This is a genomic window from Sulfurovum sp. TSL1 (assembly GCF_019972135.1).
Classification (GTDB): Bacteria; Campylobacterota; Campylobacteria; order Campylobacterales; family Sulfurovaceae; genus Sulfurovum.
In genome coordinates, this window is record NZ_BPFI01000001.1 from 1,670,896 (window position 1) to 1,782,176 (window position 111,281).

Here is a 111,281-nt window from a genome sequence, read left to right on the forward strand (position 1 = left end):
ATCTTATATTTAGAAGGCTTTTTTATTATATATATTAATTTCTTTACGTAAAACTTCTAATACCTCGGGAATATTTTTTAAAATAACATACGCATCAAGGTTGGATAGTTCAATTTCTATCCAATTTATTAATTCTCTTTTCTCTCCAGGAGTAAGGAAATGTTTTGCCCGATCTTCTATTAGCTTCAGTTCATACTCAGAAACCAATTTAAGTAAAAATTCTTTTGCAGAATCTTCCCTAATCTCCTTCCTTTTCAAAGTATCTTCTTTAAAAGATTTGAGTACTTTAGCAAAAATCAGAATAAAACTGTTTTTATCTCGTTTTCCTGAAATTAATTTTTTAAAAAATGTATACTCTTGCCCAATATTATTAAATTTCAGTTTCAAATTACTAAAAATATTATATTCTTTGATCGATTCAAAAAAAAGTTCTACTTCATCATTATCATACGCCCTAGCTAAAGAAAAAGATAATATTTTTTTGTGTAAATTATCTAATTTGTCTATATTTAGAGAAAGAGTATCAATATACATGTCTCCTTTGCCTAATAATAACCAATCCATTGAAACCTGATATTTCTGATTTAATAAAATAGCTAAATCAATAGGTATTTGTCTTTTTTTCCCAACATAATTAAAATATGATGCTGTAGTAATATTTAAATTTTTAGAAAACTCTTTTTTTGACATTTTTAAATCTATTCGCACTGATTCTAATCTGTTAGCAATATCCATGTATCTCCAATATTTTAAATTGTTACTTAAATAATAACATAATTTATCTATAAAAGAATACAAATATTTACACAAAGACAAATTTAATAAACATATGTTTACTTTTAAGATTAAATGGTATACAATTATTTATCATTTTAAGGATTAACCATGCAATTAGATGAAAATTACATTTATATTTTTGAAAAAAAATATCCTGGATCTATTGAACTAATACAAAGTGCTATTCAAGATGAATATCATCTCCTATGGTATTTATGTAAAGACTTTGCTGCAAAAATGCTTACATGTAATCCAAGTTGGCAATGGCTTGGCCTAAGGATAGATGACTTCTCACTTCTTGCAACACAGTATATGTGCAAGAGATTACCTGTATGGATATGGAGATCTAATTTTGAACTAGGATCTCTTTGTCATGTAATATGTAGTATAGAAGATACGGTTAGATGGTTAGCAAATCGATGGGTTTCAACTCTGAAAAACCTATTTGATCCTAGATATTCTTACCATATATCCCCAAGCTTTCTTACCATTTTTGATGAAGCTTATATGACCGTAGGTAAGATGCAATGGGAAAGTTAATAAAGAAGTTTAAAAATAATTTTACCCAAGTACCAAATACTATTATTAAAGATAAGAGACTTTCATTTAAAGCAAAAGGTCTATATATGCACTTAGTATCCAAGCCAGATAATTGGGTGTATTATGTAAAAGAATTTGAAAAATCTTCTAAAGATGGGAGAGATAGTATTCAGAGTGGCCTTAAAGAATTAGAAAAATATGAGTACTTAATTCGTGTACGTACTAAAGATACGTATGGTCGCTTTAGCAGCTTTGATTATTACATTTATGCTGAACCATTAAACGGGTTTTCCGTCGGATGGAAAAACGGTCAATCGGGGGAACCATCAGACGGACAATCCTCCCCTACTAATACTAAATCTACTAACACAGATTTAACTAATACTGACTGTAGGTATGAGAACGTAGGAGAGTTTAGAAATTATATTAGACAACACTTTATAAATAAAGACATACTGACGGCACAAGACAAAAATACAAACCAAATTTATATTATTTCTGTTGGTCCTGATGGAAAGCTCTATGATAAAAAGGGTACTAGGTTTACCGCAGATCGTTCACTAGAAATGTGGAATGATCTATTTAAATATTATTTAAGACATCAACTTGATTTTCAGAAATCGAACTATGTTAATAGATTTTAAATAAGAATTTATAGAGTACGAGGAGTATAAATGAATAATGAATCAAGATATCTGAAGACTTCAAAAATGGCTAAATTCCTTGGATATAGTCCAGACTTTTTAAAAGATAATCGTGAAATTATTTTTTTTGAAAATGTTCATTACTTTTCAAAAAAAAAGAGAATCGATTGGAAAGTATCAAAAATGGTAGAGTGGATGGAAAATAAAAATATGTCTGATAAAGCTAGAGAAATTTTGGACTTTGTATCATAAATATATTAATAAGAGAAAGGAAAATCATGACACAATTTGAACACGAAATTATAGTTCTTTGTTTAAATATATTAGGATGTTTGAAACAAACTAATGAAGAAATTACAAAAGACAAAGAAGAAATAATCTATTTCGAAAATTTATTAATTAATGCTAAAAAACTATACTTCAAATCAACTTCAAAAAAGCGGATAAATAATCAATATCATTTTGATTTACTCAGAGACTTAATTGAAATAAGTGAGCGAAAACTATTTGAATACTACATGGAAAGAAATAAATAATTTCGATATCATAGATATGCCCATTGTCTACTGGAAAGGAATATAGACATGGTAAAAATGTTCAAGCGTAACAATGGTAAGCTTTACTTGGAATATGAAGCTTACGGCAAGTCAGTGCAAAAAAGTACACGCCTGCTAGATACGCCAAAAAATAGAACATTGATCAACAAAGAGGTGATCCCCGCACTTGAAGCAAGGATCATATCAGGTGAATTTGCAAAAGAGAAGCCTAAAACCTTTTCTTATTACAGTGAGATCTATCTCAAAAGCAAACAGCACTTGAAAGATTATAACAAAAAAAAGCAGCATGTTACCGACATAAACATGTTTTTCGGTGAAATGCGCATTGACAAAATTACACGCGGAGATGTCAAAGACTGGGTACAGATGAGACTGGATATGGGCAATTCACCCAAAACAGTTAAAAACTATTTAGTCAACATTAGAGGTACACTCCACGAAGCAATAGATAGAGAGATCATCACACAAAATGTTGCATTAAACATTAAGATGCCCTCACATAAACCAAAAGAGATAGAACCTTTTTCTAGTAAAGAGGTTCAACTTCTGTTAAGTGAAGCAGACAAGTTCTTTAAATTATACCTTTCGATTGGTTTTTATACTGGTATGCGTATGGGTGAGATCATAGGACTACAGTATGATGACTTTGACTTTGAGAACAAGGTCATACATGTGAAACGTTCTATTTACAAAGGGAAAGTAACTACCCCAAAAACAGATGGAAGCATTAGAGAAATACCGTTGTTTGATGAACTCATGCCGTATCTTAGTAAACAAGAAAACTCAATATGGCTATTCCAAGGGCTAGATGGTTCACATCTAAATACTTTTGGACAACATAATTATGAGGGTTGGGCTAAACTACTCAGGAAATGTGGTCTAAAATATAGAAAGCCTGGTAGTACTCGGCATACGTTTATCGTATCGTTGTTGAAGAACAGTGATCTCAGTATACTGGAGATTGCTCAAATGGCCGGACATATGACGACCCAAATGATCATTAAGCATTACGGGAAGTATATTAAAGGTGAACATCTGAAAGTAGATAGGAAATTAAAACTGTTTACTGACAAAACCGCTGACAATAGGCTGTAAAGTACGGATTTTATGGCCGGGAGAGGGGGATTCGAACCCCCGGAGGTGTTACCCTCACCGGTTTTCAAGACCGGCACATTCGACCACTCTGACATCTCCCGACAATTTAAAGCATAAAATCTTATCTAAAGATAGATAAATTCTAGTTGATTAATGGAGGAGCCACCCGGATTTGAACCGGGGATAGCAGCTTTGCAGGCTGCGGCCTTACCGCTTGGCGATGGCTCCATACTCAAATATACAAGTGGTACCCGGAGCCGGACTTGAACCGGCACGGTCACAATGACCGGGGGATTTTAAGTCCCCTGTGTCTACCATTCCACCACCCGGGCATCATTGGTACCATTTATATATTTAAATATTCGTTTTTCATGGAGCGGGCGAACGGGTTCGAACCGTCGACCCCAACCTTGGCAAGGTTATGCTCTACCACTGAGCTACGCCCGCAAATCCATACCTTTTTTAAGCATTTACTTAAAATTGGAGTGCGATTATAGCCAAAAAAGTTTTTAATGTAAAGAGAAAAACATTACTTATGCGATAAAAAGTCTATTTACCCTCTTTTTTTTGAGAATCATCTGCTATAATCCATAAAAATACATACTAAAGGCTTTCTCATGAGAAGTGACGAAATAAAACAGGGGTATAGTAGAGCTCCACACAGAAGTCTACTGCGTGCAACAGGCGTAAAAGATGAAGATTTTGAAAAACCGTTCATCGGTGTAGCAAATTCATTTATAGAGATCATTCCTGGGCACTTTTTTCTTAACAAAGTAGCAGAAGTCATTAAAGAAGAGATACGTGCCAATGGCTGTGTTCCTTTTGAATTCAATACGATCGGTGTAGATGACGGTATCGCTATGGGCCATGATGGTATGCTTTACTCTCTTCCAAGCCGTGAGATCATCGCGAACTCTGTAGAGACGGTTATGAATGCACATAAACTGGATGCAATGATCGCTATACCCAACTGTGACAAGATCGTTCCGGGGATGATCATGGGTGCATTGCGGGTGAATGTTCCTACTGTATTTGTCTCTGGTGGCCCTATGGAAAAAGGATATACAAAAGACGGTACACCTATTGACCTTGCCACAGCATTCGAGGCGGTCGGTAAACATGAAACAGGTGAGATCACAGATGAAGAGCTTCATGATATCGAGTGTAATGCTTGTCCAAGCGGCGGGTCTTGTTCAGGAATGTTCACGGCAAACTCTATGAATACGCTGATGGAAGCCATGGGTATCGCGCTTCCGGGTAACGGGACCATCCTTGCGCTCACACCTGAAAGAACAGAGCTTTACAGAAAAGCAGCCAGACGTATCTGTGAAATAGCTAAATTAGAACAAAGCGAACGTGAAAAATACCGTATAAGAAATATTTTAAATGAAAATGCCGTTCGCAATGCTTTTGCAGTAGATATGGCCATGGGTGGAAGTTCAAATACGGTACTCCATATGCTGGCTATCGCAAAAGAAGCTGAAATAGACTTCAATCTTGAAGATATCAATGCGATCTCTAAACGTGTTTCTCACATTGCGAAGATCTCTCCATCCCTCTCGACTGTGCATATGGAAGATATCAACAAGGCAGGCGGGGTCAATGCCGTCATGCATGAAATGATGAAACGTGGTGATAATATCCTCATAGACAATCTATCCGTTACCGGTGAAACATTGTATGAAAAAGTGAAAGATGCAGAGATATTGGATACAAATATTATCCACACGATTGACGATCCTTACTCTGAAGTGGGTGGATTGGCTATCCTTTACGGTAACCTTGCAGAACAGGGTGCCGTCATCAAAACAGCGGGGATCACCGGAGACAGAGTCTTTACCGGTACTGCTGTATGCTTCAATTCACAGGATGAAGCCATTGAAGGGATCCTCGGCGGTAAAGTAAAAGCCGGAAATGTGGTCGTTATACGATATGAAGGTCCTCGTGGTGGTCCCGGTATGCAAGAGATGCTCAGCCCTACAAGCCTCATCATGGGTATGGGTCTGGGAGACAAGGTGGCGCTGATCACGGATGGTAGATTCTCTGGAGCAACAAGAGGGGCAAGTATAGGTCATGTAAGTCCTGAAGCTGCGGAAGGTGGCCTTATAGGGCTACTTGAAGATGGGGATGAAATACACATCGATGTGGATAATTATATCCTGGAGGCAAAACTATCTTTTGAAGAGATCGCAGAAAGAAGAGACAACTTCAAACCTTTGGTCAAGCCGCTGAAAAGTAAATGGCTAAGACAATATAGAGCCCTGGTAACCAATGCCAGCTCCGGGGCTGTGCTAGAAGCTGAATAGTAGATATTTACAGACTATATCCTATCAGGGGCCTTCCTTGATAGGTCCCTCTTAACTCCCTACAAATACGTTTAATGTATCAGGTGAAATCTGGATATCAGTTTACCCATCCGTGTCGACTTTAAAGGCAATACTACAAGATCATGTAGACTATTGTTCTTTTCTATGGTATGGTTTGGTATAACACCACCTGCCCTTTCAAGTACTTCACCACAACTCACACATTGTTTCCACAGACCATCCCAAGATACATTGGTATTGTTACATTTTCTACAGGCATCCATGATACTTCCTTTACTCCTTTTGCACTTTTTTATTCTGACCAAATGACCCAGTATAAGTATCTCATACTATAGACTAGGTTTCCGATTTTCATATTAGATTTCACTCACTAGAAGGGTTGAGGAGTGAATTACCCCTCATTAAGAAGATAACTGCCGATTAAGAAGGTCGTCTCGCACCTTTGTATCTGTTGCTATAGAATTTTTTATCAAGACTTGTGATCACAACCTTTTTCTTTGCAGATGAAGCATGAATGAACTTATTGTCTCCAAGATAAATCCCTACATGATTCACATACCCTTTACGTTTTTTAGACGTATCAAAGAAGATCAGGTCACCCTTTTGCAACTCACTTCTTTTCACGAATTTTCCAAATTTGGACTGTCTGATCGAAGTTCGTGGAATATCGATACCGATATTTTTATAGACAAATTTTGTAAAACTGGAACAATCATAGGTATTTTTGTTACCGCTTGCTCCCCACACGTATTTTTTCCCTAGTTTTGTTTTTGCCAATGACGTAATTCTTTGGCACTTATCAGCGTCTTTGTCTTTCTTGTTTGTAAAAATATCCGTGAAAGAAAACGTTTTCTGTTCTTCTTTCTTTTCTTTCTCTAAACTGATCGTATCGAGGTTGGAAAGGGATGCAACCAACTTTTTGTCTGAAGCTGGCTTCTTTGCTTTCGCCAATGTATGCGTATTTTTCGTTTGGGGAATATGCAATACCTTTCCAATTTTAAGTATTTGACTTTTTCTAAGCGCATTGGCTTTTCTTAGTTTTGTCACAGAAGTGTGATGTTTAAGGGCGATAGAAGAGAGGGTGTCTCCTTTTTTTGCTACGTATTTCACTGGTTTTTCAGATGTTTTCGTATAAAGGACCTTCACATTTGTCGGTACTTTCAAGACCTTTCCTATCCTCAGGATAGCGCCTTTTTTAAGTCCATTCGTTTTTCTTACTTTTAAAATGGTGGTCTGATGTTTATGGGCGATAGAAGAGAGTGTGTCCCCTTTTTTCACTGTATATTTGACTATTTGTTTCGCTGTGTTGGTAGAGGCTGTAGCTGTGATCGTGGTGAGAGATAGGGCAAGTAGTAACGCATAAAAATTTTTCAATAGATTCTCCTACATAATTAAGCTATCCGTATAAATTATAAAAATCCATACTTAAAAATATTTGAATAGATTGTAGCTATATATGATTAATAAAAAATAAACATGCTTTTAAATGAAGCTTAACATGCCACCTCTCCTTGAAGCTCCAAAAGCACAAGCTTACTTGATCATGCATGACTTTTTAGTTCGCCTACAATGTGATCGGCTACCCGAAATGCATTGGCATAAATCGTCCAGGTATAGGCTACAGACCCCCCTGTAGGCATAAAACTCGCATCTGCAACATAGAGGTTCTTTACATCATGGGATCGGCAATATTTGTTCAGTACGGATGTTTTGGGATCGTTCCCAAAACGGCATCCTCCTGCAACCAGATTCTGCGGGGGCGCAGAAGAGATAGCAGAGTATATATTCTTAGCGCCCATCTCTTCGAGTATCCTTTCACACTTCTTTGCAATATAATTTCCTACCTTCAGATCTTGGGGATGTCCTTCCACACGCAGTTTGCCTACGGGCATACCGAACTTGTCTTTATGCACAGGATCCAACGAGACAAAACAGTTGTCGTTCGGTAGCCAGTCATTAAAGACTTCAAAACGTATACTTTTTTGCTCTGTAAAGCGAGACACCAAACGTTCTCCCAGCTCTTTACCCCATATCAGCTTACCGTCCTTATGATTGTTTTTCCGTGCACGAGTGATGATATTTTGATGTTCAAACATAAACTCAACGGACCCTCCTTTAAATTTACCATGCCACCAATGGTCTATAAAATACCAATCCAGTATCGATCGGTTGACAAAAAGTCCTGTTGTCATCAACGCTTCGAAATTGATATCTTTCAAAGAATCCTTATGCAGTTCTCCCTGACCGGAACCTCCCCCGGAAAAAATGAGGTTCTTACCTACTTCGCCGCTACTGTTCCCCAATCCATTTGGATGATGTGCATTGGCAGAATTGAGTAATAACCTTGCACTCTCATGTGCCTGGGCGGCCACGACAAAGATCTTGCCTTTGATCTTTTTCTCTTTGCCTGTCACTGTATCGACGACCACCGCATGACCTACCTCATCTTGTTTGTCTGTATGCAGATACTTGACATAGGTGTTACTCAGCAAGGTCAGGTTACCTGTAGCCAAAGCGGGTTTGAGAAGTGCCTCTCTCGAACTTCCCTTAGCCCCGGAGCTGCACCCATAGCTTCCGCAACGGTTGGAGTAATAACAGGCATTACGCCCCGGCTTGTCTTTTGAAAGTACCGCTCTTGGTGTCACGAGCGGCGTAATGTCAAGTGCTTGACAACTTTTGTCAAATAGCTTGACCACTGCATTTTCTTTGGTAGGAGGCTGGGTAAAACCTGCCGTACTCCGTGGTGGTTCAAAGGGATGTTTCTCGGCCTTACCCGAAATGCCTACCAGCTCTTCCGTCAGTGTATAATAGGGTTCCAGATCTTCATAAGAGATGGGCCAATCCGCCACATTGGCTCCTTCTATCTCACCATACTTGCTCTTCAGCCTGAAATCATCAGGGTGCATACGGTGCAGCATACCCGACATGAGGTTGGAAGAGCCTCCCACGATGTTCCCGTTCCAAAAACTCCAACCCGATTCATAGGTAGGCGTCGCTACCCACTCACCGTCTATTTTTTCTTCTATCGTATGGTACTCATCAAATAGGTTAGGCGTGACCAGATCTCTTCTGCAGTAAGCCAACTCATCTTTGGAGAATTCTTCACGCTTGATGAGCCGCCCTTTCTCTAGCACTGCTACTTTGTACCCTGCTTGACACAGCGTATAGGCTACAGCTCCGCCGCTTGCTCCTGAGCCGATGATAACAACATCATACATACTCATAACTCTATATATCTTGTTGTAGGCCTAGGGAGACCGCCGTACGAAGAGATCGCCTTCCACCCTGCTTCGTCAATGTTTGAACCATAGATCGGATCGCTAAAGAGTCCTTCCATGGTCAGAGTCATGATATGTGACAACCAATTACGGCCATAGTGTGTCTCCTCATAGGCACGCAGTGCCTTCTCTTTCTCTGACTCTGTCATAGATACAAATCTTCCTTTTTCACGTTTCTCCAGTTCTTTTGCCCCTTCAATGACAAAGGCTTTGATATCTTTATCAAAGCTCTGATGCATCATGGTTTCAAACAGGAATTCTGTGACCTTCATCGATCTGGAAGAAGGGAGTTTGCCGCCTTCAGGGAATAGATGCTCCTGTACAGCAGAGAGTGTCGGTGCTACCCGTTTAAATGCTTTCTCAAAATCACTGACCCCTTTTGCCTGCAGATAGGAAGAGAGTCCCAGAACGGAACCCAATATGAGAAATTTTCTTCTTTTCATTGCACACTCTTTACATTGATTTGTTCTTATTATACCTACCATCTGTGCACTTTGGGTGCAACAGACTACACATACCTTACACAAGTAGTATATTATACTGCAACTGTCAAAAAAATAGAAGGAGAAAGATATGCAAAAATTCATTGTGGGTGCGTTTATAGGATTGGCAATGCTTGCTTTTATCGGCTGTACAAAGAACAATACTGTAGAATCAGATACTAAATGCTCGACAAGCACCAAATGTGAAGGGACAACGAAATGTTCCGGAGACAGATCAAAAGCTGTGACGACAAAATGTGATGCCAGTAAGAAGTGCGGTTGATACATATTCTTACGCTCTTTAACTTAAGTGTTTTCTCATGGTGAGAGATCTTCCATAGAAAATGCACTTATGTTACTTTACACCATTATTTTAAAGGATAGAATGATGATAAAATTACTCTTTGGAGCACTACTGAGCTTGTCCCTGCTCACCCTTACCGGATGTGGTGAGAAAGAAAACACAAGCACGGAGTCTATGACAAAATGTGAAGCCGGAAAATGTGATAATGCGACGCAAAAATCGGAAGTACCTGCACAAAAGTGTAACGCAGATGCAAAAGATGTTGATAACTGATCTCTTCGCCCCTGTTCTCTATAAAACAAGAGGACAGGCTTCTTTTCCTCTACCCAATACACACAGCGTGCACATCTTTCATACTATACTTGCACTGTAACAACAAACATATTGTATATAAAGGAGTTACAAATGCTAAAAGGTATCTATCCTAACGCCAGAAATATATTAAGCAGGGGAAGAGATATTGCCTTACTGTTGGCCAGACTTACTATCGCCTATGGATTTTACAACCCAGCGATGCAAAAGTGGTCAGACATCTCAAGTGTTGGCGAGTGGTTTGGTACCCTGGGCATCCCCCTCCCTGCCTTGAATGCCTATCTGGCAGCCAGTACGGAACTGTTGGGAGTTGTATTATTAACATTGGGACTCTTTACAAGACTTATCTCATTGCCCCTTATAGTGATGATGGTCGTTGCCATTGTTACCGTACATATAGGCCATGGCTTTTCTGCAGGAGATAATGGGTTTGAAATTCCTTTATATTACATACTGTTTTTAGCCCTATTTGCTTCATTTGGAGCCGGAAAATTTAGCTTGGACCACCTTCTTTTTGGTGAAGAGCAATAACAGAAAGGATGAACCATGAAAACAACACTTCAATTAGGATTATTATATATCGGTGCTTTAGCTTTATCACTTACTTTGGCAACGGCTGAGGGGAAATACGAAGGTTCCCAACAAGGTATGATGAATAACGATGCTAAATGCGGAGATGCTCAAAAAGAGATGAAGGAAAAGCGCGAGACCTATCGAAAAGAGATGAAAGAAAAGAACGGAAAATGCGGGGAGTCACAAAAGGACATGATGGATAATGACGGAAAATGTAATGCTTCTATGAAACCAAAGCCTGCACCCACTAAAGGTAAATGCGGACAAGGTAAATGTGGGGACTAATCTACACATAACGCTTCTTTTTAAAGTCTCCTCTATCTCAGGGTATGGGAGATTTATCTTTCTTTTATAAATCATTGTATAATGTATCTATGAAGTCAAAAGGATACCTATGCGATACTTACTGATCATGCTTACACTCTTATTGTCTCTTACAGGATGTGAAGACAAGGAACAGCTTACCAAGAAACAGGCTGCACATGATGCCCAGATAGCACAACAGGCCAGAGCGGAACTGCTTGCTGAACTTGAGGCGGAAAAGCTGCGGAAACAGAAAGAGGCGCAAGAGAAAAATGAAACCAAGCTCACCAAGATGGGTGTCCGCATGGATGATGGCATTATTACCATCGATACAAATAAAACAAAAGAATTTTTCAGAGACTTCAATCAAAAGATGTCTGTACAAATGAAAAAGATCTCTGATGACCTCGAAAAAGGCATCATTGAGACCAAAGAAGCTGGAGTAGAAATGAATGAACAATATATTCATATCGATCTCAACCAAACCCAAAACCTGCTGCAGGAATGGGGAAAGAAAATGCAAATTTTTGTACAAGAGTTTGATGAAATGGCACGTACACTGGAAACTAATGCATCAAATACTACAGATAAAGGAATGTAATGCAACCGATAGATATGAACTCAGATGAATTTCAAGCCGAACTGGAGAAGACTTGGACCTTTGTAAAGAAGGTAAACAAGCAGTTCGGGTTTGTTCCCAACCCCAATGAAGAGGTCAATGAAGGTGTGGCGATGGGGCTTGCACGCAATAAACTCATTTATGGTAAGAGATTTTGTCCATGTTTTATGGTGATAGGAGAGACAAAAGAGGAACAAAAAGCTGCAGACAACCGTATCTGTCCATGTACACCTGCATTGGAAAAAGAGATCCCTGAAGACGGTACCTGTCACTGTGGGATCTTCTGTACACCGGAGTACGCCCAGGCACAAGCGCAACACGACGCCATAGAGGAAGTCGTGCATCAACACTCTGGGGGCTTAACGAAAGAACAGGCAGAGCTTCTTCTGAAAGAAGAACAGCTTGACGGAGATGAACTTGAAGCGCTCATAGAAGCAAAAAAACTGGGGATGATCGATTTTACCCTTGTGGACACAAGAGAATACATGGAGTACCAAATGGAACATATCGTAGGGACAGACAAACTTGTACCTACCTCACAGTTCTATGCAAAAATAGAAGAAGAACTCGCAGGGTTCAAGCAAAAACCTATCATCGTTTACTGTCACTCCGGAAGCAGAAGCTACCAGGTACAACACGCTATGAAAGGCTTGGGGTTCGAACACGTATGCAACCTCAGACCAGGGATCATCGGCTTTTCCGGTCAAACCCAAAGAGGATAACCGATATCCTATAAGGAGGATTTTCCCTCCTCCCGTAAAAGAGGCAGCCCTAATCCCTCAAAAAAATCAAAACTATGACACTATCCATAAGCCCACGACAGTCCCTTACGTTTTTTTCTTTTTGGTTACTTCTTTCTTTTTTTGTCGTAGTACAAAAAAGAAAAAGTGACAGAGAAAACTCAAGCCAATTCAATGTAACAATAAAAATAATTTAGGGAAATATTAAAAAGGGGATGAGGAGCCGAAACTCCTCAAGATATAGTTAACTAAAAAGTTAATTATTTAGCAATCGCAGCTTTTGAAGCCTCAGCTACTTTTGTAAAACTTTCAGGAGCATTCATTGCCATATCAGCAAGAATCTTTCTGTCAAGTTCGATGTTTGCAAGCTTAAGACCATGCATGAATGTTGAATAGTTCATTCCATTTAATCTTGTAGCCGCATTGATACGAACGATCCAGAGTCTTCTGAAATCTCTCTTTTTTTGTCTTCTATCTCTGTAAGCATATACTAATGAACGCTCGAGTTGTTCTTTCGCTTTTCTGAAGTGTTTTCTTCTACCGCTATAGAACCCTCTTGCTTGTTTTAATAGTCTTTTATGACGTCTGTGTCTTACAACACCAGTTTTTACTCTCATGGTTTTCCTTTACCTTATACTTGTACTGTAACTCTTCTGAGCCAGTTTTAGTAGGTGCCAAACATTCTCTCTGTTTGAACTTGCCCCTAATCGGGGGAATATTATCTATCAAAAGATGATTAGTTGATCATCTCTTTAATGTTTTTTGCATCAACAGGGTCAACGTACTTAGGACTTCTCATACTTCTGTGATGTTTACCATCAACTTTAGAAAGGATGTGACTTCTGAATGCCGTACCTCTTTTGATTTTGCCGCTTTTTTTCACTTTAAAACGCTTTACAGCGCCTTTAACACTTTTCATTTTTGGCATATGCTTACTCCCTTATGGATTTTTTCTACCAAACATACATTTAGTACAAAATGGGACGGTATTATACCCAAGTTATCTAAAAATTTTATAAATCCTTTCTCTACCGATATCTCTAACCCTATTTGTGTTAAAATCTATCTATTAAAAATGAGGGCGGGGCTAGTGGACAAAGTAACCGAAATACTTTCTCAAAAAAAGAAACTTTTAACAGAAATCTATTTTGATCTGCAACTGTATTTTGAAGAAAAATACGGGAAAGATGCCCTTGTCCTGATGGAGATCGGTACTTTTTTCGAAGTCTATGAAGTCAATAATGACGAGATGAAAGTAGGCAAAGCCAAAGAGATAGCCGAACTGCTGAACATCCAGCTCACACGCAAAAGTAAAGCTGTATTGGAAAACTCGGTTTCCAACCCTCTTCTTGCAGGTGTCCCTGCTGTCTCTTTAGACCGATATCTCTCCCGTCTCATCTCTACCAAAAAATATACGATCATCGTCGTCAAACAGAAAGGAGAGATGCCGAACATCAAACGGTATGTCTCCAACATCATCTCTCCGGGCACCAATTTTGAGTACCTCAGTGAACCCTCTGAAAACAACATTGTTTCTCTGCTCATAGATGAAAATGCTGGCATCTTCTCCGTAGGGTATGCTGCCATAGATGTGAGTACGGGTAAAACCATCTGCAACGAGATACACTCTACCCGCGATGACAAAACCTATGCACTGGATGAAGCGTTCAACCTTTTACAAACCTATACGACCTCAGAGGTCATCATCACGCTTGACAGTAAAGAGATAGACAAGGATTGGATCATTCACTATTTGGAACTCGAATCTCTGCACTACTCTCTCAATGCAAAACGTTTTAAAATACAATTTCAAAATGAGCTCTTTACCCGTGTCTTCAACATCAACTCTTTCCTTTCGAGCATTGAGTTTCTGGACCTTGAAAGACACCCTTATACCACAGAGTCTTTGGCGGTACTGATCGACTTTATCATCGAACATGATGAGAGTATTATAGAGAAGATGAACAAGCCGCAGTTCCTGGGAAATAACCGTTATATGTACATTGGCAACAATGCCATGGAACAGCTTTCCGTGATCTCTCGTGATCCTTCCGACATCACACTGCTTGATCTGATAGACAAAACCTCTACTGCTTTTGGAAAACGCCTTCTCAAAGAGCGCTTGCTCAACCCTATCTGCGATAAAGCACTGCTTGAGGCACGCTATAACCTTACAGAACTGTTACTGCCGAACATCAATCGTTTTGAAACACATTTAAAGCAGATCTATGACCTTGAGCGTATCACGCGGCGGATCAAACTGCGTAAACTGCACCCTGTAGAACTGACGTACATTGCTATGTCCCTGGACGCTATTCTCAAACTGCTTGACGATGCCCAGAGCAATGGCCTTGAGATAGAGGGCACCCTCTATGATGAAACCCGGGAGATGCTGAAAGTCTTACATGACACGTTTGAGCTGGATATCTGTGCCCGCTTCCGTATAGAACAGATCAATGACAACCTGTTTAAAGATGGCGTTTACCCTGCGATTGACACTATTGTCAAGCATCAGCAGAAAGAGGTCAACAAAATGGAAGATGTAGCCGCCCATGTTGAATCACTCTTTGAAAAAGATAAACTTTTTAGCGGTACGACCCAATATGCCACGGTGAGTTATTTGGAAAGCGAGGGGTACTTTCTCAACCTTACCAAAAACCGTTTTACCCTCATAGAGAAGTCTCTTAAAGACTCTTTCGTGACCATTGACAACGAGCATCACTTCTTTAAAGACTTTCATTATAAATACTTAAAAAATGCCGTTAAAGTACAGGCCCCTCTCTTTGAAGAGATCACAAGAAACTATGAAGCATCACAGGTCAAACTTGTTTCCCTTGTCAAACAGCGCTATATAGAGAGTCTTGATCTGCTTGAGAACAGGTTCTCTTTACTGCTTGACAAATTGATCGTTTTTATAGCGGATATCGATGTCGCGATCTCCAATGCCAAATGCACTAAAACGTTGAATCTCTCCCGTCCAATCATCGAAGAGGGAAATTTTTACGAAGCAACGGCATTGCGTCATCCCATTATAGAGTCCAATGACGAACGCGGTATCTATGTACCCAATGATGTTTTTTTGGGAGAGAACAATGGGACTACCCACAACCATATCACCCTCAATGCCAGTGATGGGGAAGATGTTCTGGGCACGCTTCTGTACGGGATCAACTCTTCAGGGAAATCCTCATTGATGAAAAGTATAGGGATCTCAGTGGTCCTGGCGCAGGCCGGTTTTTTTGTACCGGCATTGGAACTTCGTTTTGGGCTCTATGACAAACTCTTTACACGGATCGTTTCACAAGACAACCTTTACAAAGGATTGTCAACCTTCGCAGTAGAGATGTTGGAGCTCAAAAATATCTTCAACCGTGCGAATGAGCGCTCTTTGGTCTTAGGTGATGAGATAAGCCAGGGGACAGAAACAGAATCTGCGCTTGCGATCGTTTCAAGTGCGATACTCAAGCTGATCTCATTGAGATCGACCTTTATCTTTGCTACGCACCTGCATCAGCTGGGAAGCATCCCTCAGCTGCAGAACATGAAACATCTTATCTTCCTGCATTTGGGGATCAAGTATGATGCAAGCAATGATACCCTCATCTATAACCGTGTCCTGCAGTTAGGTATGGGAGACAGTCTTTACGGACTTGAATTTGCAAAATCACTCCATATGGACAGTGAATTTCTCAACATGGCACAAACCATACGGGAAGATCTGAACCACGGCGGAAGCGACATGAAAAAACTGCGCAGACAAAAAAGCAGTAAATACAACAAAGACCTTTACCTCAGTAAGTGTGCCTTATGTGAAGAGAGTGTAGAAGATGTGCATCATATCGCTGAACAGAAGCATGCAAATCAGGAAGGACAGATCGACCACTTCCACAAAAACCATAAGTACAACCTCATCCCCCTGTGCAAAGACCATCACAATCTGGTACATGAAGGAAAGATCAATATTTCTGGATTTGTGATGACAAGTGAAGGATTAAAATTGCACTATGAGATCAAGAGCTAAAGCTCAGTGCATGTGAGGAACTAAATTCCGAATCGTACAAAGAGTAACATAAACCAAAATAGGTTTAGAGTGTATGAGGTTTGCCTGCAGGAAATGCCCTTGGGTATGCTAGCGATTTAACGCTGTACTAAGAGTACAGCGTTAAATATCTATCGAAAGGTTGTGTGCTAGAAACTTATTTTTATTTCTTTTGAGGTGTCACGTACATGTTGATGTAACGTCCCTCTTGTGTAGGTTTGCTTTCCAGGTTTCCGATATCTTCCAGCATAGGCCAAACACGGTTAAGCACATCTACGCCCCATTCAGGGTTTGCCATCTCACGTCCTCTAAGGAAGACACGAAGTTTTACATGTTTCCCTTTCTCCAAGAACTCTCTGGCATGTTTCACTTTATATGCTATGTCATTTTCAGCGATCTTACAAGAAAATTTTACTTCTTTGACATCTATCGTCTTTTGGTTCTTTCTTGCTTCTTTTTTCTTTTTCTCAAGTTCGTATTTGTGTTTGCCGTAATCCATGATCTTCGCAACAGGAGGTTTAGCATCAGGGGACATGAGCACAAGGTCTAGACCTTTCTCTTCAGCTATTTGCAGTGCTTCTGACTTAGAAATGATACCAAGCTGTTCGCCGTCATCACTGAGGACTCTAAGTTCATTCGCTCTGATAGCGTCATTCATAATGACATCATCACCTTTTTTTCTGCCTCTGTTTCTATCGTTTTGTTTACTCAAATTTTACCTTCTTGAAGTTGTTGTGTTAATTTTACCATAAATTCTTCTTGCGTAAGATTATACTGTTCTTTGGCTCTTCTGTCACGAATTGCGACCGTTTTATTTGCCACTTCTTCATCACCGATGATCACTACGTACGGTACACGCTGCTTTTCTGCGTTACGTACACGTTTGTTGAGAGAATCATTTTTGTCATAGACTTCAGCATCCATTCCCTCTTGAACCAATCTTTTCTTAAGCGCATAGGCGTACTCTGCATGCGTATCGGCGATAGGAACAAAGATGACCTGTACAGGAGCCAAAAAGAACGGAAACTCTCCTGCATAATGCTCTGTAAGGATACCGATAAAACGTTCAAATGATCCCAGGATCGCTCTATGTATCATCACCGGTTTCTTACGTGTATTGTCATCTGCAACATACTCTACCTCAAAACGTTCAGGAAGGTTAAAATCTACCTGTATCGTACCACACTGCCATTTACGCCCAATAGCATCCGTGATCTTGATATCGATCTTAGGACCATAAAATGCACCCCCGCCTTCATCGATGGTAAAAGGCAGGTTGTTGCCGTTCAGTGCATCTTTGAGTCCTTGTGTCGCCAATTCCCATACAGAATCATCACCGATCGCTTTTTCCGGCTTGGTTGCGACTTCCATCGTATACTCAAAGCCAAACAGTTTCATCACTGAATCCACGAACTCTACGACGTCAAGTACTTCAGCAGCGATCTGGTTTGCTTCACAGAAGATATGTGCATCATCCTGGGTAAATTCACGTACACGAAGCAGCCCGTGCAATACCCCTGACTTTTCATGACGGTGTACCACCCCGTACTCATAATAACGCAACGGAAGATCACGATAACTTTTCGGTGTCTGTTTAAAGACCTGGATATGTCCCAAACAGTTCATCGGCTTGATACCATACTCCTGTTCATCGATCGTAGTAAGATACATATTTTCACCATAACATGCATAGTGCCCAGAGATCCTCCACATATCCGCTTTCAGGATCTCCGGTCCACGTACGGGTTCATACCCGCGCGTAAGGTGTGCTTTGTGCAGGATACTCTCCAGTTTGTAGCGGAGTTTTGCCCCTTTTGGCATCCAGAACGGAAGTCCCGGACCTGCTGCATCATTGAACATAAAGAGTTCCATCTCGTGACCTATCTTTCTATGGTCACGTTTTTTAGCCTCTTCAAGCATCTCCAAATGCGCTTTCAGCGCTTCTTTGTCTGCAAAAGCCACACCGTAGATACGCGTGAGCATCTCCGCCTTTTCATCACCGCCAAGGTATGCCCCTGCGACACGTGTCAGTTTGAAGTTATGCAGGAAACGGAGTGCCGGTACGTGAGGTCCACGACACAGGTCTTCAAAATCACCCTGCTTATAGACAGAGAGCGTATCATCCTCGATACGAGACATGACCTTTTGTTTCAGATCATCATCTGCGAACTTTTCCATCGCTTCGGCTTTGCTCATTTCGTACTTTTCGATCTTGTACTTTTTCTTGATGAGCTCTTTCATCTTCTTTTCGATCGTTTTAAGATCATTCTCACCTATTTGCTGGTCGACCCTGAAGTCATAGTAGAAACCTTCATCTACCACTGGACCTACAAAGAACTGTGAGTTAGGATAAAGTTCTGTGATGGCCTGGGCCATAAGGTGTGCAGTCGAGTGACGTATGATCTCCAAAGAAGCCTCAGAATTGTCATACTCTATAGGTGTTGCCGTACAGTTCTCCCCTGCACTCTGTGTATCAATAATATTGCCCTGGTCATCTATGTAACCGATAAGATTTTCACTCAAATTAACCCTTTGTGTTATCGCCGCCTACAATGCAGCGTTAAAATGCGGCTATTATAGCCAAAAGTTGGATAGAAAGAAATTAATGGCAAAAAGAGACCGGTCTTTCTCTCAGGCACACCCTTAATCATTCAATATTTTTACCAGTCCCATGGGAGCATAGGCAGCCATGGGGCCACCTGCTACCCATTTTTTCATTGCAAGTTTTCCCCTTAGCGCATAATTGCTTCCCTCGTCCGTGTCTCTTATTTCATCGCAATATTTTAATAATTCCTCGGCCTGTTCCATGTCATTGTCCGTAAAATTCTTTAACAGATAGTGTGTGCGTATTTTGAGTATATCTTTTTCGTTGAGGTGGTAGGCTTGTGCAATATAATCCATCACTCCCATAAAGTAGCCAAAGATCATTGCATATTTGTTCTTGTCGTCAAGCAGGAAAGGGTTATTCATTTTTGGCATAGCTAGAGAAGCCTCCGTAAAGGCACTCAACTCTTCATATATTTTTTCATAAGGTACTGTATCTTTCGTTTTTAGAAAGTCAAATAGTCCCAAAACAACCCCTGTCTAACAATTTAATATAGAAACTATAGCATAAAAACGTCAAATTATATCAAATAATATTGCGTAATACAAAATAATTATCAAGATGTGAAGTTAAGAAAAGTTTTGAAAATGATAAATTTAATGAGTGGTGATCACGATTGGGCTCGAACCAACGACTTCTTCCATGTCAAGGAAGTACTCTACCAACTGAGTTACGCGATCATTAAATAAAACGCAATCGCAACAAAGTCACGATTACTACGCTCATGCTGAGTTTCCTTCAGCAGGAAGCTCAAAACGCTGGCGTTATTTACAGGTTGAAAGTATAGCCAACTGATACTTAAAAATGGGGCGGCTTAGTCTTCGCAGACCCAGGCGCTCTCCGAACAGAGTCTGTCGAGATATTCACTTGCTTCGCTTTTCCCTGAGATCAATGCTTTTTTAAAGTTGTCATACGCCTTCATTTTATCATGCGTGATACCTTCTCCCCATGCATACAGTACTGCTACATTGACCTGTGCAGCATTGTCGCCCAGACCCGCAGCTTTCTGGAAAAGTTCAAAGGCCTTTTGCTGGTCCTGATTTACGCCTTTGCCTTCCATATACAAAGCAGCAAGATTGTTATAGGCCTGTACAATACCTGATTCTATGGCTTTCTCATACCAGTATCGTGCTTTTTCATAACCATGGGCATCGGTTTCTCCGGCACTGTGATAGAGTTGTGCCAAGTTGTACTGCGCGGGGCCGTTGCCTTGTTTTGCCGCTTTTTCATACCATGTCTTCGCTTTGTCAAGGTCTTTCTGGACCCCTTTTCCGTTGGCATAAATAAGGCCGACATTGTACTGTGCTTTTGCATCATCTTTTTTGGCCAATTCATAAAAAGTATTCAATGCTTTGATGTAGCCGCCGTTGTTGTAGTCTTCTACCGCCTGATTGAAATCATTGGAGAAAAGCGTGACCGTAGCGATAATAAAAATAGATAAAACTTTCATAATTTCCTCTTTAAACTAACAGATACATTATATCAGGGTCTCAGCAACAAATGTCTTAGTTACCTTGCCGCCAAATCTGTACACACCCTCTTCATAGCTCACATAGAGTTCCTCCCCGCTTGTAGGATACACTTTCATCTTATCAGAGACTTTACCCTCTTTATGACAACGTATAAAACATGCGACCATCCCTGTCCCACAGGCCAAGGTTTCATCTTCCACACCACGCTCGTAGGTGCGGACATAGAGTGCATCATCTTTGACGGTACAGATATCCACATTCGCATTATATTTGTGACGCAAAATACGTGCCTCTTCTATGTTGAACTCATCTATATCGTCTCTCACGGCTACGAGATGAGGCACACCCGAATTGATCAGCCACCAATTTTCACCATACTCTTCTATCTCTTTGCTGATGATCTCCGGAGGGACCATGTCACTCACCACATAAAGGCCATTGATGGTGGCACGTATCACGCCTGCACCGGTGAGGAACTCTGCTTTATTGTCTTTGGCGATGCCTTTTTCCAGTGCAAAGTGGGCTACCGCTCTACTTGCATTACCGCACATATCTGCAACACTTCCGTCTGCATTGTAGAATTCCCATTCAAAATCATATTCGGGGTGTGGCAACACCACTACAAGACCATCTGCTCCTACACCATTTTGTCTATGGCAGAGTTTTTTGGCAAGTTCTGATCTATCGGCCTTCTTTTGTGCCACAAACATTACAAAATCATTGCCGCTGGCCGAATATTTAGTCACTGTCATAAAGTATCTCCTCTTTTACGCGTTCACATTCTTTTTCTAATTGTGTAAGTGTACCACTATTATCTATAACATAGGTAGCCCGTTTACGTTTTTCTTCGACAGGGATTTGTGCCTGTATACGATTGAGTGCCTCTTCTTTCGTATACCCTTCCCTCTGCATCAGGCGTTCAAGCTGTTGTGCTTCTGTTGTATAGACCACGAGCGATTTTTTGATAGGGTAGCGTTCATTTTCAAAAAAGAGGGGAATATCAATAAAATAGGGTTTCCCCAATTTGTCCTGTTCGGTGGAGAGACGTTCGATCTCATCATAGATCAGCGGATGGAGCAGTGCTTCAAGTGCTTTACGCTTCGTGTGGTCGGAAAAGACCATGGCTCCCAAAGCCTTTCTGTCCACCTTCCCCTCATCTACCAACGATTCACCGAATTTCTCAGCGATCGCCTGATGCTGTTCATCCAGTATCTTGTGGGCGATCTTGTCGGCATCTATGATATGAAACCCGGAAGCTTCAAGAAGCTTTACAGTCGTACTTTTCCCCGTCGCGATACTTCCTGTGAGGGCGATAGCATACTTAAAAGCCATTACCATTTTCTGTAAGACTGAAGTTGCATATGGTCATACCCGTAGATATCATTTCTAAACTGCAGCACGCCATCGTAATCTACATAAGCGGTCAGATACACCACATCTACAGGAACTTTCTCTGTTAAGCTCAAAAACTCTTTTCTTGTGCCCTTGAGCCTCTCCTGTGCCTTCTCAAAGTCTATCGTCTCATTAAAGGTAGAGAATGTTTCCAGCAACTCTATGGGTTTAGAAAGACGGATACACCCGTGACTGAAGGCCCTTACATTACGTTCAAAAAGATTTTTTGCCGGTGTATCATGCATATAAACAGAAAACTGGTTTGGAAAAAGAAATTTCACTTTTCCCAGGGCATTATGATACCCCGGTGTCTGCGCAAAACGGTACGGCACGGTTTTGCTGTAACGGTACTGCCCCCAGTTTACAGAACTTGCACGCACTTTCTCGGCATCTGGTCCCCACCCTGTATAGATCTCTATTTTCTCTTTTGCCATGGCATGGGGATCTCTAAATATCTTGGGGATCATCTCTTTTTGGATAATGCTCTTGGGTACGTTCCAATGCGGATTCAGTACAATGGTTCGTACGGTATTGGAGAATACCGGTGTAGGATTTTTTCTTGTTCCTGTGATCACTTCCATCTGTAGGCGCAACGCGTTATCTTCTTCAAAAAAGAGTGTAAATGCAGGGATATTAATGATGATGTGCCGTTTTGCATTGCGTTCATGAAGCCATTTGATACGATCAAGATTCAAACGTATCTGTTCAATACGTTTTTCGATCGGTACATTGAGCGCTGCCATGGTCTTTGTCCCGATGATACCTTCATCTTCCAAACCATGACGTTTTTGAAAATGCACAATAGCCTCTTTTAAACAGCTATCATACCTGTACTCTTCCCTGCTGTTACATCTGCCATAATCTCCTGTGATACGCAGTCTCTCTCTCAAAAGAGGAACGATATCATGGGATTCACCCGGTTTGAGGACACCTTTAAACGCTATGATCGGCCATCCGCCACTTTTTTGCATCTCCTGGTATTTGATGAGTGATGTCTGAAGTGCTTTATAGTGGTACTCTTTGGGTGCTGCCTGAGCGAACAATTCTGATAAACTACCGCTCATTGCTGCCGTTTCAAGAAGTGAAAGTGGACCAAACCCAGGTCTGTACGTCACCCATCCTGCATATATACCCTGTGCTTTCAGATTGTAAAGTCTATCTTGAAATGCACCCCAGTTAATACTGCCGTACAGCGTATAGTCAGCATACCCTTTATAGAGTTGTGAGATTTTAAATTCGAGATCTACTTTTTGGGACAAGGTGCCATTTGAACTGTAAATATCTTGGGCTTTTTGCTCCAAACGGAGCGCATCCTGATAGAGTTTGGAGGTCGTATCGAGCGTTTTATCCTGTGTGATCTGTCTAAAAAGTTCTTGGCTGAAGGAAGAGACAGAATCCTCATCTATCCAGAGAGGCACGAAGAAAAGCCGTGTATAGAGTTGTTTTAAAAAACTATTTGAAGGTTGGGTCTGCAGCGAATTGATCATCACCGTTGAGGCAGCTTCATGAAATTCCAAATGGGTATTTGCATTGGCACCTGAGGTGAACATAAAAGCAGCAATAAGTCCAAAGCGTAGAGATAGATCTCTGAGTATCTGTTTAATTCTTTTCATTGACCTTCCATTTTATCTTGATCTGACATGAGTATATCAAAAAATTATACCAAAACAGTTTTCACCTGAAAGAAGTGTGATCTAAAAAAAGTAATTGACAAACATCCTGAGGTTTTGAAAAGAGAGATCTCCATTTTGGACATCAGAGAAGATAGCTGAAAAGTTGACAGAATCACTATACGCATAGCCCATCCCAATGTCATATTCTCGTGCACGGGTTTGATCTCCTGTATGGGCATCTATATTTGCTGTAAAATGCAATCCTTCAGCTCCTACGGCAGAGGCATCCCATGATATGGTATAGAGCAGGGTCTCTCCATCCGGTCCTTCTTCTCTAAGGGTATTATGTTCTGCATTGGTGAAGAACGGCCCACCGCCAAAGAAGTTGTCTGCGGCACTGCCTTTGACTTTATTGTAGGCGATCGTTGTTGTCAGTCCTGCCTTTTTAAGACCAAAAGATGCTGCTGCACCATAAATCGCTGCACTCTCTGCATTATCATAATCTTGAAAGGCATATTGAAGTGCAGCACCGTAAATAAAGCTATCGGTTTCCTCTTCGTAATTGGCTTCGAAATAGCTTATTTTAACTTCATCCTTCAAGTGATAGAACCATCCGGATAGTATCATTTTGCTCACACCTTCATAGGTGATACCCAGTATTTGCATGCCCTTATTCGCATTGACATCACTAAATGTACCCGGTGTTTCACTGTCAACACCTGACCATTTTTGTACATGTGAAAGAAATATCGTTGTATCTTTGAGTGAGGTATCGAGCAGCGTCAAAGCCTCAAAGGTATTAGGGACCATCCCTATATCGTCACTGTCGGCAAAAGGCGTATCAAAACTCTGTCGTCCTACAACCAGTTTCGTATCGGAGAGTGTGCCTTTCAAGTAGGCTTCACCCAAGATGGCATAATCTTCATTGTTCTTATCAAAAAAAGGGATGCCTTCAAACCCCTCTTCTCCATTACCCTGGGAAGTAAAAAGTGTTGCACCTGCCTGTAGACCATGGTAAGGTGCTGTTTCAAAATGCAGTTTCAGACCTAGTGCAAATTCCGTCTCTGTGTTATCTTCCGCTTTATGGCTTTGATACCCCAGCCTAACCATGCCATCACTCTGCGTATTGGATAACGCATGCCCAAGAGTCTCTGCATAAAGAGGCATACCCATGATCAACAGAATATAGACTATTCTCTTTTTCACGGGATATTAATGCTCTATTTGCTCTACTTCTATTTTGCCTGCTTCAACTGCACGCAATGCGATCAGTGTTGAACCTACTTCTATCTCCATCGTCTGCTTGGCAATGGAACACCCTTTGACAAAAAGGATTTCACCGCGCATCACGCCAAATGAGGTCAGCCTGTCTTTTAAAGCCTTGTCTGCATGTACCTGTATGATCTCAGCTTTATCACCTTTATGTAATTCACTCAATACCATCTTACACTCCTGTTATCATTAACGTCACATGGTACGCTATAAAACTCAATATCCAAGCTGTTGCAGTAGTCATCACGAAAAGATAGACCAAGTATTTCCACCCTCCGGCCTCTTTGGCAAAGACCATGGATGCCGCCAGACAAGGCAGGTATACCATTACAAAGACCACAAATGCTATCGCCGCTGCAAACGGGATGTTCGCTTTGATCTTTGCTATCAGTCCCTCATTGCCTTCATCCACTTCATCTCCAAGGGCATAAAGTACTCCCAGTGTCGATACCACCACCTCTTTTGCCGCAAGTCCTGCTTCAAGAGCTACTGCCATACGCCAGTCAAACCCGAGCGGTGCAAAAAATGGTTCGGAAGCATGCCCTATCTTACCCAGGTAACTCTCTTCAAGCAAACGTGCGGAGAGTTCATTGTGTAATTGGTTTTTCTCTTTCTCATTGACCGCTTGTGCGATCTTCGTTTCATACTGTGTTTCAAGCTCACTGTTCTTAGGGTAGTTCCCTGCAAACCAGATCAGTATAGCTGCAGCCAAAATGTAGGTTCCTGCTTTTTTAAGGTAAGACTTCGCCTGACCGTACACCGTGTGCCAGATGAGTTTCAGTGACGGCATACGGTATTTTGGCATCTCCATGACGAACGGTTCATCTTCGCCTTTAAAGACAAACATTTTCAGCACCTTTGCAGCGATCAGACCCAAAATGGCTCCTGAAATATAAATGATAAACAAGATATTTCCTGCCTTTTCTTCGGCAAAAAATGCACCTGCAAAAAGCACGTAGATCGGCAATCTGGCACCACAGGACATAAATCCTATGATGAAAAGCGTGATCAATCTGTCTTTTTCATTTTTAAGGGTCCGTGCCGCCATATATGCGGGTACAGAACATCCAAACCCCGTGACCAGAGGAATAAAGCTCTTTCCGTGCAGCCCGAACTTGTGGAAAAAACCGTCCAGCAAAAAGGCCACACGGCTCATATAGCCTGTCGTTTCCAGCAAAGCAATACCTATGAAGAGGATCAGAATATTTGGAAGGAACATGATGACCGCTCCTACACCTGCTATCATCCCGTCTGCAACCAGTGAACCCAGTTCACCCTCACCCAGTACTGACTTGGCCTGATCTCCCAGCCACCCAAAGGCGGCATCGATATAATCCATAGGTACAGAGCCCAGTTCAAACGTAAGTTGGAACAGTGCCCACATAAAGAACAGGAAAAGCGGTATGCCCAGGATCTTGTTAATAAGAAGATTGTCTATCTTTTGTGTCAGGTTCTTGGCTTTCATCCCTGTCATAGACATCACTTCCATCTTCGCACCTTTGGCAAAGGCAAAATGTTCATCCGCAAAGATCTCATTGAGGTCTTTTGTATTGTTATGCAGATAAAGGTGGTTAAGCCCTTCTCTTACGATCGGAAGCATCTCTATCCAGATAGGTTCATCGTGCATTATTTTATACACATCTACATCTTCCTGAAGCAGCCGAACTGCCAACTGCCGATAGGGGATCCTGCTTTGGTAATTTTTCTCTTTTAAGAAAGTGACGATCGTCTCTATCTCTTCTTCTATAGGATCACTGTAGATGACTTTTGCTCTCGTCTCATCTTGTTCATAGACAGAAATAATGGCCTTTTTTAGTGCTTCTACTCCGGTCTTTTGTGCGGCTGAGGTTTTAATGCAGGGTACACCAAGAATAGCCGAAAGCTGTTTCTCGTCTATCTCTATCCCTTCTTTTTTTGCTTCATCATCCATATTAAGGGCAACGATCACTTTCTTGCCCGTTTCAAGCAGTTGTGTGGTAAAGAGCAGATTTCTCTGAAGGTTCGTAGAGTCTACGACATTGACGATGATATCGTATTCATCACTTTGTAAAAAGCTCTTGGTGACCTTCTCTTCTATCGTGTATTCCGTTAAGGAGTAGGCACCCGGCAGGTCAATAATATGTATCTCATAGTCCTTGCAGCTGACCTCATCGCACAGTCTAAATTCTACTTCTGTTTTATCTACGGTGACACCTGAAAAATTACCTACTTTGAGTGTGGCATTGGATATCGCATTAATGAGTGAGCTTTTCCCTACGTTTGGCTGTCCTGCCAATGCTATGGTTATTTTTTCCACCTATTTTCCTTATGGAGTAGTATAACCTATATAAATGATAACTATTATCACTTATCTAAATTTTGATGAAGTATAATCTACCTTCTCTTAAAAAGCTATTAAATTGAGAGTAATTATCAATTTAATAGCTTTGCCACATTAAAATGGCAAACTTTTTAAAAACTCTCCGGCCTTCCCGCCCAGTGCCTTATCGAGCTTTTCCTGAACCTTCTCATCTATTTTATCTTTGATCAGTGCCGAGGTATCAAGGGTGATTTTCGGATGATCGACCGACCCTTTGATCTTTCCTCTTACCGTGTGTTCTTCATAGACGAACTTGAACCTGGCCGTATTGGTGTTATTTAACTTGTTCAATCTTCCCTCAGTGATGTCAATACTGCTGCTTGTCCCTGTCGCATGCAACGTATACGCTGTAATATTTCCCTTTATATCGGCATGAAACTTGGTGGAGGAGAAGATCACACGTGCAGGATCCTTTCCTATTGCCAGGCTTATCACATTGGTCAGGTCACTTGGTTTGATCTGGAATGAGGCGATATCCAGATCCACCACACCTGATTTTTGTTTCAGGTTGTAGGTTGCGTTACCTGAAGCCGATCCCAGAAAGTTCTTCTTATGCCCGAGTGTTCCCAAAATATTTTCCAGAGGTACACTGCTTATCGTACTGGTCAAGTTATCCCCTTTAAGGGTATAATTGATCTTGCCTCCCAAAGAGGTCGTTGCCCCCGTTATCTGTAGTATTTTGTCTTTAGACAACTCCCCTTTCAAGAGAAGAGGTCCGTAGAGTTTTTGACCAATCAGCGGCTGTACATCCTTTAAATTTGGAATGTCGATGGTATAAGCACTTTTCAACGTTTGCTTCTGTGCATCATAGACCATGTTGTCAAGCGTGATGTTTCCCACGGAACTTTCCACTTTTGTATGGATAGTTCCTTTTCCCTCTTTGAATGTCCCGGAAGACTCTACGACCGCATTCATGGTGAAGGCTTCGCCTGTCAACTCTTTCATTGCACCCGGTTGAGTGACCAGTTTGCTGCTCTTTAGAGAGAATGTGCCCTCTTCGGGATCAAGATCCGTAAAGTCTATATGACTGTCTATGGTCCCTTTGACATAGACAGGCAATCCGCTCAAGGCAAGTATCTTCTCTACGGAAAGCTCGGAGATATCTACTTTGGCCGTTTTGCTGTCGTACGCAAACTCGACTTTTTTACCCAGTCCTTCCGTCACGCCGGAGATACTCAGCGTATCCGCAAGAGTGAGTCTCCCTTTGGCACTGACCGGTGTAGCTTTCACTTTTTTTGCCTGGGGGATCAATGCATTGATATCATGGACAAGGAGATCATACTCTGAGACCAGACTGTTTTGTTCCAGATCATATTCGAACGAAGGAAGTGTGATATCGGTCAGTGTTGACACGACCTTCACATTTCCGCTCAGCAGGGCATTGTCTATCTCTCCTTTAGATACGAAAGTAAAGGTATTCTCTTCGGGGATCTTGTATCCTGCCATTTTTTCTACGGCCTTAGGGTTCAATACCCCTTTATCGACCTGTAGTCTATAGGTCCCGGACATTTCTTCCAACTTCTCCAACACCAAGTCTCCGCTGAGTTCACCTTTTGCATAGTCGGGTTGTTTGAGAAAAGCCAGAAGCTTCTCTAAAGAGAGCTTCTCCAAAGTGACTTTGGCTGTTTCTCCCAGAGTAAAATCGAGCACACCTCCCAAAGAGCGGCTCGTTCCTGTCACACGTGTGCTTTCTTCTTTCTTTGTTAGCTTCCCTTCTATTTTGAAAGGACCCGCCAGCTTATTCTTTGTCAAGATACGCATATCCTTCACATCCAGACGGTAGGCTGCGTTTGCTTCATCCGTAGCCATATCCATCACTGCATCTTTGACCTGCAATGCAAAAAGGTTACTTTGTATATCCCCCGTCAATTGGGCACTTTTCCCCTCAAGCTTGGCATCCACTCTCCCTTCTACATAACTTTTTTCAGGAAGGGTATAGTGATAGAGTTCTTCCACCAATGCACGATCGAAAGAGGCTTTGTTCAGGACAATATGCCCATACCCGCTTGCCGTCTCTTCAGCCATTTTAGGCATATTGATCTCAACATCCAGTTTTCCTTCTGCCAAAGCAGGATACCCTGCGAGCTGTAAGACTTCTGAAAAGTGTGCGCCTTTCATGTTAGCCATGATCTTCTGGGCACTCTCATCGATGAGATTGAAACGGTAGTCCAATGCAGCGCCGAGGGCGCTTCCTTGTCCCTCGACATAGATATCTTCGGAATCCCCTTTAAAATTTCCTTGAATATCCACCTCTTTTACCTTGATCTCCTTATAAGCGAACCTGTCTGTTTTGATCTGATAGGTACCCTCGAACGACTGGCTCCACAGATCATGCTGCGTTGTCACATCTACAAAAGCCTGCTTGTTAATGACTATTTCCAAACTCGATGTCCCAGACTCGAGTTTGAAGGTGTTGACCTCAACCGGCAACCCTATCTTCTCTTCCAGTTTCTCTTTGACATAGGGTTTTAACATATTGTTACCCGTTTGACTGAAAATGAAAAAAGAGAGGCCTACGATTGTAAGCAATAGAAACAGTAATATCCAAAGTGTTATTTTAAGTATTTTATTCATGCCCTATTATACTAAAATAAACATAGAAGTGCTAGAATACCTCCATGCATTTTACATTCGGTTCACCCTATCTATTGGCGCTACTGTTACTTTTACCCTGTTTTCTTTGGTGCAAACAGTACAGTAAACCCTATTATTTCCCTAAATTGGCATGGGTGACACGACAGAGTCCTCTTTTGAGCTGGGAGCCATGGCTGAAAATGGCACTCTTCACACTGATGGTCGTTGCCCTTGCAAAACCTTTCGTCTATGATGCGATCTCGGACCAGCACAAAAAAGGACGGGACCTTGTTCTCGCCATCGATGCAAGCGGTTCTATGGCACAGAGCGGATTTCATCTCAAAGACCGGATGAAAACCAAATATGAGATCACGACCGAACTCTCCAAAGACTTCATAGCAAAACGTTTTGATGACAATATGGGGGTGGTCGTTTTTGGTACCTTCGCCTATACCGCTTCCCCTCTGACCTATGACCTTGAATCACTCTCCTATCTTCTCGAGATGACCAATGTCGGACTTGCAGGAGAAAGTACGGCCCTGGGTGATGCTATCATGCAGTCCATCCGTACCCTCTCGTACGGTGAGGCAAAGAGCAAAGTGATCATCCTCCTTACGGACGGATACCATAATGCAGGACAGACTTCACCTAAAGAAGCGGTACAGAAAGCCAAAGAGCTGGGTATCAAGATCTATACCATAGGGATAGGAAAACGATCTGATTATGATGTTTCTCTGCTTGAGACCATCGCAAAGCAGAGTGGTGCTAAAAGTTATGCCGCCTCTTCTGCAGAGGCCCTCTCCAAGGTCTATGATGAGATCAATGCCCTGGAGCCCAGCGCGATAAGAAGCGAGAACTACCTCAACCAGAGAGTGCTGATACTCTACCCTTTGGCACTGGTGTTCATCCTCCTTTTACTCTGGGTACTCTGGACCAGAAGGAGTGAAACATGACCCTGCTCTATCCAAGCTTTTTATGGCTGCTGATCCCTTTGGCTCTACTTCTATGGTACAGTTCACGCAAAGTGGTACCTTTGGTACATCTTGTCATCCTAATGCTTGTGGTGCTTTCACTCGCACGCCCCGTCCGGGAAGAGACACTGCAAGAAGCCGGTATAGAAGCCAAAGACATTATCATTGCACTGGATGTCTCCTACTCCATGAAAGCCACGGACATCACACCGACACGTTACGACTTTGCAAAAGAGACCATTGCTGCCCTTCTGCAGGAAAATCCGGGTGACAATATCATGCTCATCGCCTTTACAACGAACCCCTTGCTGCTTTCTCCCCCCACCACGGACCATGCCCTGATCAACATTGCCCTTGCAAATCTCAACCCGGAGTTCATCCTTACCAAAGGCACCTCGCTTGAAACGCTCTTTAAGAGGATCGCTTCCATGAAAAGGGGGCATAAGAACCTCATACTTATGACAGACGGGGGTGACGAAGAGGACCTTGGAAAACTGACAACGCTTATCCAAAATGCAGATATCTCTTTGAGCATTTTGGCATTGGGGAGCACACTGGGAACGACCATTGTGAACAAAGACGGAAGCCTTCTCAAGGACAAAGATGACAACCTTGTCATCTCGCGTGTCAATCCTCTTTTGGAATCACTCTCTTCCTCTGTTTCAGGCACTTATGTGACTGCCTCAAGTACCCCCGAAGCCACAGCGGACAGGGTCAGTGATGCATTGCAGGAGAATGCGGATCAGGCACAACACATTCAAAAGATGCAGCGCCATTACCTGGAGCTCTATCAGCTGCCTTTGGGAGTCGCGCTTGTCTTGTTCTTTATGCTCCATACGCGCGCTGTCAAATACCTGCTGATACTCTTTGCCCTTCTAGGGGTACAGGCCGAGGCTTCCCTGCTTGACAACTATCATCTGAACCGTGCCTACCAAAGCTACAGAACCTCTGATCTCAATGAGACAAAAAAGCAGATACAGCAGATCAAGGCCCGCTCTTTGCAAAGCCAAATGCTACTGGCAAATACGTACTACAAACAGCGTGCCTTTAAAAAAGCGATCCAAACCTACAGAACCATCCGTTCCACTTCTCCAAAGATCAAACAGCAGCTCTATTACAATATCGCCAATGCCTATGCGATGCAAGAGTCATACGATAAAGCCAAACTTTACTATACTAAAGTCTTGCAGTTGGGGGAAGATCCGGATGCTGAACATAATCTACGCCTGGTGGCACTTCTGAGCGACCAAAAGAGTGCGGACCTTGGTATCGCGCACCCGAAATCACAAGACTCCTCTTCAAGCAAAAGTGAATCACAAGAGGAGAATAAAGAGTCAAAAAGTGAAGATGAACCCAGTTCGGGAAGCGGTGGAGGCGGAGAGAGCCAAACACAAAAAGAGCAGAAGGAGAACAAGCTTTTAGATGCAGGAAATCAAGAGCAGCACCCTCTGGGCTCTAAAGTCTATGAACTTATCAATAAAGGATATATACGTGAAACACAACCCTGGTAAAAGCGCTTTACATTTATGCTTTCTTCTTCTAAGTTTTCTCACGCTTCAGGCAGAAGATTTTACCTATACTTTGAATGTAGATCAACCGGCGCCTTATGTCAAGGAGCCCGTCATACTGACCCTCGATCTCAACCAAACCAATCATGATGTCGTGATGCTCTTTAACTTTGACATCCGCCAAAGTGAAGATTATACGTTTCAAAGGCTGGATATCAAGGAAACAGAAAGCTATCATGATCTCAAAATTCATTATGTCTATCTCATCTACCCTTTAAAGTCTGGAGATATCAACATCACATTCGATCTCACCAAAAAAGTCACAACGGATGAGAGTCTGGCTTACAGTTTTTCCGGGGACAGAGACAATGTGAAGACTTTGGTTACAAAAAACACACCTATCGATCTGCCTCCTTTACAGCTCCGGGTCAAACCGCTTCCTGAAGGGACACTCCTTGTAGGAGACTTTGCATTAAACTATGGGATCAAAAAGCATCAAGCCAAGGCCTATGAACCGCTCCCTTTCCAAGTGACTATCAAAGGAAAAGGGTACCCTCCGCTACTGGAGAGAGTGCTTCCAAAAGAAGGCAACTTTACGCGTTTTACAGAAAAACCTATTGTCAAGTCTGTAGCAACCACAGGGGGGACACAAAGTACAGTAACCTATCCGATGGCGCTTTCACATAGTCAAAGTTTTACACTTCCACCCATACGTCTCATCGCCTTTGATCCTCAAAGCGAAAAAAGTTACACACTGGATATCCCTTCACAGCAGTTCAATATTGAGCAGGTGGAGTCCCGTCATTTGGTCGACACGGTAGATTCACCCGATATCGCCAAGGAGGACTGGTCCTGGCTACGTACACTTTCGGGGTATATCGTGGCATTTTTTGCAGGCTATATGACTGCGCTTAGCTGGAGATGGACCAAGAAAAAGAGAGAAAAAGAAGCCCATCCTTTGGTACAGAAGATACGGAACTGCAAGGATGAAAAAGCGTTACTGCAGGTACTTATCGCAGCAGACAACAGTGAATTTACCTCCAGTATAGAAAAACTGGAAGATTCTTTATATGGAAATGGTAAAATCAGCTTGAATCAAGTAAAACAGGACGTTCTGGAGAAAATAATATGAATGAACAGATAAACAGACTTAAAAGCGAGATAAGCAAAGCCGTGATAGGCCAGGAAGCCATGGTTGAAGGATTGCTCATAGGATTGCTTTGTGATGGCCATATACTGGTCGAAGGTGTACCGGGACTTGCAAAGACCACCACTATCAATGCGCTCTCACGCGCCCTGGGGTTAGAGTCTAAACGTATCCAGTTCACGCCCGACCTTTTGCCCTCAGACATCATCGGTGCACAGATCTATAACCCGAAGGACCACAGCTTCAGCATCAAAAAAGGCCCTCTTTTTACACACCTTCTCCTAGCGGATGAGATCAACCGTGCCCCGGCAAAAGTACAATCCGCCCTGCTTGAAGTGATGCAGGAGAGACAGGTCACCATTGCCGAAGAGACCTTTAAACTTGATCGGCCGTTCCTGGTCATGGCAACACAGAACCCCATAGAACAGGAAGGCGTCTACGCACTGCCTGAAGCACAGCTGGACCGCTTTATGATGAAGATCGTGGTCCAGCACAACAGTGAAGCCCAAGAGCTGGAGATCATGCGAAAAGCAGCAAGTAAAAGTTTTGGTGAAGTACAGACCGTACTGAGTATAGAAGATCTCTTTACCCTTCAGGAAGAGATCGGGAAGATCCACGTCGATGAGGAGATGGAACGCTATATGGTACAGATCATCGCTGCAACCAGAGACCCTCTCAGGTTCGGCTTAGAGGATATTGCCGAGAACATCATGTTCGGAGCAAGCCCAAGGGCCTCGATAGACCTTTATAAGGCAGCCAAAGCCAAAGCCTTTTTACGCGGAAATGATTTTGTAAGTCCTGCAGACATCGGGTATGTGATCCACAACGTACTCCGTCACCGTATCGTGCTTTCCTATGAGGCCAGAGCTAAGGGTATACATACAGATGAGATCATCACTGCTATCATTGAGACATTGCCGATACCCTAATGAATACAGCCCTTAAAGCCCTGCAGCTCAAAGCCAGACACCAGGTATACACTTTGCTGAGCGGACACAATCTCTCTAAGCTCCAGGGAGAAGGGTATGACTTCTCTGAACTCAGAGAATACCAGATGGGTGATGACATCCGCAAGATCAACTGGACCATTTCGGCAAAACTGGGTCATCCCTATATCAAAGAGCTGCATGCGAACCGTGAACTCTCCGTCGTAGTCGCTGCCTTCATGGATGCCAGCCTCTATTTTGGTGCAGGCAATGCCAAACAGAAGAAGCTGACTGAAGTAGCCACCATCCTGGGCTATGCGGCACAGCAGAACAATGACCTTTTTACAGGGATACACTATATGCAGGGACAAACCCATACGACCCCGCCGACCAAACAGCTCTACCATATAGAACAGTTCTCGCAGACACTCTACAGTGCTTCTGTGCTCAATACCGCACTGGACTATAGTGCTGCGATCCAAGACCTTTTCAAAAGGCTGCACAAACCTTCACTTCTGTTTATTCTGAGTGACTTTTTGGAAGAGATGGATCTCTCGTTGCTCTCCCAAAAACACGAAGTCATTGCGGTGATCATCAGGGACAGAGAAGAAGAAGTGCCTAAAAAACTTGGGGAAGTCACGCTCTCCCATCCGCAGGATGGCAAGAGGATGGATACCTACTTTGGGCAAAGAAGCATAGAGAAGTATCTTGCAAAACTCAAAGAGAATGATGAGAAGCTCTCTGAGCATTTTGCCCACTACGACATTCGTTCTGTCAAGATATTCACAGATGACGAAGCCGTAAGCAAACTGGTGGGGCTCTTTGTCTAGTCCAACTATTTTTTTGCTTCAGATAAACAATAAGTAGACAAAGACCACAAATAAGATCACATGCAGGAAACCTTCAAACATGTTGGTTTCCCCGTCATTGAAGTTCACGATGCTGACGATCAGGGTCAACCCCAGCATCACACCCTGTACCGGAAAACCTATGAGGTTCCCCAGCGTTGACTACACCAACGTATGTTCAAAATAAGTGATGACAAAATAAGAGATGATGGCTGCAAAGAGACTATACTCTGTTGAAAGATGCTTAAGAAGTTGCATTATTTCAAGATATCCTTATAGCTTTTGTTGGCATTACACTTGAGTTTCCCCTCCACACCCATGATGCGTTCATCTCCTGATCTATAGGCTTTTTTCAAACGTTTTGTGATCTTGGCCTGTTCTTTTTCTTTCGTGATCTTGTGCTGCTTGAAGAATTTTTTGAGTCCTATCCAACGATCCTCTTCAGCGTCCATACTCTCTTCTTCGGAGATCACCTCTATCGCTTCTTGTGATTTTCTCTGCTCTAACTGATGGACATAAAGCGTACGCATCTCGTAGAATGCCTCTTTGAGCAGGTCTATCTCACCTTTGAGTGTTGTTGAGATCTGCTTATTGGACTTTTTGAGGTCTTTGACGGTGCCTTTGAGTACCGATATCGTTTCATCTTTGGCTTTCAGTAATGCTTTATAGTCTTTCACCTCTGCAGGAGGTACCGAAGTGTTGGTTTGCGTTGAGATGGGCTTTTTGGGTACCACCCTAGTCTCTTTTTCACTAGAGGCTGTTTCTTCTGCTCTCTCATTGTCAACGACAATGTAAAGTTTACCCTCTACGTTTTTCGCTGTCAATATCCCCCGCTTGACTTTCGCGTAGACCGCTTGTCTGGAAATACCCAGTTCCTGTGCATACTCAGCAGGCTTCATCAACTTTTCCATACTCTCCCCTGTTTACAGTTTTGTAAATGATAGCATAAATTTTATGAAAGCTTTACAGAAGAAAATCCTCATATTCAATCGAAAGTTAATCTTGTAATTGAGCTTGTATAAAAATACAAACTAAAATAATGCCAAGAATTACATTTAAAGATCAATCTATTAAAAACCTCATAAATTTATATATTTTATAAGGTTTTTACTCCTCATATTTACTTGTATTAAAATCACATAGCTTTTTACCCTCTCCAATCTTTGGAGTAGAATAACTGTCTCCACTAAGTAGTCTGTCATATTCTAAATAGGCTTTCTTTCTCTCTTGAGTATTAAATATTATGTTACTTCTAAAATATTCATTAGTAACATCTTTTATTACCAGAAGAACTTCATTAAAATATTTTGCATATATTTTATAGTAAGATTCACAATATGACGGAGCACTCACGTAATCATGAATCTCTTTAGCCTTCTCAGGCGTTTCTAATACTTTCTTATATGCTCGCCCTGCCTGCATAGCAATATCTATATGTATAGGATGTTCGTCTTTATATGTTTCATAAATCCAACGCTCCACATCATCCCGCACACCATTGTTATTAGAATCTATACCAAGTAGTGTTGAGTTGTTGATTTTAGGGTCTGGTTCTGGTGGAAGAGTGTGTCCATTAATGGTTTCGGAATAAGTATTTGAAGTTAAAAGTAATAATAGAATCAATCCAATCTTTTTCATGTATATAGCCTTTATATTCAATCAACTATATACTATCTTAATTCTCTGAAAACCAAAACCTTATAATCTAACATATTTTATAAGGTTTATTGCTGTAGCGACATTTGCAAACCATAAATTTGCATCTCTTGATAGAAAACCTTATAAAACGTGCTATATGGCAGATTTTATAATGAATATGATTCCTTGGGTTTAAATGTATTTGTTAAGAGATTTGTATAGTGTTAGAGATTTTTTAATGCAAGAAAAACGGGTGATCTATTTTTGGGTACCGTCAAGTACGGGGACAAAGAGGCACTGTTCGATCGTCTCAGACGTAATGCGGCCGTTTTTCTTATAGTAACGTGTGATGATATGATAGTTTTCTGCCTCTTCCACAGGGGCCACCAATATACCGCCCTCAGCCAATTGTTCAAAAAGTACGGCAGGTATCTCTTTGGCTGTGGCTGAGAAGAGTATACGTTCAAAAGGAGCATACTGCTTCCATCCTCTTTGCCCATCGTCAAAACGTGTAATGATATTGTGCATTTCAAGAGAGGAAAAACGGCTTTTTGCCTCTTTGAGAAGCTCGTCGATACGCTCTATGGTGAAGACACGACGACAGATCTTGCTGAGTATTGCTGCTTGATATCCGCTTCCACAACCGATCTCAAGGACGGAGTCAACGCCTTCAAGCTCCAAGTGCTGTGTCATTTTAGCGACCGTTAGAGGGGAGGATATCCACTGGCTTGCCGCCAAAGGGAGAGCTTCGAGCTGATACGCAAGATGTTTAAACTGAGAAGGAACAAAGGTCTCTCTGTCAACAGCCAACAATGCTTCTCTGACATGCGCATCCAATGCAAAGTGTTTCTCGATCTCTGCAACAAGATTGTGTCGCTGTCTCTCTTTTATCATAAATTCAAGTCCCTCATCCCAAATAATGCAGAAATTCTATCTAAAATCAAGTTAAAAAGGCTTTTTCGCTTATCCAGGAGATCCTGTTTTTCTAGTCCATTACTATATAACGGCGCATTTTTTTGATCTCTCTGAAGTCGATACACCCTTCTACGGCTTCCAGTGTATCATCTTTCGTCACTTCCCCTGTAGGCGAAATAATGGACGATGCACTTGCCATATCTTCATCACAAGAGTTTGAAACGACAACATAACACTGGTTCATCACAGCCAGCGCACGGGAGAGTACTTCCAGATGTGTTTTACGCGGCTTCCCCCATCTTGAAGGCACAAACACGACATCCGCACCTTCCAGCTGTTGCCATAGCTCTTTGAACCGCAGCTCAAAACAGATCAGTATGGCATACTTCACCCCTTCGATCTCAAAAGGTTTGATCTTCTTCTTTTTCCCTTCGAGAAAATAAAGGTCCTCATCTCCCAGTTTAAAGAGTTTTACCTTCTCTTGCCGATGTACGATCTTATGCTTATGGATGACCACTGCCTGATTCACAAAATGCCCATCCTCTTCAAGAATAAGGGTGAAGACTACGATCTGATCGTTCACCTCTTTTTTGAGTGTTTTCAGTGCATTGGCAGAAAATTTTGCAGCCGTGGCCATATGCTCATAATCGAACGAGGTCATAAAGACTTCGGGTGCCACAACAATGTGCTTGTCTTGATGTTCTCTCAGATGAAAAAGGAGTGTATCAAGGTTTTCCTGATACCGTTTGTGCGAAGGAAGCTGTAAAGTGACAACTTCCATGGTTTTAGGCAGGATCAACATGCAAAGACCTAAAAGTCATCCAGGTCCAGACTTCCTTTGGAGTAGTTCGTTACATTTCCTTCAAAGAAGTTTGTCTTTTGATCATTAAACTGTGAAAAGTTGTCTACCCATTTGATAGGGTGTTCCACATTATAGATCTTCTCAAGCCCCACCGCATGCAATCTTTTATCCGCAAGATATTGAATATACTGCGTGATGATGTTATCTGTAAGCCCCAGTATTTGTCCTTGCGTGATATAGGCTCCCCATTCACACTCAAGCTTGACTGCGGATCTGAACATTTCATACACTTCCTCAATAAGCTCTTTGGTAAAAAGATCCGGTCTCTCTTTTTTGGTAGAGTTGATCATGTTCTGGAACAGAAGAAGGTGTGTCACCTCATCTCTTTGGATAAAACGTATCATCTGTGCGGTTCCGAGCATTTTATCTGAACGTGCCAGTGTATAGAGGTAGGCAAAACCACTGTAAAAGTAGATACCTTCAAGAATTTGATTGGCGAACATTGCTTTTACGATATTGGCATCTGTAGGATTGCTTGTAAGCTCATCATACACTTTGGCTATAGCATCATTTTTAGACTTGAGCTTCATATCTCTTCTCCAAAGCTCATAGATCTCATCAGAGTTTGTAGAGATACTGTCCACCATTACCGCATAACTCTGAGAGTGTAGCGCCTCTTCAAATGCCTGTCTTACCAAGATGAGATTGACTTCGGGAGAAGTAATAAAAGGGTTTAGATTGTCAATGATATTATTGGTCTGAAGAGAATCCATAAAAATGAGTTGCGCAAGCACTTTATCGTATGCTGACTTCTCTGCATCCGTCAAATGTTTATAATCATTGACATCACGGGTCATATCCACCTCTTTAGGGAACCAGGTGTTATTTAACATCATCTCCCATAGATTATATGCCCATTGATACTTAATGTCATTCAGTTCAAAGATCCCCGTTGGATCTCCGCCGAATATTCTTCTTTCAGATGTTTTTTCTTTTGAGTCGGGGTTATATATTCTTTTTCTTTCCATCTGTACACCTTGATAGTTTTTTCATCTATTATTTTAAAACATTATACACATTTTGGCTGATGATTTAGTAAGAATAGGTCGATGAATAATTGATAAAAGACAAACTCAAATAAGTACTTGAGCCTGTATCCGTCAGACCTTCAATATCTCTCATCAAATTCAGTGACGGAGAGGTGTCAAAGATCTGAAAAATGCCCTAAGACACATAAACATTTACGCAGGAAAGTTTATTCGTCCCATTTATGTTTATGTGGGGTTCGTTCCAAATACTCCTGATCATAGTCGTCATCCTCATAGTATTCGTCATCTGCATCCGCCCATCCAAAGAATTCATCCGTAAAGACCTTGTCATATCCCATCTCAACAAGCATCTCGTCAAGAATCGCATAATCCGTGCCTTTCGTTCTACAATAATTCATAAGCGTTTGCATATCCTCTTTTCCAACCCCGTTTACTTTCAAAGCAAACTCAATCTCTTGGAAGGTCATCCTACCCTCTCCTCTTTTTAAATCACTGCTATACAGACAGCTTCTCTGGAAGTTTTATATTTCTATCCATATTGGAATTATATGTCAAAATCTGAGATTTTAAGCTAAAAAAAATCTTAATTTATCTAAAAAAATAATGATGTGATTTTTATCGAATATGATCCTGTTTGTCTCATAGTTAAAAGCGTATCTAAAAAGGTAACTTTTCATGGGAAATATATTTGAAAAAAGGAGATGCACCTATCAAGGGAAACTCAAGATGCATACAAAGTGAAAAGTTACCTAGAAAGCCTGAAGTGTCAAAAAGGGATAAGAGTCCTTCATGGCTTTCATATGGCAAGTATAACTTTATTGTATGAAGTAAGTGTGAAGTCTATCCGGCAAACATCATCACAGTATATAATCCTTCTTATGCTTGACAGCTTCTAATGTTGAAACAAGATAACTTTTGTATGTTTCGGACTCTTGTAAAGGAGGGTATACACATCTCTGAGCATACCATATAAACTCAAAAGCTATCTAGAAAACCACGAGGCATATAAAAGGGAGGGAGGAGGAACCTCTGTGGTTTTCATAATGCTATTATATTCTTCTTGTGTGTAATGAATGTGAAATCTGAAAGTGACTAAAAAAATGTCATACTTGAATTGTCAATTTGACCACTTTTTTTCTGCTTAAAATAAGCGTCTTTTTTATTTTTTCCATATCTAGGGTTAAAAAAGGGATTAAAACGTCTTATTTTGTATTTTAGACAGCTTAATTCATCTTTTAAACCTTTTTTATAGGAACAATAATAATTACTAATAGGGTTACACAAAAAAAATTCTGGAGATATATAAAAAAGAAATGAAAAGGAAGAGGTAAAAAGTTTTAAACTCAAAATATCAGTCCCCCACAGAAAATTGTGGTCACTGATAGAGACTCACCTGCTAAATCTCAAAAGAGTAAAAGTGCATCACTCTCATCTAGGTGTGATTACTGACAACCCACACACTCCATAGATCTATCTTCTACATCATTAGAAGATTCAGGAGACTGAGATCTTAGATAGTAGGTAGACTTCAATCCGAACTTCCAGGCATTCATATAGATCTCATTGAGGTACTTACCGCTTGCTTTATCCAGTGTGATAAAGATGTTCAGACTCTGTCCCTGGTCTAGCCATTTTTGTCTGATGGCACCTGCTTTGACAAGGAGGTTCTGATCGAGATCATAACTCGGTGTATAATACTGCCAAGTGTCTGCATTCAGATTCGGTGCAACAACCGGGATAAGCCCTGAAAGGTTCTCTTCAAACCACTTTCTTTTATAGACCGGTTCGATCGCTTGTGTTGTACCTGTCAAAATAGAGATAGAACTTGTCGGTGCAATAGCCATAAGGTAACCGTTTCTCATACCGTCTGTTTTGACTTTTTCTTTCAGTTCCTGCCAGTCATGGGTATATCCGAAAAGACCGCCTCTGTCAACCAGTTTACATGCATTCTCATTGGCTTTATCGATAGGGAAAACACCTTTAGACCAGTCTGAACCTTCAAAGTTCGGATAACATCCTTTCTCCAAGGCCAGATTGCTTGATGACTCAATGGCATAATAAGAGAAGGACTCCATGACTTCATCTATTTTAGTAAAGTGCTCATGGCTTCCCCACTCTACCTGTGCCTCTGCAAGCATCTGAGCTTCACCCATGACACCAAGACCAATGGATCTTGACTTTTCATTGGTCTTCTTTACTTTTGCCAAAGGATAGAAGTTCAAGTCGATCACATTGTCAAGCATACGGATCGCTGTAGGCACCACACGCTCCATATCTTCTTTGGTATTGACATTGGCAAGGTTGACAGAAGCAAGGTTACATACTGCGGTATCACCGTCCGTTTTTTCTTTGTCAACGATCCATATCTGTTTACCGTTAATGCTGTCAAGTGCTGTCACTTTTTTAGCCGGCTTGGTTGTCCCGTTGTCTACAGTGAGCATCTCATTTTCATCATAGGCTTCAGTCGTTCCATCCTCGAATGTGAAACGTGTTTTATACGTGTTCGGTGCAGTGTTCTGGAAAATCTCTGTACAGAGGTTTGTACTTCTGATGACACCTGCATGCTTGTTAGGGTTTGCTTTGTTTGCTGTATCTTTGAATGTAAGGAACGGGTTTCCTGTTTCAAAGTAAGAACGAAGCATCTCCTTCCAAAGATTTTTCGCAGAAACTCTTTCTCTCGTGATCTTATCCTCTGAATTTTCAAGCTCTACATAACGCGCTTCAAACGCATCACCATAGAGTGTTGTCAACTCTGTCACTTCAAATGGATCAAAGAGTGTCCACATCTCATCTGCTTCTACCCTTTTCATGAAAAGGTCATTGAGCCAGATCGCAGGGAAAAGGTCATGTGCTCTACGACGCTCTTCTCCTGAGTTCTTTTTCAAATCAAGGAAGTCACGTATGTCAACATGCCACGGTTCAATGTAAACAGCGATGGCCCCTTTACGTGTACCAAGTTGGTCTACGGCTATAGCAACATCATTGGCTATTTTGAGGAAAGGCACGATACCCCCTGCAGCATGCTTGTGTCCATCAATGTATGAACCCATACCACGGACCAGTGACCAGTCCCAACCGATCCCCCCACCGAATTTGGAAAGCAATGCCATCTCTTTGTACCCGTCAAAGATACCTTCAATATTATCCGGTGTCGATCCGATGTAACATGAGCTCAGCTGGTGTCTCGGTGTTCTGGCATTGGATAGGGTCGGTGTTGCTGCCATCACTTCAAATTTACTCAAAATGTCATAAAACTTTTTCGCCCATGTCTGACAGTCAAACTCGTTTTGTGCCAGGAACATAGCCACACCCATAAAAAGTTGCTGGGGCAATTCAATAGGAGTCCCGTTACGGTCTTTTAAAAGATATCTGTCATAGAGCGTACGAATACCCAGGTAGTTGAACTGCAGATCACGCTCAGGCTTAATGTAATCATTAAGATCATCCAGGTCATATTTGTCTTTCAGCCCGAGAACGATACGTCCCTCTTTCTCTCCACGTTCAAAATGTTCACGCAGATGGTTATAGCCTGTAAACCCCGTGACTTTATGGTAGAGATCGTAAAGAAAAAGTCTAGCTGCAACAAACGTCCAGTCAGGTCTGTCAATGTCTATCTTGTCAACCGCTGTTTTAATCAGTGTCTGTTGTATCTCCTGAGAAGAGATCATGTCACGAAATTGCAGCTTGGCATCTACCTCGAGTTCACTTTGACTTACCCGCACAAGCCCCTCTACTGCTGCGGCTGTATACTTCTGAATTTTTCCTACATCTAAGGTTTCTACTCTACCATTTCGTTTAACGACTCTGATCATCTTTTCCCTGTCCTTTTGTGTTGCTTTGTCATCGTTTTTGATGACATTGATTAATCCGATTTTACTCAAATTTACCTTGTGTATTTTTGAAATGTTGTATCATTTTTAGGCATCTTTTTTATAAGATTTGGTGATAGCATTTAAAAGGCTCTCTGGCAGGGAGATTGGGAAAAGTATAAGGATTGTTTATAGGGTAAAAAGGGCGAAAAAGTAATATGCTCTGTCTATGTTGATCGTGGACGAAGTGCCCACGATGCAATTATTTATTTAAATACTCTTTTGAAAATAGCATCTACATTTTTAGTGTAGTAGTCATAATTGAAACATTCTCTGATCTGTGCTTCGGAAAGTTTAGATCTTAACTCTTCATCTGCAAGCAAGTGTCCCAAGTATAAGGATTCACCTTCGTCATTAGTAGATGCTTTACCTTGCTGGATCTCTTCCCATACTTTCATCGCATTTCTTTGAACGATCCTATACGCGTCTTCTCTACTTACACCGGCTTTAGGAAGCTCCAGAAGTACTCTTTGAGAGAATACCAATCCTCCCGTAAGGTTAAGGTTTTTCATCATGTTCTCAGGCATGACTGTGAGGTTTGCAATGACATTGTTCATTCTGTGCAGCATGAAGTCTGTAGTGATAAACGCATCCGGAAGCCAAAATCTTTCAGTAGAGGAGTGAGAGATATCTCTTTCATGCCAAAGGGCTACGTTTTCCATAGCCGGAGCAGCATAGGCTCTGATCATTCTGGCAAGGCCGGTGATATTCTCCGTAAGGATCGGGTTTCGCTTATGCGGCATAGCAGAAGATCCTTTCTGCCCTTTTGCAAAATACTCCTCAGCTTCATACACTTCTGTTCTTTGCAAGTGTCTTACCTGCACTGCAAATTTTTCTACAGAAGAAGCCATCAGTGCCAAAGCAGTTGCCAATCTTGCATATCTGTCTCTGTGGACTACTTGATTTGAACAAGGCTCAGGTTTTAAACCTAACTCAGCCATGGCCAACTCTTCAAGTTCAAGCGGTGCATGTGCAAAGTTACCCATAGCTCCAGAGATCTGACCTACAGAGATCACTTCCATAGTCTCTTCAAGGTTCTTAAGGTGTCTGGCCATCTCATCATACCACACAGCCAAGGTCAAACCGAATGTAATAGGCTCACCATGGATACCATGGCTTCTTCCCACCATGAGGGTCATTTTGTGTTCCTCCGCACGTTTCTTGATAGACTCCATGAGCATCTTCACATCTGCAATGATGATCTCCAGAGAAGCTTTCATTTGGAGGGCAACACCTGTATCCACTGCATCCGAAGAGGTCATTCCGTAGTGGAACCATCTAGACTCTTCTCCGAGACTTTCACTGACACTGGTATTAAAAGCGATCAGGTCATGTTTTGTGATCGCTTCTATCTCCTCTATTCTCTCCACTGAGAATGTCGCATTGTTCACGATCTTTTCGCAATCATCATCAGGAATAAGCCCCAGTTTATTCCATGCTTTCACCGCTGCTTTTTCGACCTCAAGCCATGCCGCATATCTTGCCTGTTGTGTCCAATGTTTTGTCATCTCTTCTCTTGAATATCTTTCAACCATTTTCTTTTCCTTGGCGTTTTACATTGCAACCCTCGTTCCCGTGATCTCTGCGGGAATAGATATCTCAATACAATATAGAAACAAATTTTTTATGCTAGAATTCTACCAAAATAGCAGTTATATAAAGGTGAAGCAGGGATGCCATTTGTCAAAGAAAAGTTTACAGTAGCAGAGAAAATGCCTGCATTTGTATTTATCATGCGTACCTTTGATCTTTCACAAGGACAGGCGCAACGTGTCATCTCCAAAGGCAGATTATTGATAGAGAACACCTCTTTTTTCCGTTCCGGGGAGCCTATAGAAGGTGAAGTGGAAGTGGTCTATTTCAAACCCTCTTCACAAGGGAACACTCCTCTTTTTCACAACAATGATTTTATGGTCTTTGAGAAATATTCTGGTGTATTGGTCCATCCCAATACGATGGCAACCCCCTACTCTCTCCTCGATGAAATTCGTACTTTCGCCGGGGATGATGCCAATGCTGTCCACCGTATAGACATGGAGACATCAGGATTGCTTTTGGCTAGTAAACATAAAAGATCAGAGTCTTATTTGAAAATGTCATTTGAAGACAGAAGCATTAAAAAATCTTACCTTGCATGGGTAGACGGAAAACTCACAGAACCCTTTTCTTCGAGTGAGCGTATCAAGACAAACAATGACTATAGCCAAACCAAGCACAAAGTCTTTATCTCTGAGAATGGTAAAGCTTCGCATACAGACTTTGTTCCTCTCGAGTATGATGAAACACTTGATGCTACGCTTGTAGCCTGTTATCCGCATACAGGAAGAACGCATCAGATAAGGGTCCATTTGTTTCACGTGAAACATCCTATTTTAGGAGACCCCCTATACGGAACAACCTTCAAGGCCGCCAATGATTACCTCGAAGAGATGCTCAGTCCGGAAGACCGCAGGAGAGAAACAGGCGCAAGCAGACTGATGCTGCATGCCCATAGTTTGACCTTTAGTATGGGTGCTAAATTCCATATAGAGAGTAAAAGTGATTTTGCCCAGATGAAAGATCTGATCTGTGAGAAAGAAAAAAGAGTGTTTAATAAAAGATAGGGAGAAAGTTATTTCTCCTCATCGCTCCTGGAATCATAGATAAACCAACCCACGCCAATGGCTGCAACAACAATGATAAACCCCAACATAAAAAGCTCTATACTTGGCATTGTACTTCTCCTTTTGTATCATTTCTTCTTGCATTTGAGCAAAGCCCATATACAATTCATCTCACTAAAGCTTCGACTTACGCCTCAGGTCTTACAGACTCTTGTTCTCGTAGCTGTCCGCAGGCCGCTGATATATCCAACCCTTTAGACTCACGTATCGTACAGTGTAAACCTCTTTTAGTGAGATACTCCTGGAACGCTTTCATTTCTTTTTCACTTGGACGTTTAAATTCAGTCCCTCCGTACGGATTGAAGTAGATCAAGTTGACCTTGGCTTTAATACCGTCTAAAAGAGAGAGAAGTTTCTTTGCGGCAGAGATATCATCATTGACATCTTTGATGACAAGATACTCGAACATGACCCGTTTTCTGTCATTGACGGGAAAGTTTTTTACCGCAGTGATGATAGACTCGATATTGTATGCCTTGTTAATAGGCATCAACTGTTGTCTCAGCTCATCGTCAACCGCATGTAAAGAGATCGCCAGGTTCACGCCAAGCTCCATCTTCCCAAGTTTTTCTATTTTCGTACTGAGTCCGGAGGTCGAAATGGTTTGTCTATGGGTTGCTATCGCCATACCCTCAGGATCGGCAAATATCTTGACGGCTTTTGCCACCTCTGTCAGGTTGTCAAGTGGTTCACCCATCCCCATGAAAACAATATTGACACGTCGGTTGGCATCGATCGCGTTGTCTTTCTTGATCATACGTACCTGCTCAACGATCTCACCGGCTGTCAGGTTACGCATAAAACCGCCCTTTGCGGTCAAACAAAAGGCACACCCTACCTTGCACCCTACCTGTGATGAGATACAGACCGTATAACGCTCCTGATGCTTTACAGAGCCATCTTCATGATACTCCTTCTCTCTCATTAAAAGCAGTACAGCTTCCACTGTATGTTTATCATGGAGTTCAAAAAGATATTTACGGCTTCCGTCTTTAGAATTCTGTACCATGACTGTTTTAAGGGGCGTAAGGGTATACGCTTCATCCAGTTTCTCTCTCATCTCTTTGGGGAGATTTTTCATCTCTTCAAATGAATCCGCATATTTATGGTAGATCCAGTTGTATATCTGCTTTGCACGAAAAGAAGGCTTGATCACTTCACCTAACTCTTCTTTTGTCAGATCTTGTATTATGTTCTTCATTTATTTACTTTCTTTCATATACTTAGTCAATCTAAGCATTGCTTCACTATGGTTATGTATAAAGTCTTTATGTGCATTTTCATCACAATAATTGGTTACGATAAAAATACCTGCTGCAGGGATATCAAAAGATTTTGCTACTTTCAGTACGGCATAGTACTCCATATTTTCTATATGGATTTTTTTAGAAAGATACGCTTTCCCGATCTCTTTATCCGTCGTAATATAATTAGAACTGTTCACTATTGTTTCACGTGAAACATCTTCTGCCGTGGAGACCATATTGTCTATGGGGGTATAGGAGCCTCCGGTAAAAAAACTGTTTTCTATGTTCGCTGCTGTCTTTGATTCTATAATGTCAAACACTTTCTTTTCTCCATACGAACCTGCTGTACCTACGAACAATAAAAATTTTGGTTTTTGAGACAGACATAAACGCGTTAAATTGATCGCCACATCTGTCATGCCAATGCCAACGGGCAAAGCAAAATCAAACTGCTCGCTCTCTCCTGCACAAATGATCATAACTACATTCTCACCGGGATATTTTTCCCTTTAAGATAGCTTTTTAATTCCATAATGTCAATCTCTTTAAAGTGGAAGATCGAAGCCGCTAAAGCAGCATCCGCATGTCCGATCGTAAATGCTTCTTCAATATGCTGCATCGTCCCTGCTCCGCCTGATGCGATCACCGGGATATTCACAAGATCACTGATCTTTCTGTTTAAGTCATTGTCAAATCCTGCTTTGGTCCCATCTGCATCCATGGAGGTGACAAGTAGTTCACCTGCCCCTCTTTCGTATGCTTCTTTTGCCCACTCGAGCGCATCGATACCCGTGTCGTTGCGCCCGCCGTGGGTAAAGACATGCCATGTGTCTTCAGCAACCCTTTTGGCATCTATCGCCACTACGATACACTGGGATCCAAAACGTTTTGCACCCTCTTCTATGAATGCCGGGTTTTTAATGGCTGCCGAATTGACACTGACTTTGTCACAGCCTACATTGAGAAGATTGTAGATATCAGAAAGCTCTCTGATCCCTCCTCCTACGGTCAGAGGAATAAAGACTTCCTGCGCTACTTTTTTCACGACATCAACGATCGTGTCACGTCCTTCATGACTCGCACCGATGTCAAGAAAAGTGATCTCATCTGCACCTTCTTCATTGTAACGTCTGGCCACTTCAACAGGATCTCCCGCATCACGCAAACCAACAAAATTAACACCTTTCACTACCCGTCCGTTATCTACATCAAGACAAGGTATGATACGTTTTGCAAAATAATCCATCTAATACGTCGTGTTCCTCTCAAAATTATGATAAGATTATACAAAAATTATCCCAAACTCGGGATTAAATGAAATATAAAGGTAGATTATAGTATGATTATTGAAAATTTGGCCGAATTTGCCAGTAAAAAATTTGGTCAAAACTTTTTGAAGAATGATATCTATCTTCATAAAATCATCCAAGCGATGCCCAATGACGATTTAAAAGTCGCAGAAATTGGACCTGGCTTAGGTGATTTAACCAAAGAACTTGTAAAAGTTCGAAATGTCACAGCATTTGAGGTTGATAAAAGATTATGTGAGCATCTTACGACTGAATTTGAAGAACCTATGAAAAATGGGGTCTTTGAACTACGGTGCGGAGATGTGCTTGAGCGTTGGGAGTCAGGAAGTCTGCTGGATGAGCCTTATCATCTGGTAGCAAACCTGCCCTATTATATCGCGACCAATATTATTTTAAAAGCATTTAAAGATGAACACTGCCGGTCTATTCTGGTTATGGTTCAAAAAGAAGTTGCCGTTAAGTTTGCAGCGAGTGTCAAACAAAAAGAGTTTTCTGCTCTTTCTGTTCTTGCCGCAAGTGTCGGAAAAGCAACACTCTGTTTCGAGGTTGAGCCCGAAGCATTTGTTCCTCCTCCAAACGTTACTTCTGCCGTGCTTTTAATAGAGAAGAACCGGTCACAGGATGACGAGAAGTTTGAAGCGTTCTTAAAGATCGCATTTGCGCAACCGCGTAAAAAACTCTCTAAAAACCTTATGGCTGTTTTTTCTAAAGATATTGTAAATACAATTTTCGCAAAGTTGGAACTTGATTCTAACCTGCGACCTCATGAAGCTGGGACATCTATTTATCATCACATATATAATGAACTAAAGGATAATTTAGATGCAAAACAACAATCAGAACAACGAAAACTCTCAAAATCAAGAGCCAAGAACACCCAGAGATAGAAAACCAAATCCACATAGACAAAATAGACCAAATGCACAGGGTGAAAATAACCAAAATACCAACCGCCCCAACCCTAATGCGAACAGAAAACCGCATCCCAATAGAAAACCAAATCCTAATAGAGAACTCAATGGGAATGTGCCTGACAGAGAAGCTCCGGACGGGAACAGAAACCCGAACCCTAACAGAAAGCAAAATCCCAATAGAAAACCGAACCCTAACAGAGATCAAAGTGCAGAGGGAACAGGGAATAAACCAAACCCGAATAAGAAACCTTTCTCAGGCAATAAACCAAATCAGAACCGTGGCGGTAAAAACAAAAATAGAAGAAAAAATGTTACCACGGTAAATGATACGATGAGAGCATCTCTTGAAGAGAATGCACGTGTAAAAGATGCTACCATGAATCCATGGAAAAAAATTGACATGGCGAGTAAAGGGAAGATCAGATTTACACCACTTGGAGGTCTCGGAGAGATCGGTGGAAATATGGCTGTACTTGAGACAGAAACTACGGCTATCGTTATCGATGTAGGTATGAGTTTCCCTGATGAAACGATGCACGGTGTCGATATCCTGGTGCCTGACTTTTCTTATCTGCATACCCTCAAAGGTAAAAAAGACGTTTATATCATCATCACCCATGGACATGAAGACCACATCGGTGCGATGCCTTATCTGTTTAAAGAACTTCAATTCCCTATCTATGCGACACCGCTTGCACTTGCTATGATAGAAAACAAGTTCAATGAACATGGATTAAGCGCACACACCAAACATTTCAACTTTGTAACACTTAGACAACAGTATCAGGTCGGTGATATGAAGATAGAATGGCTGCATAATACCCACTCCATCATTGATGCCTGTTCTCTTGCGATTGAAACACCTGCAGGGATCATCATGCATACGGCTGACTTTAAAGTAGACCACACCCCTGTGGATAACTATACGATGGACCTGCGTCGTTATGCGCACTACGGAGAAAAAGGTGTGCTTTGTCTTTTCTCTGATTCGACGAACTCACACAACCCAGGATTCACAAAGAGTGAAAAAGTGGTGGGGAGAACATTTGACTCACTCTTTGATCTTGCAAAAGGAAGGGTCATCATGTCAACCTTCTCTTCCAATGTACACCGTATCTTCCAGGCAATGGAAAGAGCAGTAAAACACGGTAGAAAGGTCTGTGTGATCGGTCGTTCCATGGAGCGCAATGTCGAGACAAACAGGGCTCTTGGTTTTGTAGACATTGAAGAGAAACACTTCATCGAAGTACACGAAGTACCAAAATATGCGGACCATGAAGTACTGATTGTCACCACGGGTTCTCAAGGGGAAACCATGGCTGCATTGAACCGTATGGCAACGGATGAGCATAGACACATCAAACTTAAACCATCAGACACGGTCATAATATCTGCTTCAGCGATTCCTGGGAACGAAGCTTCTGTCTCCAGTCTTATGAATAAACTAATGAAAGCAGGTGTCACGGTACGATACAAAGAGTTTGGGGACATTCATGTTTCTGGTCACGCATCACAAGAAGAGCAAAAGCTCATCTTGAGACTGATCCAACCTAAATTCTTCCTGCCTGTTCACGGTGAATATAACCATATTGCAAAACATGCCAAAACAGCTGTGGAGTGTGGTGTAGACGAAAGAAATATCTTGCTGATGAGTGATGGGGATCAGGTAGAGATCACCACGAAGTACCTCAAAAAAGTGAAAACAGTCAAAAGCGGTAAAACCTATATCGATAATCAAAACAACATGACGATCGAAAACGATGTCGTACTTGACAGACAAAAACTGGCTGAAGACGGTATCGTCAATGTCGTAGCACAGATCAGTCAAAGCAACCAGAAAGTCGTTGGGAAACCGGTAGTTTCAAGTCACGGACTTGTAGCGGCCAAAGAAGATAAAAAGTTTGAAAAAGAGATCGAGGTACTGCTTGAGACCATGCTGCTCAACATGAAACCTGAAGCATTGAAAAACCATAGAGATATTGAAAATGAGATCCGTAATGTCGTTAGAAAACATGTGGTACGTACGAAAAAGAGATATCCGCTTATCATTCCTACGATCTTCATCATCTAAGTTACTTCTGCCTTAGGGCAGGAGATAGGATCATTCGCCTTATCTCTATTTCACTGAAAGAAAAACACACATCTCTCCTTCACTGCTAATTATGCTATAATCCTTTAAAAATATATAAAGACTGAACCATGGATCTCATTAAAATTGCACAAGAAACGTTTCACATTGAAGCAGATGCCCTATACAAAGCTGCCGAACGTCTGGACCAAAACTTTCTAGATGCTATTTCACTGATATTGGGAACCAAGGGAAAGCTCATCATCACCGGTGTAGGGAAATCCGGTCTTGTAGGTGCCAAAATGGCTGCTACTTTCGCAAGTACGGGGACATCAAGTTTCTTTTTGCATCCGACAGAAGCACTGCATGGTGACTTGGGGATGATAAGCAAAAACGACACCCTGCTCGCCATCAGCAGCAGCGGAGAGAGCGAAGAGCTTACCAAGATCCTTCCCCATATCAAACGTTTTGATATCCCGCTTATCGGACTGACAGGAAATGCACATTCATCGCTTGGCTCTTACGCGGATGTTTTTCTTGATATTTCCGTGGAGAAAGAAGCCTGTCCCCTGGGTGCGGCACCTACGACATCCACCACGCTGACCATGGCACTGGGTGATGCTTTGGCTGTAGCACTCATGGAAGAAAGAGGGTTTAAGCAAGAGGATTTTGCCTCTTTCCACCCCGGAGGCTCACTGGGAAGAAAACTGTTCGTGAAGATCAAAGATCTCATGAGAACAACCGATCTGCCTATCATCAAAGATACGACCAACCTGAAAGATGCCATTGTGGCCATGAGCGAAGGGAAACTCGGTACGGTACTAATCGTAGATGCAGAAGACAGATTTATCGCTATTTTAAGTGATGGTGACCTTAGACGGGCACTGATGAAAGAAGGATTCAGTTTAGACCACCTGGCTATAGAATATGCCAGCCGGAATCCTAAAAGCTATACCAATACAGAACTACTGGCAAGTGATGCCCTTGAAATTATAGAAAATGGGCGTATACAACTTTTGCCTATTACGAATGATACAGGTAAGATCATCGGTGTATTGCACATCCATGATCTGGTCAATGCCGGTATTAAAAGTAAATAAGAACAACTATACGACTAGTCGTATGAGCCATCTGCTGAAGATGACACAGCGTCAGCGTAGCAAGTAAAGCTTTGCTTTACCTGCGTTACAAAGGATAACAACAATGAGACTAAACAAATATATATCGCATAACACCAAATATTCAAGAAGAGAAGCAGATAAGCTTATTGAAGAGGGTGAAGTCACCCTTAATAAAAAAGTGTTGAAAGATTTTGGCTATGAAGTAGAAGAAGGTGACCATATCTATGTCAAAGGCAGACCTGTCAAACAGACTAAAGAAGTGACTGTGATCGTTTACAACAAACCCAAAGGGGTGCTGGTCACAAAAAAAGATGACAGAGGTCGTGCAACTATCTACCATAAACTACCAGGCAAATACAGACACTTTGTACCCGTAGGTAGACTGGACTATGCCTCGGAAGGACTTTTGCTCTTGACAGACTCTCCAGAAGTTGCCACAGCCCTTATGGAAAGTAGTTTAGACCGAACCTATAACCTGAAGATAGACAAATCTGTCACACAGGAGATGATCAACGCGATGCAGGAGGGTCTTGTACTCGAGGATGCCCGTGCAGGTGCCCATGAGAAAAGCAAGATATACAGCATGGAGTTCGCACCTTTTGTACAGTTTGAAATACGGGCAGAAGGGAAAAATTTTACAAAGCTTCGTGTCACCATCACCGAAGGTAAGAACAGAGAACTAAGACGTTTCTTTGCACATTTTGAAGCGAAGGTCCTCGACCTTAAACGTGTCGCCTTTGGAGGGATAGAACTGAACAACCTGCCTACGAACAAAACACGTTACTTTACACGCAGAGAATATGATGATCTGCATAAATTCATGAAACGTAGAAAAAGCAATGCCGAAATAGAAGCAAAGAACAAAGCCAATGCCCTGAAACAAGAGGCAAAAAAGTCTGAGACATCAAAAAAGATCAGTAAAAAAGATTAAGCTTTGCCAAACCTTGCACTGAAATATCGTCCCAAAACACTCGATGCACTCATAGGCCAATCACACCTTTTAGGTGAGCATGCCATACTGCGAAAACTGATCACCACAGGCACCCTCTCCCATACTTTTTTTTACGGACCGCCGGGCTGTGGGAAAACCACACTTGCAAGGGTGATCGCTACCCTTCTTGATAGACCTTTTTACGAAATGAATGCCACTACACTCAAGATCGAAGATCTGCGTAAGATCTTTAAAGAGTACACCAATGCCTTACAAAAACCTCTTATTTTCATAGATGAAGTCCATAGACTCAGCAAAAATCAACAAGAAGTACTCTTGCCATTCATGGAGAACCAGGCGGCTCTGGTCATCGGTGCATCTACGGAAAACCCTTACTACTCACTGACTGCTGCAATGCGCTCCCGTTCTCATCTTTTTGGACTCGAAGCCGTCAGTCAAAAAGCGTTGCATGCCTATCTGGATCACATTCTCCAATTAGAAGAGATCCTCATAGAAGAGGAGGCAAAAGAGTACCTTGTCTTTTCGAGTGGCGGTGATGTCCGGGCCATGCTAAACCTGCTTGAGAGTGCTGCTGCAGTTGAAAGTCCCATTCGTCTTTCCACACTCAAACAGATACGCCCCCATGCCATGCAAGCAGGAAGTGCGGAGAGTGAAAGCCACTATGAACTGACCTCTGCCATGATAAAAAGTATTCGGGGGTCTGATATCGATGCTTCTATCTATTATCTTGCCAGACTGATAGACGGGGGAGAACCTGCAGAATTCATTGCAAGACGTTTGGCCATACTGGCCAGCGAGGATATAGGAAACGCTAATCCCCCTGCCCTCAATCTTGCCAGTTCCACACTCAACATCGTCAAACATATAGGATATCCCGAAGCAAGGATCTCTCTCTCCCAACTGGTTATCTACCTTGCCTCGTCACCCAAGTCCAACAGTGCCTACATGGCTATAAACCATGCGCTTAAAGATATATCGGCCGGAGAGATACATCCTATTCCATCCCATATTAAAACGCATGCAAAAAACTATCTCTATCCTCATGACTTTGGCGGCTGGGTCAAACAATCCTACCTTTCAGTACCCAAAAAATATTATGATACCAAACAGATAGGTTTTGAAAAAACCCTTTGGCAATGGCATGAGAAAATCGAGTCTAAAAAATAAGACACTTTTTTAACACATTTCTGTGATATAATTCACATTATTAAATAGAAAAAGGAAGTCTAATGAAAAGAAACATACTTAAATGTATTCTTATTTCGGGTACAAGTATTGCCTTATTAAATGGCTGTACTGGCTCAGAAATGGCGCCTAACAATGCCACACAGACAGGCGCGGCAACGGGTGCTGTAGCAGGCGCCGTCATAGGGTACAATACTGGTCACCATAGTGGAAGAAATGCCGTTATCGGCGGTCTTTTAGGTGCAGCAGTGGGTGCAGGTGTAGGAAATGCCGTGGACAATAGCAATCCAGAACCAGTAGAAACGGGTGGATGGCAATAGCCTGAACCTGACCATAAAAAGGAAATACAATGAAATTAACCAAACCGATATTGGCTGCTACAGCAGCTGCTTTTATGTTGGGAGGCTGTTACAATCAACCTGGCCTAGTTCAAGATGAAAGTTATGATCGTACAAAAACAGGTGTAGCTGCCGGTGCCTTGGCAGGTTCAATGATAGGCTATAATACAGGTAAACACGACGCAAAAAGTGCCATCATTGGCGGTCTTCTAGGTGCTGCTGTAGGTGGGGCTATCGGCTACAATATGGACCAGCAGGCCAATGAAGTTGCCCGTGCACTAGGTACAGGTGTAAATAATGATCCTCTGGCAGCACTTGATCCACGCAGAGACATTGTTGTATCAAAATATAATAACTATGTAAAGATCATATTTAGAGATCGCATGATGTTCGCTACGGGATCATCCAAACTGCAGTCAAATGCAAGATATAAAGTACAAAAAGTAGCGCAAGTCTTACGTAACTATCCTCAAACTGTTGTAGGTGTAGCAGGATTTACAGATGATGTAGGAAGCTACCAATACAACCTTGGACTTTCACAAAGACGTGCAGCCACTGTAAGTGATATCCTTGCCGTGAACGGAAGACCATACACAAAAGGATGTTCGTACGATAAAGCTATCGCGCCGAATAACTCAGCTGAGAATAGAGCACTGAACAGAAGAGTAGAAGTCTATCTTTATGCAGACAGGAACAAAATGTCTGATCCTTGCCGTTAACCTCGGCTATTTCAATAAGCTAAGCTCCCGCTTGGCTTGTTCTGCATTCATTTTTCCGGAAAAATACTGACTTTCCACACTATCGATAGAGGCAATAAGTTTCGCCTTCAGGATCTCTCCTCTCAATCTCTCGTTTACAAATATTTTCATTTCAGAAAAATCAGGAAAAAGCTCTAAAAACTCTGTTTTCAACTTAGAATTATTCCATGCTTGCACTTGTACACTTGCAGGTGTACCGGTCATATCAAGTATTTCCCGTCCTATACTGTCAACGGTCTGATACTGATCAAATTGGTGCTTCTGCTTATACTCTTCATTCTGGAATTTTTCATCTTCCTGGATGTCACCTACAAAATTGGTGATAAAATAAAGAAATCCGATACCTATAACAATAAAGAAAAATAAACTTTTGTCCATCATAAAATCCTAATTATGTATTTACGGTGAAAAGTATACAATAATTTTTGACATATGTGAATTGTAGGTTTAATTTTAAATCTATCTATAATCTAGTACACTAGTTAAAGCGCTATTCGAAGTGAAAAAAAAAGAGGAAAAAATGAAAAAGTTACTGTTGACCCTCCTCATACTTTGCACCGGAACCTATACAAGTTTGTGTGCAGAAGAAACAGACCCCGACCTTCAGCCAACTATACGGGCCGAGATGAGTACAACAAAAAAAATTGCCAGAAAACCGATCAAAAAACTCAGAAAGAAGCCACGCAAAAGACCCGTGATCTACCACCATTACTATACAACGACTATAGAGAGAAACTGCGATAGCTATATCAATATCATCAACGAGAAGAATAAAGAAATCGAAGCATTAACAAAAGAGATAAAGAACTTAAGAGAAAATAAATATGAAATAATGCGACAACAACTCAAAGAAGCCTATGACAAAGAGTTGAAAAAATTTGAGGAAAGATAGAAGCTACAAGTACAGGTTATCATATTAAAACACTCTAAACCGCATTTAAAGCCCCTTTTACCAGTGCCCCTAGTAATCCTACCCCGTAACCAAACAAACACTTTACAGACGTTTTATAAACATGCAACAAGATGGGTACATCCGAAGTGTTTGACTATAGCGGAATTGCACTTGTGATTAGAATTGGCGCATTAACTGATAGATATCAGGATAAGCATGCTTAAAGCATTTCAGGTATGTTAAGTGATTGTTTGAAAATATTGATTATGAATTTGTAGATGGTGCGGATGAGAGGACTCGAACCTCCACGCCGTAAAGCACCAGATCCTAAGTCTGGCGTGTATACCAATTTCACCACATCCGCATGTGATTGTTTTACAGAACAATAAAAAGTAAGTGGTACACCCGTTAGGATTCGAACCTAAGACCCTCGCCTTAGAAGGGCGATGCTCTATCCAGCTGAGCTACGAGTGCACAAAAATATAATAATAAATACCAAAACTGATACATTAAATGGTACGCCAGAGAGGACTCGAACCCCTAACCCTCAGATCCGAAGTCTGATGCTCTATCCAATTGAGCCACTAGCGCTTCATCATTCGGGTGGTTACCCTGTTTAATTACCAATGGGGTGGATGACGGGGCTCGAACCCGCGACACCCAGTGCCACAAACTGGTGCTCTACCAACTGAACTACATCCACCATAATTAAATGATTACTTATTATTATAACGTTAAATATCTAAATGGTCGGAGTGAAAGGACTCGAACCTTCGACCCCCTGGTCCCAAACCAGGTGCGCTACCAGACTGCGCTACACTCCGTTACCTTATAAAAAGGAACGCAATTATAGTCAAAAGGTTTCCATTTGTCAATAGATTTTGGAAAAAAAGTAAAAAATATGTATTTAATCACTAAATTAGAGGTACTTTAGGCGTTAATGAGTATAATGATTCCATCTTCGATACAGGGTTAACATATGAACAGTATATTTGAACAGATCAATGGTTTTTTAGGTTCTGTTTTCTTCTTTGACATCTTTTTTGGCAGTATGGAAGGGACAAGTATGCCTTTCATTGTTGCATGGCTTATCGTGGGAGGGGTGTTTCTTACGTTTCGTTTTGGCTTTATTAACGCACGCATGTTCGGTCATGCGTTTAAGATCATCACAGGCAAATATAAGACTGCCGATGACGTAGGAGAGATCACCCCTTTCCAGTCTTTAACCACCGCCCTATCCGCCACAGTCGGGCTTGGAAATATCGCAGGGGTGGCCATTGCCATTGCGGTAGGAGGTCCCGGCGCAACCTTCTGGATGATCTTGGCAGGCTTCTTTGGTATGACACTCAAATTCACCGAAGTGACCCTTGCACAGATCTATAGAGAGAGAAGGCCCGACGGGCGCATTATGGGCGGAGCGATGCAGTATCTTTCCATAGGGCTTGCCTCTAAAGGATATATCAAACTGGGGAAAATACTCGCTGTAATGTTCGCTGTGCTTGCCATAGGCGGATCTTTGGGTGCGGGGAATGCATTCCAAACTTCACAGGCCATGGGGGCACTTTCAGAACGTATCCCTTTTTTTCAGGAGTATCCGATCGTTTTTGGTCTGATTTTGGCAACACTGGTAGGGTTCGTCATTATCGGAGGTATTAAACGTATCGCAAGTACGGCAGAGAAGATCGTTCCTGTCATGATAGTTATCTATTTGACCGCATCTTTATGGATCCTCATCACCAATGCTTCTCAAGTACCTGCTGCTATCTCGACCATCTTTCATGAAGCATTTGCCCCTACTGCCGTTGCAGGTGGACTCATTGGAGTACTTGTACAAGGTTTTAAGCGTGCTGCCTTCTCAAGTGAAGCGGGTATAGGATCCGCTGCCATTGTACACTCTACTGCCTCGGTCAAATACCCTGTCAGACAGGGGATGGTCGCACTTTACGAACCTTTTATAGATACCATTGTTATCTGTAGTATGACAGCACTTGTGATCGTCACTACAGGTGTCTATGACCCTGGTGGAGAGTTTGCGAACCTTGTCGCTTCAAAACAGGGTGCGGCACTGACAGCGGCGGCCTACGGAACGGTTATTTCATGGTTCCCGATTATCTTGTCATTTTCCATTGTACTTTTTGCTTTTTCCACGATGATCTCATGGTCTTATTACGGTGAGCGTTCCTGGACGTACCTGTTTGGAGAAAAATACACGCTGTTGTATAAACTGATCTTTGTCTCATTCACGGTCATTTCATCCGTTACCAGTGCTTCAACGCTGTTAGAATTCTCTGACCTTCTCATCCTGGGAATGGCCCTACCGAACCTTATCGGGCTCTATATGCTGCAGGGTATTGTGCATGCAAACCTCAAAGCGTATCTTGCAAAATGGAAAAGTGGGGAGTTGGATAGAGAGTGTATAGAGAAAGGGGTTTGTGAACCCGGGTCGTAGATTAGAGCGAATCTATTTTAAAAACAGGGAGATGGTTTAAACCATCTCTACACCCTTTTCTCCCTGTGCAAGTGCACCGATCACATAACCGTCTGTGTTGGCAAGTACGGCATCTACATTTTCAGGGTCAACTACCCATACCATTCCTACACCCATATTGAAGGCTCTGTACATCTCTTCTTCTTCGACATACTGGCTCATGAATTCAAAGATCGGCAGTACCCTGATACTCTCTTTGTTTACGATCGCTTTAATACCCTCCGGAAGGACCCTAGGAAGGTTTTCTACGATCCCCCCGCCTGTGATGTGTGCTAAGGCTTTCACATACTGTTTATTGGCTTTATACTCTTTGACATAGATACGTGTCGGCTCGAGCAAGGTCTCTACAAGTGGTTTGCCATTAAAATCATCCTGAAGGTTCATACCCAGCTTGTCAAAGAAAAGCTTTCTCACGAGCGAATAGCCGTTAGAATGTACACCGGAGCTTGGCATAGCAATAAGCACCTGCCCCTCTTTCACATTGGCTACCGTGTCCATTTCCGAACGCTCTGCGATACCTACTGCAAATCCTGCGAGGTCAAAGTCATCATCCGAATACATACCCGGCATTTCAGCTGTTTCACCACCCACAAGTGCACATTCAGATCTACGACAACCCTCTGCGATACCCGCAACGACATCTTTTGCATTCTCAGGCAGCAATTTACCCGTTGCATAGTAATCCAGGAAAAACATCGGTGTACCGTTGTTACAGATAAGATCATTGACACACATCGCTACAAGGTCGATACCTACGGTATCAAGTTTCCCGCTCTCTATGGCAATACGAAGCTTCGTCCCCACACCATCTGTTGCAGAAAGGATCACCGGCTCTTTATAGCCCGTTGGCAGTGCATAGGCACCGGCGAATGAACCTATACCGCCGATGACATTTTTATCGAACGTTGATTTTACATCACTTTTGATCGCTTCTACAAACTCATTACCTGCATCGATATCTACACCGGCATCTTTATATGATATATTTGACATCAGTTATTGTCCTTTTCATTGGTTTCTTCACATTTACACGCAGGGAAAATCTTTTTAAGCATAATAAGCCCTGGACAAAAGCCTGTCAGTCCTGCGATCACAAGCATGACCATCATGGCAAATTGTAAAATAAACGCGGCTGCATACATACCGGAACCTGCCAAGCCCATCACAAAGCCCAGGATACTAGCCTGTATTAAACGTTGTATCTTTTCAGCACACATTTAAAAGTCCTTATTAGAAATTGGCGTATTATATCTAATTTTAGCTGTTTAACTTCCGTTATCACTAAGGAGGACGCTTTTGAAGCAAAGCTCCAAAATGTCTATTTCTAAAACTTTAACATCTAGTCAATTTTTTAGAAAAATAGATTGTTAACACTATGTTCACGATTCAGCATTTAGTGCTTCACTGCACTGTATTTTAATACTTGTCTTCAGCAGAGGGCTCAAACAACTGGTTATGTTAAGAACGAAGTTTTCGTCCTAACTTCTCTTCCACAGAACCTACTTTGTTACCCAGTCTGCCTACCGGCCCCTCACGCCAATCGATCTTGATCGAACTGTAGACACGGCCACAATCTTTTTGAAGCTCTTCATAGGCTCTGTTGATCACTGCCAAAACCTCTTCTACGGTTTCACCCTCTATGATCGTGCCCATAGGTGTGAGCTGATACGCCAATCCGCTTTGATCTACAATGTCCAATACCCTTGCTACAAAGGCACTTTTACTCTGGGTTTTTTCCGTAGGGAACATACTGAATTCTACTAATGCTGACATGATCATCCTTATTCTTTTAATTTATTTTTGATGTTATAACAGATTATAGGTTATAATCCAGCATAGTTAGGGAGAAAGGTTTAAAATGGTGGATATGATTGTTGTAGGTGCTGGTGCAGCAGGGCTCGTCGCTGCCATCATGTCTGCACGGGCAGGACAAAAGGTACTACTGCTGGAACAAAACAGCAAGATCGGTAAAAAAATACTTGTTTCTGGTAACGGAAAATGCAACATAGGCAACAGATACATCGCTTCACACCGTTTTCATGGAGAGAGTCCAGATTTTATAGAGGCCGTGTTGAAAGGGTATGACTTTCAAGTCGTAGAAAAGTTTTTCACATCCCTGGGGCTTGTGCTCATCGAAGGCAAAGAGGGGAAAATGTTTCCTATGTCATTGCAGGCGAGTTCCGTGGTTGAAATACTTGAGTATGAAGCCAAAAATGCAGGAGTGGAGATCCTCTGCGACTGTGCAGTCACATCCCTAAATAAAGAAGAGGATATTTTTACAGTCGAAACATCCCAGGGGACAAAGCGTTGCAAAAAACTCCTTTTGGCCTCAGGTTCACCTGCCGCACCGCAACTTGGAGGTTCGAACTCCGGATATGCCTTTGCCACAAAGATGGGACACAGTCTCATACCCCGGCACCCTTCTCTCGTGCAACTCTGTTCAGATGAAACATGGGTGAAAAGCTGTGCAGGAGTGAAAGTAGGCGGTGTAGCGCAACTCCATGCAAACGGAGAGTACATCACCGAGGAAAAGGGTGATCTGCTTTTTACAAACTATGGGATAAGCGGATTGGCCATCCTGGATCTCAGCCGGGAAGTGAGTACAAGGCTGGCTAATTATGACTATTGTGAGCTCAACCTGGACCTCATGCCGGAACTCAGCAAAGAAAAACTCACCAACCTACTGCTGAACCGCATAAAAAAAGAAAGTGAAAAACCTGTAGAGATATGGCTTCACGGTGTCATCAACAAAAAACTCATCTCAGTTATTCTAGAACAGTCCAAATGCAAAGCCAAACAAGAAAAAGAGTTAAACAGAAAAGAGATCAGCAAACTGGTCTACACCCTTAAAAATCTAAAACTCTCTATCAACGATACCAAAGGTTTCAGGGGTGCAGAAGTAGCCACAGGCGGTATCAACACCACTGAAATAAACCCGGAAACGATGGAATCAAAACTTGTACCTAACCTCTATTTTGCGGGAGAGATACTCGATGTCGACGGTGACAGAGGAGGGTTTAATTTTCACTTTGCCTGGGTAAGTGGAATGAAAGTAGGAAAAAATCTATCATTGTAGATTTTATCTCTTTGGAATGTAAAAAATAGTTTTTTTGTTGTAAGTTTGAGGGGTGTTGAGAGGAAGCATGCGGTCAAGTATGTGACCGAACAAACTCCTCCGAAGATGCAGTGAGATATACCCCCACTTACGCTTTAGCGGCAGGGGTATCGGCATTGAGTGCCAGAAAAGAACTATTTTGCGTTCTTTTTGTCTCTTGCCATTCTCTTTCGTATATTCTCATCCAAATATTTCTTTCTGATTCTGATAGAGACTGGCGTAATTTCGATAAGCTCATCGTCTTCTATCCATTCCATTGCGCTTTCAAGGGTAATAGGTCTTGGTGGTACAAGCTTGATCGCATCATCGGCACCCGAAGTTCTCATGTTTGTAAGCTGTTTTCCTTTAAGCGGGTTCACATCCAAGTCACCTGGTCTTGCAGATTCCCCGATAACCATTCCCGAATAGACTTTATCTTGCGGTTTGATGAACATCACACCTCTGGCCTGAAGGTTAAAGATAGAGAAGGCTACTGCCTCACCGTTATCCATAGAGACCAGTGCACCCGGTGTTCTGCTTACAACAGTTCCAGAGTAAGGTCTGTACTCCAAGTAAGAGTGGTTCATGATACCTTCACCTTTTGTGTCTGTCAGGAACTCATTTCTAAATCCGATCAATCCACGTGCAGGAATTTCAAATTCAAGTCTTACCGTACCGTCTGGCATTGGTGTGAGTGAAGTCATCTCTGCTTTTCTTTTACCCAATTTTTCAATGGCAACACCCTGGAACTCTTCAGGCACATCGACAACCAGGTGCTCAAACGGCTCCATTTTCACACCGTCTTCTTCTTTCACAACCACTTCCGGACGTGCAAGAAGGAATTCAAACCCTTCTCTTCTCATATTCTCAGCCAAAATACCGATCTGAAGCTCTCCACGACCTGATACTTTAAATGCTGCCTCACCTGTAGGCTCCATACGCATAGCAATATTTGTTTCCATCTCTTTTTCAAGTCTTTCACGGATCTTGTTAGACGTTACGTGTTTACCTTCTGTACCAGCCAAAGGACCATCGTTTACAGACATGATAACTGAAAGTGTCGGCTCTTCAACATGCATAGGATCGAGTGCTACCGGATTCACTGGATCACAGATAGAGTCACCTACATCAATGTCAGAGAATCCTGCGATCGCTACGATATCACCCGCTTCAGCTTCCTGGATCTCGATACGATCCAGTCCTTTAAATCCGATCAGTTTAGAAACCCTGGATTTTGATTTGGAACCATCTGCCTTCACGAGAAGATACTCATCGCCTTTTTTCACCTTCCCGTTAAAGATACGCGTAATACCGATACGACCGACAAAGTTGTCCGAGTCAAGTGTAAATACCTGAGCCTGTGTATCGGCATCCGGTGAACCTTGCGGATAAGGTACTTTTTCCAGAATCGCTTCAAAAAGCGGTGTCATATCTTTGTTTTCGTCTTCCATTTCCCATTTTGCATACCCGTCTCTGGCTGCTGCATAGAGTACTGGGAATTCAAGCTGCTCTTCATTGGCATCCAGTGCAACAAGAAGGTCGAACATTTCATCAAGTACTCTTTCCGGATCTGCACCGTCCTTATCGATCTTGTTGATCACCACAACAGGGATAAGCCCCAGTTCAACCGCTTTTTTCAAAACGAATTTTGTTTGCGGCATCGCACCTTCCTGTGCATCCACAAGCATCAATACACCGTCTACCATCTTAAGTACACGCTCAACCTCACCACCGAAATCGGCGTGACCCGGAGTGTCAATAATATTGATCTTGTGATCACCATACACGATTGCAGTGTTTTTAGAAAGAATCGTGATCCCTCTCTCTTTTTCGATATCGTTAGAATCCATTGCTCTTTCTTGCACTTCTTGGTGTGCAGCATATGTTCCTGATTGCTGAAGTAATTGATCAACAAGTGTCGTTTTACCGTGGTCAACGTGAGCAATTACTGCGATGTTTTTAATTTTTTGCATAAAATGTCCTGAAATAGAGCTTTTCACCCTATGTAATTTTCGCGAATTATACCCAAAAATTACTATATAAGAGATTTTAATATAAAAAATGACCCCATTTTACTTCAATGTTCTGTGAATATCTATAAAGACCCACACACTTTTCTAGAGTGAAAATCCGTACAGCTCATGGTAGGTTTTCATCGCATAGCGATCTGTCATCGCTGCAATATAATCTGCGATAACCCGCTCTTTCGTACGTACATCAAAGAGCTCAAGTTGATGAGGGGGAAGCAGATCTGTATCTTCTGTAAATGCTCTGTAGAGTCCTTGTATACACTGTTTCCCTGCGTGCATTTTACGTACTATTTTTTGATGTCTATAGAGTTTCTGATGCAGCAGTTTTTTGAGTTTTTTAAGCTGTGTTCCCGTCTCTTTTGAAAATCCCACAGGTAATTTCTCTTCTGCATCTATGGTCACACAAATAGGTCTCTCTTGTCTATATTTTTTTGTACCCTCTTTTGAGTTTGCTATAAAATCTTCTACAAGCAGCTTAATGAGTCCGGCTACAAAACGGTGTCTATAAAGTTTTTCGTCTCTCTTCACGCCCTCATTTTGTACCACTGCATCCACTCTTAAACAGAGCGCATCGTTCAAGAGATCCTCAAATGCTATGAGCCCGTATTTGATACCGTCATCTATGTCATGTGAGGTATAGGCGATCTCATCTGCATGATCCACTACCATCGCTTCAAGCGAAGGGTGTTTGTCTAGATCAAAATGGGGATCCAATCCCCCAAAAAAAGGCTTTTTATAGGGATAGGAGTGTTTCAGTACCCCTTCTAGCGTAGCAAAGGTAAGATTGAGCCCATCAAACTCTTTATACCGTTTTTCCAGTTTGGTCAGTACTCTAAAGGATTGAAAATTATGTTCAAATCCCAGGGGTCTGCCGTCTGCCTTGAGAAGTTTGTCTAACTCGTCTCCGCCCACATGCCCGAAAGGTGTATGTCCCAGATCATGTGAAAGTGCGATCACTTCTGCAAGGGTCTCATTGAGTTCCAGCATACGTGAAAGCGTCCTGGCGATCTGACTCACTTCAAGCGAATGGGTCAAACGTGTACGAAAATAGTCACCCTCATGGTTTAAAAAAACCTGTGTTTTATACTCTAACCGTCTGAAAGAGCTGCAATGCACCACCCTGTCCCTGTCTCTTGCATAAGGGTCTCTAAAATCTTTTTCGAAACTAAAAAATCGTTCATCGGGTCTCACAGCATAATCCTTATCTTATATAGTATAGCTCTAAATTTATAGTGATATAATTGTATCTAAATATATGAGGGAGTGTGCCCATGGAAACAATGGAAATGTATCACATAGCGTATGAAAAACCTAAAGTTACACTTTTACAACAATCCGGCCTTGGTGTTGCAGAGATCGCAGCTAGAACATGTTATGACAGTTTTGAAAACAGTGAAAACGCATGTGTGAAGCATGCAATGCTCGATCTGGATACGGAAGCCATCAATAACATCGATGATTCAGATCTGCTCTCTAACCTTGCCTGGGTACATCACCATCACTCCATCATCGAACATGCGACTTTGAGTTATTTGATACAAGGAACTTCACGAGGGGTACTTCAGGAGCATGCAAGACATAGACTCCAGGCGATCTCTGTGAGAAGTACACGCTACACGATGTCAAGCGTTATCAATGCTTTTGTGGCTTCCATTGAGGAAGAAGACGGTTTTGCCTTCTTTTTTGAAACACTTCTCGCTTTAAACCTCTTCGTCATTACAGACAGAGAATATTTACACATCGAGATCAGAGCTATCTATGACAAATTACATTTTCAATATCAAAGAGACACTGATTTCATACACACTGCTGTAGCAAAATCTTCTATTCCTTTCATCGAAGAAAACAAGGGCGATGCTGCTGCACTTTTTAAAGCATTGGAAAACGGAAAGAAAAAAAGAAATGTGGGAGATGGCTTTAAGCACATTGTCACAGATAACTGGAAAGTGGACATGGTGGTCACCTTTAACATCAGAAGTCTCAAGAACTATTTTGACCTCAGGGATTCCGGTGCAGCATGGTTCCAGATACAATGGCTGGCTGAGGCAATGAAAGCAGTCACCCCTGTAAAATATCTGAAACTCATCGATAAGAATTATAAAGATAAATAAACCTCTAAAGATTCTTTTCTAGAGATATATTTCAAAAATTAATTGACATTTAATATTATATTATAATATAATATATTTTAATGACATTTCAATAATACAAGGAGTATAAAATGAAAAAATTAAATCTTTCATTAGTAGCGTTTTTGACAATGAGTGCATTCGCAACAGCGGGTGGAGATATCGCACCGGTTGAGCCAGTAGTAGAGACTCCAATGGTAGAAGAATCTACAGGTTCATTTTATGTAGGTTTAGGCTATTCCTATATGAATTTGGATCCGGATAATAATGCCGAGGCAGATGGCGACGCAGTACTTTTACTGGCAGGGTACAACTTTAACCAATATATCGGTGTAGAAGGTAGATACTCTGGACTTACCGATTGTCTTGAAAACACTGCCATCTATCTTAAACCTATGTATCCAATAGGCGGAATTACACTTTACGGATTGCTTGGGTACGGGCAAGTGGATTATGATGGTGCACAAAGCCTATCTGAATCTGGTTTTCAGTGGGGGCTAGGTGCCAGCTATGAAGTGCTTGAGAATATAGGTGTCTTCGTAGATTATACAAACCTCTATGATGACACAGGATTTGATGGTGCATTGCTAAACCAAGATGTTCTGGCTGATTCTATCAATGTAGGATTTACCTATACATTCTAAAATGGAGCTAAGCCTTAAGGCTTAGCCCTATAAAACGCTTACCCATTTACCCTTTCCTGCTACAATTGAACTTACACTAAATTTCACTATAATACGTTTTCATAAAATACTTTATACTATAAATTTTGGAGCACTTTTTTGCGTTTTTCAACACTACTGATATTTTTACTATTGACACTGAATCCTCTTCATGGGGAAATACTTTCCATGGAGAACATCGCTGCCCATATCCAAAAAGGCGTCCAGACACGTATCACCGGCCAAAACAGATCTATCATCCAAGATATCTATGCCCAAACCGGGGATAAGCCTCTATGGATCGGTGATAAAAACAGGATAAGAACAAGTCATCTGATACAAGCGCTCAATGACCCTCTTTTTAACTATAAAAATAAATCATTTGATCAAAGATCCATCAAACATCTCTTTTATCAGCTTGACAATGGAGAGATCAGCCAGGCAAAACAGGCCTCTACCTATGCAAAACTTGACCTAGTACTTACCAGCTCATTTGTGCGTTTGGTAAGATTTATTGTTCAGGGTGATGTAGACTGGAACCTTGTGCAGGAGAAACTGAACAGCCTTAAAAAAAGTGATGATATCGCAGCCCGATGGGAAATGGAGCCTAAAGCATTTCCGGATCTTGACGAACTGATCTCTGCCATAGAAAATGACACTATTTATGAGTATCTGACTACGCTTCTCCCGATGGAAAAACGATACAGACAACTGGTCAAACTTCTTAACGATTATCGCAGGATGGATAAATTTCCGAAGATCAAATACAGTAATGAAACGTTGAAACTGGGTGACCGTTCCAGTCGTGTTGAAGAGATAAAGAAACGACTGCAGATCACTGGAGATTACCCTAAAAATGCGCCTATTGACAGTAAATTTGATGAAGCACTTAAAAAGGCTGTCATGACCTACCAAAAGCGTTATTTGATCAAAGTAAGCGGTATCGTGGACAGAACAACGACCTACTATCTTAATCTTCCTGCAAAAAGTAATATACAGGCCATTATTACCAATTTGGATAAAACGAAACTCTATCCGAAACAATTTGAAGATGAGTATATCGAAGTGAATATCCCTGATTTTAATCTTCGGTACTACAAAGACCATGAAATGATCATGAAAAAAGGTATCGTAGTAGGGCGTATAGACAGACCGACACCCCTTTTCTCCAATGCCATACGTTATATGGTACTCAACCCCACATGGACCATTACCGATAATCTGGTAAAACGGGATCTGATCCCTGTACTTAGAGAAAATCCTATGTATCTGGAAGAGAACAATATTCATGCATTTCAGGGTAAAAAAGAGATACAGGTCACACCAGAGATGCTCGACCCTTATGAAAAAAGTGAAGAACGTGTACCTTACCGTTTTGTACAGTTCCCGGGTGACAATAATGCTCTGGGAAGAGTGAAGTTCATGTTCCCCAACAAATACGATGTATATCTGCATGATACGGATAATAAATCACTGCTTTCACGACGTTATAAGATCTATAGTTCGGGCTGTATGCGTCTGGAGAAACCTTTTGATCTTGTATCCTTATTGCTCGAACACGTAAGAAAGAGTTATTCACAGAGTGAGATCGAGGAAATACTTGAAAGTAACAAACCAACGACTATCGGACTCAAACAAACTGTACCTATACATATGGTTTATTTTACGGTGTATGAAGAGGATGGGTTGGCTTATTTTAAAAATGATATCTATCTCTATGATAAGATCATTGAAGAATCAGTCGTGGGCAATAAAAAGTCTACATTTACAGTACCTAAAAAACGTATGATCTCTGTAAAGAAAAACGCAAAACCGCTTTCTAACTAGATTTCTTTCGCAGTTTTACCCTTTGGAGATGCGTCAAGGCGATAGCCATGGCATCAGTGATATCCAAAGGCTTTATCTCCTTTTTGATACCAAAGAGTCTTTTTACCATAAAGGCAACCTGTTCCTTATCTGCTTTTCCGTTGCCTGTGACCGCTTTTTTGACCTGTAACGGGGTATATTCATAGAAATAACCTATCTCTTGCAGTATCTTTAATGAGAGGGCCCCCCTGAACTGTGCAAGCTTTAGAACCGACTTGGGATTATAGGCAAAAAAGATATCTTCAATGGCCACTTCATCTACTTTATGCGCCTTTAAAATGATGTCTATTCCCTCTGCAAGCTCGACGATCTGTTCCTGTAACTCTTTTGCTTTGATTTTCAGTAAGCCTGCTTCAACAAGTGAAAAACTTTTCCCGTCCCAAAATATGATACAGTACCCTAAATTACGGCTTCCGGGGTCTATTCCTAAAATATTCATTCACACCTTTGTTCACATAGTGAATAAAATTATTCAACTCTGTTTAATAACGCTATTTTAGCTTAAATTGGCTAAAATGTTGTAAGTTATTCACATTGAGAATTTTAACTCTCAAAAACCGTGAAAATTTATTCACACATTTAAAAATATCAAAGGCATGAACGGATGAATATAGGACAAAAAGTACTTTTTGAACTGAAAAAAGAGATCACAGAAGTAGAATATGAACGATATATTAAAAACCTTACCTATGATACCAAACGTTCCCGAAGTAATATTGCCTATTTTAATGCTCCCAATATGATCGTTGCAAAATGGATCAAAAGTAAATATACGGATAAACTGATGCATCTTTTTGAATTGCAGAACGAAATAAAACCGGAAATAGAGATCACCGTAGGTAAACAAAAAGATCAACATGCTGCACCCGCTGCAAAACATACCAGCGAAAAAAGTCATTCGAAAAGTACCTATCTCAATCCCTCTTTGACCTTTGATAGTTTTATTGTAGGAGACTCCAACCAATTTGCCTATACGACTGCAAAATCCGTCGCAGAAAAGCCCGGTAAACTCTATAACCCTCTTTTCCTCTACGGTGGTGTAGGACTGGGTAAGACCCATCTTCTCCAAGCCATAGGTAATTATCATATAGATCTGGGTAAAACGGTCATCTATACGACACTGGAACAATTCATGAACTCTTTTACTTCACATCTGCGTTCACAGACTATGGACAGATTTAGAGACAAGTTCAGAGAGTGTGACCTTCTGCTTATCGATGATATACAGTTCCTAAGCAGAAAAGAACAGACCCAAGAAGAGTTTTTTCACACGTTTAATGAACTCTATAACAATAATAAACAGATCGTGATCACTTCAGACAGACAACCCAATAAGATCGCCGGACTTGTCGACAGACTGCGAACCCGTTTTGAAATGGGACTTATGGCAGATATACAACCACCTGGACTGGAGACCAAAATTGCCATCATTCAAAAAAAATGTGAACTTGACGGTATCACACTTGATAATGAGATCGTCAATTACATCGCTACACATATGGGTGACAATATACGTGAGATTGAAGGGACCATTATTAAACTGAACGCGCTGTCGTCTATGCTGAACCAGGAAATTACCCTTGATTTCGCACAAAACGCCATCAAAGATCAGCTCAAAGAGAAAAAAGAGAATATTACGATCGATGAAATCGTAAAGATCATTTCAAAAGAGCTCAATATCAAACCTTCTGATATGAAATCGAAAAAACGTACCAAAAATGTGGTCAATGCAAGAAGAATTGCGATCTATTTGGCCAGAAATCTTACACCGAACTCTATGCCTCAGATTGCTGTATATTTTGGAATGAAAGACCATACAGCCATATCACATGCGATGAAAAAAATCAACGAGATCATAGAAAGTGATGAAAATTTTAAAGTCATTTTGGAGGAGCTCTCAAACAAAGTAAATACACATACGCAAAGTGAGCCGCTCTAAACAATATTTCATCATAGAAAACTTGAATAAAAAAAAGATATAATTTTAAAAGTGAATAAATGTGAATGTTTAAAAAAAGTTTGACATTCGCTTAAACAACGGTCACACAAGCAATAAAGTAGTTTTTCACATATTCATGTCACACTACTACTATCTACTACTTTTATTAAAAATAAGGAGAGTCAATGAAGATAAGAGCACAAAAACAAATTATAGAATCTATACTCATTAATTTACAGCCTTTTTTAGAAAAAAAAGATGCAAGTCAAATTACTTCACATATATTGTTTGCCACACAAGACAATAAATGTATTGTTAAGGCTACAGATTCTGAAATAGGTTTACAGATTGTTACTGATAATATTAGTATAGAAGCAGAAGGATCATTTACTGCACACGGTAAAAAACTTCTGGATATTATTCGTATACTTAAAGATGATGATATTACTTTAGAAATCTTAGACAATACACTGATTATCAAACAAAAACATTCTAAATTTAAACTTCCTACATTTGATGCCAACTCTTATCCGTTATTCCCAACTATAAATGATAAACCTCAAATTTCTCTGGATTCTCTCAATTTGATTCAAAATCTTAAAAAGATCTCTCCTGCAATTGATACAAACAATCCAAAATTTGAACTCAATGGTGCTTTGATCAATATAAAAAATGACGGTACGGATTTGGTAGGTACGGATACCAGAAGATTGGCCATTGCTACCATTCCAGGTACTAATACTGAAACGCTCTCTTTAATTGTGCCTAAAAAAGCTATTTTAGAAATTCAAAAACTTTTTTTAGATCAAATCGATATCTTCTTTGATGAAACCAATCTTATTATTTCAAATGAAAATTACTATTTCTATACAAGATTGATCAATGGAAAATTCCCGGATTATCAACGTATCATCCCGGCTACGACCAAGCACCAGATCACACTTCCAAAAAAAGAGATGGTCGATGCGATCAAAATGATCACTACGATCTCACAAGAGATAAAAATGACACTTTTATCTGATACCATTATTTTTAATTCATTGAGTGCCGATAATGTAGAAGCAAAAACAGAATTGGAACTCAACACTGGTTTAAACGATAAATTTGAACTTTCATTCAACAGTAAATATATCTTGGACTTTATCTCACAAGTCAATAAAAATGAGTTTACTATTGAATTCAATGAACCGTCACTGCCGTTTATCGTCAAAGACGATAATTTTATTACAATCATCATGCCGATCGTGGCATAAAAGGAAAAGCGTTATATGAGTGAAAATAAAACAAAATATATTTTTGTTACGGGTGGTGTACTTTCATCTTTGGGAAAAGGTATTACTGCTGCAAGTATAGGTACATTATTGAAACATACAGGACAACGTGTAGGCGTATTGAAACTCGATCCCTATATCAATGTGGATCCTGGTACCATGTCACCTTTGGAACACGGTGAAGTCTTTGTGACCAAAGATGGTGCAGAAACAGATCTTGACCTGGGTCATTATGAACGATTTTTAGATACATCGTTGACACAGAACAATAACTTTACCACAGGTCTTGTCTATAAAACAGTGATTGAAAATGAACGTAAAGGTAAGTATCTCGGTAAAACGATCCAAGTGGTTCCCCATATTGTCAATGAGATTAAAGATCGTATCGTCAAGGCAGGTGAAAACAAAGATATTCTCATCGTGGAACTGGGTGGTACGACGGGTGATATCGAAGGTTTACCGTTTTTGGAGACGATCAGACAAATGAAACATGAATTTGGTAAAAGTCAGGTGATGAACATCCATGTCACGCTTTTACCTTATATCAAAGCTGCCGGAGAACTGAAAACAAAACCGACACAGCACTCTGTACAGGAACTTAGACGCATAGGTATTGCACCGCACATGCTCGTGCTTCGTGCTGAAGTACCTGTTTCAACTGAAATTAAACGTAAAATAGCCTACTCTTGTGATGTAGATGAGGATTCAGTGATCGTTGCTGCGGATGCACCTACGATTTATCAGGTACCTTTGAATTTTTTGGATCAGGATATACTGACACCTATCTGTAAACAGTTGGATCTTGAAAACTGTAACCCCAACATGGATAAATGGAGAGATCTGGTACACAAGATCATCCTGCCTAGTGACAGTTTGAAGATCGCATTCGTAGGTAAATATCTGGATCTTAAAGAGTCTTACAAATCTTTAACCGAAGCCCTCATTCATGCAGGTGCTCATCTTGATACGAAAGTAGAGATCAAATGGGTGGACAGTGAGAAAATTGAAGATGACGGTGTCCAAAAATATTTGAGTGACTGTGACGGTATTTTGGTCGCGGGCGGTTTTGGCGGACGCGGTGTGGAAGGTAAGATCCAGGCCATCCAGTATGCAAGAGAAAATAAAGTACCGTTTTTAGGTATCTGTCTTGGAATGCAACTGGCTATGATAGAATTTGCCAGACATGTCCTCGGTATAAAAGATGCAACTTCAGTGGAATTTGATGAAAATACCCCAAACCCTATTATCTATCTTATCGATGAATTCATAGATGCGAGCGGTTCAAAACAGGTAAGAACGACCACATCTCCTATGGGTGGGACCATGCGTCTTGGTGAATATGAATGTGAGACGAAAGAGGGTTCAAATCTTAGAGCCGCCTATGATTCTAAAATCATTTATGAAAGACATAGACACCGCTATGAGGCAAATCCTAAATATAGAGAAGCATTAGAAGCAAAAGGTATGGAGATCACAGGTGAATCTGACGGATTGATAGAAGCGGTAGAGGTGAAAGATCATCCTTGGTTCCTGGGTGTGCAGTTCCATCCGGAATTTACTTCCAGGCTTCAAAATGCCAATCCATCTATTCTGGCTTTTGTGACTGCAGCCATGCAACATAAAAAATAGATGGTCCGGGACTTAACGCTTACAAAATTAGAAACACTTTTAAACATGCGCTTTGAAGAGGGTTTCCTCTCTTTGCGGGACCTTCCCCAACCCTCCCTGTTTAAAGATATGGACAGAGCGACTGAACGTATCGTTTCTGCCATTCAAAACAGAGAAAAAATAACCATTATCGGCGACTATGATGTAGATGGTGTCACTTCTACGACTTTGATGAAGCTTTTTTTCGATGAAATCGAGTATCCTGTAGAGTGGATCATACCTAACCGTTTTAGAGACGGGTATGGGCTCTCTGCCAATATCATACCTCGTATCGTTGGCACGGATCTGGCATTGACAGTGGATAACGGCATCTCTGCTGTGTATGCAGCCAAACTATGTAAAGAAGAGGGCATAGATCTCATTATTACAGATCACCACCTGTTGGCACCCGAAGTGCCCGAAGCCTATGCGATCATCAATCAAAAACAAGGATCATGTACCTTCCCTTATGAAGATGTGTGCGGTGCCCAAATTGCGTGGTATCTTATTGCTTCACTCAAAAATGCGCTCAATATCAAAATTGATATGATGGCCTATATGGAATTGGTCTCTATCGCTATTATTGCAGATATGATGCCGCTAAAACATATTAACCGGGCGATGGTCCTTTCGGGGATACAAGCACTCAATAAGAGTCAACGCCCTGCCATCAGAGCTTTTCTCGAACACAGTCAAAAAGAGACGATCACATCTGAAGATATAGGATTTTTTCTTGCACCTTTACTGAACAGCGCTGGACGGATGGATGATGCTTCTTACGCCGTGGCTTTTTTAACTTCGACCAATATCTATGATGCCAGAGTAAGACTCGAACGGCTCATAGCATTTAATACGCTTAGAAAAACTACGGAACATACCATTACACAAAAAGCCATGGCACAAGTTGAACATGATGATGAAGTGGCCATTGTAGTCGGTGATTCGTGGCATGAAGGGGTGGTAGGTATCGTAGCTGCAAGGGTGGCACGGGCATGCGAAAAACCTTGCATCATACTTACCCAAAATGAAGAGGGCTTACTCAAGGGGAGTGGTAGAAGTTTTGGCACATGTGATCTCTTTGCCATCGTTAACAGTGCTAGAATGCATCTTGAGAAGTTCGGAGGGCATCAGGCAGCCATCGGGCTCTCTTTAAAAGAAGAGAGTTTAGAATCCTTCAGAGCGGAAGTAGAGAAGAACTTTACTGAAGGAGGTTATCTCAAAGAGGAGATGGATCCAGAAATAGTTGGAAACTTGCATTTTGCTGCTATCTCTTTTGAGTTGACATCCCTCATGAAAAAGTATGAACCTTACGGACAGGGAAATACTACACCAAAGTTTATCAGCACCAATGTGGAGATCCTTCAGGCAGACACTATGGGTAAAGAGGGAGAACACTTACGTTTTTCTTTTGCTCAGGACGGTATCGTGATGCAGGGTGTGAAATTCAAGACACGGGAAGTCTTTGAAACAGGTTCCCAGGCAGATATCGTCTACACAGTCACTGAAAATCATTTTAGGGGAAAAGTGACTTTGCAGCTGATGGTTGATAAGGTTCATATCTGTCATTGAGTCTTTTTTACTTGTAAAATTTTTTTGATTTTAAACAGGGCAATAACAAAAATCACAGTTAAATATCCGTATTGTGAGACAGATAGGGATTTTTGTGCCATGACGAAATGGATCGTGGTCAGAACAAGAACGATATAGAGCACTTTATGGTATTTACCGTATTTCCTGAAAAGTCGTTTTGTCGAAGTCGCTGCCATGAACAATAAAAGTAAAAAAGAGATCATACCAAGATAGATAAAAGGTTTGTCGAGCGTCTCTTTAAAGGCAAAAAGAAGGTTTCCATCCATATCTAAAATAAAAAAATTACACAGATGCAAAAAAGCATAAAAAAAACCAAACAGACCTATCATTCTTCTGTATCTGATAAGTTTTTTGAACCATAAAGAGAGGGTTGTGGTAAAGAATAACAGTGTAATGGCTGTAGCCCCTGTAATTGTATAGATATATTTTATGGGATCAATGGCCGTTTGAAAAATGAAAAGCTCTAATACCAGATAGATAAAAGGTATTAGCAAAAGCACAAAGATGAGACCTCTTATCATATCTCTTTTCTCAGATCCATATCTTTATACATGTAGCCCACTTCTTTTTCATACCCATTGAAGAGCAGGGTTCTTTGTTTCACAAATTTACCCAGTACACGTTCTGTTTTTTGTGACCATCTTGGGTGGTCAACCTCAGGATTGACATTGGCATAGAATCCGAACTCTCTTGGGTTTTCTTTCTGCCAGGTATTGAGGGGTTGTTTCTCTATCAATGAGATCCTGTCTATGGATTTAATGGATTTAAAACCGTATTTCCAGGGTACGACCAAACGGATAGGTGCACCATTTTGGTTTTCTAAGGTTTTACCGTAAAGACCAACGGCCAAAAGGGTCAAAGGGTGCATTGCCTCATCCATTCTTAATCCTTCGGTATAAGGATACGTGATCGTAGCAAAGAGACCTCTTTTTTGATCAGGAAACATTGCTTCATCGTATTTTGTCCAAAATTGAACATATTTTGCACGTTTCAAAGGCTTGACATCTTGTATGAGCTTTCGTAGTTCAAATCCTACCCACGGTACGACCATTGCCCACCCCTCAACGCATCTAAATCTGTAGATCCTCTCTTCCAAAGGATATCTCTTCGTAAGTTCCTTCACATCCAAAGTAAGCGGTTTTTCGACCAGTCCATCTATGGTGATCTTCCATCCTTCCGTGTTCATCTGTTTGGCTAAAGCTTTAACTCCTTTTTTACTGGTGGTAAATTCATAAAAATTGTTATAAGATGTGATCTCTTTAAAACTATTCAATTCCAAATGATCTCTATTTGGATCTTTTTTAAATATAAGGTCAGGGAGGGGAAGATCCTCTTTTGCCATAAGTTCGATCAGTGCGGATGAAGCTATCATGGAAGCAGCCCCCAGCTTTAGAAAACTTCTTCTTTGATTGAAAAGTAATTCCGGTGTGATATCTTTATGGCTGATCTGCATCATCATCCTTTCTTGCGCATCAACTAAACTCTACTATATATTTTTAGTGTGCACTTTGTGTAGATTCAAAGAAGAGATGCCTAAAAAAGTGAATGGTATGCGTGGAGCGTACTGTATGATAGGATGGGATTTAAAGTTGATGGGTTGTGTGAGAAGAGAGACACCAGAGGAAATACTCTGGTGTTAATATATGTTTATATAGGTAAAACCCTGATGTTTTCGTCCAGTTTTTCTTTTAAAATGTTCTCTATGGCGAAAAGCGTACCTGTACTTGAACTTGCACAACCAGAACATGCACCTAAATAACGGATGTAAATGTCAAAGTTCACACCGTTCTCTTTGATGTCAAGGATCTCCATGTCGCCGCCATCCATCACAAGCATTTGTCTGATATTTTCATCAACTACTTTATCCACCGCTTTGATACGCTGAACGATAGTCATTTTAGCAAAATCAGCAGTAGCACCTTCATTACCGAGTGTTGCACCCGCCGCCATTTTTTCCTTTTCATACTCTTCTAACAGGTCTACAAGATAGACATCTTTTTCTTCGTGTCCGCCAGGTTTGATACATGATTTACAAAATGCACCCGCTTTGGTGTAATCTGTGATCTGTTCAACTGTGGTAAGCTCATTGAGACGGATCACCTCTTTGAGTGTAGAGAGGGTGACGCGTGCACATTCACATACGATCACTTCTTGTTCAAAGCTGTCTATATCCACACCTTTGTACTGTGCAGCAGCTTTTTTGATCACATCATAAGCCATGACCGAACAGTGCATTTTTTGCGGTGGTACTGCCGGGGTATCCGGTTCATCACGCATGGCTTTTTCCACGTCAATATTCGTGATCTTTACTGCTTCATCAACCGTCTTACCTTTACAAAGCTCAGCCATCGTGTCAGAAGAGGCGATCGCTGTACCACAACCGAAACTTTTGAATTTAGACAAAAGAATCCTGTCTGTTTCAGGATCCACTGCCCAGTAGAGTCTTACGGCATCGCCACAGCTCTCTGCACCGAAGTCAGCAACGATGAGTCTGGCACCCATTGCTTTGGCTTCTTCTTCAGTGATCTCACCCATGTTTTGCGGGTTGTTCATTAAATCTGTTACTTTATTGCTGTACTCATCCCAGATGGTACCGCCTACTAAACTATCTATACCCATAATATATCCTTTATTAAATTTTTTCTATTAATGATGATGAGCGTCTAATCCGCTCTCATGACCGGCTGGTGCATATGCGTATGAACTTGAGATTCCTCTCAGTCTTATCACGGCTGCTTTGACCACTTTGAGTGTGTAGTCCAACTCATCCTGCGTGGTGTAGCGGCTCAGTGAAAAACGGATAGCCGTATGTGCCAAATCTTCTGCTGCACCTATAGCTTCCATGACCGAGTTTGCCTCGAGGTCTTCACTCGCACAGGCAGAACCCGTACTTGCACCGATACCTGCACGGCTGAGATCCCATAACATCGATTCACCTTCGATACCTCTGAATGAAATGAGGATGGTGTTTGGTGTTCTTTTTTCTCTTGGTGTGACGACGAATGTATCTTCTATTTTGAGGAGTTCATCTTCAAAATGGTCTCTCATCTTTCTGATCTCCGACATTTCATAGTCAAGCGCATCGATCGCCTGCTCCATTGCTTTACCCATACCTACGATCCCAGGTACATTAAGCGTACCTGAACGGTATCCACCCATTTGTGAACCGCCATGAAGCAGCGGCATAAGCTCTTTGCCTTTTTTCATATAGAGGGCACCTACGCCTTTAGGTCCATGGAACTTATGCGCCGAGAATGTAAGGTAGTCTACATTGAATGACTGTACATCTACAGGTATTTTTCCTATAGCCTGTACGGCATCCGTATGAAAAGGTACATTGTGTTTTTTACAGATAGCACCTATCTCTTCTACCGGGAAGATAGCACCAGTTTCGTTGTTCGCCCACATGACCGATACAAGTGCCGTTTTATCCGTAATGCTCTCTTCTACACTCTGGGCTTCTATGAGTCCTTCACTGTTGATAGGAAGATACGTGACCTTGCATCCCATGTTCTCTAAAAATCTTGCAGTGGCAATGACAGAAGGGTGTTCCACTTCAGAGACGATAATGTGGTTCTTTTTACCTGTCAATATCTGATCGAAATAGATACTTTTGAGTACCCAGTTGTTACTCTCAGTTGCACAAGAAGTGATGATAACAGAATCCTCTCTAGGAGAATTGATACCTGCATAGATCCTTTCCATACCGGCTTTGATACCAGGGTGTGTGTCACTTGCAAATATATGTAACGAGTTTGGATTACCGTACTTTTGTACAAAATAAGGTTCCATCTCAGCGAAGACCTGGGGGTCAACGATCGTTGTTGCATTATTGTCTAAATAGACCTTCATTCGTTTCTCCTTTGAATGGAACACATCCATTCAATTTTATTTGTAATGATATTCATTTTAATTAAGACTATTTTAGTCCTAATTAGTTTTACGCATGATACGCTGTTATTCTTAAATTAAGATAAATTTTAAATTAAAGAGGAGCGTTTTACTCTGATTTATAGGGTTTTTAGTTGAGCTCTATCAGCGTAGTTTGAAAGGTAGCGTATATATGATAGCATGTATCTGTCAGTGATAAGACCCAAATACGGACAATGTCCGTTTGGTTTAAAAATTTGAAGGGGTGGGTGTATTGATAAGATTATAAAATTCATTTCTGGTACGTTCATCACTTTTAAAGAGGCCTCGCAACGCAGAACTGACTGTGGTGGAATTGATCTTTTGCACTCCTCTCATCTCCATGCACATATGGCGTGCATGTACGACTACGGCAACCCCTTTAGGTTTGATCGTCTCAGAAATAGCATCCGCGATCTGTTCGGTCATCTGCTCTTGTATCTGCAGACGTCTGGCATAGACATTGACGATGCGGGGTATTTTTGAGAGACCCACTACTTTGCCATCAGGTATGTATGCTACATGGGCACGTCCTATAATAGGAAGCATGTGATGTTCACACATGGAGTAAAATTCTATATCACGTACCAGTACCATCTCATCATTGCTTGTACTGAACAGTGCTTGATTCAGTATCTCCTTGGGGTCTTGTTGATACCCTTCTGTAAGGAACTGGAGTGCTTTGGCAACACGGCTGGGTGTTTTAAGTAAGCCTTCACGTGTAGGGTCTTCTCCCAAAAGTTCAAGGACTTTGGTCACAGCCTGTTCAAATTCTTCTTCTTTATTCATCATTATGCCTAATCAGATATTTTTCACATTGTAGCTAAAAACAATTTAACAATCTTCTATTATCCATCGGAATGCTTTTGAACAAAGCTCAAAAACTATTTTGTCACTGTGACTACTTACGATTCGGCATTTAGTGCCTCACTTGCACTGCAATTTAGTTGCTTGTCAGCAGTAAGGCTCATACGGCTAGTCGTATTTTAGAAAACTGTTATATAGATTGACTATTTTCTCATCTACTTTGGAGATCGCGAGTTTTTGTATCTCATCTTCACTAAAATAGTCAGTTTGTTCAGGAGCATTCTCATAATAGAGATAGACTTTACAGTTGAGCTTAAAGTGCGTATAGGCATGGGTGACTTCTCCCAGATACTCAGAGGCACACTCCGGGATCTCCACAGATTCAAAGCCCCAGAGACCATGCAGGAACTTGCCTTCTCTTTGTGTCAGTGAGAGTTTACCCTCATAGATACGGACAAGAATGTTTTGTTCTCTGGTCGGTACCACACGTTTCTTTTTTGCAGGATAGCGTTCGGGGTCTTCTTTTCCTTTACAGATGTCGCTAAGAGGACAGGCCCCACATTTTGGGTTTCTGGGCAGACAGACCGTTGCCCCTATATCCATCATTGCCTGGTTGTAGTCAAAGGGATTGACTTTGTCTACCAGGTCATAAGCGATCTCCCAGAGTCTTTTCTCAGTGGGTGTGATGAGCCTGTGCAGACGGCAAAGTATACGTTTTACGTTGGCTTCCATGATAGGAACAGGCTGGTTAAAGGCAAAGGCAGCAAGAGCATGGGCTGTATTTTTGCCGATACCTGGAAGTTTGATGAGCTCCTCTATATTGCTTGGCAGAGTCTCTACAAGTGTGGCGGTCCTGTGTAAATTTTTGGCACGATTGTAGTATCCAAGCCCTTCCCACATTTTCAATACATCATCCAGAGGTGCTTCAGCCAGATTTTTAAGCGTAGGAAAACGTTCAATAAATGGGATGTAGTATCTCTCCAATACGGTTTTGACCTGTGTCTGCTGAAGCATCACTTCCGAGAGGTAGATATAATACGCTTCATCTGTATTACGCCAGGGCAGGTCCAATCGTCCGTTTTCTAGGTACCAGTCTTGGATGGTTTGGTGGGTTTTTCTATACATGGATGGGATTATAGCATGTGTTGCTTGCACGCTCAGCATCAAGATGAAGAAAATCATATCTAAGAGCATACAAGCAAAAATTTTTATGAAGTAGCGTTTATTTTATGGTTAACCACATATTAATACAACTTTTATTACCATAAGAGATTCTATTGAACACGATAAGGAAGACGTATGAAATTAAAGAAAATGATACTGGCATTTTTGATGCTTGTTGGACTGGCAAAGGCGGATGTGCATTCCAACACGACAGAGACAAAGTTAACTGCAGAACTTTGGGGAAATGAAGGGAATCAAGGAGCCCAGTTGGATGCGTTGATCAAAAAGATCAATACCATTGGTTATTCTGTGGTACAAGCTAACAGAAATATAGAGGTGCATTGGCAAAATATGTTCAATGAGAAGACACTGGAGATGATCTCTTTCTATGGTCTTGTAAATATAGAGGCATTGAGACCGCTTTTGCTTGAAAACCCGGATTTTGGCGCCTATGCCCCTTTTAACTTCTTTGGATACAAAACACTTGATAAAGAGGATAACAACACCTGGTATGGACACCTTGCTCCGGATACTATGCTGGATATCATCGGTGAGAAAGATGCAGAGACAAGAAAAGCATTTACAGATATGGTAGGTTCTTTTGATGCACTGGTGGAAAAAGAGATGAAGCCTACAAAAACCAAAAGATTTGAACATACGAAGCCACTACCGAAAATCGGATTGACAAGAATGGTGAAAAAGTTTGAAAGAACAGATGATATGGAAACATTTGTTGAAGATTTTGTCATGGACCATGACGGACGTTTCTCTCAACATCATTTTGTCATTGCCGGATTCATTGATTTTAAATTTGAATATGCAGATATGGAACTGGCATTTGACAAATACGATGCGTACTGGGTCTCTATGCTTTGTCACTTTGAATTCTCAAATGCTATTTTTAACAGGGGTATGCCTCAAGCAGGTATGTTCGCACCATGTTCAGTCTATTTCTATGTGCCTAAAGGAACCAATGAACTTCACGTAGGATATGCAAGCGTAGATAACTGGATCAATGCACTCGACTTTAAAGACCAAAAACGTATTGACCACATGAGGGCGATCGATGCAGAAGTAGTTGAAACTTTCAAAGAGATGGGCTTTGAAGTGGTAACCCTTGGTAAAGACTAGCGGTTGCAAGCAACAAGTCAGATCAAGCAACAAGTTAAATTAAAGAGAATGAAAAGGATATAGATGAAATTTACCAAAATGGCATGGGCGTTCTTATGGGTATTTGTGGGGGTACAGGCAAGTGCGCAAGGAACTAAACTCGATATCAGTGCACCTGCACCGGAAGTGTTAAGCACGTATTATGCCGCCAAAGCACAGGGTGCGGATGAGGTAGTGTCAAAGCTGAAAGCCAACGGTTTTTCTGTTTTGGCTACGACTACGCCGATCAAAGGTGCAACGGTGATCACGGTGACCAATGAAGAGCTCAAAGCTACAAACACCTGGCTGGCAACACTCAATGTGCTTGTAAATGAAAAAGAAGTACGTGTACAGAATCCATCCTACTTTGGTGCTGCATACCTTCAGGACAAGTATACTTATGGTCAGTTTGCCGGAACATTGAAGTCTCTTCAAAAAGCACTGGGCGACCTTTATACGGTAGAAGATGAGTTTAAGCTTTCGAAACTTCCCCATTACCAGTTTATGATGGGTATGGCCCATGTTGAAGATACGATCGAAGTAGCTGAGGGTGAAGAACTGGAAACAAAGCTCAACGGGAATAAATATGTAGCTTACAGCCTTAAACTTCCTGATGGTTCAACATTGGTCGGACACAACCTAAGAAGCAGAACCAATAACTTTCTGCTTAAGATCGATGCGGCGCATAATGCACATATATTGCCGTACAGAAGTATGATCAAAGAGGGCAAAGCGGTGATGCTGGACCCTAAATATTATTTGGCGGTCTCTCTGCCTCTTTTAAGTATGACAGAGTTTATGAGAATAGCTTCTGCCCCGGGCAATATAGAAAAAGATATCAAAAGAACCTATAGATAATATGACTTTTTGGCTCTTCAGCGTTGTGCTGGAGAGCTGTTTTATCAACCCCTTTTTTCCCCTATGATTTTAATGCTTATTGGTATTTCAACATTATTTCGATAAAATCACGTAATTATATATAAAGGAATGTAGTGAAAGTTACAGTAAATAAAGTAGACGACGCAAATATTATCGTTAGCGGTACTATAGAAAACAGTGCTGTTGAAGAGAACATTAACAAGATGGCTGTTCAAGCTGGTAAAGAAATGAAAGTAGATGGATTCAGAAAAGGTAAAGTACCTGCACACGTAGTGAAAAAGCTGCATGGGGACAAACTTGCTCAGGATGCCGAAGGTGAAGTACTCAGAGAGCTTATTGATGCGGGTATGAAAGAAGCGGACATCAACCCTGCCGATATGATCGGCCAGCCTACCTTTAAAAAGTATGACAAAACAGATGCCGGTATCGATGTTGAGGTAGAGATCTCTACCAGACCGGTATTTGAAGCAGAAGGTCATATGGATGTGCTTCCAGCCTTTGAAAAACCAACGGCATCAGACAAGGCTGTTGAAGAAAAATTGAATGAGATCGCAGCACAGCAAGCGCCTTATGAAAAGATCAAAAGAAAACGTATGGTAAAAGACGGTGACATGGTAGTGATCGACTTTGAAGGTTTTGTTGACGGTGTAGCATTTGACGGTGGTAAGGCTGAGAAATTCAGCCTTAAGATCGGGTCTGGACAATTCATCCCAGGATTCGAAGAGCAGATCATCGGTATGAAATATGATGAAGAGAAAACGATCACAGTGACTTTCCCTGAAGAGTATCAATCATCTGACCTTGCAGGTAAAGAAGCAGAATTCAAAGTAAAACTTCACGAAATTCAAGAGCAGGTGCCTGCAGAGCTTAATGATGAGCTTGCACAAAAACTGCTTCAAGGTGAAGAGAATGCAACACTTGAAATGCTGACTGACAGAGTGAGAACACAGATCGAATCAACAGAGATCTCAAAACTCTATAATGAAGATCTTAAACCGAAATTGGTTGAAGCATTGGTAGAGAAGTTTGACTTTGCACTGCCGAACAATATCGTTGAACAGGAGATCGATGCAAAGGTCAATGGAAGAGCCAGAGAAATGAGCGAAGAGGAGTTGAACTCTTATAAAGAGAATCCAGAAAAAGTTGAAGCACTTCGTGAGGAAGTAAGAGCGGATGCAGTCGCATCTGTGAAAGCGACATTTATTGTAGATGCACTGGCTAAAAAAGAAGGTGTATCTGTAGATGACCAAGAAGTATCACAGGCTATTTACTATGAAGCGATGATGAGCGGCCAAGATCCACAACAAGTGATCAAATACTACCAGGAAAACAATCTTCTCCCTGCTGTGAAAATGGGTATGATCGAAGACAAACTCTTTGGTAAGATGTTAGGTTTAGACAAGTAATACAGGCAGATAAATAGCAACATATGTTGCTATTTGCTCTGTTAACCTATAGAGTGTATAGTTGAGTGGATAAAAAATCTATTTAACTATATATTATTAAAGGAAAAAGATGAGTTATATTCCATACGTTGTAGAACAGACCGGTAGAGGTGAAAGATCCTACGATATCTATTCACGGTTACTTAAAGACCGTATCATTATGCTAAGCGGAGAGGTCAATGATCAAGTGGCTTCCACTGTGGTGGCACAACTTCTTTTTCTTGAAGCACAGGATCCGGATAAAGATATTTATTTGTACATTAACTCTCCAGGGGGTGTGATCACTTCCGGACTTTCAATGTTCGATACAATGAACTACATCAAGCCGGACATTGTCACGATCTGTATCGGCCAGGCGGCATCTATGGGTGCTTTCTTGCTTTCCTCCGGGACAAAGGGTAAACGCTATGCGCTGCCGCATGCACGTATTATGATCCACCAGCCTTCAGGCGGTGCACAAGGACAGTCAACAGATATCCAGATACAGGCACAAGAGATACAAAGACTCAAAGACACACTCAACGAGATCTTGGCAGAGCAGACTGGTAAAACAACCAAACGTATTGAAAAAGATACGGAGAGAGACAACTTTATGTCAGCCAGAGAAGCATTGGAATACGGGCTTATAGACAAAGTACTCACAAAAAGTTTTACCTAATAGAGACAGTGTATGGTTAGAGAAATAGTAGTATATCCGGATAAAAGGCTCAAACTTGTCTCAAAAGAGGTAGAGTCTTTTAATGGTGCATTACATGATCTTCTGGATGACATGTATGATACGATGCGTGCCCGTAACGGGGTAGGCCTCGCAGCCATTCAGGTCGGTGTGGATATACGGGCACTGATCATCAACGTTCCTTTAGAGGGTGCAGACGGAGAACATGACCAGCCTAAAGAGAATACACTGGAGATGATCAATCCTGTGATCCTTGAAAAAGACGGTTCAGAAAAATTTCAGGAAGGATGCCTCTCTGTACCGGGTATCTATGAAGAAGTTGAGCGTGCAAAACATGTGAAAGTAGCATATCTTGACAGAAATGGTACGAAGCATGTGATAGAAGATGATGATTTTCTTGCGATCGCCATACAACATGAGATAGATCATTTGGATGGCAAAGTATTTATTGAAAAACTCTCTTATATGAAAAGAAAGAAATTCGAAAAAGAGTGGAGACGAAGACTCAAAGAGGCGTAAGCCAAGACCAGAGTATCTGTGCCTCTCTTTTACACTCCCTGCATGATCATCGCATCTGCCACACGTTGAAACCCTAAGATATTCGCAGCAGAGATAAGATCCATGTCGAGATCATACTCATCGCATGTTTGCTTGAGGTCACTGTAGATATTTGACATAATATCTTGCAATCTTTGATCTACTTTTTCAAAGGAAAGATAATTAAGTGAACTGTTTTGGCTCATCTCCAAGACAGAGACAGCCACACCGCCGGCATTGGCTGCTTTGGCTGGGCCAAAAAGAATGTTGTGCTTCTCAAAAAGTGCGATAGCTTCAGGTGTTGTAGGCATATTTGCACCTTCTGAAACGATCTTTACATCATTCTCTATGAGTAATCTTGCAGAACTTTCACCCAATTCATTTTGTGTAGCACAGGGAAATGCTGCAAAACATGGGATGTTCCATACAAAACTACTCCCCTCCGTATAGCTTTCTCTTTTCACATACGTGGCTTTTTTTCTCTCCAATGCATAATATTCCAGTGAAGCCCTTCTCTCCAGCTTTATTTTTTTTAAAAGTTCCAGATCTATACCGTTACTATCATGGATAGCACCCTTGGAATCCGAACAAGTGACGGGAATGGCACCGATCTCATACAGTTTTTCTATCGCATGGATAGCAACATTACCGCTGCCGCTGATCGTACAGATCTTTCCTTTGAGTGTTTCTCCCATATCCTCCAGAAGGGTCTGTGTGAAATAGATCAGTCCATAGCCTGTTGCCTCGGTGCGTCCCAAACTACCGCCCAGAGAAAGGGGTTTAGATGTGATGATGCTGTCATAAGAGTTGGTGAGCTGTTTGTACTGCCCGAAAAGATAGCCCACTTCTCTGGCCCCTACACCTATGTCTCCACCCAGGATATCGATATCTGCACCGATGCTGTTATAAAAAGCAGACATAAAGGCTTGACAGAACTTCATGATCTCTTTATCGCTTTTGCCTTTAGGATCAAAATCAGCACCACCCTTTGCTCCCCCTATATGAAGCCCGGTGATCGCATTTTTAAAGATCTGCTCAAAAGCAAGGAATTTCAGGATATCGGGATTGACCGAAGGATGAAAACGTACGCCGCCTTTGTAAGGGCCTAAGGCATTGTTAAATTGAATTCTGTACCCGTTATTGACATGGATGATATTGTCATCGTCCATCCATTCTATTTTAAAGTGGATCTCTCTGTTGGGAACCATGATACGGTCTATGATATTTTGATGGAGATATTCGGGATGTTTATCTAGCAGTGGCTGTATCGTATCCAGCACTTCTTTCAATGCCTGAAAAAACATAGTATCACTTTTATAGTTACTTTTCTCCGCACGCGTCAATGCTTGCTCAATATACTCCATAGACTTCCTTTGTATGTATGTGAATCAAATTATATTACAATTTGACATATTTTTAATTATTTTTTCGAATTTAGTGCATCATAACCCTATGAATGCAAAAACCAATAGTGGTACTCCACCCCAAAAACAACAGATTCAAAGTAAACAAAAACCTAAAAAAGAGTCTATAGTGAACAGGTTGACCTGTGCGACACTTGAAGGTGTGAATGCACAGGTCATAGAAGTGGAAGCGACATTTACTAAGGGACTTCCTGGATTTACGGTGGTAGGTTTGGCCAGCAGTGATATTCAAGAAGCCAAAGAGAGAACAAAGTCTGCACTGCTTACCAATGATTTTGTTTTCCCTCCGCTGAAAATTACGATCAATTTGAGTCCTTCGGATCTAAAGAAATCAGGTACACACTTGGATCTGGCCATGGCATTGCTTATTGCTATGCATAAAACGGCAGTAGAGGAGGAGGGACTTTTTGTCTTTGGTGAACTCGGATTGGATGGAAAGGTGAAAACAAGTTCCATGCTTTTTCCGCTGGTCTTGTCCCTGAAAGAACAGGGCTTGGTCAAGCGGGCTATTGTCCCTAAAGAGTCTATTCCCTACTTGAGTCATATCTCCGGAGTAGATTTTATCGCTGTGGATTCATTGAACGAGGCGATTGAGATATTGAAGCACAAAAATTTCAAAGCCAATGTACAGGCATTTTCCTACAAATCTGAAAACTTTATACTGAAAGAGAGATCGTATTATTACGAAAAAAAGTATGAGAGTGATTTTAGTGATGTCAAAGGACAATCCATAGCCAAGAGAGCTTCGCTCATTGCGGCAGCCGGAATGCATAACTTTTTGATGGAAGGGAATCCGGGATGCGGAAAGAGCATGATAGCCAAACGTCTCAAAGATATCCTGCCTCCGCTCTTTGAAGAGGAGATACTCTCCATTGCCAAACATCAGTTTTTAGACGGTGTGACACCAAGCTTTTCAGCCCTGCGCCCTATACGGTCTCCTCACCACACTGCCACTTCTGCATCTATTTTCGGGGGAGGCTCATCTGTAGCCAAGATAGGAGAGGTAGCTCTTGCACATAAAGGGATACTCTTCTTTGATGAACTTCCCCATTTTTCCAAAGCAGTCCTTGAAGCCCTTAGAGAGCCTTTGCAGGACAGAAAAGTACATATAGCAAGGGTCAATGCCAAGATAGAATATGAAGCCGATATCATGTTCGTGGCAGCGCAAAATCCTTGTCCATGCGGGAATCTGCTCTCTAAGAGTAAAACCTGCAGGTGTTCAGAACTGGAGATCAAACGCTATCAAAACAAACTTTCCGATCCGTTTTTGGACAGGATAGATCTTTTTGTTGTGATGCAGGAAGTCAGCAGCGACGATAAAGGAGACATCAGTTCGGCCCATATGCACCAGGAGGTGCTTAAAGCATTTAAGATGCAAAAAATACGTGGACAGGAACGCCTCAATGGCAAATTGCGTGAAGAGGAGATCGAAGCGTACTGCACTGTGCATAGTGAGGCTTTAGGGATATTAGAGGGTGCCATACAGCGTTTTGCACTCTCCCACCGCTCTATTGCCTCGATCAAAAAAGTAGGGCGTACCATCGCTGATCTGAATGGACATGAGAGGATAGAGAGATCTGATATGCTTGAGGCGCTCAGTTATAGAAGAAGGAGATAGAAAAGGATCGATCCGTTCGGTATTAAAATACCGAACAAACTGCTTTAGTAATGATAAATCCACCGATAACCAGCCATGCGAACATAGCTGAAGCCGTATAGACAGGTGCGAGTCCAAGTCCTTTGAACTTCGCAAAACGTGTTCCCATACCAAGCGCGGTCATCGCCATCGTCAGTAGGAAAGTATCGATCTCATTGATAATACTTACGATATCTGTAGGTACAAGGTGAAGTGAGTTAAAGCCTGCCACACCGATAAAGTAAACCGCAAACCAAGGAATCACAAGTTTCACTTTTTCACCAGCACCACCCTCTTGTTTGGCACTATAGCTTAGGTAGATACCAAGAATGATCAGCATCGGAGCGATCATAATGACCCTGGTCATCTTAACAATCACAGCAGCATCCGCCATCTCCTTGGGTGCACCAGGTACGGAAGCAGGCACGGCAACCACCTGGGCCACTTCGTGGATCGTACCGCCTACATAGATACCAAACTCTTTTGCTGTCATATGAAGGAATCCGGCAGCAGGTTCAATGATCGCTGTGTAGAGTACAGGGTAGAGGAACATTGAGATCGTACCAAAAAGAACAACCATCGATACCGCGATGGCTGCTTTGTACTCTTCAGATTTGAGTACAGGCTCAGTAGCAAGTACAGCTGCTGCACCACATACCGATGCTCCTGAAGCAGTGAGCATAGAGGTATCTTTCTCCATACCGAAGATCTTGTGTCCTAGCCATGTACCCAGGACAAAGGTAGAAGCCAGCATGATAAGTGAAACGAGAAATCCTGCCAATCCTACATCGATGATCTCTTGGAACGTCAGTCGGAAACCATAGAATACGATCGCAAAACGAAGGATCTTTTTCCCTGAAAAAGTGATCCCCCCCTGCCATGCTTCCGGCGTCTGGTTATGTAGAGTATTGGCATAAAAAATACCTATAACGATACCGATAACAAGCGGTGAGATACCCAATGCTTGGACAGCAGGAAAATCTGAGATAAATGTTGCAGCTGCTGCAAAGATAGCAACAAATATAATACCGCTCATCGTACCCTTACGATTTTGTGGAGAAAATGGCATAAATATCCTTTAATTCAAAATTATTGATAACATTCTCAGAATTCTACTATAATTTTGATATAATTTACAAACTATTTTGTAATTAATGCTAAAAATCAATTCTAAAGAAGAGAAAAAATATGAAATTAACACTTAGACAAATGGAGATCTTCCTCAATGTTGTGGTCTCTGGACATCTGACGAATGTGGCTAAAGATATGAAGCTCAGTCAATCAGCGATCTCCATGTCCATTAAAGAATTAGAAAATATTTTGGGCCGTCCTGTGTTTGACCGGATCAATAAAAAACTGGTGCTGAATGAAGTGGGACGTGCCTTTTATAAAGAGATTGACCCTATTTTTAAAAAGCTTTCAGACATTGAGTATGAATTTAAGAATTCAGAGAACAAGGGGATGATCAGGGTAGGAGCAAGTACCACGATCGTAGACTATTTGATGCCTGCCATTATCTGCAGTTATATGAGTTCTTATCCCGATGTGAAGATCACGCTCAAAGAGGGGAATACCAAAGAGATCGCAGATATGATCAAAGAGGGGACGATCGATATAGGTTTTGTTGAAGGGCTTGTTCCGGGTTCAGAGATCGTCAAAGAGAAAATAGGGGTGGATGAACTGGTGGTTGTCACAGCAAATAAGGAGCTTTGTAAACCATGTACGATAGATGAACTGGAACAAAAAAGATGGGTCCTTAGAGAAGAGGGATCAGGTACAAGAGAGGTCTTCCTGGGGTATATTAAAGAGAAAGTGGACAATTTAAATATTTTCCTTGAACTTGGACATACGGAGTCTATTAAAAGTATTCTGATGAACGGCGAATGTCTGACCTGTATCTCTAAGATCTCGGTGAAAAATGAACTCGAGGAAGGGAAACTGTGTAAAATTCCTGTAGAAAACTTTGAGTGCAAAAGAGATTTCCTGATGATCTATCATAAGGACAAGTATCACAGTTCACTGTTTGAAAAGTTTGTCTTCTTCTCCCGAAAACTGATGATGCAGATGATAGAGGGGCAAAAAGCCTAGGTATCAACGGTTTTCAAAACGCTTAAGGGCTTGTTGATACTCTTCGGGATGGTTCAGGTTTGTAAACGGTGCATCTTCATCAAATGCTACAAAGAGGGTATGGGCAAGGTGCAGCAGATCACCCAATCTATGGTTCTCTTTTTCCAGTTGCATATAGGCCAAAGGTAGGATAGACCTTTTATAGAGTCCACAAAGAGGTTGTACACCACTGGGACTTTGTGCAACGATCGCATCGCATCCGCTTTCTTCCTGTGCCAAAAGTTTCTCTATGGTCTCTTTGTTGACAAAGGGTGCATCCACACTTAAAATAAAAACCTCTTCTGCTTTTAACGTTTCAAACACGGAGATCAGTCCTACAAGCGGAGAGCTTTCCGTATAGCTGTCCTGGATCACCCTGCAGTCAAAATCGAATTTATTCTCTTTCGCCGAGATATAGACTTCGTCGAACAGGCTACTGAGTTTAGACTGTTGAAATTCAGCCAGCGTAGGGTAGGTGGCAAAAGGCAGTAGAGCCTTGTCCTCACCCATACGGGAACTTTTCCCTCCGGCAAAGATAACGGCATAGGTCGTTTTTGTCATACGCTGACACTCTCTTTACGTTTTTGATGGATCAGCAAGACGGCAAACGCCATAAAGGTGATGAGAGACTCGACCAAGAAAAGATATGTTCCGTAGACCTGACCGGAGAGTACAGCCCCGACTGAACCCCCTAGTCCGAATGCGATACCCAGAAAAAACTGTTGTGCAAGTTTTTTCTGGGTGTAGAGTGAAAAGACATAGGTGATGGCTGCGGTATGGTAGAGTGCAAAACCGATGGCATGCAGGGATTGCGAGGCAAAGGTCAAGAGGATCGAGTCCGGAAAAAGATAGAGTATCATCCATCTGAATGCCGTGACCAGTGTAGCGAACTGCAGGATACGAAGCAGGTTCCTTTGCAGAAGAGGGCCCTGAAAATAGTACATAAAAATTTCACAGATCACGCCGAAACTCCACATCCAACTTGTCATTTCAAGTGAGACACCATGCGCGGTCTCGTAGATGGTAAAAAAGTTATAGAAACCGCCAAACCCCACTTGCATTAAAAAGATAGAAACCCAAAATGCCCAATACTGTGTAAGTGAAAATGAGGCATCTTCCTGCGGGGTAGAGTGGGAGACCGTATCATATCTAGTGAGCATAGCACCAAAAAGAAGGGTTAAAAATGCTACGGCACTTAAGTAATAGAGTGCTTCATAAGGTGAATCAAGTACTTTCCCCAGCCACAAAGCAATCCCCATAAACCCAAGAGAGCCCCATAAGCGTACTTTACCGTAAATGTCTCTTGACAGAGAAGCCAGAGCAATGGTCTCAACATAAGGAAGAGAGATCCCCATCGCAGCGCCAAAAAGAAGGTTCGCTGCAAGATAGACCCAAAAATTCTGTACGGTGGCCAAAAAAAGCAGGGTACCCACAAAGGTAAAGAACAAGGAAAATTGATAGACCTTGGGACTCAGGGAGAGGAAATGCCGAAACACAAAAGGGAGCAAAAAGCGCATGAAAGGGGCAGCTGAAAAAATGATACCTACTTCCATAGGGGTATATCCCAGGTCCAGCAACACTTTTGGCAGGAAGATGACATAGATACCGACAAGGGCAAAGTAAAAAAAGTAGTAAGCCCCTAAAAGCGGTGAAAAAAATGTATTGAGCGGTTTCATTTTTTGTTGACAACAGCCGTTGCAGACAAGAGGTCATGCAGTGTCTTATTGTCTTTCCTAAAAAACATCAGTGCCCAACCCAAAAAGGTGAACAGAGAAAGGATTGCAGCCAGATTTCTAAAGAGGATGATAAAAAACGAGGGTTTCTTTTTGGTATGTTCATCAATGAGCGTCATATTATAGGCACGATACCCGGGTGTCTGTCCCGTCTTATACATAAAAAGTGTCTGCAGGACGACCAGAGGGACGAGTATATAGATCCAGCCCACTGTTTTATGTTCAGCAAAATCCTCCCTGCCATCCATTACAAGATAAAAGACAATATACATAATAGGCATCAGCAGCATAAAAGCATCGGTCAAAAAAGCTTTGACTTTCAACCCTGCGGATGCGTATCCATTCTGGTTTGATGAAGATTTCACTTTGGGTGTCTGTGCTTGGAGCTTCCCCTGTTTGATCTCTCTAAAACGCTGTTTAGCCATTAAAAATCCCAAATCACAGCGGCATAGGGACCAGAGAAGTCCACGTTCGCATCAAACCCACTGACCAATTCATCACTCTCCAGATGAGATGCTTTATACCCGGCTTCCAGACCCAGTCCCATAGCCAGGGTATAACGGGCAGAGAGTTCATAATCATACGCGGTGATATCCCAGTAGCTGATGGCATTGGCTTCAAGCTGAAAAGAGAGATCCGTGACAGGCAGAGTAAAACGTACTTTACCGTAGAGCATCGGTATCCAGGTTGAAAAGTCTGCAACATCACTGCTTACATTGCTGCGCACACCCATATTCCCGGAGATATATCTGAGGGTAAGCCCGGCATCCGTTTCGGCCCAATTATCAAGCAATTCATAATAGAGTGTGATATCGGTCATGTCAAGTGACAGGCTGCTCTCTATCGTACTGTTATAGGTATGATCTCCCCATGTGAAGTCATTGACACTGCTGCTTCCCTCATGTGAAAGTGTGGTATATCCCAATTTGATATTGGGGATGAGAGGCAAAGGATGTTCCCAATAGGCTTTTAAAAAGGTATCTTGTGCTTCGCTGAAGCCCAGAGTCTCTTCAATGTCTGCAGCATTTCCTTTATAAGAGGCGTTGCCGTTTGGCTGATGGTTGAAAAACCCAAGAGAGATCTCTCCCCCTGCCGTATCGGCATGAAGCCTGCTGAGTGTGATCAGTAGTATGAAGGGTATGATTTTTTTTATATTCACCATGTTATTGTAATCCTTGTGTCATCGTAAAGATAGGTAGAAGCATCGCTGAGACGATGACCCCTACAACCACACCGATAAAGAGCATCATAAACGGTTCAAGCAGACTGAGAAGCAGTTTGAGTTTGTCTTCATTCTCTTCGGCATAGAGTGCAGAGGTATTGTCAAGGATCTGTGCGACTTCACTGGACTCTTCTCCCAGGGCCAAAGATTGCATAAAATTGCGTTTGAGTTTGATGCCTTTTGACATTTGAAGGGCATTGGAGAGTTTATTCCCTTCAAGCACTTTCACGGATGCTTTTTCAAACAGGTCACGCAAGCCATGATTTGCAAAGGTCGCCTTGGCAAGCTGTACGGCTTGGGCATAGGCTACACCTGAGCTGAGCATGAGTGAGAGAATGTACGAAAACCTCCCCAGTTCATGGTTTTGGATCAGCGGTCCCAGAACAGGTATCTTCAGCAGCATTGCATCAATGATACGGTGAAAGGTCTCTATTTTGGCATACGCAATTTTAAATATGAGGATCACAGAGAGGCTCACCACGATGATAGCAATATAGTGAGCGGTCAAAAAATCACTCAGCCCAAGCACAAATTGCGTGATCGGAGGAAGTTCCTGACCGGTGTCTTCAAAAATACCTGTGATCTTCGGTACCACAAAAGCGATGAGAAAAGAGGTCATTCCTATGGCAACGATAAAAATGATGGCAGGATATACCATCGCGCCTTTGACCTGTTTTTTGACCTTGTTCTGCGCAGAGAAAAAATTGCCCATGTTGGTTAGGACCTCGACCATTTTCCCCCCTTGGCCTGCAACATTGAGACTTTGAAGAAAGAACTCGGGCAGTGCATAGACCTTTTGGGTATTGAGCGCATGGTAAAGAGACTTCCCTTCATCGATCATGGTTTTCACGGAATTCAGAAAAGAGACGTATTTCTTTTCGCCTTCATGCTGGTTCTCAAGAAGCTTGACGGCAGTCAGTATGGTCATGCCTGATTTGAGATAAGAGGAGAGTTCCTTGGAAAACGTACTCAGCAGTTCTCCTGGCATTTGACGTTTGGCAAAGGCTTCAAGCGAAAACTCTTTGGTCGGTGTAAGCCCTTCATAATAGATATGTTGTGTACGCAGTTTTTGTCCTGCTTCTTCCTCAGAACTTGCCGTAACAGTACCTTTGACCTTTTTCCCTGTTTTGTCAAAACCTTTGTACTTAAAAAGCATACGCGTCTATGTCCTTGCAGTAGATTATAGGTATTATAACTTTTTTAGCTGTATCTTGCTATAGGAAAAGAGAAACGGGGTGTGACACATTATTGAAAGGCATCTAATGTAAAATGATAATATCTGGAAGAGTGTTTACCTTTGAGCATCACTTCATTGATGATGGCTGTAGGTCCTCCCTGCTCAGGCAGAGGGGTGATCCTGACCTCTTCAGGGATATATATCTCCCTACTGTTCTTTTTCAATATCTCACGGCTTTTGAGCTCGTCTATCTTGAAAGAGCCTGCCAGTATCTCATAAGCACTCTTTGTCTCTTTATGTTGCTGAAAAATAGCAGTGTCTAAGTAGAGAGAATCCTGTAAAGCGCGTTTGTTCCTTTCCGAAATGTAGACGATCTGTTCACGGTTGTCCGTATGCACTTTGAGTACAGGGACGATGGCCAGTGAGAGGATGATCACAGAGATCAGGATCTCAATAATGGTAAACGCGGGACGTAACCGTTTCAATAGAACGCTCCGCTGTCGGATGCCAAAGTCGTGTTCCTCAACCAATACTCTTTTGCTTCTTCGGGGGTAGAAAAGCGTTGAGGATCTCCAAAAAATGCAGGAAGAAAATAGCTTCCCTCCTCATTTTTTAAAATGAGCTGTGTGGAGCTTCCATTCTTGAAAAAATCCATGACCAGACAGATCTCCTGATCTTGGTAGCGCCCATATTCGACACGGGTCAGTGCATCATAGCTGTCAAGTGTATAGGCTTGTATATTGGTGAGGTCTATAGGACTTGTATACGCCTCAAACGGGGAGGAGAGATCCGGTCTGAAGTAACAGGCACGACACTCATCGATACAGAGAAGGGTACCCTCTCCCCTAAAGAGCTCGGATGAGCGTATATTGGATTTAAGATTCAGGGGAGTGAGCGCTTTTGGTTTTTGTTCCCCTATTTCAACCCCCTCAAAACCAAGAAAATAGACCATGGAGATAATGAGAATAACAATGAGAAGCTCTAGAAGAGAGAATCCTTTGCTCGTGTTATATCTCTGGATAGTGGGCATAAAGAGAGCTTATTTGTTACATTCACTGAAGAGAATATCTCTATTGCTCTCTTCTCCACCCTCTTTTCTGTCCGCAGCAAAGGAGATGAGTTCGAACCCTTCTCCTTTCTTGATATAGACAAAAGGTGTTTTCCATGAGTCTTTAGGCATCTCCTTGAGGTAGGGTTTTGCACGGTAATTAGGGTATTTATCCGGATCCGGGTTGCTTAACAGTGCTTCAAACCCCTCTTCTGTTTCAGGGTAGGTCCCGTTATCAAGTTTGAACATGTCGAGTCTCTTTCCCAGATCGTTCATTTTTAAACAGACTGTATCTCTTTTGGCCTCATCTGCAGCATCCATAAGTCCTGGTGCCACAACAGCAACAAGTCCTCCAAGAATAACGATCACGATGAGTAGTTCTATCAGAGAGAAACCGGCTCTTAGCGTCATGTTTTTTTTCATATATGTCCTTTAGTTTGCTTCGGTATAATATTTTGACTCAGTTCTACAAATTTTACTTTAATCGAGCTTTTAGATGGATAAAATACAGCCTGCCCAAAACAGTGTTAAGCATAGACAGGGGTTTGCCCTCCTGATCACTTTGTCGGTCCTGGCCGTTATCATCGCGTTGACCACCGTGCTTTTGAGTTATTTTGAGGAGGTCAGGCAGGATGCCAGCGATACAAACGCACTGATACAGGCAGATATATACTATAAAGATATAACAAATATATTTCAGGGGTTTAAAAATAAAAAACCCCTATTTTCTGTATTATATAGTACGGCATTACCCTTGCAGGCGCCAGAAGGTGGGTTTTCACTGCAGTTGCAGTGTGACCCCTTGTATAAAGGGGTGAATATCAACTGGCTTGGATTGGACAGCAGTGCACAAAAAACAGCCTATAGTTCCGTAGCACAAGAGCTTTTTGAAACGATTGCCCAAGAGTATAACATACAGGACCCGGGAAGATTGCAGGAGATGCTGCTTGAAGAGATAGGCGGGGAAAATAGATGGGTACAAAAAGAGCAAAGCAGGCTTCACCAAAAAAACGGTATTATATCTTACAAGCAGTTCTCAGATATCATCAGCCGTTACCAATTTGAGGTAGATGATCCCGAGATAGGAGCTGTGCCATGGAGAAAATATTTTAGTTTTTCTCCTGAAGCAGATAAAATAGATGCAGAGTACAGTTCCCCGGAGCTCCTCGCCTATCTGTTTGATATGGATGTATCAACGGTGAAAGAGTGGACGTCGCTTGAAGAGTTGACATCGCTTGTGGACAAAGGCACGCTGGAAAACTTTGTACGTGAAAATGGCGGAGAGTATGAGAAAAGAAAAAGTATTCTTGCGGGTGAAACATTTTTAGAAGCGGCAGAATGCTCGGTACGCTATGCGATGGCGGACGAGCAGTACGGATTTAGATTTGAATATATTCAGGGAGAGGCAAAATATTTTGAATTTTATGGGAAACAATAAAGAGTTACTTCTTGTACATCCTTCTATGAAGCCTGTCTCGTTGACAGAGGCTGTGAATGTCATGTTGCCGCCACAGTTCTACACGCTTAAAAAAGAAGTATTGCCTCTGCGTTACGCATATCAGGCAAAGAAGATCGCACCATCACTCTTTGAGGGCCTGCTTGAAGCAGGCGATTATGAGTATATGGTATGGAAAGAAGATGAAGCGTGGGTCTTCCTTGCTTATGATCTAGAGAAGATCGCGGCATTTTTAGAGAGTAAAGGCTTTGCCTTGGAACACGTTTCCAAACTCTTTTTTGCCCAGCAATCCGTCGACCTTTTCGAGACACCTCTTTTACTTGGAGAAGATGATGCGCTAGTCTCTCTGGACGGTATGGTCGTGGTCGTTCCAAGAGGGGCTCTTGCGGATGAGCACGCTTCTTCACAGGTCTTCGACAATCGTTTTACGCCTAAAAAAGGTATCGTACTTTCTGGCGCATACGGTTCGGTACTGAGCCTGAAGCAAGCCTCGAGGCTTGCAGCCATATTTATACTTTTTGCGCTGATGTTCTTTGTTGAGGGGAGTCGTTACAGTGATGATTCACAAGCCGGGGAGGCCAAGATGCAGGAGCTGCTTTCAGCCTATCCGGCTCTGCAGAGCACCTATACACGAGAGAGCATCATGACCAAATATAAAGCGATCGATACAGCGGAACGAAAAAAGCGGGAGATCGTTAAAATGGTATCAGGGATGATCTTTAAAGGGGTGACACTCTCTTCCTTGGAGATAGATGCCAAGAGCTACAAAATACACTTTACCTGTAAAGATGCCCAGGTCGCAAAACGTCTTACCCTGTTGGCAAGCAAGAACAATCTGAAAACTTCGGCCGTTTCAGGGAGTCATGATCTGAAGATAGAAGGTACACTATGACCTGGAAAAGATATCAGAATGAGTTGATCGCACTGGTTGCATTTGTCTTTATGCTGGGGGCCTATGGGTATAAAACGGCACAGGTCTCCTCGCAGGCCCAAAGCCTTGCCGCAGCAAAACACTCTGTAGCAGAGATCCAAGAGGTCATCTCCCTGAAGAAGATATGGGACGATACGAGAACCGGCAAAAAAGTAGAGAAGCTTCAGACGCTTGTTCCCTCTTCCAAGGTAACATGGAGCGATCAAAACAAAAAAGTGACAGCAAGCTATAAAAATTTAACGGCGGACGAGTTAAATACTTTAGTGACCAAGATCTTGAATCTTCCTGTAGAGATACAAAAGCTGAAGATACAAAAAGTCGCTTCATCTTATGATGTGGAGTTCAAATGCAAATGGTAAAAAAGAGTGGTATCGTATTGATAGTGGCCTGGTTTGCCATACTGGTACTGATGCCTAAGCAGGAATTTTACTATAAGCTGGAAGAGGCACTTTCCGAGCAAGAGATAGAACTCAATGAAGAGAAGATAGAGGAAGGGCTTTTTTCTTTGAATCTGCATCAGGTCACAGTATACTTTAAAGGTATCCCTGTGGCAACCATTGAAGAGATGGATCTGTGTACGTTACTTTTCTACAGCAGCCTGGAACTGCAGGGACTCCATGTGGATGATTCTTTAAAAAGGATGGTACCGCAAGAGACACAAAAAGCACTGCTTTCGCATTCTATCCTCTCTCCTCTGAAGGTCTCTGTAGATGCAGAGGGTTCTTTTGGCGGGATGACAGGGGAAATCGATCTGAATGCACGTACGGTACATTTGGATTTTAATGAGAGTAAGGACATAGAGATGTTAAAGCCTCAGTTGAAAAAATCTGAAAAAGGATGGTTCTATGAAACATCTTTTTAAACCTGAAGCAGTAAAGGGGCTCTGGTCGCTGTTGATTTTAGTGCTTGTGATCAAAATGGCCTGGTTTGCGGTTGAATTGCTATGGCTGCCGACCATGGGAGTCGACCATAGTGAAGAGAGAGGAGCCAAACCCCTTTACTATAGGGTCAAGTTAAGCCCCAGCGATGCAGCGGCACCTGTGACGAAGAGACCTGTACAAACCGCAGGAAGCATTCAAGATATCAAACTTTTGGCTATTTATAATGCTTCGGATGCCACTGTTGTGACGGTAGAATACAAACGTGCAACAAAAGTGCTAGCCAAAGGTGAAGCGATCAATGGATTCGTACTCGAAGGGGCAGGGAGCAATTATGCGGTCTTCAGCAAAGATGCAAAAACCTATCAGATCAATCTGATCGTCAGCAGAAAAGGGGAAGAGAGCATCAAAAGTACTCAGCCTTCTGCGGCTTCAGCCTCTTCTGCAGATCAAGTTGAAGGTGAAGTGATAGATGCGGGTGATCACAAGATCGTAGATCGCTCACTGCTGGATCACTATGCAAAAAATATGGATGATATTTATAAGAACATCGGTATCAAGGAGATCAAAAAAGGGAAGGAACTAGAAGGTTTCAGTATCTCCTTTATTAGAAAAGGATCACCTTTTGCGAAGCTCGGGATCCAAAGAGGTGATGTCATCAAATCGATCAACGGTCAAAAGATAGACAGTTACAATGCTGCGTTTGATGTGTACAAAAATATTGCAAATATCAATAACCTGACATTGGTTATTCAAAGAGGTAAAGAAGAAATGGAGCTAGAATATGAAGTTAACTAAAATTGTATTGAGTATATTGTTGGTATTGTCTGTAGGGTCATATGCGGAAGAAGAGACGGTAGATATAAACTTTCGTGACCTGAGTGTAAAGGACTTCATCGAGATGGTCTCCAAAATCACACAAAAGAATATTTTGATCGAGGCAGAGCCCACAGGAAAGATCAACTTTGTCTCCACCCAGCCCGTTAAAAAAAGTGCACTCTTCTCTTTGGCGAACTCTATACTCGGAGGTAAAGGTTTAACGATCATAGACCAGGGTGAGTATTATAAGGTGGTCAAAGGCACGGATGCAGCAGGAGAGGGGCTTGAGGTAAGCAGCTCTATCAAGGGGGAGACGATGAAAACGGTGATGTTCCCGTTAAGGAACACCAATGCAGCGGTACTTCGTGCAAAGATCAAACCACTTTTGGACAGAAGTGCAAAAGTGATCTCTTTTAAAGAAAATAATGTCTTGGCCATTACTGCGACCCCAAGAGTATTGGAATCGATTGCTAAAGTGATCAATGCTGTCGAAACAACAGGTGAAAAAAAATCAGTGGTGATCAAACTGAAAAACTCTTTGGTCAAAGATGTTTTTGCAAATGCGCAAAATATGTCGAAGAAAATCTTCCCTCAAACGATCGAGAGTGAAACCGTTGATATCTTTAAAGATGATGCGACCAATTCGATCATACTGGTAGGGCAGCCGAAGAATAACAACCGTATGATCAAGTATATCAAGCAGCTCGACATTCAGGGAGAGAGCACCACACAGAAGATGTATGTCATCAGACTCAAAAACTCCAATGTCGAGGAGATGGAGAAGATCATGAGCAAGCTGATCTCACAGATGAATGATGTGTCGATGAAGACACCGGTAAAAGGTGCAGAGCCGCCAAGTAAGGCGATGGTCGTTTCTGATATCGAAAGAAATGCACTGGTCCTGCTTGCTACAGCGGAACAGATGAAGAACATCAGGGACACGATAAATAGGATTGATATCCCTAAAGTACAGGTGTATGTCAAAGCGAAGATCGTTGAGGTTGACAGCAATATGGCACAGCAGGTAGGATTTAAATACGGATTTAATGGCGGGGCTATTACGTCCAACGGTCTCTATACGCTGGCAGGGAATATGGGAGCTTCTGCACTGCAAATCTCTCCGGCACTTTTGAGCTTTTTGAATGCGAATACAAACAACTTTGAAGGGTTTGATCCGAATGGGAATCCGATCTACTCTAATGAACCCGCTTTCTCGTTTGATGCAGTGGACAAGGTTTTTGCTTTGGGTGCTACGCTTGACCTTTTGGAAAACAATGGTGCAGCACGTATCCTGAGCGAGCCCTCTGTGCTTTGTACCAATAACAAAGAAGCCGAGATCTATGTCGGTCAGACGATGTCCATCTTGACCCAGGCACAGCAGTCCACGACAGGTGTCTCCAATGTGGTCAACAACTATTCAAGAGAAGATATCGGCCTGAGTCTTAAAGTGAAACCACGACTCTCGAGCAACAACAAAGTCACGTTGGAGGTGGAGACCATACTGGAAGATATCGATCCTTCTTCGGCGCAAATGGCAGACAGGCCAACGACGACAAAAAGAACCGTGAAGACCAATGCGATCGTGAACAACGGCGAAATGATCATTCTGGGCGGATTGATCAAGAGAACAGGCGGTAAAGGGATCTCTAAAGTGCCACTGCTGGGAGACATTCCTGTTTTAGGAGAGTTGTTCAAGCATACTTCAGATATAGAGCAGGAACAGAATGTCGTGATCTATCTCACCCCGTATATTGTAAGAGAAAGTGGTGACCTCCAGAAGTTGAAAAGTATGCTGGCTGAACTCGAAGAGGTACAGGACAGATATAATACTTTCTTCAATGAAGCACTGGAAGAAAAAACAGGTATCTCTGCTGAAGAGGCCATTGTCCCTGCAAGCAGAAGGATCCAGAGAAAACCTAAAAGTAATTTAAGTATCTTAGAGGAAGTATGATGCAGTTTCCCCGTCTTAAGGATGTAAACCTTGACCCTCTCTGGGAAGAAGAGATCAACCACAAGCTCGCGATCAAGCACGCTTTGCTCTTTTCTATGATCGATGAGGTCAAAACCTGTATCGTTGAGGAAAAGACACTGGGCGATGCACTCAACTATCTATCAAAACTCTCGTTGGACTATCCTGTCACCATCGTGGATGCAGAGAGCTTTGAACGGTTAAAAAATAAATTTTTGGAGATCCAGACAGGATCTGATTTTGATGAGATGGCAACGACTTCTGAAGAGCTCATAGAAGTTGAGTCTGATCTGCTTGAATTTATCCGTAATTCCCAGGACCTGCTTTCAAGTGAAGAGTCTGCACCTATCATCAAGCTGGTCAATTCACTCTTTTTCCAAGCGCTCCAAAAAGGGGCAAGCGATATTCACATTGAGAGCGGAGACAAGAAGGGTGAAGTGCGTTTACGTATAGACGGTGCGCTCAAAAAACATCTTGATCTTGATAAAAGTATCGTGAATCTGGTCATCAACCGTATCAAAGTCATATCAAATCTGGATATCTCTGAAAAGAGAGTACCTCAGGATGGACGTACTCAGTTGGCGATCTCCGGAAAAAGCATTGATGTAAGGGTTTCCATACTCCCTACCTATCATGGTGAAAGGATCGTGATGCGGATCCTTGCCCAAACAGAGCATATCCCGACACTTGAATCCTTAGGCTTTGTAGATGAGATCACGCAGGACCTCTATAGACTTCTCAACCATGCCCATGGCATGATACTGGTAACCGGTCCTACGGGTTCAGGTAAATCAACCACGCTGCATGCCTGTCTGCAGCATATTGCCACACCGGACAAGAATATCATTACCGTAGAAGATCCCGTAGAGTACAATGCAGACAACATCTCCCAAATACAGGTAAACAGCAAAGTAGGGCTTACCTTCGCCGCAGGGTTACGTTCTATTTTGAGACAAGACCCGGACATTATCATGGTAGGGGAGATACGTGATAACGAAACTGCAGAAATTGCGCTGCGTTCAGCATTGACCGGTCACCTGCTTCTCTCCACCCTGCATACCAATGATGCAACGTCAGCCTTAAGCCGTTTGATGGATATGGGGATAGCAAACTTTCTTGTCTCTTCTACCCTGTTGGGTGTACTGGCCCAAAGGCTTACACGTAAACTCTGTGAACACTGTAAAGAAGAGACCAAGCTAGCGCCTGCCATAACACAAGAGATAGGTGTACCAGAAGAGAAGATCTTCTTTAAAGCCGTAGGATGCAAAGCGTGTGATTTTACAGGATATAAAGGCAGACAGGCCATTGGAGAACTTTTTATCATTGATGATAAGGTCAAAAAGATGATGAAAGATGATTTCAATGACCATCAGATCAGAGAAGCGATGAAGAGAGATGGGATGAAAACCATCGCCGATAAGCTAAAAGCGATGCTGTTAGAAGGGCAAACCAGCTATGAAGAAGCGATCCGTGTCGGGCTTATGGACGGCTAAGGTCCATGATCCATCGTAAAGCATTCACCCTTTTAGAAGTACTTATCTCCATTGCCCTTATGGGCATCGTGATCGTAGCCCTTTTCTCTTCCGTAGATATGATGCAGGACTCCAATCAGCAACTTGCCCAATATTTGGAAAGGTCTAAAAAAACCACCAATGTCACCAAAGTGCTGTATATGGATATGATCAATTCCGATGGCAATATCACGATCACAAAAGATGAATTCAACAGAGTCTGCATCGGAGAGACACGTAACTCGCTCTATGCGTTACCTTCTGCGAAAGTCTGTTGGGTCGTGCTTAAAAAAGACAACACACTGGCACGGATCGAAGGGAACGGGTACCATTTACCTCTGCGCTTAGAAGAACGGGTTGAAATTGATCCTGTGATGACAGGGATAGAGCTCTTTGATCTCTACCATGAAAAAGACAAGATCCTGGTACTGATACAGCAGCAAGGAAAAGAGCCTATCAGTTTTATGTTACAGGGCATTGTCAAGCCTGAGAAAAAGAAGGCACCTACCGACAAAAATGCAACGACGGTTCCGTCAACACCGCTATAGCATCTGTTTTTCTCCTCTACAGAATAATCCAACGAACTTTTGCTAAAATAGACTGTAAGTATTTTTATCAGGAAGGATCTGGGCATGGAAGAGATCTATGAAAAGTTAGGACTGTTTTATCTGGGGAAAGAGATAGAGAAGCAAAGTATGGAGGCAACAGAGGCCCTGACACTGCTGAAAAACAAAAACTTTACCACCCATGCAGCGATCATAGGAATGACAGGCTCAGGTAAGACAGGATTGGGGGTAGGCCTTATAGAAGAAGCCGCCATAGACAATATTCCTTCCATCATCATAGATCCAAAAGGAGATATGGGAGACCTGTGCCTGACCGATCCAAGTTTTTCAGCTGCCTCTTTTGAGCCATGGGTAGCAGATGAAGCAAAGTCCAAAGAGACCGATCCTCATGAGTATGCCCAGAAGATAAGCACTATGTGGAAAGAGGGAATAGAGAGTTGGGGACAAAGTGTAGAACGGGTACAAAAATTCCATGAGGTAAAAAAAACCATCTATACCCCGGGCAGTTCAGCCGGTGTCTCTGTGAACATTATGAGCTCTTTGGAAGTACCTCCGGCGGAGATACTTGAAGAGAGCGATACCTTTGCCTCCTATTTGAAAAGTACCACCACATCATTGCTCTCTTTGGTGGGTATACATGCGGACCCTTTGGAGTCCAAAGAGTATATCCTGCTCGCACAGATCATCACAAGATCATGGGTCGAAGAGGAAGATCTCAGTATAGAAAGTATCATAGGAAAGATACTTAACCCATCATTTAGCAAGATAGGGGTATTGTCTCTGGACGATTTTTATCTGCAAAATGACCGTTTCAAATTGGCTGCCAAATTCAATGCACTGCTTGCTAGCCCAAGTTTTTCACTTTGGCTGCAGGGAGAGAGTCTGGATATCCAAAAACTGTTGTATGATGAAAACGGCAAAGCCAAAGTAGCCATTTTCTCTATCTCTCACCTCAATGATGATGAGCGTATGTTCTTTGTCACCCTGCTGCTCAATAGATACATTGCATGGATGCGCCGTCTAAGCGGTACTTCTGCACTGAAGACACTCCTCTATATGGATGAGATCTTTGGATTCTTTCCTCCTACCAAGAACCCGCCAAGTAAAGAGCCTATGCTGCTTCTCCTCAAACAGGCAAGGGCTTTTGGTGTAGGCGTGGTACTGAGTACGCAAAACCCTGTAGATTTGGACTATAAAGGGCTTTCAAACATAGGCACTTGGTTCATCGGAAGACTGCAAACGACACAGGACATAGAGAGAGTGATCGATGGGCTTGGAGGAAAAGTAGGTTCAAACTTTGAGAAGAACGAGATCAAGCATCTCTTGGCCAATCTGAAAAAAAGAACTTTCTTCCTTAAAAGTGCGCATTTGGATGATATCAGGCTCTTCAGTACACGTTGGGTGATGTGTTATTTGAAAGGGCCACTCAAAAAAGATGAGATCTCTATGCTCATGCAGAGGCAAAAATCGATACAGAAAAGTGAAGCACAACGTGTAGAGAGTCTAGTTCAGCATACCTCCCAGCTGGAAAGTTATCAGACGATCGATGCATCTATCCCCCAATACTACGAACCTGATGCATCAGCACAAAATATATTTTCTCCCACATTGGGGGCCAAGGTAAAAATACATTTTTACCAACAACGAAAAGGTATCGATTGTGAGAGAATGATCGAACTTTATCTGGCATTGGATGAAACACAGCAGCGTATTGCATGGGAGGATGCGGTCGAGGAAACGCTCGGATTTGACAGGTTTCCCCATACACCCCCTTCAAATGCGAAGTTCCATCCTCTACCTGAGATTGTTTTAAAAGACAAGAGATTGGCAAAAGCAGTAAGAGAACTGAAAGAGACCCTTTACCGCGAGCACACCTTGGAACTGCTGCGTTGTCTCTCGCCCAGGCTGGAATCCAAGGTAGATGAGTCACGTGCTGACTTTATGGTGCGTTTGCAAGATGGACTGAATGAACAAAAAGAGATGGAGATAGAGAAACTTCAAGTACGTTATAGCAGAAAAGAGAAAACACTTCTGGAAAGACTTTCCCGTGCCAAAGAGCGAGTGGAAAAAGAGGCATCAGATTCGACAGGATCCATGATAGATGCAGGCATCGCTGTCCTTGGTGCTCTGTTCGGACGTTCCAATCCGACAAAGATAGGCCGAGCTGTCAGTAAAGGAAGCAAGATCCTTAAAGAGCGCGGAGAGATGAGTATAGCAGAAGAACGTATGGCAACCATAGAAGAAGAGATAGAAGCACTTGAAGTTGAAATGGAAGATAAAATAGATGCTTTACAGGAAAAATACAGTGTAGACAACTGTGAAATAGAGACAGTGAACATTAAGCCAAGAAAGAGCGATATAGATGTGGAGAGTTGTGCAGTTGTCTGGAGGGTAAGTAACGTTTGATCATCGTGAAACGATTCACGATGAGAGTGGTGGAACCGAAATGAGAAGCCATGAAGGCAAAAGGTTTACCCTTTACTCCCCGGTTTGATCGCAGTACTGCCCTTTTTACACATAGGACACTCTTCTGGAGAAAACATTTCAAAAGTAAAATCATCCAGTGCAAAGAGTGGGACATCATTTGGAAGACTGCACGCTTCTTTCGCCTCAGTATTACTGTCCACACGTTTACAAAAACCTCTGTTTGCCAGTGCTGCGAAAGCAACAACTTCTCCACCCAGTGCTTCTATAGCCTTGGCCGCCTTCAGGGCAGAGCCGCCGGTCGTGATAATGTCTTCACAAATGATGATCTTCTCACCCTTTGCTACTTCAAACCCACGACGCAGTTCCATACCTCCCTCTTTCTTTTCAACAAAGATAGAACGTACATCCAGTGAACGTGCAAGTTCATAACCGGCAAGTACACCGCCTAAAGCAGGTGCACACACTGTATCCACTTCAATACCGTGTGATCGGATCATCTCTGCCAGCGCATCCGTAAGCAAGGAGGCCTTTTTAGGGTATTCAAGGACTTTGGCACTTTGAAGATATCTGTTTGAGTGATTGCCGCTTGCTAGAAGAAAGTGCCCTTCAAGCAGAGCATTTGCCTCTTTATATGCTTTTTCTACATCATAAGCTTTTTGCATAGTTAAACCTTAAGGATATCAGCTTCTTTAGCTTTGAATGTTTCGTCTACCTTTGCAATATATTCATCTGTGATCTTTTGGATCTGCTCTTGCGCTTTTTTAGATTCATCTTCACTGATCTCTTTGTCTTTCTCAAGTTTTTTGATCTTGTCATTACCATCTTTTCTTACATTTCTGACAGCAATTTTTGCATGTTCAACCATACCTTTGGCCTGTTTAACGATCTCTTGTCTCTGTTCGCTTGTCATCGGTGGGAAAAAGAGTTTGATGAAGTCCCCGTCATTGTTTGGATTCACACCGATGTTTGCTTCCTGGATCGCTTTTTCGATCACGGGAAGAAGATTTTTTTCCCAAGGCGTAATACTGATCGTTGTCGCATCTGTCGCGATCACACTTCCTACCTGGTTGAGGGCTGTCATTGTTCCATAGTAGTCCACTTTAATGTTATCTACGATACCCGTAGTTACTTTTCCCGTTCTAAGTGAAGAAAAGTCTCTTTTAAGGGCTTCAATACCCTTTTGCATATTTGCTTTTGTTTGTTCAAAAATCTCATTTACCATAACTATCTCCTTATTGTATCTTCTGATAAAGGCCTAGGATGTCATCAGAAGGTTCAGCTATTATTTAGGGAAATTTTACCCTTTTTTACCTTGTTATGTATTTAGAGAGTAGGTCGAGAGGAGTATATAAAGAAGGAAAAACTTCTTTATACGGTGTTAGTTGGCAGCGGGTGCAGCTGGTGCAGAAGGTGTGGTGTTTTGCGGTGCTGTTGGTACTGCCGGTACAGCGGCATTATTTGCAGGTACGATAGTGTCTGCAACAGATGCAGTATTTGCTGTGGTATACAGGTATCCCAATACTAAGGTATTAACGATAAATGCAAATGCAAGCGTAAATGTAAGTTTTGCAAGAAAACCAGTCGGTCCTTTTGCACCAAATACAGATTCATTGCTTCCACTGTATGCGCCAAGACCTATGCTTGAACTCTTTTGCAACAGTACTGCGATCGTGATCGCTATTGCAAGTATGATTTGTACGATTAAAAGTGTTGATGTCATCTATGCCTCTTTATGTGATTGGATAGCCCATTGAAATTTGGGTATAATTTCGGCGATTATACCCAAAAAAGTTTGAAATGGTGATGAAGCGCATCATTTCGTGCAAAAGGAGAGAAGCCGTGTCTACTGTTATTCAGGAGTTCTCCCGTTTTGCACATGAGTATGATACCTACAATGTCATCCAGGCAGAGGTTGCCAAAGCATTGGTAGAACAACTTCCCCCCTCTCATTATACGACGATCATAGATATCGGCTGTGGTAGTGGAGAGGTCTATAAGAACCTGTTGAACCATGATCTTTCCTTTGATCAGCTTCTCGCGCTGGACTCTTCGCCAGAGATGCTGAAGATACACCCCTCATCAGAGAAGGTCAAGAAAATTTGTGCGGACTTCAACAAGCCTGGAACTTTTGAGAACCTTTCATGTTCACCAGGGAATCTTCTTCTCTCCTCTTCAGCTTTGCAATGGAGTAAAGATCTGGATTTCACGCTTTCTGAGATCTCAAAAAAGGCATCCCATGCCTATTTTGCCATTTTTACCTCCCATACGTTTAAAACGTTGCATGAAACAGCCCAGATCACTTCACCTATTTACCCTGAATCTGTGCTGAGAGAGACGATAGAGAAATACTATGACGCTGCATTTGAAGTAAAGAAGTATAAATTGCACTTTGAGAGTGTACGCGAAATGTTCAGTTATATTAAAAAAAGTGGTGTCAGCGGAGGAGAAAAGCAACTGACATACAAACAGACCAAAGAACTTATGAAACATTACCCTTTGGATTATCTGGAGTTTGAAGTTCTATTCGTGAAAGCTACTTCTCTATCACATTCTTCTGCATAAAAAATGATTTTTCTACCGCATACAGGCCATAACGAACCTCTTTGAAGAGTTCCGATAATGTATGGTCTACCAGTTTAAAGCTCTCTTCAAGGACACGTGCAGACTCCTGTGCTCTTGAAAAGTTTGCTATGATCAAGTCATTGATACTGCTACGGGACAATTCAGAAGTGATACTTTCTTTTTGTACATCGTTCTCTATATCTCTGTATTGTAGACGATTTTGGTCATAGGCAGGCTGGAGTTTATGTCGCAGTTGTTTCAGGGAAGAAGTTAAAGATTGATCATCATAGATATAACGGTTGATATCTTCTATCACCCGTATACCCTCTTTCAGTCGGTTAAGATTGGCATCGATAAGACGCGCAATCTTTTCCGAAGTCTCTTCTCTAGTCATCACTTCCGAAGATACCAAGAAGCTGGAGGAGTGCTGTAAACATATTGAGGAAGTCCAGGTAAAGAGATACCGCTGCATCTACCGGTGAGTCATAGGCCCCATTTGCGATGTTCTGTGTATCATAGATCGTAAAGATACTAAACAGAAGCAAAATACCTGCAGTAATGATGACATGCATCATAGGACTTTGAAGTATAAACATATTGACCAATGATGCAATGATCACTACGATCAGTGTGATAAAAAGCGGTTTTCCCCAACTTGAGTAATCTGTTTTGCTGTTAATGGCAAACAGACTCAATGCACCAAAAAGAACAGAGGTCATAAGGAATGCATTTCCGATCACCGCACCATTCCCAGCACCGATCAGCGCAGCCAAAAGTGGTACCAATGAAACACCGGTTAAAAAAGTAAATGCAAAAAGCATTGCCATGTTCAGTCCGGCTTTGCCTCTTGACATACTCAGTCCAAAGAACAGTATTAAAAGCTCAGCACCGAAAATGAACCACTTGTATTGCATGATCGTCTCAGCATAAGGCATCGTTGCATAAGCACCTGCAGCTGCAGCGATCATACTCGCAGCCAAGAGTTGATATGTTTGTTTCATAAAGCTTACAGATGCGCCTTCTTGAACGTATCCAGCTTCTGCTGATGTATAGTCTCTATCATATAAAGCCATGATAATATTCCTTCAATTATAAATTTAATGAGAAAGTATAGTCCACAGAGATTAATCTAAGGTTAATAATAGCATTTACTCTTTGGCTCTTTCTTCTTGTAACTTTTTGTACTCGTCCTGTGCTTTCTGTGCCTCTGTTTTACTGCTTTGGATCTGTGCTATACTTTTTTCTTCTACACTTGAAGTAGGCACTTCAGCAGTATCCATGCAGGCAGATAATAAGAATAGAGCAGGAAATAGAAAAAGTAGGCGCATACGTATTCCTTGAGTGTTGACTGAACTTAGGATTATAAAATACAAAACATAAATACTAGGCATAGAGGGTCAATTTTATATATAATGATGTAAGTAAAAAAAATTTTTCAAGAAATTTAGCATATTTCGCGAAAAACCCTTGACATGAAAGATGTTCGGTGCTATAATACGCGTCCACAAACACAGAGACCTAGGCTGAGTTAGCCCA

General features: G+C 41.9%; 111 protein-coding genes and 10 tRNA genes. 53 read left to right on the forward strand and 68 right to left on the reverse strand.

All coding sequences use genetic code 11. From position 1 onward, the window contains the following. Positions 1–9: 9 nt before the first annotated feature. Positions 10–690: a helix-turn-helix domain-containing protein gene (locus LDM98_RS08260; RefSeq protein WP_223898939.1), complete on the reverse strand. Its 681-nt coding sequence runs from the start codon at positions 688–690 to the stop codon at positions 10–12. Between the two features lie 195 nt (positions 691–885). On the opposite strand from LDM98_RS08260, the gene LDM98_RS08265 reads away from it, so the two are divergent. Genes LDM98_RS08265 through LDM98_RS08285 form a run of 5 tightly spaced genes read left to right on the forward strand, consistent with a single transcriptional unit; the run spans position 886 to position 3,613 of the window. Beyond that, the gene (locus LDM98_RS08265) at positions 886–1,317 is read left to right on the forward strand and encodes a hypothetical protein (RefSeq protein WP_223898940.1); all 432 of its coding nucleotides are present in this window, start codon (positions 886–888) and stop codon (positions 1,315–1,317) included. Further along, the gene (locus LDM98_RS08270) at positions 1,305–1,961 is read left to right on the forward strand and encodes a helix-turn-helix domain-containing protein (RefSeq protein ID WP_223898941.1); all 657 of its coding nucleotides are present in this window, start codon (positions 1,305–1,307) and stop codon (positions 1,959–1,961) included. The genes LDM98_RS08265 and LDM98_RS08270 overlap by 13 nt, the downstream gene beginning before the upstream one ends. 30 nt (positions 1,962–1,991) lie before the next feature. Next, on the forward strand, positions 1,992–2,213 hold the full coding sequence (locus tag LDM98_RS08275; protein ID WP_223898942.1) for a hypothetical protein: 222 nt from the start codon (positions 1,992–1,994) through the stop codon (positions 2,211–2,213). A 26-nt stretch (positions 2,214–2,239) separates the two neighbouring features. Continuing rightward, complete coding sequence (locus LDM98_RS08280; RefSeq protein ID WP_223898943.1) at positions 2,240–2,497, forward strand: hypothetical protein; 258 nt, start codon at positions 2,240–2,242, stop codon at positions 2,495–2,497. 48 nt (positions 2,498–2,545) lie between these two features. Then, positions 2,546–3,613: a site-specific integrase gene (locus tag LDM98_RS08285; protein WP_223898944.1), complete on the forward strand. Its 1,068-nt coding sequence runs from the start codon at positions 2,546–2,548 to the stop codon at positions 3,611–3,613. A gap of 13 nt (positions 3,614–3,626) precedes the next feature. On the opposite strand, the gene LDM98_RS08290 is transcribed toward LDM98_RS08285, so the two are convergent. The 4 genes from LDM98_RS08290 to LDM98_RS08305 form a co-directional block, all read right to left on the reverse strand. After that, positions 3,627–3,714: transfer RNA gene (locus LDM98_RS08290), tRNA-Ser, on the reverse strand. A gap of 53 nt (positions 3,715–3,767) precedes the next feature. Further along, positions 3,768–3,841, reverse strand: a tRNA-Cys gene (locus LDM98_RS08295). A gap of 17 nt (positions 3,842–3,858) precedes the next feature. Continuing rightward, positions 3,859–3,945, reverse strand: a tRNA-Leu gene (locus LDM98_RS08300). Positions 3,946–3,985: 40 nt separating this feature from the next. Then, positions 3,986–4,060 (reverse strand) — tRNA-Gly (locus LDM98_RS08305). Between the two features lie 170 nt (positions 4,061–4,230). Here LDM98_RS08305 and ilvD point away from each other — a divergent pair. Further along, positions 4,231–5,919, forward strand: a complete 1,689-nt coding sequence (gene ilvD / locus LDM98_RS08310) for a dihydroxy-acid dehydratase (protein ID WP_223898945.1) — start codon at positions 4,231–4,233, stop codon at positions 5,917–5,919. Positions 5,920–5,990: 71 nt separating this feature from the next. Here the strand turns inward: ilvD and LDM98_RS08315 are convergent, their stop codons facing one another. The 4 genes from LDM98_RS08315 to LDM98_RS08330 form a co-directional block, all read right to left on the reverse strand. Then, a complete protein-coding gene (locus tag LDM98_RS08315) occupies positions 5,991–6,203 on the reverse strand; it encodes a hypothetical protein (RefSeq protein WP_223898946.1) in 213 nt (70 codons plus the stop codon). A gap of 157 nt (positions 6,204–6,360) precedes the next feature. Further along, positions 6,361–7,314: a C40 family peptidase gene (locus LDM98_RS08320; protein WP_223898947.1), complete on the reverse strand. Its 954-nt coding sequence runs from the start codon at positions 7,312–7,314 to the stop codon at positions 6,361–6,363. A gap of 167 nt (positions 7,315–7,481) precedes the next feature. Next, positions 7,482–9,164 (reverse strand): GMC family oxidoreductase, encoded by a 1,683-nt coding sequence (locus LDM98_RS08325; protein ID WP_223898948.1) that lies wholly within the window; start codon positions 9,162–9,164, stop codon positions 7,482–7,484. Further along, a complete protein-coding gene (locus LDM98_RS08330) occupies positions 9,161–9,661 on the reverse strand; it encodes a gluconate 2-dehydrogenase subunit 3 family protein (RefSeq protein WP_223898949.1) in 501 nt (166 codons plus the stop codon). Before LDM98_RS08330 ends, LDM98_RS08325 begins: the two co-directional genes overlap by 4 nt. 130 nt (positions 9,662–9,791) lie before the next feature. On the opposite strand from LDM98_RS08330, the gene LDM98_RS08335 reads away from it, so the two are divergent. The 6 genes from LDM98_RS08335 to LDM98_RS08360 all read left to right on the forward strand — a co-directional run bounded on the left by LDM98_RS08335 (position 9,792) and on the right by LDM98_RS08360 (position 12,533). After that, entirely contained in the window at positions 9,792–9,983 is a 192-nt protein-coding gene (locus LDM98_RS08335) for a hypothetical protein (RefSeq protein ID WP_223898950.1), read from the forward strand. Between the two features lie 105 nt (positions 9,984–10,088). Further along, positions 10,089–10,277: a hypothetical protein gene (locus LDM98_RS08340; RefSeq protein ID WP_223898951.1), complete on the forward strand. Its 189-nt coding sequence runs from the start codon at positions 10,089–10,091 to the stop codon at positions 10,275–10,277. A gap of 132 nt (positions 10,278–10,409) precedes the next feature. Further along, entirely contained in the window at positions 10,410–10,847 is a 438-nt protein-coding gene (locus LDM98_RS08345; RefSeq protein ID WP_223898952.1) for a DoxX family protein, read from the forward strand. A 15-nt stretch (positions 10,848–10,862) separates the two neighbouring features. Then, entirely contained in the window at positions 10,863–11,174 is a 312-nt protein-coding gene (locus tag LDM98_RS08350) for a hypothetical protein (RefSeq protein ID WP_223898953.1), read from the forward strand. Between the two features lie 109 nt (positions 11,175–11,283). Continuing rightward, positions 11,284–11,793, forward strand: coding sequence for a hypothetical protein (locus tag LDM98_RS08355; RefSeq protein WP_223898954.1), 510 nt, complete (start codon positions 11,284–11,286; stop codon positions 11,791–11,793). Continuing rightward, complete coding sequence (locus LDM98_RS08360) at positions 11,793–12,533, forward strand: ferredoxin-thioredoxin reductase catalytic domain-containing protein (protein WP_223898955.1); 741 nt, start codon at positions 11,793–11,795, stop codon at positions 12,531–12,533. Before LDM98_RS08355 ends, LDM98_RS08360 begins: the two co-directional genes overlap by 1 nt. 278 nt (positions 12,534–12,811) lie before the next feature. Here the strand turns inward: LDM98_RS08360 and rplT are convergent, their stop codons facing one another. Both rplT and rpmI read right to left on the reverse strand, forming a co-directional pair. Continuing rightward, a complete protein-coding gene (gene rplT, locus LDM98_RS08365) occupies positions 12,812–13,168 on the reverse strand; it encodes a 50S ribosomal protein L20 (RefSeq protein WP_223898956.1) in 357 nt (118 codons plus the stop codon). A gap of 119 nt (positions 13,169–13,287) precedes the next feature. Further along, the gene (rpmI, locus tag LDM98_RS08370; protein ID WP_223898957.1) at positions 13,288–13,479 is read right to left on the reverse strand and encodes a 50S ribosomal protein L35; all 192 of its coding nucleotides are present in this window, start codon (positions 13,477–13,479) and stop codon (positions 13,288–13,290) included. Positions 13,480–13,641: 162 nt separating this feature from the next. On the opposite strand from rpmI, the gene LDM98_RS08375 reads away from it, so the two are divergent. Next, positions 13,642–16,572 (forward strand): DNA mismatch repair protein, encoded by a 2,931-nt coding sequence (locus tag LDM98_RS08375; RefSeq protein WP_223898958.1) that lies wholly within the window; start codon positions 13,642–13,644, stop codon positions 16,570–16,572. A gap of 181 nt (positions 16,573–16,753) precedes the next feature. On the opposite strand, the gene infC is transcribed toward LDM98_RS08375, so the two are convergent. From infC to LDM98_RS08435, 12 genes are all read right to left on the reverse strand, one after another. Then, positions 16,754–17,302, reverse strand: a complete 549-nt coding sequence (infC, locus tag LDM98_RS08380) for a translation initiation factor IF-3 (RefSeq protein WP_223898959.1) — start codon at positions 17,300–17,302, stop codon at positions 16,754–16,756. Then, on the reverse strand, positions 17,299–19,113 hold the full coding sequence (thrS, locus tag LDM98_RS08385; protein WP_223898960.1) for a threonine--tRNA ligase: 1,815 nt from the start codon (positions 19,111–19,113) through the stop codon (positions 17,299–17,301). Before thrS ends, infC begins: the two co-directional genes overlap by 4 nt. Positions 19,114–19,233: 120 nt before the next feature. Further along, on the reverse strand, positions 19,234–19,662 hold the full coding sequence (locus LDM98_RS08390) for a hypothetical protein (RefSeq protein ID WP_223898961.1): 429 nt from the start codon (positions 19,660–19,662) through the stop codon (positions 19,234–19,236). Between the two features lie 137 nt (positions 19,663–19,799). Further along, positions 19,800–19,875 (reverse strand) — tRNA-Val (locus LDM98_RS08395). A 134-nt stretch (positions 19,876–20,009) separates the two neighbouring features. Next, positions 20,010–20,645 (reverse strand): tetratricopeptide repeat protein, encoded by a 636-nt coding sequence (locus LDM98_RS08400; protein WP_223898962.1) that lies wholly within the window; start codon positions 20,643–20,645, stop codon positions 20,010–20,012. A gap of 27 nt (positions 20,646–20,672) precedes the next feature. After that, the gene (dapF, locus tag LDM98_RS08405) at positions 20,673–21,419 is read right to left on the reverse strand and encodes a diaminopimelate epimerase (protein ID WP_223898963.1); all 747 of its coding nucleotides are present in this window, start codon (positions 21,417–21,419) and stop codon (positions 20,673–20,675) included. Then, on the reverse strand, positions 21,406–21,999 hold the full coding sequence (gene coaE / locus LDM98_RS08410) for a dephospho-CoA kinase (protein WP_223898964.1): 594 nt from the start codon (positions 21,997–21,999) through the stop codon (positions 21,406–21,408). The genes dapF and coaE overlap by 14 nt, the downstream gene beginning before the upstream one ends. Next, complete coding sequence (locus tag LDM98_RS08415; protein WP_223898965.1) at positions 21,999–23,672, reverse strand: murein L,D-transpeptidase; 1,674 nt, start codon at positions 23,670–23,672, stop codon at positions 21,999–22,001. Before LDM98_RS08415 ends, coaE begins: the two co-directional genes overlap by 1 nt. An 81-nt stretch (positions 23,673–23,753) precedes the next feature. After that, positions 23,754–24,878, reverse strand: a complete 1,125-nt coding sequence (locus LDM98_RS08420; protein ID WP_223898966.1) for an OprD family outer membrane porin — start codon at positions 24,876–24,878, stop codon at positions 23,754–23,756. Positions 24,879–24,884: 6 nt separating this feature from the next. Continuing rightward, positions 24,885–25,115, reverse strand: a complete 231-nt coding sequence (locus LDM98_RS08425) for a FeoA family protein (RefSeq protein WP_223898967.1) — start codon at positions 25,113–25,115, stop codon at positions 24,885–24,887. Between the two features lies 1 nt (position 25,116). After that, on the reverse strand, positions 25,117–27,240 hold the full coding sequence (feoB, locus tag LDM98_RS08430; RefSeq protein WP_223898968.1) for a ferrous iron transport protein B: 2,124 nt from the start codon (positions 27,238–27,240) through the stop codon (positions 25,117–25,119). A 138-nt stretch (positions 27,241–27,378) separates the two neighbouring features. After that, on the reverse strand, positions 27,379–29,877 hold the full coding sequence (locus tag LDM98_RS08435; protein ID WP_223898969.1) for a hypothetical protein: 2,499 nt from the start codon (positions 29,875–29,877) through the stop codon (positions 27,379–27,381). 44 nt (positions 29,878–29,921) lie between these two features. Here LDM98_RS08435 and LDM98_RS08440 point away from each other — a divergent pair, with 44 nt between their 5' ends. From LDM98_RS08440 to LDM98_RS08460, 5 genes are read left to right on the forward strand one after another with little or no spacing between them, the layout of a single operon-like run. Continuing rightward, the gene (locus LDM98_RS08440) at positions 29,922–30,830 is read left to right on the forward strand and encodes a VWA domain-containing protein (protein ID WP_223898970.1); all 909 of its coding nucleotides are present in this window, start codon (positions 29,922–29,924) and stop codon (positions 30,828–30,830) included. Then, complete coding sequence (locus LDM98_RS08445; protein WP_223898971.1) at positions 30,827–32,359, forward strand: VWA domain-containing protein; 1,533 nt, start codon at positions 30,827–30,829, stop codon at positions 32,357–32,359. Before LDM98_RS08440 ends, LDM98_RS08445 begins: the two co-directional genes overlap by 4 nt. Then, positions 32,340–33,488 carry a hypothetical protein gene (locus LDM98_RS08450; RefSeq protein ID WP_223898972.1) on the forward strand — a complete coding sequence of 383 codons (1,149 nt, stop codon included), beginning with the start codon at positions 32,340–32,342 and terminating at the stop codon, positions 33,486–33,488. Before LDM98_RS08445 ends, LDM98_RS08450 begins: the two co-directional genes overlap by 20 nt. Continuing rightward, on the forward strand, positions 33,485–34,432 hold the full coding sequence (locus LDM98_RS08455) for a MoxR family ATPase (protein ID WP_223898973.1): 948 nt from the start codon (positions 33,485–33,487) through the stop codon (positions 34,430–34,432). The genes LDM98_RS08450 and LDM98_RS08455 overlap by 4 nt, the downstream gene beginning before the upstream one ends. Continuing rightward, complete coding sequence (locus tag LDM98_RS08460) at positions 34,432–35,259, forward strand: DUF58 domain-containing protein (protein WP_223898974.1); 828 nt, start codon at positions 34,432–34,434, stop codon at positions 35,257–35,259. Before LDM98_RS08455 ends, LDM98_RS08460 begins: the two co-directional genes overlap by 1 nt. 275 nt (positions 35,260–35,534) lie before the next feature. Here LDM98_RS08460 and LDM98_RS08465 read toward each other — a convergent pair whose 3' ends face one another. From LDM98_RS08465 to purB, 8 genes are all read right to left on the reverse strand, one after another. Then, positions 35,535–36,188 (reverse strand): DUF3972 domain-containing protein, encoded by a 654-nt coding sequence (locus tag LDM98_RS08465; protein WP_223898975.1) that lies wholly within the window; start codon positions 36,186–36,188, stop codon positions 35,535–35,537. Positions 36,189–36,384: 196 nt separating this feature from the next. Next, the gene (locus LDM98_RS08470) at positions 36,385–36,915 is read right to left on the reverse strand and encodes a hypothetical protein (RefSeq protein ID WP_223898976.1); all 531 of its coding nucleotides are present in this window, start codon (positions 36,913–36,915) and stop codon (positions 36,385–36,387) included. Positions 36,916–37,173: 258 nt separating this feature from the next. Further along, complete coding sequence (locus tag LDM98_RS08475) at positions 37,174–37,809, reverse strand: protein-L-isoaspartate(D-aspartate) O-methyltransferase (RefSeq protein ID WP_223898977.1); 636 nt, start codon at positions 37,807–37,809, stop codon at positions 37,174–37,176. A gap of 91 nt (positions 37,810–37,900) precedes the next feature. Further along, the gene (locus LDM98_RS08480; RefSeq protein ID WP_223898978.1) at positions 37,901–38,632 is read right to left on the reverse strand and encodes a carbon-nitrogen hydrolase family protein; all 732 of its coding nucleotides are present in this window, start codon (positions 38,630–38,632) and stop codon (positions 37,901–37,903) included. Positions 38,633–38,640: 8 nt separating this feature from the next. After that, entirely contained in the window at positions 38,641–39,660 is a 1,020-nt protein-coding gene (locus LDM98_RS08485) for a ribonucleotide-diphosphate reductase subunit beta (RefSeq protein WP_223898979.1), read from the reverse strand. Positions 39,661–39,887: 227 nt separating this feature from the next. Next, positions 39,888–40,148 carry a hypothetical protein gene (locus tag LDM98_RS08490; protein ID WP_223898980.1) on the reverse strand — a complete coding sequence of 87 codons (261 nt, stop codon included), beginning with the start codon at positions 40,146–40,148 and terminating at the stop codon, positions 39,888–39,890. A 975-nt stretch (positions 40,149–41,123) separates the two neighbouring features. After that, the gene (locus LDM98_RS08495; protein WP_223899075.1) at positions 41,124–43,493 is read right to left on the reverse strand and encodes a ribonucleoside-diphosphate reductase subunit alpha; all 2,370 of its coding nucleotides are present in this window, start codon (positions 43,491–43,493) and stop codon (positions 41,124–41,126) included. A 263-nt stretch (positions 43,494–43,756) separates the two neighbouring features. Continuing rightward, positions 43,757–45,085 carry an adenylosuccinate lyase gene (purB, locus tag LDM98_RS08500; RefSeq protein WP_223898981.1) on the reverse strand — a complete coding sequence of 443 codons (1,329 nt, stop codon included), beginning with the start codon at positions 45,083–45,085 and terminating at the stop codon, positions 43,757–43,759. Positions 45,086–45,223: 138 nt separating this feature from the next. On the opposite strand from purB, the gene LDM98_RS08505 reads away from it, so the two are divergent. Further along, positions 45,224–46,153, forward strand: coding sequence for an RluA family pseudouridine synthase (locus LDM98_RS08505; RefSeq protein WP_223898982.1), 930 nt, complete (start codon positions 45,224–45,226; stop codon positions 46,151–46,153). A gap of 187 nt (positions 46,154–46,340) precedes the next feature. Here the strand turns inward: LDM98_RS08505 and rlmN are convergent, their stop codons facing one another. Genes rlmN through hisF form a run of 3 tightly spaced genes read right to left on the reverse strand, consistent with a single transcriptional unit; the run spans position 46,341 to position 48,706 of the window. Next, positions 46,341–47,414, reverse strand: coding sequence for a 23S rRNA (adenine(2503)-C(2))-methyltransferase RlmN (gene rlmN, locus LDM98_RS08510; protein ID WP_223898983.1), 1,074 nt, complete (start codon positions 47,412–47,414; stop codon positions 46,341–46,343). Beyond that, positions 47,415–47,939 (reverse strand): purine-nucleoside phosphorylase, encoded by a 525-nt coding sequence (locus tag LDM98_RS08515; RefSeq protein ID WP_223898984.1) that lies wholly within the window; start codon positions 47,937–47,939, stop codon positions 47,415–47,417. 2 nt (positions 47,940–47,941) lie between these two features. After that, positions 47,942–48,706 (reverse strand): imidazole glycerol phosphate synthase subunit HisF, encoded by a 765-nt coding sequence (gene hisF, locus LDM98_RS08520; RefSeq protein ID WP_223898985.1) that lies wholly within the window; start codon positions 48,704–48,706, stop codon positions 47,942–47,944. Positions 48,707–48,799: 93 nt separating this feature from the next. Between hisF and rsmA the strand changes: the two genes are divergently transcribed. From rsmA to LDM98_RS08555, 7 genes are all read left to right on the forward strand, one after another. Next, positions 48,800–49,657, forward strand: coding sequence for a 16S rRNA (adenine(1518)-N(6)/adenine(1519)-N(6))-dimethyltransferase RsmA (rsmA, locus tag LDM98_RS08525; protein WP_223898986.1), 858 nt, complete (start codon positions 48,800–48,802; stop codon positions 49,655–49,657). After that, on the forward strand, positions 49,593–51,755 hold the full coding sequence (locus tag LDM98_RS08530) for an RNase J family beta-CASP ribonuclease (RefSeq protein WP_223898987.1): 2,163 nt from the start codon (positions 49,593–49,595) through the stop codon (positions 51,753–51,755). Before rsmA ends, LDM98_RS08530 begins: the two co-directional genes overlap by 65 nt. 128 nt (positions 51,756–51,883) lie before the next feature. Continuing rightward, positions 51,884–52,852, forward strand: a complete 969-nt coding sequence (locus tag LDM98_RS08535; RefSeq protein WP_223898988.1) for an SIS domain-containing protein — start codon at positions 51,884–51,886, stop codon at positions 52,850–52,852. 103 nt (positions 52,853–52,955) lie between these two features. Continuing rightward, positions 52,956–53,804, forward strand: a complete 849-nt coding sequence (locus LDM98_RS08540) for a pseudouridine synthase (protein WP_223898989.1) — start codon at positions 52,956–52,958, stop codon at positions 53,802–53,804. Between the two features lie 3 nt (positions 53,805–53,807). After that, positions 53,808–54,992: a replication-associated recombination protein A gene (locus tag LDM98_RS08545; protein ID WP_223898990.1), complete on the forward strand. Its 1,185-nt coding sequence runs from the start codon at positions 53,808–53,810 to the stop codon at positions 54,990–54,992. Between the two features lie 62 nt (positions 54,993–55,054). Beyond that, positions 55,055–55,330, forward strand: coding sequence for a YMGG-like glycine zipper-containing protein (locus tag LDM98_RS08550; protein ID WP_223898991.1), 276 nt, complete (start codon positions 55,055–55,057; stop codon positions 55,328–55,330). Positions 55,331–55,359: 29 nt separating this feature from the next. Next, positions 55,360–56,067, forward strand: coding sequence for an OmpA family protein (locus LDM98_RS08555; protein WP_223898992.1), 708 nt, complete (start codon positions 55,360–55,362; stop codon positions 56,065–56,067). Positions 56,068–56,073: 6 nt separating this feature from the next. Here LDM98_RS08555 and LDM98_RS08560 read toward each other — a convergent pair whose 3' ends face one another. After that, positions 56,074–56,484 (reverse strand): hypothetical protein, encoded by a 411-nt coding sequence (locus LDM98_RS08560; protein WP_223898993.1) that lies wholly within the window; start codon positions 56,482–56,484, stop codon positions 56,074–56,076. A 142-nt stretch (positions 56,485–56,626) separates the two neighbouring features. On the opposite strand from LDM98_RS08560, the gene LDM98_RS08565 reads away from it, so the two are divergent. After that, complete coding sequence (locus LDM98_RS08565) at positions 56,627–56,998, forward strand: hypothetical protein (protein ID WP_223898994.1); 372 nt, start codon at positions 56,627–56,629, stop codon at positions 56,996–56,998. Positions 56,999–57,277: 279 nt separating this feature from the next. On the opposite strand, the gene LDM98_RS08570 is transcribed toward LDM98_RS08565, so the two are convergent. From LDM98_RS08570 to LDM98_RS08590, 5 genes are all read right to left on the reverse strand, one after another. Beyond that, positions 57,278–57,362: transfer RNA gene (locus LDM98_RS08570), tRNA-Leu, on the reverse strand. Positions 57,363–57,395: 33 nt separating this feature from the next. Further along, positions 57,396–57,472 (reverse strand) — tRNA-Arg (locus tag LDM98_RS08575). 40 nt (positions 57,473–57,512) lie between these two features. Beyond that, positions 57,513–57,589 (reverse strand) — tRNA-Arg (locus tag LDM98_RS08580). A gap of 36 nt (positions 57,590–57,625) precedes the next feature. Continuing rightward, a tRNA-His gene (locus LDM98_RS08585) sits at positions 57,626–57,701 on the reverse strand. A 44-nt stretch (positions 57,702–57,745) separates the two neighbouring features. Then, positions 57,746–57,822, reverse strand: a tRNA-Pro gene (locus LDM98_RS08590). Between the two features lie 155 nt (positions 57,823–57,977). Between LDM98_RS08590 and LDM98_RS08595 the strand changes: the two genes are divergently transcribed. Continuing rightward, entirely contained in the window at positions 57,978–59,447 is a 1,470-nt protein-coding gene (locus LDM98_RS08595) for a sodium:alanine symporter family protein (RefSeq protein WP_223898995.1), read from the forward strand. Between the two features lie 36 nt (positions 59,448–59,483). On the opposite strand, the gene purM is transcribed toward LDM98_RS08595, so the two are convergent. The 3 genes from purM to LDM98_RS08610 all read right to left on the reverse strand — a co-directional run bounded on the left by purM (position 59,484) and on the right by LDM98_RS08610 (position 61,259). Next, positions 59,484–60,479 carry a phosphoribosylformylglycinamidine cyclo-ligase gene (gene purM, locus LDM98_RS08600; protein WP_223898996.1) on the reverse strand — a complete coding sequence of 332 codons (996 nt, stop codon included), beginning with the start codon at positions 60,477–60,479 and terminating at the stop codon, positions 59,484–59,486. Continuing rightward, the gene (locus LDM98_RS08605; protein WP_008245033.1) at positions 60,479–60,703 is read right to left on the reverse strand and encodes a DUF2892 domain-containing protein; all 225 of its coding nucleotides are present in this window, start codon (positions 60,701–60,703) and stop codon (positions 60,479–60,481) included. Before LDM98_RS08605 ends, purM begins: the two co-directional genes overlap by 1 nt. Positions 60,704–60,944: 241 nt before the next feature. Continuing rightward, positions 60,945–61,259: an MTH1187 family thiamine-binding protein gene (locus tag LDM98_RS08610; protein ID WP_223898997.1), complete on the reverse strand. Its 315-nt coding sequence runs from the start codon at positions 61,257–61,259 to the stop codon at positions 60,945–60,947. Positions 61,260–61,344: 85 nt separating this feature from the next. Here LDM98_RS08610 and LDM98_RS08615 point away from each other — a divergent pair, with 85 nt between their 5' ends. Beyond that, positions 61,345–62,562, forward strand: a complete 1,218-nt coding sequence (locus LDM98_RS08615; protein WP_223898998.1) for an NAD(P)/FAD-dependent oxidoreductase — start codon at positions 61,345–61,347, stop codon at positions 62,560–62,562. Positions 62,563–62,735: 173 nt separating this feature from the next. On the opposite strand, the gene typA is transcribed toward LDM98_RS08615, so the two are convergent. Next, positions 62,736–64,553, reverse strand: a complete 1,818-nt coding sequence (gene typA, locus LDM98_RS08620) for a translational GTPase TypA (RefSeq protein WP_223898999.1) — start codon at positions 64,551–64,553, stop codon at positions 62,736–62,738. A 144-nt stretch (positions 64,554–64,697) separates the two neighbouring features. Beyond that, complete coding sequence (locus LDM98_RS08625; RefSeq protein ID WP_223899000.1) at positions 64,698–65,801, reverse strand: deoxyguanosinetriphosphate triphosphohydrolase; 1,104 nt, start codon at positions 65,799–65,801, stop codon at positions 64,698–64,700. A gap of 80 nt (positions 65,802–65,881) precedes the next feature. Between LDM98_RS08625 and LDM98_RS08630 the strand changes: the two genes are divergently transcribed. The 3 genes from LDM98_RS08630 to LDM98_RS08640 all read left to right on the forward strand — a co-directional run bounded on the left by LDM98_RS08630 (position 65,882) and on the right by LDM98_RS08640 (position 69,228). Then, positions 65,882–66,721, forward strand: coding sequence for an FAD-dependent thymidylate synthase (locus LDM98_RS08630; protein WP_223899001.1), 840 nt, complete (start codon positions 65,882–65,884; stop codon positions 66,719–66,721). A 110-nt stretch (positions 66,722–66,831) separates the two neighbouring features. After that, positions 66,832–67,383: a porin family protein gene (locus LDM98_RS08635; protein ID WP_223899002.1), complete on the forward strand. Its 552-nt coding sequence runs from the start codon at positions 66,832–66,834 to the stop codon at positions 67,381–67,383. Positions 67,384–67,521: 138 nt separating this feature from the next. Continuing rightward, positions 67,522–69,228 (forward strand): murein L,D-transpeptidase, encoded by a 1,707-nt coding sequence (locus LDM98_RS08640; RefSeq protein ID WP_223899003.1) that lies wholly within the window; start codon positions 67,522–67,524, stop codon positions 69,226–69,228. Here the strand turns inward: LDM98_RS08640 and ruvC are convergent. Further along, a complete protein-coding gene (gene ruvC, locus LDM98_RS08645) occupies positions 69,221–69,706 on the reverse strand; it encodes a crossover junction endodeoxyribonuclease RuvC (protein ID WP_223899004.1) in 486 nt (161 codons plus the stop codon). The genes LDM98_RS08640 and ruvC overlap by 8 nt on opposite strands. A gap of 165 nt (positions 69,707–69,871) precedes the next feature. On the opposite strand from ruvC, the gene dnaA reads away from it, so the two are divergent. The 4 genes from dnaA (at position 69,872) to recJ (ending at position 75,693) form a co-directional block, all read left to right on the forward strand. Then, positions 69,872–71,206, forward strand: coding sequence for a chromosomal replication initiator protein DnaA (gene dnaA / locus LDM98_RS08650; protein WP_223899005.1), 1,335 nt, complete (start codon positions 69,872–69,874; stop codon positions 71,204–71,206). Between the two features lie 185 nt (positions 71,207–71,391). Next, complete coding sequence (gene dnaN, locus LDM98_RS08655) at positions 71,392–72,459, forward strand: DNA polymerase III subunit beta (RefSeq protein ID WP_223899006.1); 1,068 nt, start codon at positions 71,392–71,394, stop codon at positions 72,457–72,459. A 15-nt stretch (positions 72,460–72,474) separates the two neighbouring features. Next, positions 72,475–74,106, forward strand: coding sequence for a CTP synthase (locus tag LDM98_RS08660; RefSeq protein ID WP_223899007.1), 1,632 nt, complete (start codon positions 72,475–72,477; stop codon positions 74,104–74,106). Further along, the gene (gene recJ, locus LDM98_RS08665) at positions 74,107–75,693 is read left to right on the forward strand and encodes a single-stranded-DNA-specific exonuclease RecJ (RefSeq protein WP_223899008.1); all 1,587 of its coding nucleotides are present in this window, start codon (positions 74,107–74,109) and stop codon (positions 75,691–75,693) included. On the opposite strand, the gene LDM98_RS08670 is transcribed toward recJ, so the two are convergent. From LDM98_RS08670 to LDM98_RS08695, 6 genes are all read right to left on the reverse strand, one after another. Continuing rightward, positions 75,687–76,235: a sulfite oxidase heme-binding subunit YedZ gene (locus LDM98_RS08670; RefSeq protein ID WP_223899009.1), complete on the reverse strand. Its 549-nt coding sequence runs from the start codon at positions 76,233–76,235 to the stop codon at positions 75,687–75,689. The two genes, recJ and LDM98_RS08670, sit on opposite strands and share 7 nt — an antisense overlap. After that, positions 76,232–77,167, reverse strand: coding sequence for a protein-methionine-sulfoxide reductase catalytic subunit MsrP (gene msrP, locus LDM98_RS08675; protein WP_223899010.1), 936 nt, complete (start codon positions 77,165–77,167; stop codon positions 76,232–76,234). The genes LDM98_RS08670 and msrP overlap by 4 nt, the downstream gene beginning before the upstream one ends. A 194-nt stretch (positions 77,168–77,361) precedes the next feature. Continuing rightward, on the reverse strand, positions 77,362–78,333 hold the full coding sequence (locus LDM98_RS08680) for an iron-sulfur cluster assembly scaffold protein (RefSeq protein ID WP_223899011.1): 972 nt from the start codon (positions 78,331–78,333) through the stop codon (positions 77,362–77,364). 27 nt (positions 78,334–78,360) lie between these two features. After that, positions 78,361–79,566 carry a NifS family cysteine desulfurase gene (locus LDM98_RS08685; protein WP_223899012.1) on the reverse strand — a complete coding sequence of 402 codons (1,206 nt, stop codon included), beginning with the start codon at positions 79,564–79,566 and terminating at the stop codon, positions 78,361–78,363. A gap of 267 nt (positions 79,567–79,833) precedes the next feature. Next, positions 79,834–80,412 (reverse strand): GTP cyclohydrolase I FolE, encoded by a 579-nt coding sequence (folE, locus tag LDM98_RS08690; RefSeq protein WP_223899013.1) that lies wholly within the window; start codon positions 80,410–80,412, stop codon positions 79,834–79,836. A gap of 186 nt (positions 80,413–80,598) precedes the next feature. After that, positions 80,599–81,555, reverse strand: a complete 957-nt coding sequence (locus LDM98_RS08695) for an A/G-specific adenine glycosylase (RefSeq protein WP_223899014.1) — start codon at positions 81,553–81,555, stop codon at positions 80,599–80,601. Positions 81,556–81,729: 174 nt separating this feature from the next. Here LDM98_RS08695 and LDM98_RS08700 point away from each other — a divergent pair, with 174 nt between their 5' ends. The 5 genes from LDM98_RS08700 to def all read left to right on the forward strand — a co-directional run bounded on the left by LDM98_RS08700 (position 81,730) and on the right by def (position 86,262). Beyond that, positions 81,730–82,725 (forward strand): hypothetical protein, encoded by a 996-nt coding sequence (locus LDM98_RS08700; RefSeq protein ID WP_223899015.1) that lies wholly within the window; start codon positions 81,730–81,732, stop codon positions 82,723–82,725. Between the two features lie 63 nt (positions 82,726–82,788). Continuing rightward, positions 82,789–83,601 (forward strand): hypothetical protein, encoded by an 813-nt coding sequence (locus LDM98_RS08705; protein WP_223899016.1) that lies wholly within the window; start codon positions 82,789–82,791, stop codon positions 83,599–83,601. Between the two features lie 134 nt (positions 83,602–83,735). After that, positions 83,736–85,028 carry a trigger factor gene (gene tig, locus LDM98_RS08710; RefSeq protein WP_223899017.1) on the forward strand — a complete coding sequence of 431 codons (1,293 nt, stop codon included), beginning with the start codon at positions 83,736–83,738 and terminating at the stop codon, positions 85,026–85,028. A gap of 109 nt (positions 85,029–85,137) precedes the next feature. After that, positions 85,138–85,725, forward strand: a complete 588-nt coding sequence (clpP, locus tag LDM98_RS08715; RefSeq protein WP_223899018.1) for an ATP-dependent Clp endopeptidase proteolytic subunit ClpP — start codon at positions 85,138–85,140, stop codon at positions 85,723–85,725. Positions 85,726–85,737: 12 nt separating this feature from the next. Further along, positions 85,738–86,262, forward strand: coding sequence for a peptide deformylase (gene def / locus LDM98_RS08720; protein WP_223899019.1), 525 nt, complete (start codon positions 85,738–85,740; stop codon positions 86,260–86,262). Positions 86,263–86,291: 29 nt separating this feature from the next. Here the strand turns inward: def and gdhA are convergent, their stop codons facing one another. Beyond that, entirely contained in the window at positions 86,292–87,644 is a 1,353-nt protein-coding gene (gdhA, locus tag LDM98_RS08725; RefSeq protein WP_223899020.1) for an NADP-specific glutamate dehydrogenase, read from the reverse strand. Positions 87,645–87,732: 88 nt separating this feature from the next. Between gdhA and LDM98_RS08730 the strand changes: the two genes are divergently transcribed. Next, entirely contained in the window at positions 87,733–89,322 is a 1,590-nt protein-coding gene (locus LDM98_RS08730; protein WP_223899021.1) for a YifB family Mg chelatase-like AAA ATPase, read from the forward strand. A gap of 22 nt (positions 89,323–89,344) precedes the next feature. On the opposite strand, the gene LDM98_RS08735 is transcribed toward LDM98_RS08730, so the two are convergent. Further along, positions 89,345–90,409, reverse strand: coding sequence for a YeiH family protein (locus tag LDM98_RS08735; RefSeq protein ID WP_223899022.1), 1,065 nt, complete (start codon positions 90,407–90,409; stop codon positions 89,345–89,347). A 119-nt stretch (positions 90,410–90,528) separates the two neighbouring features. Between LDM98_RS08735 and LDM98_RS08740 the strand changes: the two genes are divergently transcribed. Next, entirely contained in the window at positions 90,529–91,428 is a 900-nt protein-coding gene (locus LDM98_RS08740) for a LysR family transcriptional regulator (RefSeq protein ID WP_223899023.1), read from the forward strand. 3 nt (positions 91,429–91,431) lie between these two features. Here LDM98_RS08740 and mobA read toward each other — a convergent pair whose 3' ends face one another. The 8 genes from mobA to gspG form a co-directional block, all read right to left on the reverse strand. Next, positions 91,432–92,007: a molybdenum cofactor guanylyltransferase MobA gene (mobA, locus tag LDM98_RS08745; RefSeq protein WP_223899024.1), complete on the reverse strand. Its 576-nt coding sequence runs from the start codon at positions 92,005–92,007 to the stop codon at positions 91,432–91,434. Continuing rightward, positions 92,004–93,122, reverse strand: coding sequence for an MFS transporter (locus tag LDM98_RS08750; RefSeq protein ID WP_223899025.1), 1,119 nt, complete (start codon positions 93,120–93,122; stop codon positions 92,004–92,006). Before LDM98_RS08750 ends, mobA begins: the two co-directional genes overlap by 4 nt. After that, a complete protein-coding gene (locus LDM98_RS08755; protein ID WP_223899026.1) occupies positions 93,119–93,604 on the reverse strand; it encodes an RDD family protein in 486 nt (161 codons plus the stop codon). The genes LDM98_RS08750 and LDM98_RS08755 overlap by 4 nt, the downstream gene beginning before the upstream one ends. Further along, complete coding sequence (locus LDM98_RS08760) at positions 93,604–94,341, reverse strand: TIGR04219 family outer membrane beta-barrel protein (RefSeq protein WP_223899027.1); 738 nt, start codon at positions 94,339–94,341, stop codon at positions 93,604–93,606. The genes LDM98_RS08755 and LDM98_RS08760 overlap by 1 nt, the downstream gene beginning before the upstream one ends. A gap of 1 nt (position 94,342) precedes the next feature. Further along, complete coding sequence (locus tag LDM98_RS08765) at positions 94,343–95,557, reverse strand: type II secretion system F family protein (protein WP_223899028.1); 1,215 nt, start codon at positions 95,555–95,557, stop codon at positions 94,343–94,345. Between the two features lie 89 nt (positions 95,558–95,646). After that, positions 95,647–96,063 (reverse strand): hypothetical protein, encoded by a 417-nt coding sequence (locus LDM98_RS08770; RefSeq protein WP_223899029.1) that lies wholly within the window; start codon positions 96,061–96,063, stop codon positions 95,647–95,649. Next, positions 96,060–96,608 carry a prepilin-type N-terminal cleavage/methylation domain-containing protein gene (locus LDM98_RS08775; protein WP_223899030.1) on the reverse strand — a complete coding sequence of 183 codons (549 nt, stop codon included), beginning with the start codon at positions 96,606–96,608 and terminating at the stop codon, positions 96,060–96,062. Before LDM98_RS08775 ends, LDM98_RS08770 begins: the two co-directional genes overlap by 4 nt. Positions 96,609–96,617: 9 nt before the next feature. Further along, positions 96,618–97,049 carry a type II secretion system major pseudopilin GspG gene (gspG, locus tag LDM98_RS08780; RefSeq protein ID WP_223899031.1) on the reverse strand — a complete coding sequence of 144 codons (432 nt, stop codon included), beginning with the start codon at positions 97,047–97,049 and terminating at the stop codon, positions 96,618–96,620. Positions 97,050–97,122: 73 nt separating this feature from the next. Here gspG and LDM98_RS08785 point away from each other — a divergent pair, with 73 nt between their 5' ends. From LDM98_RS08785 to LDM98_RS08825, 9 genes are all read left to right on the forward strand, one after another. Then, the gene (locus LDM98_RS08785) at positions 97,123–98,064 is read left to right on the forward strand and encodes a hypothetical protein (protein WP_223899032.1); all 942 of its coding nucleotides are present in this window, start codon (positions 97,123–97,125) and stop codon (positions 98,062–98,064) included. Then, positions 98,051–98,974 (forward strand): hypothetical protein, encoded by a 924-nt coding sequence (locus LDM98_RS08790; protein WP_223899033.1) that lies wholly within the window; start codon positions 98,051–98,053, stop codon positions 98,972–98,974. Before LDM98_RS08785 ends, LDM98_RS08790 begins: the two co-directional genes overlap by 14 nt. After that, on the forward strand, positions 98,971–99,372 hold the full coding sequence (locus LDM98_RS08795) for a hypothetical protein (RefSeq protein WP_223899034.1): 402 nt from the start codon (positions 98,971–98,973) through the stop codon (positions 99,370–99,372). The genes LDM98_RS08790 and LDM98_RS08795 overlap by 4 nt, the downstream gene beginning before the upstream one ends. After that, entirely contained in the window at positions 99,360–99,875 is a 516-nt protein-coding gene (locus LDM98_RS08800) for a hypothetical protein (RefSeq protein ID WP_223899035.1), read from the forward strand. Before LDM98_RS08795 ends, LDM98_RS08800 begins: the two co-directional genes overlap by 13 nt. Beyond that, positions 99,859–100,689 carry a PDZ domain-containing protein gene (locus LDM98_RS08805; protein WP_223899036.1) on the forward strand — a complete coding sequence of 277 codons (831 nt, stop codon included), beginning with the start codon at positions 99,859–99,861 and terminating at the stop codon, positions 100,687–100,689. The genes LDM98_RS08800 and LDM98_RS08805 overlap by 17 nt, the downstream gene beginning before the upstream one ends. Beyond that, positions 100,676–102,661 (forward strand): type II secretion system secretin GspD, encoded by a 1,986-nt coding sequence (gspD, locus tag LDM98_RS08810; protein ID WP_223899037.1) that lies wholly within the window; start codon positions 100,676–100,678, stop codon positions 102,659–102,661. Before LDM98_RS08805 ends, gspD begins: the two co-directional genes overlap by 14 nt. Beyond that, positions 102,661–104,172, forward strand: a complete 1,512-nt coding sequence (locus tag LDM98_RS08815) for a GspE/PulE family protein (protein ID WP_223899038.1) — start codon at positions 102,661–102,663, stop codon at positions 104,170–104,172. Before gspD ends, LDM98_RS08815 begins: the two co-directional genes overlap by 1 nt. Before the next feature lie 5 nt (positions 104,173–104,177). Continuing rightward, positions 104,178–104,738 (forward strand): type II secretion system protein J, encoded by a 561-nt coding sequence (locus LDM98_RS08820; protein ID WP_223899039.1) that lies wholly within the window; start codon positions 104,178–104,180, stop codon positions 104,736–104,738. A gap of 84 nt (positions 104,739–104,822) precedes the next feature. Then, positions 104,823–107,162, forward strand: a complete 2,340-nt coding sequence (locus LDM98_RS08825) for an ATP-binding protein (RefSeq protein WP_223899040.1) — start codon at positions 104,823–104,825, stop codon at positions 107,160–107,162. 65 nt (positions 107,163–107,227) lie between these two features. Here LDM98_RS08825 and pyrE read toward each other — a convergent pair whose 3' ends face one another. The 3 genes from pyrE to secG all read right to left on the reverse strand — a co-directional run bounded on the left by pyrE (position 107,228) and on the right by secG (position 108,903). Further along, positions 107,228–107,845: an orotate phosphoribosyltransferase gene (gene pyrE / locus LDM98_RS08830; RefSeq protein ID WP_223899041.1), complete on the reverse strand. Its 618-nt coding sequence runs from the start codon at positions 107,843–107,845 to the stop codon at positions 107,228–107,230. 2 nt (positions 107,846–107,847) lie between these two features. Then, positions 107,848–108,405, reverse strand: a complete 558-nt coding sequence (gene frr, locus LDM98_RS08835; protein WP_223899042.1) for a ribosome recycling factor — start codon at positions 108,403–108,405, stop codon at positions 107,848–107,850. Positions 108,406–108,561: 156 nt separating this feature from the next. Beyond that, positions 108,562–108,903 (reverse strand): preprotein translocase subunit SecG, encoded by a 342-nt coding sequence (gene secG / locus LDM98_RS08840; RefSeq protein ID WP_223899043.1) that lies wholly within the window; start codon positions 108,901–108,903, stop codon positions 108,562–108,564. Between the two features lie 119 nt (positions 108,904–109,022). On the opposite strand from secG, the gene LDM98_RS08845 reads away from it, so the two are divergent. Then, positions 109,023–109,745 carry a methyltransferase domain-containing protein gene (locus LDM98_RS08845; RefSeq protein WP_223899044.1) on the forward strand — a complete coding sequence of 241 codons (723 nt, stop codon included), beginning with the start codon at positions 109,023–109,025 and terminating at the stop codon, positions 109,743–109,745. Here the strand turns inward: LDM98_RS08845 and LDM98_RS08850 are convergent. The 3 genes from LDM98_RS08850 to LDM98_RS08860 form a co-directional block, all read right to left on the reverse strand. Beyond that, a complete protein-coding gene (locus LDM98_RS08850; protein ID WP_223899045.1) occupies positions 109,717–110,139 on the reverse strand; it encodes a thiamine-phosphate pyrophosphorylase in 423 nt (140 codons plus the stop codon). The genes LDM98_RS08845 and LDM98_RS08850 overlap by 29 nt on opposite strands. Continuing rightward, the gene (locus LDM98_RS08855; protein ID WP_223899046.1) at positions 110,132–110,818 is read right to left on the reverse strand and encodes a Bax inhibitor-1/YccA family protein; all 687 of its coding nucleotides are present in this window, start codon (positions 110,816–110,818) and stop codon (positions 110,132–110,134) included. The genes LDM98_RS08850 and LDM98_RS08855 overlap by 8 nt, the downstream gene beginning before the upstream one ends. Before the next feature lie 75 nt (positions 110,819–110,893). Then, the gene (locus LDM98_RS08860) at positions 110,894–111,073 is read right to left on the reverse strand and encodes a hypothetical protein (RefSeq protein ID WP_223899047.1); all 180 of its coding nucleotides are present in this window, start codon (positions 111,071–111,073) and stop codon (positions 110,894–110,896) included. Positions 111,074–111,281 lie beyond the last annotated feature (208 nt).

Bases quoted from the DNA above. Each gene is read 5' to 3' on its own strand.
- LDM98_RS08260 (WP_223898939.1), bottom strand. From the start codon at position 690: ATGTCAAAAAAAGAGTTTTCTAAAAATTTAAATATTACTACAGCATCA.
- LDM98_RS08265 (WP_223898940.1), top strand. From the start codon at position 886: ATGCAATTAGATGAAAATTACATTTATATTTTTGAAAAAAAATATCCT.
- LDM98_RS08270 (WP_223898941.1), top strand. From the start codon at position 1,305: ATGGGAAAGTTAATAAAGAAGTTTAAAAATAATTTTACCCAAGTACCA.
- LDM98_RS08275 (WP_223898942.1), top strand. From the start codon at position 1,992: ATGAATAATGAATCAAGATATCTGAAGACTTCAAAAATGGCTAAATTC.
- LDM98_RS08280 (WP_223898943.1), top strand. From the start codon at position 2,240: ATGACACAATTTGAACACGAAATTATAGTTCTTTGTTTAAATATATTA.
- LDM98_RS08285 (WP_223898944.1), top strand. From the start codon at position 2,546: ATGGTAAAAATGTTCAAGCGTAACAATGGTAAGCTTTACTTGGAATAT.
- ilvD (WP_223898945.1), top strand. From the start codon at position 4,231: ATGAGAAGTGACGAAATAAAACAGGGGTATAGTAGAGCTCCACACAGA.
- LDM98_RS08315 (WP_223898946.1), bottom strand. From the start codon at position 6,203: ATGGATGCCTGTAGAAAATGTAACAATACCAATGTATCTTGGGATGGT.
- LDM98_RS08325 (WP_223898948.1), bottom strand. From the start codon at position 9,164: ATGAGTATGTATGATGTTGTTATCATCGGCTCAGGAGCAAGCGGCGGA.
- LDM98_RS08330 (WP_223898949.1), bottom strand. From the start codon at position 9,661: ATGAAAAGAAGAAAATTTCTCATATTGGGTTCCGTTCTGGGACTCTCT.
- LDM98_RS08335 (WP_223898950.1), top strand. From the start codon at position 9,792: ATGCAAAAATTCATTGTGGGTGCGTTTATAGGATTGGCAATGCTTGCT.
- LDM98_RS08340 (WP_223898951.1), top strand. From the start codon at position 10,089: ATGATAAAATTACTCTTTGGAGCACTACTGAGCTTGTCCCTGCTCACC.
- LDM98_RS08345 (WP_223898952.1), top strand. From the start codon at position 10,410: ATGCTAAAAGGTATCTATCCTAACGCCAGAAATATATTAAGCAGGGGA.
- LDM98_RS08350 (WP_223898953.1), top strand. From the start codon at position 10,863: ATGAAAACAACACTTCAATTAGGATTATTATATATCGGTGCTTTAGCT.
- LDM98_RS08355 (WP_223898954.1), top strand. From the start codon at position 11,284: ATGCGATACTTACTGATCATGCTTACACTCTTATTGTCTCTTACAGGA.
- LDM98_RS08360 (WP_223898955.1), top strand. From the start codon at position 11,793: ATGCAACCGATAGATATGAACTCAGATGAATTTCAAGCCGAACTGGAG.
- rplT (WP_223898956.1), bottom strand. From the start codon at position 13,168: ATGAGAGTAAAAACTGGTGTTGTAAGACACAGACGTCATAAAAGACTA.
- rpmI (WP_223898957.1), bottom strand. From the start codon at position 13,479: ATGCCAAAAATGAAAAGTGTTAAAGGCGCTGTAAAGCGTTTTAAAGTG.
- LDM98_RS08400 (WP_223898962.1), bottom strand. From the start codon at position 20,645: ATGAAAGTTTTATCTATTTTTATTATCGCTACGGTCACGCTTTTCTCC.
- dapF (WP_223898963.1), bottom strand. From the start codon at position 21,419: ATGACAGTGACTAAATATTCGGCCAGCGGCAATGATTTTGTAATGTTT.
- coaE (WP_223898964.1), bottom strand. From the start codon at position 21,999: ATGGCTTTTAAGTATGCTATCGCCCTCACAGGAAGTATCGCGACGGGG.
- LDM98_RS08415 (WP_223898965.1), bottom strand. From the start codon at position 23,672: ATGAAAAGAATTAAACAGATACTCAGAGATCTATCTCTACGCTTTGGA.
- LDM98_RS08425 (WP_223898967.1), bottom strand. From the start codon at position 25,115: ATGGTATTGAGTGAATTACATAAAGGTGATAAAGCTGAGATCATACAG.
- LDM98_RS08435 (WP_223898969.1), bottom strand. From the start codon at position 29,877: ATGAATAAAATACTTAAAATAACACTTTGGATATTACTGTTTCTATTG.
- LDM98_RS08440 (WP_223898970.1), top strand. From the start codon at position 29,922: ATGCATTTTACATTCGGTTCACCCTATCTATTGGCGCTACTGTTACTT.
- LDM98_RS08445 (WP_223898971.1), top strand. From the start codon at position 30,827: ATGACCCTGCTCTATCCAAGCTTTTTATGGCTGCTGATCCCTTTGGCT.
- LDM98_RS08455 (WP_223898973.1), top strand. From the start codon at position 33,485: ATGAATGAACAGATAAACAGACTTAAAAGCGAGATAAGCAAAGCCGTG.
- LDM98_RS08460 (WP_223898974.1), top strand. From the start codon at position 34,432: ATGAATACAGCCCTTAAAGCCCTGCAGCTCAAAGCCAGACACCAGGTA.
- LDM98_RS08465 (WP_223898975.1), bottom strand. From the start codon at position 36,188: ATGGAAAAGTTGATGAAGCCTGCTGAGTATGCACAGGAACTGGGTATT.
- LDM98_RS08470 (WP_223898976.1), bottom strand. From the start codon at position 36,915: ATGAAAAAGATTGGATTGATTCTATTATTACTTTTAACTTCAAATACT.
- LDM98_RS08475 (WP_223898977.1), bottom strand. From the start codon at position 37,809: ATGATAAAAGAGAGACAGCGACACAATCTTGTTGCAGAGATCGAGAAA.
- LDM98_RS08480 (WP_223898978.1), bottom strand. From the start codon at position 38,632: ATGTTGATCCTGCCTAAAACCATGGAAGTTGTCACTTTACAGCTTCCT.
- LDM98_RS08485 (WP_223898979.1), bottom strand. From the start codon at position 39,660: ATGGAAAGAAAAAGAATATATAACCCCGACTCAAAAGAAAAAACATCT.
- LDM98_RS08490 (WP_223898980.1), bottom strand. From the start codon at position 40,148: ATGACCTTCCAAGAGATTGAGTTTGCTTTGAAAGTAAACGGGGTTGGA.
- LDM98_RS08495 (WP_223899075.1), bottom strand. From the start codon at position 43,493: ATGATCAGAGTCGTTAAACGAAATGGTAGAGTAGAAACCTTAGATGTA.
- purB (WP_223898981.1), bottom strand. From the start codon at position 45,085: ATGGTTGAAAGATATTCAAGAGAAGAGATGACAAAACATTGGACACAA.
- LDM98_RS08505 (WP_223898982.1), top strand. From the start codon at position 45,224: ATGCCATTTGTCAAAGAAAAGTTTACAGTAGCAGAGAAAATGCCTGCA.
- rlmN (WP_223898983.1), bottom strand. From the start codon at position 47,414: ATGAAGAACATAATACAAGATCTGACAAAAGAAGAGTTAGGTGAAGTG.
- LDM98_RS08515 (WP_223898984.1), bottom strand. From the start codon at position 47,939: ATGATCATTTGTGCAGGAGAGAGCGAGCAGTTTGATTTTGCTTTGCCC.
- hisF (WP_223898985.1), bottom strand. From the start codon at position 48,706: ATGGATTATTTTGCAAAACGTATCATACCTTGTCTTGATGTAGATAAC.
- rsmA (WP_223898986.1), top strand. From the start codon at position 48,800: ATGATTATTGAAAATTTGGCCGAATTTGCCAGTAAAAAATTTGGTCAA.
- LDM98_RS08530 (WP_223898987.1), top strand. From the start codon at position 49,593: ATGCAAAACAACAATCAGAACAACGAAAACTCTCAAAATCAAGAGCCA.
- LDM98_RS08535 (WP_223898988.1), top strand. From the start codon at position 51,884: ATGGATCTCATTAAAATTGCACAAGAAACGTTTCACATTGAAGCAGAT.
- LDM98_RS08540 (WP_223898989.1), top strand. From the start codon at position 52,956: ATGAGACTAAACAAATATATATCGCATAACACCAAATATTCAAGAAGA.
- LDM98_RS08550 (WP_223898991.1), top strand. From the start codon at position 55,055: ATGAAAAGAAACATACTTAAATGTATTCTTATTTCGGGTACAAGTATT.
- LDM98_RS08555 (WP_223898992.1), top strand. From the start codon at position 55,360: ATGAAATTAACCAAACCGATATTGGCTGCTACAGCAGCTGCTTTTATG.
- LDM98_RS08560 (WP_223898993.1), bottom strand. From the start codon at position 56,484: ATGGACAAAAGTTTATTTTTCTTTATTGTTATAGGTATCGGATTTCTT.
- LDM98_RS08565 (WP_223898994.1), top strand. From the start codon at position 56,627: ATGAAAAAGTTACTGTTGACCCTCCTCATACTTTGCACCGGAACCTAT.
- LDM98_RS08595 (WP_223898995.1), top strand. From the start codon at position 57,978: ATGAACAGTATATTTGAACAGATCAATGGTTTTTTAGGTTCTGTTTTC.
- purM (WP_223898996.1), bottom strand. From the start codon at position 60,479: ATGTCAAATATATCATATAAAGATGCCGGTGTAGATATCGATGCAGGT.
- LDM98_RS08605 (WP_008245033.1), bottom strand. From the start codon at position 60,703: ATGTGTGCTGAAAAGATACAACGTTTAATACAGGCTAGTATCCTGGGC.
- LDM98_RS08610 (WP_223898997.1), bottom strand. From the start codon at position 61,259: ATGTCAGCATTAGTAGAATTCAGTATGTTCCCTACGGAAAAAACCCAG.
- LDM98_RS08615 (WP_223898998.1), top strand. From the start codon at position 61,345: ATGGTGGATATGATTGTTGTAGGTGCTGGTGCAGCAGGGCTCGTCGCT.
- typA (WP_223898999.1), bottom strand. From the start codon at position 64,553: ATGCAAAAAATTAAAAACATCGCAGTAATTGCTCACGTTGACCACGGT.
- LDM98_RS08630 (WP_223899001.1), top strand. From the start codon at position 65,882: ATGGAAACAATGGAAATGTATCACATAGCGTATGAAAAACCTAAAGTT.
- LDM98_RS08635 (WP_223899002.1), top strand. From the start codon at position 66,832: ATGAAAAAATTAAATCTTTCATTAGTAGCGTTTTTGACAATGAGTGCA.
- ruvC (WP_223899004.1), bottom strand. From the start codon at position 69,706: ATGAATATTTTAGGAATAGACCCCGGAAGCCGTAATTTAGGGTACTGT.
- dnaA (WP_223899005.1), top strand. From the start codon at position 69,872: ATGAATATAGGACAAAAAGTACTTTTTGAACTGAAAAAAGAGATCACA.
- dnaN (WP_223899006.1), top strand. From the start codon at position 71,392: ATGAAGATAAGAGCACAAAAACAAATTATAGAATCTATACTCATTAAT.
- LDM98_RS08660 (WP_223899007.1), top strand. From the start codon at position 72,475: ATGAGTGAAAATAAAACAAAATATATTTTTGTTACGGGTGGTGTACTT.
- recJ (WP_223899008.1), top strand. From the start codon at position 74,107: ATGGTCCGGGACTTAACGCTTACAAAATTAGAAACACTTTTAAACATG.
- LDM98_RS08670 (WP_223899009.1), bottom strand. From the start codon at position 76,235: ATGATAAGAGGTCTCATCTTTGTGCTTTTGCTAATACCTTTTATCTAT.
- msrP (WP_223899010.1), bottom strand. From the start codon at position 77,167: ATGCAGATCAGCCATAAAGATATCACACCGGAATTACTTTTCAATCAA.
- LDM98_RS08680 (WP_223899011.1), bottom strand. From the start codon at position 78,333: ATGGGTATAGATAGTTTAGTAGGCGGTACCATCTGGGATGAGTACAGC.
- LDM98_RS08685 (WP_223899012.1), bottom strand. From the start codon at position 79,566: ATGAAGGTCTATTTAGACAATAATGCAACAACGATCGTTGACCCCCAG.
- folE (WP_223899013.1), bottom strand. From the start codon at position 80,412: ATGAATAAAGAAGAAGAATTTGAACAGGCTGTGACCAAAGTCCTTGAA.
- LDM98_RS08695 (WP_223899014.1), bottom strand. From the start codon at position 81,555: ATGTATAGAAAAACCCACCAAACCATCCAAGACTGGTACCTAGAAAAC.
- LDM98_RS08700 (WP_223899015.1), top strand. From the start codon at position 81,730: ATGAAATTAAAGAAAATGATACTGGCATTTTTGATGCTTGTTGGACTG.
- LDM98_RS08705 (WP_223899016.1), top strand. From the start codon at position 82,789: ATGAAATTTACCAAAATGGCATGGGCGTTCTTATGGGTATTTGTGGGG.
- clpP (WP_223899018.1), top strand. From the start codon at position 85,138: ATGAGTTATATTCCATACGTTGTAGAACAGACCGGTAGAGGTGAAAGA.
- def (WP_223899019.1), top strand. From the start codon at position 85,738: ATGGTTAGAGAAATAGTAGTATATCCGGATAAAAGGCTCAAACTTGTC.
- gdhA (WP_223899020.1), bottom strand. From the start codon at position 87,644: ATGGAGTATATTGAGCAAGCATTGACGCGTGCGGAGAAAAGTAACTAT.
- LDM98_RS08730 (WP_223899021.1), top strand. From the start codon at position 87,733: ATGAATGCAAAAACCAATAGTGGTACTCCACCCCAAAAACAACAGATT.
- LDM98_RS08735 (WP_223899022.1), bottom strand. From the start codon at position 90,409: ATGCCATTTTCTCCACAAAATCGTAAGGGTACGATGAGCGGTATTATA.
- LDM98_RS08740 (WP_223899023.1), top strand. From the start codon at position 90,529: ATGAAATTAACACTTAGACAAATGGAGATCTTCCTCAATGTTGTGGTC.
- mobA (WP_223899024.1), bottom strand. From the start codon at position 92,007: ATGACAAAAACGACCTATGCCGTTATCTTTGCCGGAGGGAAAAGTTCC.
- LDM98_RS08750 (WP_223899025.1), bottom strand. From the start codon at position 93,122: ATGAAACCGCTCAATACATTTTTTTCACCGCTTTTAGGGGCTTACTAC.
- LDM98_RS08755 (WP_223899026.1), bottom strand. From the start codon at position 93,604: ATGGCTAAACAGCGTTTTAGAGAGATCAAACAGGGGAAGCTCCAAGCA.
- LDM98_RS08760 (WP_223899027.1), bottom strand. From the start codon at position 94,341: ATGGTGAATATAAAAAAAATCATACCCTTCATACTACTGATCACACTC.
- LDM98_RS08765 (WP_223899028.1), bottom strand. From the start codon at position 95,557: ATGCTTTTTAAGTACAAAGGTTTTGACAAAACAGGGAAAAAGGTCAAA.
- LDM98_RS08775 (WP_223899030.1), bottom strand. From the start codon at position 96,608: ATGCCCACTATCCAGAGATATAACACGAGCAAAGGATTCTCTCTTCTA.
- gspG (WP_223899031.1), bottom strand. From the start codon at position 97,049: ATGAAAAAAAACATGACGCTAAGAGCCGGTTTCTCTCTGATAGAACTA.
- LDM98_RS08785 (WP_223899032.1), top strand. From the start codon at position 97,123: ATGGATAAAATACAGCCTGCCCAAAACAGTGTTAAGCATAGACAGGGG.
- LDM98_RS08790 (WP_223899033.1), top strand. From the start codon at position 98,051: ATGGGAAACAATAAAGAGTTACTTCTTGTACATCCTTCTATGAAGCCT.
- LDM98_RS08795 (WP_223899034.1), top strand. From the start codon at position 98,971: ATGACCTGGAAAAGATATCAGAATGAGTTGATCGCACTGGTTGCATTT.
- LDM98_RS08800 (WP_223899035.1), top strand. From the start codon at position 99,360: ATGCAAATGGTAAAAAAGAGTGGTATCGTATTGATAGTGGCCTGGTTT.
- LDM98_RS08805 (WP_223899036.1), top strand. From the start codon at position 99,859: ATGAAACATCTTTTTAAACCTGAAGCAGTAAAGGGGCTCTGGTCGCTG.
- gspD (WP_223899037.1), top strand. From the start codon at position 100,676: ATGAAGTTAACTAAAATTGTATTGAGTATATTGTTGGTATTGTCTGTA.
- LDM98_RS08815 (WP_223899038.1), top strand. From the start codon at position 102,661: ATGCAGTTTCCCCGTCTTAAGGATGTAAACCTTGACCCTCTCTGGGAA.
- LDM98_RS08820 (WP_223899039.1), top strand. From the start codon at position 104,178: ATGATCCATCGTAAAGCATTCACCCTTTTAGAAGTACTTATCTCCATT.
- LDM98_RS08825 (WP_223899040.1), top strand. From the start codon at position 104,823: ATGGAAGAGATCTATGAAAAGTTAGGACTGTTTTATCTGGGGAAAGAG.
- pyrE (WP_223899041.1), bottom strand. From the start codon at position 107,845: ATGCAAAAAGCTTATGATGTAGAAAAAGCATATAAAGAGGCAAATGCT.
- frr (WP_223899042.1), bottom strand. From the start codon at position 108,405: ATGGTAAATGAGATTTTTGAACAAACAAAAGCAAATATGCAAAAGGGT.
- secG (WP_223899043.1), bottom strand. From the start codon at position 108,903: ATGACATCAACACTTTTAATCGTACAAATCATACTTGCAATAGCGATC.
- LDM98_RS08850 (WP_223899045.1), bottom strand. From the start codon at position 110,139: ATGACTAGAGAAGAGACTTCGGAAAAGATTGCGCGTCTTATCGATGCC.
- LDM98_RS08855 (WP_223899046.1), bottom strand. From the start codon at position 110,818: ATGGCTTTATATGATAGAGACTATACATCAGCAGAAGCTGGATACGTT.
- LDM98_RS08860 (WP_223899047.1), bottom strand. From the start codon at position 111,073: ATGCGCCTACTTTTTCTATTTCCTGCTCTATTCTTATTATCTGCCTGC.